Consider the following 115,343-nt stretch of genomic DNA (forward strand, 5'->3'; position numbering starts at 1 on the left):
GGCAAGATGGACGCCGAAGACCCGGATGTCGGCACCGGCATGGTCGGCGCCCCGGCGTGCGGCGACGTAATGCGCCTGCAGATCAAGGTCAACGAGCAAGGCATCATCGAAGACGCCAAGTTCAAGACCTACGGTTGCGGTTCGGCTATCGCCTCCAGCTCCCTGGCGACCGAGTGGATGAAAGGCAAGACTCTGGATGAAGCAGAGACCATCAAGAACACTCAACTGGCCGAAGAACTGGCCCTGCCGCCAGTGAAAATTCACTGCTCCGTACTTGCTGAAGACGCTATCAAAGCGGCCGTTCGCGACTACAAGCAGAAGAAAGGCTTGATCTGATTTTTGGCGACGAGTAAGGAGTCACCGATGGCTATCAGCATGACAGAAGCGGCTGCTCAACACGTGCGACGCTCCCTCAACGGGCGCGGCAAAGGTGAAGGGATTCGTCTGGGTGTTCGCACCACGGGCTGTTCCGGCCTTGCCTACGTGCTGGAGTTTGTCGACGAGGTGGTTGCAGAGGATCAGGTGTTCGAAAGTCACGGCGAAAAAGTGATCATCGACCCGAAAAGCCTGGCCTACCTGGACGGCACCGAGCTCGATTTCGTCAAGGAAGGGTTGAACGAAGGCTTCAAGTTCAACAACCCCAACGTACGCGGTGAATGTGGCTGCGGCGAAAGCTTCAATATCTGAGGCTTCTTGTGGGTACTCCTTGTCATTTCGCTTTATTCGAGCTGCAACCGAGTTTCGATCTGGACCTCGAGCAGCTGGCTACGCGCTACCGTGAGTTGGCGCGCAGTGTTCATCCGGACCGTTTTGCGGACGCTTCCGAGCGCGAGCAACGGCTGGCGCTAGAGCAATCCGCGAGCCTCAACGAGGCCTACCAGACGCTCAAAAGCCCCCCGAAGCGCGCGCGATACCTGCTCGCCCTGAATGGTGGCGAGCTGCCGCTGGAGGTCACGGTGCATGATCCGGCGTTTCTCCTGCAGCAGATGGAGCTGCGTGAAGAGCTCGAAGACCTGCAAGACAGTGCCGACATGGCCGGTATTGCAGCGTTCAAGCGTCGCCTGAAAACCGCTCAGGAAGAACTGAACCAAAGCTTCGCAGCCTGTTGGAATGACGCAGCGCAACGTGAGCAGGCCGAACGCCTGATGCGGCGCATGCAGTTCCTCGACAAGCTCACCTACGAAGTGCGCCAGTTAGAAGAGCGCCTCGACGATTAACCCAGTGCCGCTCCGGTCGCACGCCTGATATACAGATAAGTCCTGATCACGATGGCCCTACTGCAGATCGCCGAACCCGGCCAAAGTCCTCAACCGCACCAGCGTCGTCTGGCTGTGGGGATCGACTTGGGCACTACCAATTCGCTGGTCGCTGCATTGCGCAGTGGTCTTTCCGAGCCCCTGGCCGACGCTGACGGGCAAGTCATCCTGCCGTCTGCCGTGCGCTATCACGCCGATCGCGTCGAAGTGGGCGAGTCCGCCAAGCTGGCTGCCGCTACCGATCCTTTGAACACCGTGCTGTCGGTCAAGCGCTTGATGGGTCGTGGTCTGTCCGACGTCAAGCAGTTGGGCGATCAACTGCCGTACCGCTTTGTCGGCGGCGAATCGCACATGCCGTTCATCGACACCATCCAGGGCCCGAAAAGCCCGGTCGAAGTCTCCGCCGATATCCTCAAGGTGCTGCGTCAGCGCGCTGAAGCGACCTTGGGTGGCGAGCTGGTCGGTGCGGTGATCACCGTCCCGGCCTATTTCGACGATGCTCAGCGTCAAGCCACCAAGGATGCGGCCAAGCTGGCCGGCCTGAACGTGCTGCGTTTGCTCAATGAGCCGACCGCTGCGGCGGTGGCCTACGGTCTGGATCAGCATGCTGAAGGCCTGGTTGCGATTTATGACCTGGGCGGCGGTACTTTCGATATTTCGATCCTGCGCCTGACCGGCGGTGTGTTCGAAGTGCTGGCCACCGGCGGCGACAGTGCCTTGGGCGGCGATGACTTTGACCACGCGATCGCTGGCTGGATCATCGAGAGCGCCGGTTTGTCCGCCGACCTCGACCCGGGTGCACAGCGCAACCTGCTGCAAACCGCTTGCGCGGCCAAAGAAGCGCTGACCAATGCTGCTGCCGTAGAAGTCGCTTATGGCGACTGGAAAGCCGAACTCACCCGCGAAGCCTTCAATGCGCTGATCGAGCCGATGGTCGCTCGCAGCCTGAAAGCCTGCCGCCGTGCAGTGCGAGATTCCGGCATCGAGCTGGAAGAAGTGCACGCTGTGGTCATGGTCGGCGGTTCGACCCGCGTACCTCGCGTTCGCGAGGCGGTCGCTGAAGCCTTTGGTCGCCAGCCGCTGACTGAAATCGATCCGGATCAAGTGGTGGCCATCGGTGCCGCGATCCAGGCCGATACGCTGGCCGGTAACAAACGCGATGGTGGCGAACTGTTGTTGCTTGACGTGATTCCGTTGTCCCTGGGGCTGGAAACCATGGGCGGCCTGATGGAGAAGGTGATTCCGCGCAACACCACCATCCCCGTCGCTCGTGCCCAGGACTTCACCACGTACAAAGATGGCCAGTCGGCCATGGCGATTCACGTATTGCAGGGCGAGCGCGAGCTGATCAGCGATTGCCGCTCCCTGGCGCGCTTCGAATTGCGCGGTATTCCGGCGATGGTGGCCGGTGCGGCGAAGATTCGTGTGACCTTCCAGGTCGATGCCGACGGTCTGCTCAGCGTGTCGGCCCGTGAATTGGGTTCGGGCGTTGAAGCCAGCATTCAGGTCAAGCCGTCCTACGGCCTGACCGACGGCGAAATCGCCAAGATGCTCAAGGATTCGTTCCAGCACGCCAATGACGACAAGGTCGCTCGCGTATTGCGGGAGCAGCAGGTTGATGCCCAGCGCCTGATCGAAGCGGTGCAAGCCGCCCTCGAGGCTGACGGCGAGCGTTTGCTCGACGCCGAAGAGCGCATGGTCATCGAGCTGCAGATGCAGGAACTGACCGAACTGATGAAAGGTACCGATGGTTACGCCATCGAGCAGCAGACCAAGCGTCTGTCGCAAGTGACCGATGCCTTTGCTGCCCGCCGCCTGGACTCGACGGTGAAAGCCGCGCTGGCGGGGCGCAACCTGAATGAAATCGAGGATAACTGATGCCGCAGGTCATTTTTCTGCCCCACGAGAAGTTCTGCCCGGAAGGCATGGTTGTCGAGGCTGAGCCCGGCATCTCCATTCTCGAGCTGGCCCATGAACACCACATCGAGATGGAAAGTGCCTGCGGTGGCGTCTGCGCCTGCACCACTTGTCACTGCATCATCCGCGAAGGTTTTGACTCGCTGGAAGAGGCTGATGAGCTGGAAGAAGACTTTCTTGATCGGGCCTGGGGTCTGGAAGCGCAATCGCGTCTAGGCTGTCAGGCGATCGTCGGGACTGAAGACCTGACTGTCGAAATTCCGAAATACTCGCTCAACCATGCCGCCGAAGCGCCGCACTGATTCAAGGAACTGTCATGAGTCTGAAATGGGTTGATGTGCTGGAAATCGCGATCCAGCTGGCTGAATCCAAGCCGGAAGTGGACCCGCGTTATGTGAACTTCGTCGATCTGCACAAATGGGTGCTGGCATTGCCGGAGTTCAGTGATGATCCGACACGCGGTGGCGAGAAGGTGCTTGAAGCCATTCAGGCCGCCTGGATCGAAGAAGCAGACTGAGTCTGCACCGTACGCAGTTAGGCAATACCCAAGAACCCGCGTATAATTCGCGGGTTTAATTTTTCACAAATTACCGTTTCTGGAGTTACACCATGGCTGTTCAACGTACTTTCTCCATCATCAAGCCTGACGCTGTTGCAAAAAACGTCATCGGCGAGATCACCACTCGTTTCGAAAAAGCAGGCCTGCGCGTTGTAGCTTCGAAACTGAAGCAACTGTCCAAAGCCGAAGCTGAAGGCTTCTACGCTGAGCACAGCGCTCGCGGTTTCTTCGGCGACCTGGTTGCTTTCATGATCTCCGGCCCGGTTGTCGTTCAGGTTCTGGAAGGCGAAAACGCTATCGCTCTGAACCGTGAGCTGATGGGCGCTACCAACCCTAAAGAAGCTGCTGCCGGCACCATCCGTGCTGACTTCGCTGATTCCATCGATGCCAACGCTGTACACGGCTCGGACTCCGAAGCCGCTGCTGCTCGCGAAATCTCGTACTTCTTCGCAGCTACTGAAGTAACCACTCGCTAAGCATTGGCTTAAGAGTGAAGGTGAATCCATGACTACATCGACTGTAAAAACCAACCTGCTGGGTCTGACTCAACAGGAAATGGAAAAATTCTTCGACTCGATCGGGGAGAAGCGTTTCCGTGCCGGTCAGGTAATGAAATGGATTCACCACCTTGGCGTCGATGATTTCGACGCCATGACGAACGTCAGCAAGGCCTTGCGTGACAAGCTCAAGGCTATTGCCGAAGTTCGCGGTCCTGAAGTCGTCAGCGAGGACATTTCCACCGACGGCACCCGTAAGTGGGTGGTGCGCGTGGCGTCCGGCAGCTGCGTCGAGACCGTTTACATTCCCCAGGGCAAACGCGGCACGTTGTGCGTTTCGTCCCAGGCAGGCTGTGCCCTGGATTGCAGCTTCTGCTCCACCGGCAAGCAAGGTTTCAACAGCAACCTCACCGCCGCCGAAGTCATCGGCCAGGTGTGGATTGCCAATAAATCGTTTGGCAGCATCCCGGCGACCGCCGACCGTGCCATCACCAACGTGGTGATGATGGGCATGGGCGAGCCGCTGCTGAACTTCGACAACGTCGTTGCGGCCATGCATCTGATGATGGACGACCTGGGCTACGGCATTTCCAAGCGCCGCGTGACCCTGTCGACCTCCGGCGTGGTGCCGATGATCGATGAGCTGTCCAAGCACATCGACGTCTCCCTGGCGTTGTCCCTGCACGCACCGAACGACGCATTGCGTAACCAATTGGTGCCGATCAACAAGAAATATCCGCTTAAGATGCTCCTCGAGTCGTGCCAGCGCTACATGTCGTCCCTGGGCGAAAAACGCGTGCTGACCATCGAGTACACCTTGCTCAAGGACATCAATGACAAGGTCGAGCACGCGGTCGAGATGATCGAGTTGCTCAAGAACATCCCGTGCAAGATCAACCTGATTCCGTTCAACCCGTTCCCGCATTCCGGTTACGAGCGCCCGAGCAACAACGCGATTCGCCGGTTCCAGGATCAGCTTCACCATGCAGGTTTCAATGTCACCGTACGCACTACCCGCGGTGAAGACATCGATGCCGCGTGTGGCCAATTGGTAGGGCAGGTGCTGGATCGCACCCGTCGCAGCGAACGTTATATTGCCGTGCGCGAGTTGAGCGCCGACAGCGATATGGCGCAAAACGCCGCGAAATAACTCAAGAGAGGATCTCTATGTCCCTGCGCTTCGCGCTGCTTGTGCTGTTGGCCAGTCTTTGTACTGGTTGCGTCCTGTCGGGCGATTTCAACCCGATGAAGACCAGCAAGGGCCGCGACGAAGCGCGTGTCGCCTATGTGCAACTGGGCCTGGGCTACTTGCAGCAGGGCATGACCGAACGCGCCAAGGTTCCACTGAAAAAGGCCTTGGAGCTGGACAGCTCGGACCCTGACGCCAACGCCGCTTTGGGTCTGGTGTTTCAGGCCGAGATGGAGCCGGAGCTGGCGGACGAGCATTTTCGCAAGGCGCTGTCCTCCCGTTCTGGCGATGCACGCATCCTGAATAATTACGGCAGTTTTCTTTTCGAGCAGAAACGTTACAAAGAGGCTTACGAGCGCTTCGAACAGGCCGCCGCCGATACCCTGTATCCTGAGCGTTCAAGGGTGTTCGAGAACCTGGGCATGACCGCTTCCAAGCTTGGCCAGCGTGATCTGGCCCGGCAGCAACTGGAAAAAGCCCTGCGTTTGAACCGCCAACAGCCACGTGCATTGCTGGAAATGGCTGAGTTGTCTTACGAAGACAGGCATTATGTGCCCGCGCGTGACTATTACGACCGTTTTAGCCTGCTCACCGAGCAAAATGCACGTAGTCTATTGCTCGGCGTTCGGCTGGCAAAAGTGTTCGAAGATCGCGACAAGGCCGCCAGTTTTGGCCTGCAACTAAAACGACTCTATCCCGGTACGCCGGAATATCAGCAATACTTGTCGGAGCAATGATGAAAGCGGCGCATCCCGAAGTTGTAGCAGCGAATCGCGTTAACCCCGGTGAGACTTTGCGCCAGGCCCGCGAAAGCAATGGCTGGTCGCTGGCCGAAGTGGCCCTCAAGCTCAACCTCACCGTCAATTCCCTGAGCAATCTTGAAGCCGGCGCTTTCGACAAGCTGCCTGGGCATACCTTTGCCCGTGGTTATATTCGCGCCTATGCCAAATTGCTGGGCATGGACCAGACCGTTCTGGTTCAGCAGTTCGACCAATCCACCGGCACCGACTCCCAGGGCAGCAACGTCCATAGCCTGGGCCGCATCGAAGAACCTGTCCGCGTTTCCCACACCATTTTGCGAATCGTCAGCCTGTTGCTGCTGATTGCGGTGATCGGTGGTGGTTTTGTCTGGTGGCAGGATCAGACCTCCTTGCGCAGCAAAGAGCAGGTCAGCCTGAGCCCGGAACACGTTGAAGTCGAAGGCGCCGACGGCACCACCCAGATCCATCCGCTGGACGAGCCGGAAGACCAGGCTGTCGTGGAAGGTCAGGCGCAAGGCACGACGTCGCTGGCATTGCCGCAAGTCGAGAATTCCACTGAAGCAACAGCCGAACCTGAAGCCATTGCGCCAGCAACTGCTCCAACCGCACCGGTTGCCCCGGCCCCCGCGGCACCGGCGCACAGCACCGCGCCGGTTGTCTCGACGCCGGTAGCGCCAGCTCCGACGGCACCTGTGGTATCGACCCCGCCTGCGAGCGCTTCGGTCACGCCGACCATTCCCGCTCCTGCGGCGGCTGCTCCAGCTGCCGGCCAGGGTCAGGTTCAACTGCAATTCACTGCCGATTGCTGGACCCAGGTTACCGACGGCACTGGCAAAGTGCTGCTCAGTGGTCTCAAGCGTAAAGGCGAAAACGTTACCGTCAGCGGCAAGCCGCCGTTTGCCGTGCGCTTGGGCTTCGCCCGTGGCGCGCAGGTCAGCTACAACGGGCAGGTGGTCGATGTCGCTCCGTTCACCAGTGGCGAGACTGCTCGCCTGAAGTTGGGTCAATAAGTCATGCACGGCGAATCTCCAATCAAGCGTCGCGAATCCCGGAAAATCTGGGTCGGTAACGTGCCTGTTGGCGGCGATGCGCCCATCGCTGTGCAGAGCATGACCAACAGCGACACCAATGACGTCGCCGCCACCGTGGCCCAGATCAATCGTCTGGAAGCCGCTGGTGTCGATATCGTGCGGGTTTCCGTGCCGGACATGGACGCCGCCGAAGCCTTCGGCAAGATCAAGCAACTGGTCAAAGTGCCGCTGGTGGCCGACATTCACTTCGACTACAAGATCGCGCTGCGCGTCGCCGAACTGGGCGTTGACTGCTTGCGGATCAACCCGGGCAACATCGGTCGTGAAGACCGCGTGCGTGCGGTGGTCGATGCCGCCCGTGACCGCGGGATTCCGATCCGCATCGGCGTCAACGCCGGTTCCCTGGAAAAAGACCTGCAAAAGAAATACGGCGAGCCGACCCCGGCCGCGCTGGTCGAGTCCGCCCTGCGTCACGTCGAACACCTTGAACGCCTGAACTTCCAGGACTTCAAGGTCAGCGTGAAAGCCTCCGACGTGTTCATGGCCGTCGCCGCTTACCGCTTGCTGGCCAAGGAAATCGTCCAGCCGCTGCACCTGGGCATCACCGAAGCCGGTGGTTTGCGTTCCGGCACGGTGAAATCTGCCGTGGGCCTCGGTATGCTGCTCGCCGAAGGGATTGGCGATACTATCCGCATCTCGTTGGCGGCCGACCCGGTCGAGGAAGTGAAAGTCGGCTACGACATTCTCAAATCCCTGCACCTGCGTTCCCGTGGCATCAACTTCATCGCCTGCCCGAGCTGCTCGCGGCAGAACTTCGATGTGGTCAAAACCATGAACGAGCTGGAAGGGCGCCTCGAAGACTTGCTGGTGCCGCTGGATGTCGCGGTCATCGGATGCGTGGTCAACGGGCCGGGCGAAGCCAAGGAAGCCCATATCGGCTTGACCGGCGGCACGCCAAACCTGATTTACATCGACGGCAAGCCGTCGCAGAAACTGACGAATGACAATCTGGTGGATGAGCTCGAACGCTTGATCCGCCAGAAAGCGGCCGAAAAGGTCGAAGCCGACGCTGCCGTTATTGCGCGTGGCTGAGCCTGACTAAAGAGCCGGACAAATTTAAGGATTGATAGTGAGCAAGTCTCTGCAAGCCATACGTGGCATGAACGACATCCTGCCCGAACAGACTCCCCTGTGGCGTCATTTCGAGGGCACCGTTTCGCGTCTGCTGGATAACTACGGTTACAAGCAGATCCGCATGCCGATCGTCGAGTTCACCGAGCTGTTCAAGCGCTCGATCGGCGAAGTGACGGACATCGTCGAAAAAGAGATGTACACCTTCGAAGACCGCAACGGCGATTCGCTGACCCTGCGTCCCGAAGGCACGGCGGCCTGCGTGCGTGCGGTGCTCGAGCACGGCATCACCGGCGGTGGCCAGGTGCAGAAACTCTGGTACATCGGCCCGATGTTCCGCCACGAACGTCCGCAGAAAGGCCGTTATCGCCAGTTCCACCAGATCGGTGTCGAGGTGTTCAACCTCGACGGTCCGGACATCGACGCCGAGCTGATCGTGCTGACCTGGCGCCTGTGGGGCGAGCTGGGTATCCGTGATGCAGTCAAGCTCGAGCTCAACAGCCTGGGCACCAGCGAATCCCGCGGTCGTTATCGCGAAGCGCTGGTCGAGTTCCTGTCCGCTCACCTGGACAAGCTCGACGAAGACAGTCAGCGCCGTCTAAAGACCAACCCGCTGCGGGTTCTGGACACCAAGAACGCCGACACTCAAGCGATCCTGGTCGACGCGCCAAAAATGGCCGACTACCTCGATGACGAATCCCGCGTGCACTTCGAGGGGCTCAAGGCTCGCCTGGACGCCGCCGGCATTCCTTATGTGATCAACCCGAAGCTGGTTCGCGGGCTGGATTACTACAGCAAGACCGTTTTCGAATGGGTCACCGACAAGTTGGGCGCTCAAGGCACCGTGTGTGCCGGCGGTCGTTACGACGGTCTGGTGGAGCAGATGGGCGGCAAGCCGACCCCGGGCGTCGGTTTCGCCATGGGCATCGAGCGCCTCGTGCTGCTGCTGGAAACCCTGGAGCAGATCCCGGAAGAGATCTCCCGTCAGGTCGACGTCTATCTTTGCGCATTCGGCGAGGCTGCCGAGTTGGCTGCGCTGACGTTGAGCGAAAAGGTTCGCGATCAATTGCCCAACCTGCGCCTGCAGATCAATGCCGGCGCCGGCAGCTTCAAAAGCCAGTTCAAGAAGGCCGACAAGAGCGGTGCGCTGTACGCGCTGATCCTCGGTGACGACGAAATGGCCCAGCAAGTGGTAGGTTTCAAACCCCTGCGTGGCCAGGGCGAACAACAAAGCATTGCCTGGGATGCGCTTGCTGCACACCTGGCCACCTGCGTCGTGCAGGGTTGAAGCTGTCAAACAGCCGATTTAGCGATTAAGGAGTATTGGGGTGTCGAGTACCGAAGACGAACAGCTGGCGGATTTTAAGGACTGGTGGTCACGCAACGGCAAGCCCCTGGTCACTGGCGGCCTGTTGGCGCTGGTCATCGTGTTCGGCTGGCAGGCCTATCACAAGTATCAGAGCAATCAGTCGCAAAGCGCCTCGATTCTCTATCAGCAATTGCTCGAAACCACGCTGACGCCTGACGGCAAGCCTGACGCCGCCCGTGTTTCGGACCTGGCCGGCAAGCTTAACAGCGAGTTCGGCGGCACCGCCTACGCGCAGTACGGCAGCCTGTTCGTGGCGAAAGTCGCGGTCGACAGCGGCAAGCTGGACGACGCTGCCACCGAGCTGAAAGCCATCGTTGCCAAACCGGCCAACCCGGCACTGGGTGAAATCGCCCGTCAGCGCCTGGCGCAGGTACTGGCCGCGCAGAACAAGGCCGATGAAGCCCTGAAACTGCTCGAAGGCGATGCCGATAAAGCATTCCTCGCCACTCGCGAAGAACTCAAGGGCGACCTGCTGGTGCAGTTGGGTCGTACCGATGAAGCGAACGCTGCGTATCAAAAAGCCAAGGCGGCACTGTCGGATGAAGCGGCAGTCGGTGGCCTACAAATCAAGCTGGACGATCTGGCCAAAGGGGATGCGTGACGTGATCCGTTGGAAACATGCAGCATTGCTGGCTCTGGCCGTATTGGCCGCGGGTTGCAGCAGCAACAGCAAAAAAGAATTGCCGCCTGCCGAGCTGGTCGACTTCAAAGAAGAAGTGGTCCTGCAAAAGCAGTGGAGTCGTTCGATCGGTGACGGTCAGGGCGAAACCTACAACATGCTGGTTCCGGCGATCGATGGCGATACCATCTATGCCGCCGACGTCACCGGCGTGGTGATGGCGATGGATCGCAGCAATGGCGACGTCAAATGGAAGAAAGACCTCGAACTGCCTGTTTCCGGCGCCGTTGGCGTGGGTTACGGCTTGCTCGTGATCGGTACGACCAAGGGCGAAATCGTTGCCATGGACGCTACCAACGGTGAAGAGAAATGGCGCGCTCGCGTGTCCAGCGAAGTCCTCGCACCGCCGGCCAACAACGGTGACGTGGTGGTGGTCCAGACTCAGGACGACCGTCTGATCGGTCTGGATGCCGCTACCGGCAACCAGCGCTGGTTGTATGACAGCACGCCTGCCGTCCTGACCCTGCGTGGCACCAGTGCGCCGATCGTCACCAACCGCCTCGCGGTGGCTGGTTTGTCGACCGGTAAAGTGGTCGCGCTCGATATCTCCAACGGCGTGCCGGTGTGGGAACAGCGGGTAGCGATTCCACAAGGTCGTTCGGAGCTGGAGCGTGTTGTCGATATCGACGGTGGCTTGCTGCTGTCCGGCGGTACGCTGTATGTCGCCAGTTATCAGGGTCGCGTTGCGGCACTGGACCTGGAAAGCGGGCGTCAACTCTGGCAGCGTGATGCTTCCAGCTACGCCGGCGTGGCCCAGGGTTTCGGCACTGTTTATGTGAGCCTGTCTTCGGGCACCGTTGAAGGCGTCGACGAGCGTTCCACCACGGCTTTGTGGAGCAACGATTCGCTGGCTCGCCGTCAACTGTCGGCTCCGGAAGTGTTCTCCAGCTATGTTGCGGTCGGTGACATGGAAGGCTACGTGCACCTGCTGAGCCAGGTGGACGGTCGCTTTGTTGGCCGCGAGCGCATCGACAGCGACGGCCTGCGTGCCCGTCCGCTGGTGGTGGGTGACACGATTTATCTGTATGGCAACAGCGGCAAACTGGAAGCCCTGACCATCAAGTAAGGACTATGCTTGGGGTTTAACCCCCAAGCGGCCCCGTTCTGCGGGGCTCGCAGCGTTTTCAAACGCTGCCCCGAGCACCAGCCGCTGCCTCGCAGCGGCTTTTGTATTTTCTGAAATAACGAAGTGGAGAGCCGCATGGTTCCCGTAATCGCCCTGGTGGGCCGACCGAACGTCGGCAAGTCCACCTTGTTCAACCGCCTGACCAGGACTCGCGACGCCATCGTCGGCGACTTGTCCGGTCTGACCCGTGATCGCCAATACGGTGAGGCCAAGTGGCAAGGGCGTTCCTACATTCTGGTCGACACCGGCGGTATCTCCGGTGACGAGCACGGTATGGACGAAAAAATGGCCGAGCAGTCGCTGCTGGCCATTGAAGAAGCCGATGTCGTTCTGTTCCTGGTAGATGCCAAGGCCGGTTTCACCGCCGCCGACCAGATGATCGCCGAGCATTTGCGCAAACGTAACAAGCGTTCCTACGTGGTTGCCAACAAGGTCGACAATATCGACCCTGAAATGGCCCGCGCCGAATTCGCTCCGTTGGGCATGGGCCACGCGATCCCGATCGCCGGTGCTCATGGTCGTGGCATCACCCAGATGCTGGAAATCGCCCTGAGCGATTTCCCGAAAGACGAAGAAGAACCGGAAGACGGCGAAGAAGAGATCGTTGCCGAAGGCGAGGAAGCCAAGCGCATTCCTGGCCCGAGCGAAAAAGACGGGATCAAGATCGCCATCATCGGCCGCCCGAACGTCGGCAAGTCGACCCTGGTCAACCGCATGCTCGGTGAAGACCGGGTGATCGTGTATGACCAGCCCGGCACCACCCGCGACAGTATCTACATCCCGTTCGAACGTAACGACGAGAAGTACACGCTGATCGACACCGCCGGTGTGCGCAAGCGCGGCAAGATCCACGAAGAAGTCGAAAAATTCTCCGTGGTCAAAACCCTGCAGGCGATCAAAGACGCCAACGTGGTGATCTTCGTGATGGACGCCCGCGAAGGCGTGGTGGATCACGACCTGAACCTGCTGGGCTTTGCCATCGAATCGGGTCGTGCGCTGGTGATCGCGATCAACAAGTGGGACGGCATGACGCCGAGCGAGCGTGACTTCGTGAAGGTCGAGCTGCAACGTCGACTGTTCTTCGTTGACTACGCCGACATCCACTTCATCTCGGCCCTGCACGGCACTGGCGTGGGCAACCTCTACGCTTCCGTACAGAACTCGTTCAAGTCCGCGGTCACCCGCTGGCCGACCAACCGCCTGACCCAGATCCTGGAAGATGCGGTCGGTGAGCACGCGCCACCGATGGTCAACAACCGCCGGATCAAGCTGCGTTACGCCCACTTGGGTGGCGCGAACCCGCCGATCATCGTGATTCACGGTAACCAGATCGAGAAGGTGCCGAAGTCTTACGTTCGTTATCTGGAAAACACTTACCGTCGTGTTTTGAAGCTGGTCGGTACGCCGATCCGCATCGAGTTCAAGGGCGGCGAGAACCCGTACGAAGGCAACAAGAACTCGCTGACAGACCGTCAGGTCAACAAGAAGCGTCGCTTGATGTCGCACCACAAGAAGGCCGACAAGAAGCGCCGCGACAAGCGTTGATTTGCAGCCCTCACACACATCTCGTGTGCGGGGCTTGTTGTGGCGAGGGAGCTTGCTCCCGCTCGGCTGCGCAGCAGTCGCAAAACCAGCCGACGCGTTCTCTCTCTGAACGATCTCGGTTGCAGATAGTGGGACCGCTTTGCGGTCCAGCGGGAGCAAGCTCCCTCGCCACAGGTAATGCGGTGATGTTGAGAAAGAAGGGTGCCGTTTGGCGCCCTTTTTTTATGGGCGCCGTTTGGGCTATCCTCGGGCTCTCCCGCGCCGCCGTTAGAGCCGGGTGTAGAGCAGGGAATCACCGATGATCACCAGTAAGCTGCCGAATGTCGGCATCACTATCTTCACGCAGATGTCTCAGCTCGCGGCGCAAACCGGGGCGATCAACCTGTCCCAGGGTTTTCCCGATTTCGATGCACCCAAGGGCCTGTGCGATGCGGTCGGTCGGCATGTTGCCAATGGCCATAACCAGTATTCGCCGATGACCGGCCTGCCGGCGCTGCGTCAGCAAGTGACAGCGAAAATCGCTCGCAGCTATGGCGTCAATGTCGATGCCGACAACGAAGTGACCATCACACCCGGCGCCACCCAGGCGATCTTCTGCGCGATTCAGGCGGTGATCCACAGCGGCGACGAAGTGATCGTGTTCGATCCGTGCTACGACAGTTACGAGCCGTCGGTGGAGCTGGCCGGTGGTCGTTGCGTGCATGTGCAGCTCGGGGTGAATGATTTCTCCATCGACTTCCAGAAACTGGCCGAGGCCATTACGCCGCGCACGCGGATGATTGTGCTGAACGCTCCGCACAACCCGAGTGGCGCACTGATCAGCCGTGCCGAACTGGATCAGTTGGCGGATCTGATTCGTGATCGCGACATCTACCTCGTCAGCGACGAAGTTTATGAACACCTGGTGTTCGACGGTGTACCTCACGTCAGCGTGCTGAACCACGAAGAGCTGTATCAGCGAGCCTTTGTGGTCAGCTCGTTCGGCAAGACCTATCACGTCACCGGCTGGAAAACCGGCTACGTGGTTGCACCGCCGGCCCTCACAGCGGAACTGCGCAAGGTGCACCAGTACGTCAGTTTCTGCGGCGTGACCCCGCTGCAATTTGCCTTGGCCGATTTCATGGCCGAGCACCCGGAGCATGTCGAAGAGCTGCCGGCTTTTTATCAGGCCAAGCGCGACCTGTTCTGCGACTTGCTGACGCCATCGCGCTTCAGTTTTACCCGCGTGACCGGCACCTATTTCCAGTTGGTCGATTACTCGCAGATCCGCCCGGACCTCAACGACGTCGAGATGGCGCTGTGGATGACCCGCGAACACGGTGTGGCGAGCATCCCGATCTCGGTGTTCTACCAGACGCCACCCGAAGGCCAGCGCCTGGTGCGTCTGTGCTTTGCCAAGCGTGAGGAGACCCTGCGTGAAGCAGCGGAAAAATTATGCGTGATCTGAGTGCACTGCCGAATTTGAACATTGCGCTGGTCCAGACGACCCTGGCCTGGCATGACCGCCAGGCCAACCTGGAGCATTTCGAACAACTGCTGGAACAGGCTCGCGGTGCTGACCTGATCATCCTGCCGGAGATGTTCACCACCGGTTTCTCCATGGAATCCGAGACGCTCGCCGAGCCGGAAAACGGTCCTGCGAGCAAATGGTTGCGCGCCCAGGCTGCGCAACTCGATGCGGTGATCACCGGCAGCGTCATCATTCAGGCCGCTGATGGCAGTCATCGCAATCGCCTGTTGTGGGCACGGCCGGACGGTGAAGTCTGGCACTACGACAAGCGTCACCTGTTCCGCATGGCGGGCGAGCACAATCACTACACGCCGGGCGAGCGCCAGGTGCAGTTCGAACTCAAAGGCTGGCGTGTGCGGCCGCTGATTTGCTACGACTTGCGCTTTCCAGTGTGGAGCCGCGATGCCCAGGACACTGACCTGTTGCTGTACACCGCGAATTGGCCGGGCGCGCGGCGTCAGCACTGGAACCGTTTGTTGCCGGCACGGGCGATCGAAAACCTTTGCTATGTGGCCGCAGTGAATCGCATCGGGACTGACGGAAAAGGCTTCGCGTATACCGGTGACAGTCAGGTGCTCGATTTCCAGGGCGAGACGTTGCTCAGTGCCGGCGAAGCCGATGGCGTGTTTCAAGTGGTTCTGAATGCCGCCGACCTTCAGGCTTATCGCACGCGCTTTCCGGCGAATCTGGATGCTGACACGTTTGAGTTCACCTGATCGGATAGGTCTTGATGATTTATGAGTGCAGATTTTTCCAGCCTGGCCGATAGCAAGGTCAACCAAGGAGGAGTGACCCATGATCAACGTGAGCACCATCACTATTAACGCGTACGCTGTGTCGTCGCCGAACGTCGCGACCGGTCAACCTGACGAACGCAAGCTGGTCCCGGTTGAAGACGCGACTGGCGAGGATGGCAAGCTGCGCGTCAACAGTGCCGGAGCCAACATTGATTCGGTCGGCAGCGCCAGCGACCCGGTTACCGCGTTGAAAAAGCAGATCGAAGAAACGCAAAAATTGCTGGCCGAACAGCAAGCTCAACTGGCGAGTGCGCAGAAGAGTCAGGACAACGAGCAGGAGGCGCAGCAGGTGATGGAAATCCAGAACCAGATCGCCGTGACCAGCAGCAACTTGCAGGTGCTGCAGGCGGCGTTGTTGCAGGCGATGTTTAGCGTTGATACTCATGCCTGACATTGTTGTTGCCTGAGCGGCCCCCATCGCGGGCTTGCTCGCGAAGAGGCCATAACAGGCAACACAAAAACAGCAGGCAAAAAAAGGCCCCGAGGTTTACACCCCGGGGCCTTTTGCATTTCAGCGAATGCTTACGCCGCTTTCGCTTCCGGCTGGCTCAACGAGCGGTTCAGCGCGCTGAACAGGGCCTTGAAGCTGGCGGTGGTGATGTTTTCATCGATGCCGACGCCATGCACGGCACGTTCACCGTTCACTCGCAGCTCGATGTAGGCCGCTGCCTTGGCGTTGGTGCCCGCGCCGATCGCGTGTTCGTTGTAGTCCATGATTTCCACCGGAATCGGCAGGCCGGCCACCAGCGCTTCCAGCGCGCCGTTGCCCTTGCCGCGCCAGTGCAGGTTGGTTTCGCCCTGGCCTTTGCCGGAGACTTCCACTTCCACTGCGCTGTGACCGTTTTCTTCCTGCAGGCGATGGCTGACCAGCGCGTACGGGGTATTGGCCTGCAAGTACTCGCTGTGCAGCAACGCGTGGATTTGCTGGGCGGTCATTTCGAGACCCAGGCGATCGGTTTCACGCTGCACGACCTGGCTGAACTCGATCTGCATGCGACGCGGCAAGCTGATGCCGTATTCCTGTTCCAGCAGGTAAGCGATACCGCCCTTGCCCGACTGGCTGTTGACGCGGATCACGGCCTCGTAGCTGCGGCCGATGTCGGCCGGGTCGATCGGCAAGTACGGCACTTCCCACAGGGCGTCCGGTTTCTGCTGGGCGAAGCCCTTGCGGATGGCGTCCTGGTGCGAGCCGGAGAACGCGGTGTGAACCAGGTCGCCGACGTACGGGTGGCGCGGGTGCACCTGGATCTGGTTGCACTCTTCGACGACTTTGCGCACGCCGTCGATGTCGGAGAAGTCCAGCTCAGGGTGAATGCCCTGGGTGTACAGGTTCAATGCCACGGTCACGAGATCGACGTTGCCGGTACGCTCGCCGTTGCCGAACAGGCAGCCTTCGACACGATCCGCGCCAGCCATCAGGCCCAGCTCGGTGGCGGCCACGCCAGTGCCACGGTCGTTGTGGGTGTGCAGGCTGATGATCACGCTGTCACGACGGTTGATATGACGGCCGAACCACTCGATCTGGTCGGCGTAGATGTTCGGGGTCGCGCATTCGACAGTGGCTGGCAGGTTGAGGATCACCTTGTGCTCAGGCGTCGGGTTCCAGACGTCGATCACCGCGTCGCAGACTTCCTTGGCGAACTCCAGTTCGGTGGCGCTGAAGGTTTCCGGCGAGTATTCGAAAGTCCACTGCGTGTCCGGCTGAAGGGCGGCGTATTTGACGAACAGCTTGGCAGCGTTGACCGCGATGGCCTTGATCCCGTCCTTGTCCTGGTTGAAGACAATGCGGCGGAAGGAAGGGGAGGTCGCGTTGTACAGGTGAACGATGGCTTTCTTCGCTCCACGGAGGGATTCGAAGGTGCGCTCGATCAGGTCTTCACGGCCCTGGGTCAGCACCTGAATGGTGGTGTCGTCCGGGATGTGGTTGCCTTCGATCAGGGTGCGCACGAAGTCGAAGTCGGTTTGCGACGCCGCCGGGAAGGACGCTTCGATTTCTTTCACGCCGACCTGCACCAGGGTTTTCCAGAAACGCAGCTTCTTGACCGCGTCCATCGGCTCGATCAGCGACTGGTTGCCGTCGCGAAGGTCGGAGCTGCACCAGATCGGCGCGGCGGTGATGGTCTTCGACGGCCAGGTGCGGTCCGGAATGTCGATGGTCGGGAACGCGCGGTATTTCGAAGACGGGTCTTTGAGCATGCTCATCGGGAAATCCTTATTGTGTGGGCCGAAAAAAGGCGGCCTGCCGGTGGATCAAATGTTCTTGGGGAAAAGCGTAAGACGAGGCGCCGCAATTCAGCCCGGCAGTCGTGCACTGACGAGGCACAGGCTGCGGTGCTGGCGAAGCTGAATGAGGGTGTGAGAGGTTTTCATGCCTTCAACCCTAACCGCGAGGGTGAAGGATGGCAAGCAGTCGAAAAAAATTGAGAGGAATACTCGAATGGAGAGATTTATCGAGATTTTATTGCGGCGAAAGAGCGCGATTGTGTGGATGTTTGCGTGGGGGTTGAGGGATGCGCAATTGAGGACGTTGGACTGTGTCGATTCCAATTGCGCGATTTATCCAGCGGCGATTCGGCAACTATGAGGCCGTCTTCGCGGGCTTGCTCGCGAAGAGGCCAGTCACCTCACAAATGCCTTAAGGCTGAAAAGCGCCAATGAAAATCGCCGGATCCACCCGCGCATCATTCAGGCTGACATTCCAGTGCATATGCGGCCCGGTCGCCCGCCCGGTGGCGCCAACCTTCCCGACCACGGCGCCACGCGCCAATTGCTGGCCAACCTTCACATCGATTTTCGACATGTGGCAGAACATGCTGATAAAGCCCTGCCCATGGTCGACAAATACCGTGTTGCCATTAAAGAAGTAGTTACCGATCAGAATCACCTTGCCCGCGGCCGGGGTCTTGATCGGTGTGCCAGCGCCTACGGCGAAGTCCAGGCCCGAGTGTGGATTGCGCTCTTCACCATTGAAGAAGCGGCGCACACCGAACTTGCTCGACAGCGGGCCGTTGACCGGTTTGTCCAGCAGCAGGTTGCTCGGGGTATTCGGGCTGAACGTGCGGTACGCGGCGATCTGCTCCGCCAGTTCGCGCTCGATGCGCTTGAGATTGTCCGGGTCCGGATTGACCTGTTGAGTGTTTTTCAAAGTGATGCGTTGTTCCGGATACTTCTTGTTGCCGACGGTGAAACTCAACGTGCGACCGCCGCTGCTGACCTGCTGTGTGCCCGGCTTGACCGTCAACGGCACACCGACAATCGCCAGCCAATTGTTCTGCTCCTTGACCACCAACACCGGTTTGCCTTGATAACTGGCTTTCGGCGCCTGGGCAGCGCTGCCCAGATCCAAGACCGCCACGCCGCCCGGCACCGGTTTGTTCAACAGGCGGGTGATGTAGCTGTCGGCGTGGGCGTTAAAGGTCAGGCACAGCAACAGCAGTGGAGCTAAAAAACGCGGCATGGATCAATCCAGTAAAGAAAGGGTGACGGGCGTCAGGTGATTGTCTTCGACCCGCACTTGCAGTTCGCCTTCGCCCAGTTTGGCTTTCAGGCGCTGGCCGTTGTGGGTTTGCGCGGCGTTGCGGATCGCATTGCCGCGCTCGTCGAGCAAAATGCTGTAGCCACGGCCGAGGGTCGCCAGCGGGCTAACCACGTGCAGCGTCTGCACCTGACTTTGCAGTTGCAGACGACGGGATTTGAGGCCTTCGCGGATGGCCCGGGGCAGACGTTCGGCGAGGCTGTCGAGACGCTGGCGCAGCATTGCCAGTTGGCGCCCCGGATGTTGCGCCGCGAGGCGGGTCTCCAGGCGGATCAAGCGTTCGCGACGGGTATTGAGGCTGCGTTCGAAGGCGCGGCGCATGCGCATGTCCAGATCATCCAGCCGTTGCGCCTGCTGGCGCAGGCGTTCGCCGGGATGACGCAAGCGGCGAGAGATGCCTTCAAGGCGCAGGCGATCACGCATCAGGCGGTCGCGCATGCGCATCACCAGCCGTCGATGCAGGCTCTCGACCCGACGCACCAGGTCGCTGGAATCCGGCGCCAGCAGCTCAGCGGCGGCGGAAGGGGTCGGGGCGCGAACGTCGGCGACGAAGTCGCTGATCGAGACATCGGTTTCATGGCCGACGGCGCTGACAATCGGCGTCACGCAAGCGTCCACGGCGCGGGCCACGGCTTCTTCGTTGAAACACCACAGGTCTTCCAGCGAGCCGCCGCCACGGGCCAGGATCAATGCATCGAAACCACGGGCGTCCGCCAGTTTCAGCGCACGGACAATCTGCGCCGTCGCTTCGCGGCCCTGCACCGCGGTGGGGATCAGTGTCAGCTGCACCTGCGGCGCACGGCGGCGGAACACGCTGATGATGTCGCGGATCACTGCGCCGGTCGGTGAACTGATGATGCCAATGCGCTGCGGATGCGCCGGCAGCGGTACTTTGCGTTCGGCGCTGAACAGGCCTTCGGCGCTGAGTTTTTCTTTCAAGGCATCGAACGCCAGGCGCAGCGCGCCATCACCGGCCGGTTCGACGGTGTCGAGGATCAGTTGATAGTCGCCACGCCCTTCGAACAGCGAAACCTTGCCGCGCACCTTGACCGCCAGGCCGTCCTTCAGCGCCTGACGAACCCGTGCCGCGTTCTGCCGGAACAATGCGCAACGCACCTGGGCACCGCTGTCCTTGAGGGTGAAATACACGTGGCCGGACGCCGGACGGGCGAGGTTGGAGATTTCGCCTTCGACCCAGATATTGCTGAACACGTCTTCGAGCAACACCCGCGCGCGGCCGTTGAGCTGGCTGACAGTCAGGACTTCACGGTCCAGGCCGAGTCTTGCAAAGGGATCTTTAATCATGGGGCGCAGTTTAAAGGCATTCGCATGCGAATCTCCATGAGCCAACGCAAATCCCCCTGTGGGAGCGGGCTTGCTCGCGAAAGCGGTTTAACATTCAACCTTCATGTCGACTGACACATCACCTTCGCGAGCAAGCCCGCCCCCACAATGATCTGTGCAGGTGTTGATGAAGTGTTGAACCAGCGTCGTCGGATTCTGCCGCCAGGCGAGGGCGACGGTGCTCTGGCAATCCGGGTCGGCCAAGGGCAGGAAATGAATGTCGGGTGGCGCAATGTCCTGCATCGACTCCGGCAGCAGGGCGATGCCGAACCCGGCCTGAATCAACTGCAGTTGCGTGGTTTTGCGCGACACCACTCGGGCCGCTTTTGGAAAGAAACCCTGACGCATGCACAGCTCGGCGGACAAATAACTCAGCCCGCCGCGTTGGGGATGGGGAATAGAGATAAACGCCTCATCCTTCAGTTGCGCCAGGTCGATGCCCTGAGCGGACTTATCCACAGCCAGCCGGTGATTGGGCGGAACGGCCAGCAGCAATCGTTCGTTGTACAAAGGAACAATCTGCACGCCTTCACGTTGGCGCAACACCGGCAGGCGCAGCAGCCCGACATCAAGCCGGTTGTCGGCCAACGCTTCAAGTTGCGCTTCGGAAGACAGCTTGGCGATGTCCATGGACACACCGACATGCTGGCTCAAATAGTCGCTGATGCCTCGCAGCAGACGGCCACTCATGGGGACGGTGCTGGAATGGCTTAGGCGCAAGGTGCCGAGTTCTCCATTGCCGACCTGGGTGGCCATCTCGCTGGCTTTGGCCAATTCGTTCAGCAGGTTTCTGGCCCGGGGCAGGAAGGCTTCACCGGCGGCCGTCAGTCGAGGCTGGCGTGCAGTGCGCTCGAACAAGGGTGTTTGCAGGCGGGTTTCCATGTCCTTTATTTGCCGGCTCAACGCTGGCTGCGCAACAAACAAACGTTCAGCGGCTGCACTGAAACTCCCGCACTCGGCGATCTCCACGAAGTAACGCAATTGACGGGTTGAAAGCATGAGGCATGCCTTTTTGAGATGAGAGAGGGGCTTTGAAGATATTAGTCGCAAGGCTCCGCGCTGGCTAAAGTCATCACAAGTATTTAATGAAGGCGTGCCGATGAACGCGTTTGAGTTGTTGCACCAATGGCCATTTGGCGCGACGGATTGGCTGGTGATCGGGTTGGGCATTGCCCTGGCTTACATCGTGTTTGGCATTGCCGGGTTCGGTACCGCACTGGTGGCCGGGCCGATTCTGATTCTGTTCATGCCGCTATCGAAGATCGTGCCGTTGCTGGTGCTACTGGATTTTGTCGCGGCGTTCGGCAATCTGCTGCCCTCGCGACGGGATGTGGCCAAGCCGGAACTGCTGCGGCTGCTGCCGTGCATGGCGGTGGGTTGCACGGTGGGTGTGATCTTTCTGCTGAACCTGAAATCCGATCTGTTGTTGCTGTTGATGGGGGTGTTTATCAGCGCCTATGCGGTTTACAGCCTGTGGGTCAAAACCCGCCCGACGCAGTTGTCGGCAGGTTGGGCGGTGCCGATGGGCACGGTCGGCGGGATGTTCGGTGCGCTGTTTGGCAGTGGCGGCTTTTTATATGCGATCTATTTGAACAGTCGGTTACCAAAAGACGCGGCGCGGGCGACCCAAAGCGCTCTGATCAGTTGCAGCACCGTGGTGCGCCTGAGCCTGTTTGCTGTCGCGGGTGTGTACGCCGAGCTACCCTTGTTGATGTTGGCGCTGTGTTTGTTGCCGGCCATGGCGTTGGGGCTGTGGATTGGCCGGCGGCTGACCATGAGATTGTCCCGCGAGGCATTCGTGCGGCTGGTGACCTGGTTGGTGCTGGCCAGCGGGATTGCGCTGGTCGGCCGGTATTTGAGTACTTGACCGGATTTCGTCAGGGATTAAGCTGCCCGCCGCTCCGACGCCTTCGCGGGCAAACCCGCTCCCACAGTGAGCGGGGTGAACATGATTGTTATGTCCGCGAAGGCGTCAAACGGTACGCCGCAGACCCCCCATTTCGACGCAGCAGGCTTGCACCCATGAATTCGCAAAGCATCATCGTCCCTAAAATCTCCACGCTGCCGGTGCACGAACCCCGGGCAAGGGCGGTCGTGCGGTGGCTGGTGCGCAAGAACATCGTCAAGGAAGAGCTGACCACCTGCGGCCGAACCGGCAACCGCATGGGCCACGCGATCGCTGACGGTGCCCGTGCCGTGGTCCTGCACCCGGAAGCATTGCCGTTCGGCGAGCCGATCAATGGCCTCGAGATCATTACCAAACGCTGCATCTACACGCCGGCCAAGGGTTTCCTTGAGGAAGCGGGCTGCGCCGAATGCCGCAAGGAAGTCGGCGAAGCGCTGTTCGAAAGCCTGGAAGACTGGATGCCGGGGCGCACCGATAACTTCACCTGCCCGGAGTGCGGGCATGAAGACGACATCAACGGCTTTCTTTTCCTGCAGGAGTGCGGCTTTTCCAACCTGGGATTCATTTTCAACAACTGGGCCGAGGCGGGGTTCAAGCAGAGCTTCATCGATGAGTTCGCCGATTGGCTGGATCAACCGGTCAGTTGGGTGAAAGTCGAGTTGTAGGCGGCGACAATCCCCGTATATCAGTAATGCCAATAATAGACAGAGTTTTACATTGAACCCGAGGGGGTGTCTGACTATAATGGCGCGCTTCCATTTTCCCGCTCGGGAGCCCCCGCGATGCTGCGTATCAGCCAAGAAGCTCTGACATTCGACGACATTCTACTAGTGCCTGGTTATTCCGAGGTGCTTCCTAACGAAGTCAGTCTCAAGACCCGCCTTACCCGTGGCATCGAGCTGAATATTCCTCTGGTTTCTGCCGCCATGGACACCGTTACTGAAGCCCGTCTGGCAATTGCCATGGCTCAGGAAGGTGGCATCGGTATCATCCACAAGAACATGACCATCGAGCAGCAAGCTGCCGAAGTGCGCAAGGTCAAGAAGTTCGAAGCCGGCGTGGTCAAGGACCCGATCACCATCGAGGCTGACGCCACGGTTCGTGATCTGTTCGAACTGACCCGCATGCACAACATCTCCGGCGTTCCGGTACTGCACGATGGCGACCTGGTCGGCATCGTCACTTCCCGTGACGTGCGCTTCGAAACCCGTCTGGAAGCCACCGTACGTGAAGTGATGACGCCTAAAGAGCGTCTGGTCACCGTCCGCGAAGGCGCCAACAAGAACGAAGTCCGCGAGTTGCTGCACAAGCACCGCCTGGAAAAAGTCCTGATCGTCGACGACAAATTCGCCCTCAAAGGCATGATGACCGTCAAAGACATCGAGAAAGCCAAGGCTTACCCGCTGGCCAGCAAGGACGATCAAGGTCGTCTGCGTGTTGGCGCTGCGGTCGGCACCGGTAAAGACACCGGTGACCGCGTCGCTGCACTGGTCAATGCCGGCGTTGACGTGGTGGTGGTCGACACCGCACACGGTCACTCCAAAGGCGTGATCGACCGCGTTCGTTGGGTCAAACAGAATTTCCCTGAAGTGCAGGTCATCGGCGGCAACATCGCCACCGGCGCTGCCGCCAAGGCCCTGGCCGAAGCTGGCGCCGACGCCGTCAAGGTCGGTATCGGCCCTGGCTCGATCTGCACCACCCGCATCGTCGCCGGTGTCGGCGTCCCGCAAATCAGTGCCATCGCCAACGTCGCCGCTGCCCTTGAAGGCACTGGCGTTCCGTTGATCGCCGACGGCGGCATCCGTTTCTCCGGTGACCTGTCCAAGGCCATCGTTGCCGGTGCTTCCTGCGTGATGATGGGCTCGATGTTCGCCGGTACTGAAGAAGCGCCGGGCGAGATCGAACTGTTCCAGGGTCGTTCGTACAAGGCTTACCGCGGCATGGGTTCGCTGGGCGCCATGTCCCAGGCCCAGGGTTCCTCCGACCGTTACTTCCAGGACTCCTCCGCGGGTGCCGAGAAGCTGGTTCCGGAAGGCATCGAAGGGCGTGTTCCTTACAAGGGCTCCCTGAGCGCCATCATCCATCAACTGATGGGCGGCCTGCGTTCCTCGATGGGCTACACCGGCAGTGCCGACATCGAAGAGATGCGCACCAAGCCTGAGTTCGTGCGGATCACCGGCGCTGGCATGGCCGAGTCCCACGTCCACGACGTGCAGATCACCAAAGAAGCGCCAAACTACCGCGTAGGTTGAGGCTTCAAGCAAAACGTTAAGTAACCCGGGGCTGTTCGATTCAGCCCCGAGTTGTTTCTGAATCACGACTGTTTCTGAATTACTTAGACGAGACTGAATCATGGCCCTCGACATTCACGCTCACCGCATCCTGATCCTCGATTTCGGTTCCCAGTACACCCAGCTGATTGCCCGCCGCGTGCGTGAAATCGGCGTGTACTGCGAACTGCATCCGTTCGACATGGATGAAGAAGCGATTCGCGAATTCGCTCCAAAAGGCGTCATTCTCGCCGGCGGCCCCGAGTCCGTGCACGTCGCCGACAGTCCGCGCTGCCCGCAAGCCGTATTTGACCTGGGCGTACCGGTCTTCGGTATCTGCTACGGCATGCAGACCATGGCTGAACAGCTGGGTGGCAAGGTTGAAGGTTCCGAACTGCGTGAGTTCGGTTACGCTCGCGTTGACGTGGTCGGCAAGAGCCGCCTGCTCGACGGCATCGAAGACCATATCGACGCCGACGGCCTGTTCGGCCTCGACGTGTGGATGAGCCACGGTGACAAAGTCACCCGGATGCCAGAGGAATTCCACATCCTGGCCAGCACCCCGAGCTGCCCGATTGCCGGCATGTTCGACGACGCTCGCGGCTACTACGGCGTGCAGTTCCACCCGGAAGTGACCCACACCAAACAGGGCGGTCGCATCCTCTCGCGCTTCATCCTCGACATCTGCGGTTGCGAAGCGCTGTGGACGCCGTCGAAGATTGCTGAAGACGCCATCGCTCAGGTTCGCGCCCAGGTCGGCACCGACAACGTCCTGCTCGGCCTGTCCGGCGGTGTGGACTCCTCGGTGGTTGCCGCGCTGCTGCACAAAGCCATCGGCGACCAGTTGACCTGCGTCTTCGTCGACAACGGCCTGCTGCGTCTGCATGAAGGCGAGCAAGTGATGGCCATGTTCGCCGAGAACATGGGCGTCAAGGTGATCCGCGCCAACGCTGAAGACCAGTTCCTGAACAACCTGGCCGGCGAAAGCGATCCAGAGAAAAAGCGCAAGATCATCGGTCGTACCTTCATCGACGTCTTCGATGCCCAGTCCAACAAACTGGACAACATCAAGTACCTCGCCCAAGGCACTATCTACCCGGACGTGATCGAGTCGGCTGGCGCGAAAAGCGGCAAGGCCCACGTGATCAAGTCGCACCACAACGTGGGCGGCCTGCCGGAAGAAATGAACCTCAAGCTGGTTGAACCCCTGCGCGAGCTGTTCAAGGACGAAGTCCGTCGTCTGGGCCTGGAACTCGGCCTGCCGTACGACATGGTCTACCGTCACCCGTTCCCGGGCCCGGGCCTGGGCGTGCGGATCCTCGGTGAAGTGAAGAAGGAATACGCCGACCTGCTGCGTCGCGCCGACCACATCTTCATCGAAGAACTGCGCAAGGCCGACTGGTACCACAAAGTCAGCCAGGCGTTCGTGGTGTTCCAGCCGGTGAAGTCGGTTGGCGTTGTAGGCGATGGCCGTCGTTACGCCTGGGTCGTGGCCCTGCGTGCCGTGGAAACCATCGACTTCATGACCGCGCGTTGGGCGCACCTGCCTTACGAACTGCTGGAAACCGTCAGCGGCCGCATCATCAATGAAATCGAAGGCATCTCCCGCGTCACCTACGACGTGTCGAGCAAGCCGCCGGCGACGATTGAGTGGGAATGATCCCGGTCTGATTGATCGTCTGTAACACCCGAAAGGCCCCGTGAATGTGAGTTCACGGGGCTTTTTTTTCGATCAGGCCGCTACAGTGGGCAGGCGTCCTTCCAGCGTCAGGCCCATGCGGTTGAGTGCGTGGACAAGGCTGATCAGATTCGCGTAGGTCACCTGATGCACGGCGGCCCAGGCCGGACGGTCGATGCGGAAGCCGCCATCCGCTGTGCGCTCGATCATCGTTCGCATAATCAGGTTGGTCCGGCTGCGATGGATCAGCGTCAAGGTTTCGTCTGACCTTTCAATGGTAAACATGCCCTGGCGGAACAGTAGCTGATTGATTTGCTGTTGCGTTCTTGGAATGGCCTGAGTCGGCACCTGCAGGCTGATGTCGGCGTACAACGTGTCGACATTGCCGCGCATCTGGGTGGTAACCTCTGCAAAGTCACGGCCAACGTCGATGCCTTGGTCGATGTCCAGGTGCAGGTTCTGGTCAGGGCCCACTTCTTCGATGCGTAAGCCGATCCCTCCCTCTGTTTCGCTGATGCCGGCCATTCCCCTGAACGTGTTAATACTCTCCTGATCGGTGAGCACCACCCATTTTCCGCCGCCGTTGCGGGCTTGAGTGGCTCGCATGATGGTATGGGTGAGGTAGGTCTTGACGGATTGTCGTGACAGGGCGCGGAAGTTCGAGTCGGTGTAGCGATAGCTTGCCAGGCAATCGGTGGCCTGGATTCGAATGCCGTTCCGTTGGGCTGTCCTGACGACTTCCAGAGGCGTGTACTGTCCGGCAGGATCGCCCGGCAGCTTTTGCAGATACTTTTCCAGCATGCCATGCATCTGCCCGGTATCGGCGAAGTCGTTCAGGTCGACTTGATTGAAGTCGTTGAGCAGCCGATGCATGTAGATCGTCTTGACGCCTTGCCTGGCCAGTGTCGGCATGTTTTCGATCAGGAACCGCATACTGGCGATGCGATCCTGGCTTTCACCGACCACCAGCCCCGGCGCTGCGTCGAATACTTTCTCGATGAGTTCTGTAACGGTGGTGGAGGGTGTGATCACGGGCTGAGTCGGGCGAGGGGGCAGCGAAGCGAAAAAGCCCTCCGGACGCTGGAAACCGGTCGCATCCCTGACCAGTACCGTGCGACGTCCCGCGACGAACTCTTCATAAGGGGTGACCCCTTTGAGATACCCGTTAGGCAACGTGATGATTTTTATGTGAGTCTCTTGCTCTCCCAACGCCAGGAAGTTCAGCGAACGTCCATTGGGGGCGTCGTATCTCGTCAAGTGTTCGACGGAATGACGTGGCCGGACATGGGGGAGCGGCCTGGATGGCCCGGGAACAGGCTTGCTCAGGCCTTTGCCGCCACCGGTCAACCCTCGTTTCGCCGTCAGCTCCCATTCCCCCTCGGCATTCAGGCGTACGGGAATCGATCCGGTAAAGGCATTCGGGTTCTCCGGGTCGATGATGGCCCAGGTTCCGCCGCCGTTGACGTCTGCCTCATAACGCACGTAGTAGGCCTGATCGTTTATCAGGATAGCGTTGGAAGGCTGTGAATCCAGCGTGTAGACACCCTGGAATTTGCCACTGGTGGCCATGGTGTAGCTTTCGAGGATTTCATTGCTTTGCCAGTGTTCCGGCAATTCCAACGCTTGCTCGATTTCATCTGGCAGGGTGGGCAACAGACCCGCTGGCAGAGGACTTTCCTCTGGCTCTACGGGCGCCTGCGGGTCGACGGTTTCTTGCGGGTCGAGCGTCTTGTTCAAATCCGCCATCTCGGCCGCTTCTGCCGCCTCGGCCGCCGCCCCGACGTCGTCCAATACGTTGATTTCCTTGAGTAACGGGATATTGAACAGGGTGTTGACGCCGGCGAGCACCGCGCCGATGACCCCCGCCTTGCGTTCCGCTGCCGTCTTGCCATTGACGGCCTTGTCGATGTTCAAACCCATCGCTGCGATGCTGGCCCCGATCACCGGCAGGGCGATTGGCCAGCCGAGTACTGCCAACGGGCCGAAGACCTTCAGGCCGACGGTCAGATAACCCAGCCACAGGTGCTCGCGCATCTGTCCATTGGTCACCAGGGTCAGATTGGCCTCTTCCAGCATCGCGCTCTTGACCGCCTGGCTCTGCCAGGTGAATACGTCACCGCTGAGGGTGATGTCTTTTTGATTGATCAAATGGTGGTCGTACTTGCCCCAGGTACCGACCAGCTGATTCATCAACGGGGTGATGTTGTCCTGCACTTCCTTGCGCACCGACAGCGGGAAATGGGTCATGAACTCGGTACGGGGCTTTTCTTCGTTCATTTGCAGCAACATCCACCAGTGCATGTCCGTCACTGTCGGGTGCACGTGGAAGGGCTCAGCGGCGCCGGGAACGTACGTGATCTGCCGACCGTTGCTCTCAACGATGCGCAGAATATCGGTGGCGACATGCCCGGCGACATCCAGCGTGCAGACACGAAGATCCGCAGGCGTAGCGGTTTGCGCTTGCAGGGTCGCCAGGGTGATCGGCCAGGATGCGCCATCGACGACGGCCCTGATGGCGGTCTGGAAATCCTCTTCCCCCAGCTGACCGCTTTCGCGGACCTCGATGGCTTTGCTCAGGTAATTACATTTGGCCAGGGTCCGGTAGTCATCGAAATGGGTGGCCCAGAAGGCATTGAGTTTATGCAGATAGCGCTCACTGAGGTTCTTCTCCCACAGGTCGGCGAGCACCTTGCTGGGGTACATCCGCACTTCATTGGTTTCGTTGTAAATGCTGGCGTCGGCATCCGCGGTGTAAAAACCGCCATTGCTGTTCAGTTCGAGGGCGTCGTCCTGGTCGGTCACGCGGTACCGATGGATCACCAGTTGCGTCAGGGTGAAGGATTCACTGGGTTTTGGCGCGTGCTCCCAACCCAGAAAGGCCTTGCTGCTGCTGGCCGAGACATTGTCGAAGCGATGCCACCAGACCTGATCGGGGTCCAGGTGGGTGATGCCGTGTTTTTGCAGGATTTCACGGGCTACCGCATGGGCTTCCTCCTGCAAACCGGGGCAGGCTGTCACAACGACCGGCGCGATGAGTTTGAGTTTTTCCTGGTCGGCGGCATTGCGTGATGCGGGGGTATTTTGTTCGGTGGACATGCTCTCGCTCCTTGAGAAATGGGCAGCGATGATCGCCCGCTTGCTCAAAGGAAGTGCACTACATAGTTATGCCCAAACGCATTTTTCAACCGTGCAGGGTCAGCGCCGTGCCACATCCGAAAAATAGAACTTGTCGAGGGTGTGCCGGGATTCCGTGTACTCGAACTGCCGGCCGTCCTGCAGAAACGTCTGGTTGCTGACCACGATCACATGGCTCTGGCCGTCGAGGTCGAGGTGTTGCTGGTCATCCTTGCTGCAGGGCACGGCTTCGATGGTGCGCTGGGCGTAGGCGATTTGCAGTTGCAGGGTCTGTTCGATGAAGGCGTAGATCGAGTGTTCGGCGATGTCCCGCGAGAGTCCGGGAATGACGTCGCTGACGAAATGGTTGATGTCGAGGATCACTCGTTTTCCATCGATCCGCCGTACGCGTTTGATCCTCGTGATCAGGCTGCCTTCTTCCGCCTTGATATGTTCCAGCAACGCACCTTCGAGCGGGATCTGGCTGAACTCGACCACCTCGGTGCTGACGTTGTTGCCCAATCGCGGATGGGTTTCCTGAAAGCTGACAATGCCACCCAACTGAAATTCGATCGGGTCGGTCGACAACACAAAGGTGCCTTTTCCGTGGACTTTCTGGGCGAAACCGCGCTCCTGTAATTGTTCGATGGCTTTGCGCACGGTGCCGCGACTGGCCTGATAGCTGTCCATCAATTCGGTTTCGGAGGGCAACCGGGCGCCGCGCTCCAGACGTTCGGTCGTGATGCTGGCAAGCAGATCGCTGTAGATCTGGTTGTATTTACTCATGGGGATGGCTCTGTGCCGCAATGTACTCAAGGTTTCGAACCTTAAGGGCAGGGTAGGGGTTTGTCCATGCGGCTTTGGGATTTCAGCATTTGTGAGGGTAGGAAAAATCGCCGCCTGTCGGGTTGTAAATAAACAAATTCAAACTCGTCTGTACGAGTTGTTGATTTAACTCGTACAGACGAGTACTTTTCGCTTCGGCGTGCTGCCAATAACAAAAAACCACAGCGGAAAAACAAGCATGAGCCACGACTATCCGAACATCGTCAGCGAGCTGCTGCAAAGCCTCGGTGGCAGCGACAACCTCGAGCAGGCCGCGCATTGCGTCACACGCCTGCGCCTTGCCCTCAAGGACCCGAGCCGGGTCAACAGCGCCACGCTTAACCAGATTGATCTGGTCAAAGGCTCATTCTTTACCGGCGGTCTGTTCCAGGTGGTCATCGGTCCCGGCGAGGTGGAGAAGGTTTACGCAGAACTGCGCCAACAAACCGGCCTTGCTGCGTCAACGATCGCCGACGTCAAACAGAAAAGCGCCGACAAGATAAACGCCGTGCAACGTCTGGTGCGGGTGTTTTCCGATGTGTTCATGCCGATCCTGCCGGCGCTGATCATTGCGGGCCTGCTGATGGGCATCAACAACCTCATCGGTGCCAAGGGCATGTTCATCGAGGGCCAGACCCTGCTGGACGCTTACCCCAGGCTTGACGGGCTCTGGAGCCTGATCAACCTGATGGCCAACACGTCGTTCGTGTTCCTGCCTGCATTGGTGGGCTGGTCAGCCGCCAAGCGGTTTGGCGGCAGCGAAATTCTCGGCATCGTGCTCGGCCTGATGCTGGTTCACCCCGACCTGCTCAATGCCTGGAACTACGGCAAGGCCGTCGCAGGTCTCGACGGCCAGAGCCTGCCGTATTTCGACATTCTCGGTTTGTTCCAGATCGAAAAGGTCGGCTATCAGGGGCAGATCCTGCCGATTCTGCTGGCGGCCTACGTGATGAGCGTCATCGAAAAATGGCTGCGGGCGCGAGTGCCTAATGCCGTGCAATTGCTGGTGGTGCCGATCACCACCATCGTGGTCACCGGCGTGCTGGCCCTGGCGGTCATTGGCCCGGTGACCCGGCATCTGGGGATTCTCATCACTGAAGGTGTGGTCACCCTGTTTGATCTGGCGCCGATGGTCGGCGGTGCAATCTTCGGCCTGCTTTACGCGCCCTTGGTGATCACCGGCATGCACCACATGTTTCTCGCGGTCGACTTGCAGCTCATCTCGACCCAGGGCGGCACCTTTATCTGGCCGATGATCGTCATGTCCAACCTCGCCCAAGGCAGCGCGGCGCTCGCGGTGTTCTACATGACCCGTAATGCGCGGGACAAGTCCATGGCGTCGACTTCAGCGATTTCGGCCTATTTCGGCATCACCGAACCGGCGATGTTCGGGGTCAACCTGCGCTACAAGTTTCCGTTTTACGCCGCACTGATTGGTTCGGCGCTGGGGTGCATCTTCCTGTCGCTGAACAAGGTCCAGGCATCGGCCATCGGTGTCGGCGGCTTGCCCGGATTTATCTCGATCATCCCGCAGTTCATCCCGATGTTTGTGATCGGAATGATCATCGCCATGGTCGTGCCGTTTGTTTTGACCTGCGGGTTGAGCATGAAGATTGTTCGGCCTGGGTATCGGGTCGCCTGATAGATCGCATCGTCGCACCGCCGCTCCCACATGGAATGCGGTCACTGTGGGAACGGGCTTGCCCGCGAAGAGGCCCGAAAGGCCAGTACAAATCTTACTGAAGGAATCCGCCATGCAAGACTGGCAACGTTCGGTGATTTACCAGATCTACCCGAAGAGTTTTCACAGCCACGCGGGCAACCCCACGGGTGATTTGCTCGGCGTCGTGGCCAAGCTCGATTACCTGCACTGGCTGGGCGTCGATTGCCTGTGGATCACGCCGTTCCTGCGTTCACCCCAGCGCGACAACGGTTACGACATCAGCGATTACTACGCCATCGATCCGAGCTACGGCACCATGGCCGATTGTGATTTGCTGATTGCCGAGGCCGGCAAGCGCGGGATCAAGTTGATGCTCGATATCGTGGTCAACCACACCTCGATCGAACACGCCTGGTTCCAACAGGCCCGCAGCAGTCTCGACAACCCATACCGCGACTTCTACATCTGGCGCGATCAGCCAAACAACTGGGAATCCAAGTTCGGCGGTTCGGCGTGGGAATACGAGGCGCAGACCGGTCAGTACTTCCTGCACCTGTTCGATCACACCCAGGCCGACCTGAACTGGGACAACCCGAAGGTACGCGCCGAAGTCTTCAAAATGATGCGTTTCTGGCGCGATAAAGGCGTGGGTGGTTTTCGTCTGGACGTGATCAATCTGATCTCGAAACCGGCGGACTTTCCCGACGACGATAGCGACGGCCGACGCTTCTATACCGACGGCCCGAATGTTCACGAATACTTGCAGCAAATGCACCGCGAAGTGTTCGAGGGCCATGACCTGATCAATGTCGGCGAGATGTCGTCTACCAGCCTCGAACACTGCATTCGCTACTCGCGACCGGAGTCGAAGGAGCTGTCGATGACCTTCAATTTCCATCACCTGAAGGTCGATTACCCGAACCTGCAGAAGTGGATTCGCGCTGATTTCGACTTCCTTGAACTCAAGCGCATCCTCTCCGACTGGCAAACCGGCATGCAGGCCGGCGGAGGCTGGAATGCGCTGTTCTGGTGTAATCACGACCAACCGCGGGTGGTCTCGCGGTTTGGTCATGACGGCGAGCATCGTGTGGTGTCGGCGAAGATGCTCGGCACTGCGCTGCATTTTCTCCAGGGCACGCCATTTGTGTATCAGGGCGAAGAACTGGGCATGACCAATCCGGGTTTCGATCACATCGATCAATACCGCGATGTCGAGACCCTGAACATCTTCCGCCTCAAGCGCGAGGCGGGTGCGAGCGATGCCGACAACATGGCGGCGATCATGCAGAAGTCCCGCGACAACGGCCGTACGCCGATGCATTGGAATGGCGAACCGAACGCCGGTTTCAGCGCGGTGGAACCCTGGATCGGCGTGCCGGCCAACTCGGCGCAGATCAACGTCGCCACTCAACTCGACGACCCGGATTCAGTGCTGCATCACTACCGTCTGCTGATCAACTTGCGGCGTACCGAAGCGCTGATGTCCGATGGTATTTACCGTCAGTTGCTGCCTGAGCATGCGCATGTCTGGGCGTATGTACGGGAAGGAAACGGCGAACGTTTGCTGGTACTGAACAACTTCTACGGGGCGCCTTGCGAAGTTGAATTGCCGGATGGAGTGATCACCGAACTCATGACCCAGCGCCTGGTCATCTGCAACTACCCGGACTGTCCGCCGCGAAATCGACAGGTGTTTTTACGAGCGTATGAATCGTTTGTTTTGCACCTGACCGACCACTAAAAACACCGACTTCAAAAAAACACGCAGAACGCTGCGCGGGGGAGTTTTGCGCGCTGATTTTGCGGAACGACACAATAAAAATAATGGGGTGGTTCTTGAAAACAACAATAAATCGCAGCCTTGTCGCCGCGAGTGTCTGCCTGGCATTGCCTTGGTCGGCCCATGCGCTGGAGTTCGGCGGTTACCTGCGCAGCGGTGTCGGGACATCGGTCAACAGTGGTAAACAACAGTGTTTCCAGCTGCCCGGAGCACAGACCAAATACCGCCTCGGTAACGAGTGCGAGCACTATGGGGAACTGGAACTTCGTCAGGACGTGTACACCCTGGATGACGGTTCGGTGCTCAGTGTCGATGGCATGGCCTCGCTGTATAACCAGTACGACAAGGACCTGACGTTCAAGGGTGACAACGGCTCGGTGCGCCTGCCGCAGCTGTACGGGCAATGGTCGAACATGCCCGGCCTCAACGGCGGCTCGCTGTGGGCCGGTCGCCGCTATTACAAACGGAACGACATCCACATTTCCGACTTTTACTACTGGAACCAGAGCGCCACCGGCGGCGGCATCGAGGACGTGCTGATCGGCGATCTGAAATACAGCTACGCCTTTTCGCGCAAGGACAACCTGTACCAGAAGGATTACATCAATCGTCACGACTTCAACGTGGCTGGATTCAACACCAACCCCGGCGGTGAGCTGGAGTTTGGCCTGAGCTACATCGACAAACCTGACAGCCGCGACGCTCATCGCGGCTGGGCAATCACCACCCAGCATGTGCAAAAGGGTTTTCTGGGCGGCAAGAACAAACTGGCTTTCCAGTATGGCGAAGGCCCAGGCACCGGATTGGGTTATACCGGTAACGTAAAGCTGGACGACAGCAACAAAAGTTACCGGGTGGTGGAGTTCTTCGACTGGCAAGTGACGCCACGATTTGGTGGGCAGGTCGAGGCGGTTTACCAGAAAGACATTCGCCCGGACGGTGCCGACCAGAACTGGATTTCCCTGGGGATTCGCCCTGCGTACGCGATCACCGAGCAGTTCAAACTGGTGACCGAACTGGGCCACGATCAGGTCGACGCCACGGGTGGCACGCGCAAACTGAGCAAGTTCACCTTCGCCCCGACCTGGTCGCCCAAGGGCCCTGAATTCTGGGCTCGACCCGAAGTGCGCTTGTATTACACCTATGCCAGCTGGAACGAGGCGGCCAAGCGTGCGGCCAATGAACTGGCAGCGGGTTCAGCGTTGTCCGACACCGGAGCCTTCGGCACAGCGCGGCACGGTGCGAACGTCGGATTGCAGGTCGAGTACTGGTGGAAATAAGCGATGCTGTCGGGGCGTCGCGCTCCATCGGCACTTCAAAGAACAAAACAGCAGGTGACGTCATGGCCATACCCCAACAATTGCAGCTCCACGCACCCCTGTCCGGCGTACTGATGCCTCTGGACCTTGTGCCCGATCCGGTGTTTTCCAGCCGGATCATCGGCGATGGGCTGTGCATCGATCCGGCTTCAACAACATTGTGTGCGCCGCTGGCGGGGGTGGTCAGCAATGTGCAGGCCAGTGGGCATGCGGTGAGCATCACCAATGAAAATGGCGTGCAGGTGTTGATGCATATCGGGCTCGACACGGTGAACCTTGCCGGGAAAGGGTTCACGCGATTGGTGGAGGAGGGGCAGCAGGTTGACGTCGGGCAGGCGCTGATCGAGTTCGATGCCGATTTTGTTGCGTTGAATGCACGCAGCCTGCTGACCTTGATGCTGGTGGTCAGCGGCGAGCCGTTCACTTGGCTGGCGGCGCAAACGGGGTGGGTAGACAGTGGTCAGCCGCTGCTGGGGTTGAACGCTGTCGAGCAGACAGCGGGTGTGTCCGTGGCGCAAGAGGGCGAGGCGCTGTTCTCCAAACCGGTGACGTTACCCAACCTGAACGGTTTGCACGCCCGTCCTGCGGCGGTGTTCGCCCAGGCGGCGAAAGGGTTCTCGGCCAGCATTCATCTGCATAAACAGCAGGCGAGTGCGAACGCGAAATCCCTGGTGGCGATCATGGCGTTGCAGACAGCTCACCACGACGTTGTGCAAGTCAGTGCGGTCGGCCCGGATGCCGAGGCGGCGATCAAGACGCTGGCGGAGCTGCTGGCCGCGGGTTGTGGCGAGACAGTGACTGTGATGGCGGATGTTGCGCCGGTGCCTCTGGAGATTTCATCGCCCAAGGTGCTGCGTGGGGTGTGTGCTTCGGCGGGGGCGGCATTTGGCCAGGTGGTGCAGATCGCCGAGCAGGCCCTTGTGGTGAGCGAATGGGGTGAGGGTTCGCAGGTTGAGCGCGATCATCTGTCCGCCGCGTTGACCGAGGCCATTTCAGCTTTGCAGCAGATGCGCGACAACGCCGCGGGCGATGCCCAGGCAGAGATTTTCAGGGCTCATCAGGAACTGCTCGAAGACCCGGGTTTGTTGGAAGTGGCTCAGGTGCTGATCGACGAAGGCAAAAGTGCCGGATTCGCCTGGCGCGCGGCCACCGAATCGACAGCGACCTTGTTCAAAAGCCTGGGCAATGCGCTGCTGGCCGAACGGGCGGCAGACCTGGCCGATGTCAGTCAGAGAGTGCTCAAGTTGCTACTCGGCGTGCGGGAACGCGAGCTGGAGTTGCCTGATGGGGCCATCCTGATTGCTGAACAACTGACGCCGTCCCAGACCGCCGGGCTTGATACCCGAAAGGTGCTGGGTTTTGCCACGGTCGGTGGTGGCGCCACCAGCCACGTCGCGATCCTGGCGCGGGCATTCGGTTTGCCGGCGATTTGCGGGTTGCCGGTGCAAGTGCTGGCGCTGGTCAACGGCACCCAGGTGTTGCTCGATGCCGATAAGGGAGAGTTGCAGATCGACCCGGACCTGGCCGCCATCGAACACCTTCAAGCCAGACGCAAGCTTGCACAGCAACGCCAACACCAGGAGTTGGCGCAGGCGTCACTGGCTGCCTGTACCCGCGACGGACACCCTGTCGAGGTGACGGCCAACATCGCTTCGCTGGCGGAAGCCGAACAGGCCATGGCGCTGGGAGGGGCGGGTGTCGGTTTGCTGCGTTCGGAGTTTCTCTATCTGGATCGCCATCATGCGCCGAGCCATGACGAGCAGGCATCCACCTACAGCGCCATCGCCCGAGCCCTCGGGCCTGCGCGGAACCTGGTGGTGCGCACCCTGGATGTTGGCGGTGACAAGCCGTTGGCCTATGTCCCGATGGACAGTGAAACCAACCCTTTTCTGGGTGTGCGCGGGATTCGTCTGTGCCTGGAGCGTCCGCAACTGTTGCGCGATCAATTCAAGGCAATCCTGAGTTGTGCGGGCCAGACCCGTCTGCACATCATGCTGCCGATGGTGACGCAACTGTCGGAGTTGCGTGTGGCCCGGCAACTGCTCGAAGAGGAGGCGCTGGCCCTGGGCCTCACGGAACTGCCGAAGCTGGGGATCATGATCGAAGTGCCAGCGGCCGCGTTGATGGCGGACCTGTTTGCGCCCGAAGTGGATTTTTTCTCCATCGGCACCAACGACCTGACCCAATACACCCTGGCCATGGACCGTGATCATCCGCGGCTCGCCAGTCAGGCTGACAGTTTTCATCCCGCGGTGCTGCGACTGATCGCCAGCACCGTGAAAGCCGCTCATGCCCACGGCAAGTGGGTGGGCGTTTGCGGCGCGTTGGCCTCGGAAACCTTGGCCACGCCGCTCTTGCTGGGCCTGGGGGTGGACGAGTTATCGGTGAGTGTGCCGTTGATTCCGGCGGTCAAAGCGACGGTTCGCACAGTGGACCTGGTGGATTGCCAGGCCATCGCCCAACAGGTCCTGGGCCTGGAAAGTGCCGGACAAGTGCGCGAGGCCTTGCGGCTGTATTGCGACGCGGCGGTCGAAACCTCATTGGTGATGGAGAACTGAACATGTTCGAGAAAATGCAGCAGGCATTCTGGAAAGCCTTGACGCCGGACCTGATTGTGGATGAACCGAAGGTGGCTGTGCCATCGGTGCCTGGCCTGGCAGCAAATGTGGTGGCCGCGTTGGGTGGTGTGGATAACCTCACGTCGCAGCAGCCTGTGGCGCTGACCCGGGTTCGCGTGGAATTGCGCGACGTGGGGCGGATGAATCGGCAGGCGTTGAATCTGGCCGGTGTGCCTGGCGTCATGATGCTGGAGGGCGGGGTGGTGCACCTGATCATTGGTCTTCAGCCATAACCGATCCTTCGCCACCGATGATGTGCGTCTCTCGGTCGCCCTTACTGTTTCTCATCCGCAGGTGTATCGTATTCGCCTTTTGCAGGTCTGCGGACCTGTCGCTGATACGTGAGGTAGTTGAGTTCATGTCCTTTACCCGTCGCCAAATCCTCGGTGGCCTGGCCGGTCTTGTTGTCGTTGGCGTCGGTGTGGGAGGCGCGTCGCGGTACTGGCTGGGCAAGATAGCCGATGCCGACGCGGGCCACGACTATGAGCTGATCGCCGCGCCGCTGGACATCGAACTGGTGGCCGGGCACAAGACCGAAGCCTGGGCGTTCGGCCCATCGGCGCCGGGCACCGAGTTGCGGGTTCGTCAGGGTGAATGGCTGCGGGTGCGTTTCATCAATCACCTGCCGGTGGCGACCACCATTCACTGGCATGGCATCCGTTTGCCACTGGAAATGGATGGCGTGCCCTACGTGTCGCAACTGCCGGTGCTGCCGGGTGAATACTTCGATTACAAATTCCGCGTGCCGGATGCCGGCAGCTATTGGTATCACCCGCACGTGAACAGCAGCGAAGAACTCGGTCGCGGGCTGGTTGGCCCATTGATCGTCGAAGAACGCGAGCCGACCGGTTTCAAGTACGAAAAGACTCTGAGCCTCAAGAGCTGGCACGTTGATGAAGAAGGTGCGTTCGTCGCGTTCAGTATTCCTCGCGAGGCGGCCCGAGGCGGCACGGCGGGGCGCCTGTCGACCATCAATGGTGTCGCGCAAGCGGTGATTGACTTGCCCGCCGGGCAGATCACCCGCGTGCGTCTGCTCAATCTCGACAATACGCTGACCTATCGCCTCAACATCCCCGGCGTCGAAGCGCAGATCTACGCGCTGGATGGCAATCCTGTCGAGCCACGTCCGCTGGGCAAGGAGTACTGGCTTGGCCCGGGCATGCGTATTTGCCTGGCGATCAAGGCGCCGCCGGCCGGCGAAGAATTATCACTGCGCAACGGCCCGGTGCGTTTGGGCACATTCCGCTCAGTGGCGAACAGCGATGCACAGACCCAGTGGCCGCCCGCATTGCCCGCCAACCCGGTGGCCGAGCCGGACCTGGCCAATGCCGAGAAACTCAACTTCAATTTCGAATGGGTCGGCTCGGTGTCGGTGAATGTCGACAACGGCAAGCCGCCGAGCCTGTGGCAGATCAACGGCAAGGCCTGGGACATCACCGACAAGACCTGCGCCGACCGCCCGATTGCCAAGCTCGAGAAGGGCAAGAGCTACATTTTTGAATTGAAAAACATGACTCAGTATCAGCACCCGATTCACCTGCACGGCATGAGCTTCAAGGTCATTGCCTCGAACCGGCACAAGGTCATCCCGTATTTCACCGACACGTACCTGCTGGGCAAGAACGAGCGTGCACAAGTGGCGCTGGTGGCGGATAACCCTGGGGTGTGGATGTTCCATTGCCATGTGATCGACCACATGGAAACCGGCCTGATGGCCGCCATCGAGGTGGCGTGATGCGACAGATTCGTCCCGCGGCGATCATTGACCGCAGTCGTGATCGCGACTTCATGCGCGAAGCCCTGGCGCTGGCCGCTCAAGGCGCGGCGCTGGGTGAAGTGCCGGTGGGCGCGGTGCTGGTGCAGGACGGTGAAATCATCGGTCGAGGCTTCAACTGTCCGATCAGCGGCAACGACCCGAGTGCGCATGCCGAGATGGTCGCCATCCGCGCCGCGGCGTTGGCGGCCAGCAATTATCGCCTGCCGGGCAGTACGCTGTACGTGACGCTTGAGCCGTGCAGCATGTGCGCCGGGCTGATCGTGCATTCGCGGATTGCGCGGGTGGTGTATGGCGCGCTGGAGCCCAAGGCGGGGATTGTGCAGAGCCAGGGACAGTTCTTCACCCAAGGCTTTTTGAATCATCGGGTGTTGTATGAGGGCGGTGTGTTGGCGGAAGAATGCGGGGCGGTTTTGAGCGAGTTCTTCAAGGCCCGAAGAGCCAAGCCTTCAGACTCAACACAAAACTAATCTGGGGGCTTGCTGGCGAATGCAGATTAACATTCAACAGATCTGTTGACTGATCCACCGCTTTCGCGAGCAAGCCCCACATTTTGATCTCCAGTGGCAGGGAGCTGGTGTTTACTTGCGGGCGACGATGACAGCACGCATCGGCGCCGGCAGCCCTTCAATCGTCTTGCTGTGGTCTTCCGGATCGAGGAAATCACTCAACGACTGATACTTCATCCACTCCGTCCCGCGCTGTTCCTCGACGGTCGTCACGCTGACATCCACGCACTTCACGTCCGTGAAGCCGGCACGCCGCAACCAGAGCATAAGCGCCGGCACCGACGGCAAAAACCACACGTTACGCATCTGCGCGTAACGATCTTCCGGCACCAGCACCTGCTGCTGATCGCCTTCGATCACCAGCGTTTCCAGCACCAGTTCACCGCCCTTGACCAGGCAGTCCTTCAAGGCCAGCAAATGCTCGATCGGTGAGCGGCGGTGATAGAACACGCCCATGGAAAACACCGTGTCGAAGCCTTCGAGCTCTGGTGGCAGGTCTTCGAAGGGGAAGGGCAGGTGCCAGGCATTGGGCTCGGACAAATAGCGCTGAACGGCCTGGAATTGGCAGAAGAACAGCCAATTGGGATCGACGCCGATCACGCTGTCTGCACCGGCGCCAAGCATGCGCCACATGTAGTATCCGTTGCCGCAACCGACATCGAGGATGCGTTTGCCCTTCAGGTCCAGATGCGGAGCAACGCGCGACCACTTCCAGTCCGAACGCCATTCAGTGTCGACGTGAACGCCAAACAGATCGAACGGACCCTTACGCCACGGCGACAAACCCATCAGCGCCGTACGCATTTGCGCACGGGTTGCATCGTCGCAATCTGTGTCCAGGCTCAGGCCGTTGAGCAAGTCGACCTCGCTCGGCTGGATCTTCGGCAAGGCGTCCAGCGCACTTTGCCAGCGCTCAAGGTCGCCATGACCCTTTTCCATTTTCTTGTCGAGTTGCGCTTGCAAGGTATTGGCCCAGTCGGCCAGCGGTGTGCCGGCCAGACGGCGGGCGAGAGGGGACAGATCAATCATGGCAAGGCAATCAACGAGGCAAAGTTAAGACACTGGAACCACGGCACGACTTTCGAAAACCCGGCGGCCAGCAGGCGCTCGCGGTGTTCTTCGAGGCTGTCGGGCTTCATGACGTTTTCGATGGCGCTACGCTTCTGGGCGATTTCCAGTTCGCTGTAGCCGTTGGCGCGTTTGAACGCGACGTGCAGGTCGGTGAGGAGCGCGTGCTCTTCGGGGTCGTTGAAGCGCAGCTTCTCCGAGAGGATCAACGCGCCGCCGGGTAACAGCGATTGGCGGATGCGACTCAGTAGCGCGGTACGCTGCTCGGGGGCGATGAATTGCAGCGTGAAGTTCAGCGCCACTACCGAAGCTGGCTGGAATTGCAAAGCGAGGATGTCGCCTTCGATCACTTCGACCGGCAGCAATTCCTGGAACATCGAATCCTGGCCGTTGAGGTACTCGCGGCAGCGCTCGACCATCGCCACGGAGTTATCCACAGCGATGACGCGGCAGCCATCGGTGCGCACGTGACGGCGCAACGCCTGAGTCACTGCGCCGAGGGACGAGCCGAGGTCGTAGAGCACGCTGTTGGGCTGGGCGAATTGCGCAGCGAGCACGCCGAGGTTTTCAACGATGGTCGGATAGCCGGGCACCGAGCGCTTGATCATGTCCGGGAACACCCGCACCACGTCCTCGTTAAAGGCGAAGTCGGGCACCTGGGCCAAAGGCTGGGCGAAAAGGCGATCGGGTTCTTTGCTCACGGCGGTTCCAGCGGCGTAGGTGGAAAAGGCCGGCATTTTAGCCAACTTGGCGCGGGGATGCGCGGGTTGTCTGATAAACCGCCTGGCTCATGCAGTTTGAGTGGTGAAAGGGCTGTTGTGGCGAGGGAGCTTGCTCCCGCTGGGCTGCGCAGCAGCCCCAAAACCATTCAATCGCGTTTCAATCGATGCACCGGAGTAGCCGGGTTTGCGACTGCTGAGCAGCCGAGCGGGAGCAAGCTCCCTCGCCACAGGGATCAGCGTTGTTTTTGAGAAAACGCCGACGCCGTAATCCCCCATTGCCCCAGCCAATAGCTGAGGATGATCACGTAGGGCGCGGCATGAAACGGCGCGACAAATCGATTGATGCCAATCACGCTATCGGAAAACACAAACGCCAGCGCACCGGCCGCCGCCAGCAGCGCCGAGCGTTTGGGCACATCGGTGCCCAGGCGAGCCAGCGCCCGCCAAAGCATCGCACTGATGGCCAGGCCATAGACAATCACCGGGATCAGCAGGGGGCCCAGACCATTGGCAATCAAAATCCCCAGCAGCAAAGCGCCAACGCCCAGCGCGAGGATCAATGGCAACACCGCCAATCGTCGGCAATCACTCAAATACGCTTTCAGATACGCCAGATGCGCGACCAAAAACGCCCCGAGGCCGAACACGAACAAATCCCCCGGCCACGCCAGCAACACATCGCCAAGCAGGGAAAAAATCAGGCCCAGGCTGATCCAGCGCCGATATTCGCTGGGCGGCGCGTCGTGCAGCCAGCCGAGCAAGGCCAGCACGGGCAGCGGTTTGACCAGCAGGCAAAGCAACGCAGCATGCACGCTCAGGCCGTAGAGAAAAGTCACCGCGCCCATCAGCGCCAGAATCAGCCAGCCCACGATCAGTTAACCGAAATCGCGCAGTCGAAGGTTTCCACCGCCGGCACTTCCGGGGCCCAAGGCTGTTGCGAAGTCAGGCGCAAGCGCCCCGAACCGGCGGCAAACGCCTGAAAGCGCCAGGTCGATACGCCGGCCGCACCCACGACACCGGCATCTTCCGGGTTGCGATACACCTCCGGCCCCAGCGAGCGCAATACGCCACCGGCCGAATCCTGGATCGCCCAACGGTAACCCGTGGTCGGGTTGCTCGGCAGGGTCAGGATCAGGTTTTGCCCACTGGTGAGTTTCACCGGGCATTCGCTTTGTTTTTCCACGGTCACGTTCTGTTTCGGTTGCGTGGCGCAGGCGGCCAGCAAAGCGAGGGCGAGGGGGACAAACAAGCGGGTGGGGGACATAAGGTCAGTGGCTCCGGCATTCACGACGAACGGCGAGCATAACTGAAGATGAGACAAATTGTGACGTGAGGAGCTACGGGCGCGATCCTTTGGTACCTGTTTAGCGCCCGTAGATGTGCAGTCAGGTCTACTTCGCAGAGGAGTAGGTCATTTGACTTAGAAAATTTCCTAAAATCCCGAAGGTTTTACCGGTCGTCAACGACTCTACGGTGAGTTCGAAGGAGTTGACCAGATAATCCATTTGATAAGGCAAGTTGCCCAAAACGGTCAGGACTACTTTGCCTTCGATTGCTTTGTAATGCTCGAGGGATTTAGGGCCCAGTATATCGTTAAGCCTTTCATGGAAGTTCGCTGCACGGAAAGGTGATCCCTCTTCCCCGAGGGTGTGAGTGCCACTCTTGATGTCTTTGCTGAAAGTAAACGACAGTTGCTTTTCGCCAGGTAAGCCCCGGTTCTGAAAACCCGCAATCGTTGTTTCGTCCGGGATTAAAAGACGATACTCCAAATCAGGTGAGTCGACTGCAATCCGGCCGGCGCTGAATTTCATCCTGCCATCTACGGCGAACAGGTCCTGGGCAGCGGGGCTGATTTCATCTACCGTCATGTGCTAATTCCTTTTGATAGTGAGCCATTGTCGAGTTGGAGTTTGGCGATCAATTCAATAGGAGGTAACTGTCATATCTGACAGTTACTTAGCTTTATTAGGAATAAGAGTAGTTCGCCAGCACACTTGCAGTGCATGCATGATGGCGAACATCCTGTCAGAACAAAATTTTCGCCACATCCGCAAAACGCTTGGCGAAATGCACGGTAATCCCTTCCTTCAGGTAATCCGGCAACTCATCAAAGCTTCCACGGTTAGGCTCCGGCAAGATCAATTCAAAAATTTTCTGCCGCCGCGCCGCAATGACCTTTTCACGCACCCCGCCAATCGGCAAGACATGCCCGGTCAGCGTCAGTTCGCCGGTCATGGCCACGCCTTTTTTCGGCGGCTGATTGCGTGCAAGCGAAAGCAAGGCACTGGCCATGGTCACGCCGGCACTTGGGCCGTCTTTCGGGGTGGCGCCTTCCGGGACGTGCAGGTGGACGAAGGCTTCGTCGAAGAACTTCGGATCCCCGCCAAACGACTTCAGGTTGGAGCTGACATAGCTGTAGGCGATTTCCGCCGACTCTTTCATCACGTCGCCCAGTTGCCCGGTGAGTTTGAAGCCCCGGTTGAGCGTGTGAATCCGCGTCGCTTCGATCGGCAGGGTCGCGCCGCCCATACTGGTCCAGGCCAGGCCTGTGATCACACCGGTACCCGACAGCACTTGCTCGTTACGGAACACCGGATGGCCGAGTGAGGCTTCGAGGTCTTTCGGTCCGATTTTGATCACTGCTTTTGGTTCGTCGATCAACTTCACCACGGCTTTACGCACCAGTTTGCCCAGTTGTTTTTCCAACTGGCGCACCCCGGCCTCACGGGCGTAGCCATCGATCAGGGCTTTCAAGGCACTGTCACTGATGGCCAGGCTGCCTTTCGACACGCCGGCCTTCTCCAGTTGCTTGGGCCACAAGTGGCGCTTGGCAATGGCGATTTTTTCTTCGGTGATGTAACCCGACAGGCGAATCACTTCCATCCGGTCCAGCAACGGGCCGGGGATTGAATCGAGGGTGTTGGCAGTGCAGACGAACAGCACTTTCGACAGGTCCAGACGCAGGTCCAGGTAGTGGTCGAGGAATTCGACGTTCTGTTCCGGGTCGAGGGTTTCCAGCAGCGCCGAGGCCGGGTCGCCCTGGTAGCTCTGGCCCATCTTGTCGATCTCGTCGAGCATGATCACCGGGTTCATCACTTCGACGTCTTTCAACGCCTGCACCAGTTTGCCCGGTTGCGCGCCGATGTAGGTGCGGCGGTGGCCCTTGATCTCGGCTTCGTCGCGCATGCCGCCGAGGCTGAAACGATAGAACGGCCGGCCAAGGGATTCGGCGATGGATTTACCGACGCTGGTCTTGCCCACGCCGGGCGGACCCACCAACAGCACGATGGAGCCGCTGATTTCACCTTTATAGGCACCGACCGCGAGGAATTCGAGGATGCGGTCCTTGATGTCGTCCAGGCCGGCGTGGTGTTTGTCCAGGACCTTGCGCGCGTGCTTGAGGTCGAGTTTGTCCTCGCCGTACACGCCCCATGGCACCGAGGTGGCCCAGTCGAGGTAGTTGCGGGTGACCGCGTACTCCGGCGACCCGGTTTCGAGGATCGACAGCTTGTTCATTTCCTCTTCGATGCGTTTTTGCGCTTGCGTCGACAGGATCTTGCCTTCCAGACGCTGCTCGAACTGTTCGATGTCAGCGCTGCGGTCATCTTTGGTCAGGCCCAGCTCTTGCTGGATGACCTTCAGTTGTTCCTTGAGGAAGAACTCGCGCTGGTGCTCACCGATCTTGCGGTTCACTTCGGCGGAAATCTCTTTTTGCAGACGCGCGACCTCGACTTCCTTGCGCAGCATCGGCAGGACTTTCTCCATGCGCTTGAGCATCGGCACGCAGTCGAGCACTTCCTGCAACTCGCTGCCAGTCGCCGAGGTCAGGGCGGCGGCGAAGTCGGTCAGGGGCGACGGATCGTTGGGGCTGAAGCGGTTGAGGTAGTTTTTCAGCTCTTCGCTGTACAGCGGGTTGAGCGGCAGCAGTTCCTTGATCGCGTTGATCAGCGCCATGCCGTAGGCCTTGACCTCATCGGTCGGCTCGGTCGGCTGGTGCGGGTATTCGACTTCCACCAGGTACGGCGGACGATGGTGCTTGAGCCAGGTGCGGATGCGCACGCGGGTCAGGCCCTGGGCGACGAATTGCAGTTTGCCGTTTTCGCGGCTGGCGTGATGCACCTTGACCAGCGTGCCGTAGAGGGGCAGGGCCGAGGTGTCGAAATGGCGCGGGTCTTCCTGGGGCGTGTCCATGTAGAACAGGGCCAGGGAGTGGTGATCGGATTTGCTCACCAGATCCAGCGTTTCAGCCCACGGTTCTTCATTGACGATGACCGGCAGCACCTGGGCCGGGAAGAACGGGCGGTTGTGGATCGGGATGATGTAGACCTTGTCCGGCAGGTTCTGGCCGGGCAGGGCGAGGCCTTTGCCGGTGGAGTGGTGTTCGGCGTTCTCGGGGTCGGCGTACTCGCTCGGGTCTTCGGGGAATTCTTGCTGGTCGCTCATGGGGCACCTGCGCAATGGGGTATGGGTCTTAGATGGGGCAGGTGGGGGGTGGTTTCAATGGCGCGGGGTATTTCGTGATGTGTGTTCAGGTTTTGGACAGGGTTTGAGATTGATAGCACTTGTCCGGGCCTCATCGCGAGCAGGGCTCGCTCCCCCCGGTGAATGCGTTTCAACGGCGGGAGCGGCGGCGCGACGATTTGACTTGCTAGCGAAGGCGGTGTTTCAGGCGCTGAAGGCCTAAACCTTGGCGCTCACCTCGCTGCGATTGACCAATACCTCCAGTGCATCACTCAGACTCGCGGCCCTGTCGCCAACCAACAGATGCCAGACGCCGCCCTCCAATTGACTGACCCCCTGGCAACCCAGCGCCTTCAAATCACACTCTGAGAGCGCCTTGCCATCCGCCAGTTGCAGGCGAATCCGGGTCATGGCCACGCAATCCATCTGCAGCACGTTATCCCCGCCACCCAGCGCGTTCAGCCATTGCTGTGCTTCCGGCGTCGCCACGGCGGCCGGTGCAGGCGCGTCAATCGCGGCTGGCGGCGTGGAAATCACCGCGCGGCCCAGCGCCGGCATTGCCAAGCGAATTTCGTCGGCAATGCTGTCGGCCATCGGCCCGACGACCACCTGCAAACTCCCGCCCTTGCCCGGGCGCACCACGGCCATCGCGCCCAGGGCTTTCAACTCGGCATCGTTGGCCTTGGTGCGATCGACCATGTCCAGCCGCAACCGGGTGGTGCAGGCCCCCACGGTGATCAGGTTTTGCGCACCACCCAGCGCCTTGATGTACGCCCCGGCCCGTTCGTTTTCGGCCACCACCGCTTTCTCGGCCGTGGCGACCTCTTCACGGCCCGGCGTTTTCAGATTGAACCGACGAATGCAGAAATCAAACACCACGTAATAGATCACCGCATACGCCAACCCGACCGGAACCACCAGCCAGCCGTTGGTGGATTTGCCCCAGCCGAGAATCATGTCGATGAAGCCGCCGGAGAAGGTGAAACCGAGGTGGATGTTCAGCAGGTTGGTGATCGCCATCGACAGCCCCGTCAGCAGCGCATGCAGCAGGTACAAGAGCGGCGCGAGGAACATGAAGGCGAATTCGATCGGCTCGGTCACGCCGGTCAGGAACGAGGTCAGCGCCATCGACAGGAAAATCCCGCCCATGACTTTGCGCCGTTCCGGCAAGGCGTTGCGATACATCGCCAGGCAGGCGGCGGGCAGGCCGAAGATCATCACCGGGAACATGCCAGTCATGAACTGGCCGCCTTTCGGGTCACCGGCAAAGTAGCGCGTCAAGTCGCCGGTGATGACCGCGCCCGTGGTCGGGTCGGTGAAGTTGCCGAAGACGAACCACGCCATGTTGTTGAGGATATGGTGCAGCCCGGTGACGATCAGCAGGCGGTTGAACACGCCGAAGATGAAAGCGCCGAAGCTGCCGCTCTCCATCATCAAGGTGCCGAAGCTGTTGATGCCGTGCTGGATCGGTGGCCAGATCAAGCCGAAAACCACGCCCAGGCCGACAGCGGCGAACCCGGTGACAATTGGCACGAAACGCCGACCGCCGAAGAACGCCAGGTATTCCGGGAGCTTGATGTCCTTGAAGCGGTTGTACAGCGCGCCCGCCATCAAGCCGCTGACGATCCCGGCGAGCATGCCCATGTTGATGCTCGCGTCGAGCACCTTGAGGGTGGAGATCATCACCAGGTAGCCAATCACCCCGGCGAGGCCGGCGGTGCCGTTGTTGTCCTTGGCAAAACCGACCGCGATGCCGATGGCGAAGATCATCGCCAGGTTAGCGAAGATGACCTGGCCGGCGTCGTGGATGATTGCGATGTTCAGCAGATCGGTGTCGCCCAGACGCAGCAACAGGCCGGCGATCGGCAGGATCGCGATCGGCAGCATCAGCGCGCGGCCGAGGCGTTGCAGGCCTTCGATGAAATATTGGTACATGGCGGATCTCCCTGGATTCTTTTTGTTGTTGTTCAGCTCAGAGGCCATTGCTGGTGACAGGCATGACGCACAGCTGCGGCGCTGCTCAGCTTGAGCAGGCGTTGGCTGATGCGTCGGCATTCGGCGGCGTCGAGGTGACGGACGCGGTCCTTGATTTCGCCAACCTGCACCGGGCTGACCGACAGCTCGCTGACGCCCAGGCCGATCAGGACCGGCGTGGCCAGCGGGTCAGAGGCGAGCGCACCGCACACGCCGACCCAGCGCTTATGCACCGCCGCACCGGCGCAGGTCTGAGCGATCAAGCGCAGCAGCGCCGGGTGCATCGCATCGACCCGCGAAGCGAGACCCGCGTGGTCGCGGTCCATGGCCAGGGTGTATTGCGACAGGTCGTTGGTGCCGATGGACAGGAAGTCCGCATGCTCGGCCAATTGCTCGGCCAGCAACGCGGCGGCCGGGACTTCGATCATCACCCCCAGCTCCGGGCGTTCACTCACACCCAGTTCAGAGCACAAGGCGTCGAGGCGCTGGCGGATGTGCAGCAGCTCGTCGACTTCGGTGATCATCGGCAGCAGGATCCGGCAGCGCGACAGCGGGCTGACGTGCAGCAGCGCTCGCAGTTGCTCATCGAGGATTTCCGGGCGGACCTGCGCCAGGCGAATGCCGCGCAGACCGAGCACCGGATTGGCTTCGGCGGGGAGCGGCAAATAGTCGAGTTGCTTGTCGCCACCCACGTCGATGGTGCGGATGATCACCGACTTCTCGCCCATGGCGTCGAGCACGGCTTGATAGGCGCTGCGCTGTTCTTCTTCGTCCGGAGCGGTGTTGCGGTCCACAAACAGAAACTCGGTACGCAGCAGGCCGACGCCATCGGCGCCATGGGCCAGCGCGTCGGCGGCTTCAGTGCTGGAAGCGACATTGGCGGCGACTTCAATGGTCAAGCCGTCGCGGGTCAATGCCGGGTGATGTGCCTGGGCTTGTTGCTCGGCGCGGCGCTGCTGATGGTCGAGTTGTGCCTGACGCACTTGAGATAAACGTTCGGCAGTCGGCAGCAGTTCCAGGCGACCGCTGTCGGCATCCAGCACCACCGCTTGGCCCTGTTGCTGATCCAGCAGTGTCGAACCCAGCGCGACCATGCACGGCAAGCCTTTGCCGCGGGCGAGAATCGCTACGTGGGACGTTGCCCCGCCCTCGGCCATGCACACCCCGGCGACGCCTTGATGGCTCAGTTGCAACAGATCGGATGGAGTCAGTTCATGGGCGGCGACGATGGCGCCGGCCGGTACTTCGTAATGCCAGGTTTCGCCGAGCAAGGCTCGCAGCACCCGTTGCTTGAGGTCGCGCAGGTCGTTGGCGCGTTCGGCCAGCAGCGGACTGCCGAGTTGCGCAAGCACCTCGCATTGCAGGTCGATCGACTGGCTCCAGGCGTGCGTCGCGGCCATGCCCCGGTCGATGGAGGCGTTCGCCGCATCCAGCAGCGCGGGGTCTTCGAGCAGCGCGAGGTGGGCAGCGAAAATCGCTTCTTCGTCGGTACGCTTGTGCTTTTTGGCTTGGGCCAGGGTGCTGCCGATTTCGCTGCGCACGACGGTCAGCGCGGTATCGAGGGCATGCAGTTGTTGTGCGGGGTCGTGGCTGCCGGCATCCATCGGCAGGCTGATGGCGTTCAAGCGAAACAATGGCCCGCTGACCAGGCCGGGAGCGGCGCAGACACCATGCAGTACACCCGCTTCAGCCGTCCGGTTGCGTCGGTCAACCGGTGCTGGCGCAACCGCGTGACTGTCTTCGGCCAGCGCGGTGGATAACGCGATCAACAACGCTTGCAGCGCCGCTTCGGCGTCCGTGCCCTGGCAGCTGACCTGAACTTCATCCTGCTCGCCGACGGCCAGGCCCATCAGCCCGATCAGGCTGTCGCAGGTCGCCGATTTACCGGCGAAGTGCAGCTGCGATTTGCTTTTGAAACCCTGAGCGGTCTGGCGAATCAGCGCTGCCGGGCGAGCGTGGAGGCCGCCGCGATGCGCGATACGAATGTGGCCGACAAACGCTTCCCCGGACAAATCCGTTTCAGCCTGCGCCCCCGGTGCCTGCCGACGAATGATGTGCAGCAACGGCTCGCCGACCTTCACTGATTTCAGCGTGATCGGCCGGGCCTGGAAGTCCTGGCTGTTGGTCAGGATCATCAGGCTGACCAGGCTTTTGCACTGCTGCGCGACCCTGTCCAGGTCATAGCGCAACAGCGGTTGGCCGTTGCTGACCCGTGCGCCTTCCTTGACCAGCATCGAGAACCCTTCGCCCTGCAATTCGACGGTGTCGAGGCCCAGGTGCAGTAGCAGTTCGGCACCGTTGTCGGCGCGCAGGGTGATGGCGTGGCCGGTGCGGGCGACATGCACCACCACGCCAGCGCAGGGCGCATGAAGGGTGTCGTTCAGCGGATCGATGGCGATACCGTCGCCCATGGCGCCGCTGGCGAACACCGGGTCCGGGACTTTGGCAAGTGTAAGCACCGGGCCGCTGAGCGGGGCGCTGAGGGTCAGCTCTTTATTATTGTTGTGCATGGCTCGGTCTCATTAAAAATGCGGTTCTTCGCTTAGTGCGTGCGCGTCACTTTGCTTAAATGCCGTGGCTGATCCGGGTCCATGCCACGGGCGACTGCCAAACCGGCGGCCATGACATAGAAACTCTGGATCGCCAGAATCGGGTCAAGGGCGGGGTGTTCGGCGCGGGTCAGGGTCAGGTCGCGTTCGGCGATGTCATCCGGCGCGGCCAGCAACACACGGGCGCCGCGTTGGCGCATGTCGGCGGCGAGGCTGAGCAAACCCGCCTGTTCGGCGCCGCGTGGGGCGAACACCAGCAATGGATAGTTCTCGTTGATCAGCGCCATCGGCCCATGACGGACTTCGGCACTGCTGAAGGCTTCAGCCTGGATCGCCGAGGTTTCCTTGAATTTGAGCGCCGCTTCCTGGGCGATGGCAAAACCGGCACCCCGACCGATCACCATCAGACGCTGGCAATCGCGCAGTGCATCGATGGCGAGGCTCCAGTCCTGTCGGGCGGCCTCGCGCAAACCGTCCGGTAGCGCAAGGCCGGCCTCCAGCAATTCCTCGTCGTGTTTCCAGTGCGCGATCAGGCGGGCGCTGGCACTGAGGGTGGCGATAAAACTCTTGGTCGCGGCGACGCTGCTTTCCGTCCCTGCGCACAGCGGCAGGCTGAACTCACACGCGGCTTCCAGCGGCGAGCTCTCGGCGTTGACCATGGCAATGCTCAAGGCGCCGCGCTTGCGCAGCAAGCGCAGGCTGTTGACCAGATCGGGACTCTGCCCGGACTGCGAGAACGCGAACGCCACCTGCCCGCTGACCTTCAAGGGCGCTTGCTGCATGGTCACCACCGACATCGGCATCGACGCCACGGGAATCCCGAGTTGCTGCATGGTCAGGTAGGCGAAGTAACTGGCGGCATGGTCGGAGCTGCCGCGAGCGACCGTCATCGCCACTTGCGGCGGCTGACGGCGCAGGCGTCCGGCGATCTCGATCATCTGCGGGTCGAGCTGCTGCAATTGCGCTTGCACGGCTTCGAACGAGGACAGCGCCTCTTCAAGCATTTTTGAAGTCAATGTCTTCTCCTTCGACCATGACGGCGGTCAGTGTGAGTGAGCGATCAAGCCGCACGCAGTCGGCCCAGGCGCCGGGTTGCAGGCGTCCGCGTTCAGTGAGGCCGAGGTAGTCGGCGGGAAATTGCGAAAGACGTTGCGAGGCCTCGCTGATCGGCAAACCGATCTTCACCAGATTGCGCAGGGCCTGATCCATGGTCAGCGTGCTGCCGGCCAGGGTGCCGTCGGGCAAGCGCACGCCGCCCAGGCATTTGGTCACGGTGTGGCTGCCGAGTTTGTATTCACCGTCGGGCATGCCGGCAGCGGCGGTGGAATCGGTGACGCAATACAGGCACGGGATCGAACGCAGGGCCACGCGGATCGCGCCAGGGTGCACGTGCAGCAAGTCCGGAATCAGTTCCGCATATTGGGCATGGGCGAGCGCCGCGCCGACGATGCCGGGTTCGCGGTGGTGCAGCGGGCTCATGGCGTTGTAGAGGTGGGTGAAGCTGGTCGCGCCGGCGTTCAGCGCCGCCACGCCTTCCTCATAGCTGCCGAGGGTGTGGCCGATTTGCATGCGCACGCCGCGAGCGCTGAGGGCACGGATCAAGGCGTCATGGCCGGCGATTTCCGGGGCAATGGTGATGACGCGGATCGGCGCCAGCGCCAGGTACTCTTCGACTTCGGCCATCAACGCGGTGTGGGCAAAATTCGGTTGGGCGCCGAGTTTTCCGGGGTTGATGTACGGGCCCTCCAGATGCACGCCGAGCACCCGGGCGCTGCCGCCGGGACGTCGCTCACAGAATTCGCCGACGGCTTTGAGCACGCTCGAAATCTCTTCGCTTGGCGCGGTCATGGTGGTCGCGAGCAGCGATGTCGTGCCGAAACGTACGTGGGTCCGGGTGATGGTTTCGAAGGCGGTCGCGCCTTCCATGATGTCTTTGCCGCCGCCGCCGTGAACGTGCAGGTCGATGAAACCTGGCAGCAGGTAAGGCAGGTCGTTGTCTGCCGGATCACAGGGCTCGCCCTGGATCGACACGACCTTGCCGTGTTCGTGAATCAGCCGGCCGCGTATCCAGCCGCCGGCGGTGAGGATGTTGTCTTCGGACATGATCGGTTCTCGGTTTGAGCAGCGAAGCGCTTTATCTACGAAGCTCTGCGACAAAGTCGTAGTAGTCGTTGCGGCAATAGGTGTCGGTGACTTCGATCGGCGTGTTGTCTTCGAGGTAGCCGACCCGGGTCATCAGCAACATGGCGGTGCCGGGGGCGATGCCGACCAGCGCGGCGAATTCGTCCGAGGCGTTGATCGCCTGAATGTGCTGCAAGGCGCGGACGATCGGTTTGCCGATGCCGTCGAGGTATTCGTAAAGGGAATCGCCCACGGCTTGCGGCTGGGGAATGATCGAGGCGGGCAGGGTGCTCATCTCGATCGCCATCACCGTGTCGTCGGCTTTGCGCAGGCGTTTGAGCCGCGCGACCTTGTCATTCGGTGACAGGCCGAGGCGGATCAGTTCTTCGTGGGTCGGCGGGGTGATTTCACGCTCCAGCCATTGCGAACCGGGGACAAAACCCTTGAGCCGCAACATCTCGCTGAAACCCGAGAGGCGCGACAGCGGTTGTTCCAGGCGTGGGGTGATGAACGTGCCGGAGCCCTGATTGCGACGGATCAGCCCTTGATCGAACAGAACCTCCAACGCCTTGCGCGCGGTGACGCGGGAGATGCCCAGCAGTTCGCTCAGGTTGCGCTCCGACGGCATCGCCTGCTCGGCTTTCCACTGGCCGGCATGGATCGCCGCTTCCAGATTGCGCGCCAGTTGCAGGTACAGCGGCGTGGGCTGGGTGTCGTCAGGACGGAGTGCCTGGAGGTCATTCATGTGAGGTGTCCGATGCGGATATTGGAATGTTGTCGCCCGGTAGTGCAGCGAAAACTAATACCACTTAAATACCATGTCAATGCCAGTACTTTGCTCTGGACGTGGGGAGGCCCGCCCTGTTGTGCGGCGTAAATGCGCTTTGGTTTCAAGTGGTATTAGGGGTGGGTTTTTTTAAAGCAAAGATCGCAGCCTTCTGCAGCGCCTGCGGGGGGGAATGGTATCTACCCTGCAGGCGCTGCCGAAGGCTGCGATCTTTTGAATTTATTTTTCGAAGGCGACCGAAGGTAGCGGTCAGAACACGAAGCCGCCAGCGATGCGATCCACTGTGGCGAGGGAGCTTGCTCCCGCTGGGCTGCGAAGCGGCCCCAAATTCTGTCTGACACCGCATTTTCTGGTTTTAGGGCCGCTTTGCGACCCAGCGGGAGCAAGCTCCCTCGCCACAGGGGGTTACGGGCGGATTTCGATCATCGTGCCGTCAGGCACCAACCCCCAGACTTCACGCATGTCCATGTTGCGCATGGCGATGCAGCCGTCGGTCCAGTCCAGCGTGTGGAACAGGTTTTCCGGGTAGTCGTAGGTGTCGGGCGTGCCGTGGATCATGATCATGCCACCAGGCTCGACGCCTTCGCGCCGGGCGCGGGCAGAGTCGCTGACGTTCGGATAAGAAATGTGCATCGCCAGGTTGAATCGGTCACTGACCTTGCGCCAGTCCACCCAGTAAAACCCCTCGGGCGTGCGCTTGTCGCCTTCCATCAGCTTGGCACCCTTGGGCTGTTTGCCCAGGGAAATGCGGTAGGTGCGCAGCGGTTTGCCGTCGGCGATCAATTGCAATTGATGGGCGGATTTGAGCACCAGTACTTTTTCGATGGATTTGCCATCCAGGGTGACCACGGTGGACGCCTGGGACACGACAGCGAACGACAGGCAAAACAGGGCAAGCAACCAGCGCATTGAAACGATATCCCTAAGAGTGTCGCGACTATATTAGTTATAGATGTCTTTGCAGGAGCTGCCGCAGGCTGCGATCTTTTGGCGACCTGCAGAAGTTCCGAATTGAAATCAAGTAATGGCAGGCTGAGCAAGCGGCGGGATCGACTCGGACCGTACGGGGTAGACCTCGGTCCGCCGGTCAGCGAAGAAGCATTCTAAGGTACGGCCCACCGTGCGGAAAGCCAGGTCGGACCACGGGATGTCAGCTTCGTCGAAAAGTCCCACTTCCAGGCTCTCGGGGCCGGCGGAAAAATCCAGGTCGACCAGTTCGGCGCGGAAGAACACATGCACCTGACTGATGTGCGGCACGTCGATGAGCGTATAGATGCTCAGGTTGCGCACCCGCGCACAGGCTTCTTCAGCCGTTTCGCGAATGGCCGCCTGCTCGATGGTTTCGCCGTTCTCCATGAAACCGGCGGGCAGGGTCCAGTAACCGAGCCGTGGCTCGATGGCGCGTCGGCACAGCAACACTTTCGAGCCCCAGGTCGCCACGCAGCCGGCGACGATATTGGGGTTCTGGTAGTGAATGGTGTGACAACTGTCACAGACAAAACGCAGACGCGAATCGCCTTCCGGAATGCGTTGGGCCACCGGGTTGCCGCACTGACTGCAAAATTTCATGCTTGGGTTCCTGAATGCTGCGCCTATCTTGGCGTGCGGCGGTGTCTGTCGGCAAGTTGTCGTTTCGCGACACGCGGCAGTTCGGGGGTTGGGCGGTCGATGTGATTGGTGCATGATGCGAGGTAGAGAATAAATCGAGAAGACTCATGCTGGACGAGATACTGCATCGAGTAAGCAACCACACCCCCCGCACACTGGAAACCGACAAGCGTTTCCCTGAGGCTGCGGTACTGGTGCCCATTACTCGCAGTGATGAACCGGAACTGGTTCTGACCCTGCGCGCCAGCGGGCTCTCGACCCATGGCGGTGAAGTCGCCTTCCCTGGCGGACGACGGGACCCCGAAGACCCTGACCTGATTTTCACCGCACTGCGCGAAGCCGAAGAAGAAATCGGCTTGCCGCCGGGGCTGGTCGAAGTGATCGGCCCGTTGAGCCCGCTGATCTCCCTGCACGGCATCAAGGTCACCCCTTATGTCGGCGTGATTCCGGATTTCGTCGAGTACCTGGCCAACGACGCCGAGATCGCTGCGGTGTTCAGTGTTCCCTTGGAGTTCTTCCGCAAGGACCCTCGTGAACATACCCACCGCATCGATTACCAGGGCCGCAGCTGGTACGTGCCGAGTTATCGTTATGGCGAGTACAAGATCTGGGGCCTGACGGCGATCATGATCGTCGAGTTGATCAACCTGCTCTATGACGCCAAAATCAGCCTGCACCAGCCGCCCAAGAATTTTATCAACACCTGAAGCCATCGTATGGCGTGAGACGCGGCTGCCTGAGCCTTGAGGACAACAAGATGAAATACCGCCTGGGCGACGCCCGCGTCGAGACCCACCCACAGAGCTGGGTCGCCCCCAATGCCGTGCTGGTGGGCAAGGTCAAACTGGAAGAGGGCGCCAACGTCTGGTTTAACGCCGTGTTGCGTGGCGACAATGAACTGATCCTGATCGGCAAGAACAGCAACGTCCAGGACGGCACCGTGATGCACACGGACATGGGCTACCCGCTGACCATCGGCACCGGCGTGACCATCGGCCACAACGCCATGCTTCACGGCTGCACCGTGGGTGATTACAGTCTGATCGGCATCAATGCGGTGATTCTCAACGGTGCGAAGATCGGCAAGAACTGCATCATCGGCGCCAACTCTCTGATCGGTGAGGGCAAGGAAATCCCGGACGGTTCGCTGGTCATGGGCTCGCCTGGCAAGGTCGTGCGCGAACTGACCGAGCCGCAAAAGAAAATGCTGGAGGCCAGCGCTGCGCACTATGTGCATAACTCGCAGCGTTATGCCCGCGATCTGGTCGAGCAGGAAGAATGAGCACGCCAGAACGCCCGGTCCTATCGCCCTGCGTGAATATCTGTGCGCTGGACGACGATGACATTTGCACCGGGTGTCAGCGCTCCGTGGAAGAGATCACGCGCTGGAGCCGGATGAGCAACGAAGAGCGCCGGGTGGTGTTAGGGTTGTGCCATGAACGGGCCAAGTCCAGCGGATTGCTCTGGATGCTGCCTCCCAGATCCGATTCCTGAGCCTTGTTGGTTTCTTTGGTCAACGAGGTCCTTGTGGCGAGGGAGCTTGCTCCCGCTGGGCTACGAAGCAGCCCCAAACGATCTCTGACACCGCATTCGCTGATTTCAGGGCCGCTTCGCGCGCTAGCGGGAGCAAGCGCCCTCACCACAGGTTATTTGTAAACCCGAGATGGTAATCTGTGCGCCAAATTGACAGGTATCCCCCCGCCCCATGTTCTTCCTGATCGCCTACATCAGCAGCGTCGTACTGATCAACTACGCCTTCTCCACCGCGCCGCACCTGGACATCATCTGGTCCGCCTGGGGCGGTTTGGTGTTTGTGCTGCGCGACATGGTGCAAACCCGCTTCGGCCATGGTGCGATCGTGGCCATGCTGGCGGCGCTGGTGCTGTCGTACGTCACGTCCGATCCTTCCATCGCACTGGCCAGTGCCACGGCCTTCGCCGTGTCCGAATGCATCGACTGGCTGGTATTCAGCATCACCAAGCGTCCGCTGCACGACCGCCTGTGGATAAGTTCGGCCCTGAGCATTCCCCTCGATACCTTCATCTTTTTCGGCATGATCGACGCCTTCACCCCGGCCGTGATCCTCACCGCCATGGGTTCGAAGTTCGCCGGCGTGACCGCAGTGTGGCTGATCATGGCCTGGCGCTTGCGCAAACAGGCTGTCGCCAGCTGAAGCCAAACCCTCAGGTTCATGTAAAATGCCGCGCTTTCTCCCCATGGGAAGCGTGCCAGGCACTGCTCCCTCGATGATCCGCTCCTTTGAGGACCTGAGATGACCCGTATCGGAACTCCATTGTCGCCAACCGCGACCCGCGTATTGATGTGTGGCTGTGGTGAGTTGGGCAAGGAAGTGGTAATCGAGCTGCAACGCCTGGGCGTTGAAGTGATTGCCGTCGACCGTTACGCCAACGCGCCGGCCATGCAAGTCGCTCACCGCAGCCACGTGATCAACATGCTCGACGGCGCCGCCCTGCGTGCAGTGATCGAAGCCGAGAAACCGCACTTCATCGTGCCGGAAATCGAAGCCATCGCCACCGCGACCCTGGTCGAACTGGAAGCCGAAGGCTTCACCGTGATCCCGACCGCGCGCGCCGCGCAACTGACCATGAACCGTGAAGGCATCCGTCGCCTGGCGGCTGAAGAGCTGGGCTTGCCGACGTCGCCATACTACTTCGCCGACACGTTCGAGGATTACAGCAAGGCCGTTGAGGATCTGGGTTTCCCGTGCGTGGTCAAGCCGGTCATGAGTTCGTCGGGCAAAGGCCAGAGCCTGCTGCGCAGCACCGACGATGTGAAAACCGCGTGGGACTACGCACAAGAAGGCGGCCGCGCCGGTAAAGGTCGCGTGATCATCGAAGGCTTCATCGACTTCGACTACGAAATCACCCTGCTGACCGTGCGTCACGTCGGTGGCACCACATTCTGCGCGCCGGTCGGTCACCGTCAGGAGAAGGGCGATTACCAGGAATCCTGGCAGCCGCAAGCCATGAGCCCGGTTGCCCTGGCGGAATCCGAGCGTGTGGCCAAAGCGGTCACTGAAGCCTTGGGCGGTCGTGGTCTGTTTGGCGTCGAGCTGTTCATCAAAGGCGATCAGGTGTGGTTCAGCGAAGTCTCGCCGCGTCCGCACGACACTGGCCTGGTGACCCTGATTTCTCAGGACCTGTCACAGTTCGCGCTGCACGCGCGGGCGATTCTGGGGCTGCCGATTCCATTGATCCGTCAGTTCGGGCCTTCGGCTTCGGCAGTGATCCTGGTGGAAGGGCAATCGACCCAGACCGCCTTCGCCAATCTGGGTGCTGCGTTGAGCGAGCCGGATACGGCGTTGCGTCTGTTTGGCAAGCCTGAGGTGAATGGCCAGCGGCGGATGGGTGTGGCGCTGGCGCGGGATGAGTCGATCGAGGCTGCTCGCGCTAAAGCGACCCGTGCTTCTCAGGCTGTTGTTGTAGAGCTGTAAACCCAGGCGCGACTATCGCCAGCAGGCTGGCTCCCACATGGAAAATTGGTCTACACAAATCTGTGACCACAATAACCCTGTGGGAGCCAGCCTGCTGGCGATGCTTCCGATTCAGGCAACCCGATTCAAATCGTTATTACGCGTCTCCTTCAGGCACAGCACCGCAATCAGACTCAGCACCGCCGCCCCCGACACATACCCGCCGACATAACTCAAACCGCCCATCGCCACCAGCTTCTGCGCAAAGAACGGCGCTGCCGAGGCTCCGACAATGCCGCCCAGGTTGTAGGCCGCTGACGCGCCGGTATAGCGCACGTGTGTCGGAAACAGCTCCGGCAGCAGCGCCCCCATCGGCGCGAACGTCACGCCCATCAGAAACAACTCGATGCACAGGAACAGCGCCACGCCCCAGGTCGAGCCTTGGGTCAGCAGCGGCTCCATCAAGAATCCGGACAGAATCGCCAGAACTCCCCCGATGATCAGTACCGGTTTGCGCCCGTAACGGTCACTGGCCCATGCCGACAACGGCGTCGCAGCGGCCATGAACAGCACGGCGAAGCACAGCAGCGCGAGGAAGGTTTCACGGGTGTAGCCGAGCGTCGACACGCCATAACTCAGCGAAAACACCGTCGAAATGTAAAACAGCGCGTAGCACACCACCATCGAGCCCGCGCCCAACAGCATCGGTGCCCAATACTGGCTGAACAGCTCGACCAGGGGGATCTTGACCCGTTCCTGACGGGCCATGGCATTGGCGAAAACCGGGGTTTCGTGGAGTTTCAAGCGTACATACAGGCCGACCATCACCAGGGCGGCGCTGAGCAGGAACGGAATTCGCCAGCCCCACGAACGGAACTGTTCATCGTCCAAAGTCATTGCCAGCGTCAGGAACAAACCGTTGGCGGCGAGAAAGCCGATCGAAGGGCCGAGCTGTGGAAACATGCCGAACCAGGCGCGCTTGCCCTTGGGCGCATTCTCCGTCGCCAGCAATGCCGCGCCGCCCCATTCGCCGCCCAGCCCCAAACCCTGGCCGAAGCGCAGCACGCAGAGCAGGATCGGCGCCCAGGCTCCGATGCTGTCGTAACCCGGCAGCACGCCGATCAGCGTGGTGCACACGCCCATCAGTAGCAAGGAGGCGACCAGGGTCGATTTGCGCCCGATGCGGTCACCGAAGTGGCCGAACAGCGCGGAGCCCAGCGGTCGAGCCAGGAAGGCGATACCGAAGGTGAGAAACGCCGAGAGCATCTGGGCGGTGCCGGAGGTCTGCGGAAAGAACACCGGCCCGATCACCAGCGCAGCGGCAGTGGCATACACGTAGAAGTCGTAGAACTCGATGGCGGTGCCGATGAAACTCGCGGTCGCCACGCGGGTGGCGGAGTTGGTCGGTTGGGCGGGCGTGGTTTCGGTGTAAGTCGTGCTGGTCGTCATGCGGTTATCCCTGACAGTCATGTGCCCCAGTGGAGCGAATTATTATGGTCGAACACCCAGGGATGTGGGTTTGAAGCGGAGTGCGGGTAGCACGGGGGTGGGGCGGGGCTTGGGTAAGCTGGATCGATTATAGGAAGGAGGCTAACGATCAAACAAGGGCCAGAGGCGGGTGATGGCTTTCGTGGCGAGGGAGCTTGCTCCCGCTCGGGCGCGCAGCGGCCGCAAAATGGCTGGATGCGTTTTATCAGGATAATTCTGCTGTTGTGATTGGGTCTGCTTTGCAGTCCGGCGGGAGCAGCTCCCTCGCCACGGAGGTCTGAGTCAGGCCTTAGATAACAACCGGCACTGAGCTGGTATGCCAGATCAAAACCCGAGTGACGCGATTGTCCTCGGTCTCCAGAATCTCCAGCCGATAACGCCCGATCTTCAGGCACACCGCGCTGTCCGGAATCGTCTCCAGCGCCTCGGTCACCAGCCCGTTAAGGGTTTTCGGGCCATCACTGGGCAAGTGCCAGCCGAGGCTTTTGTTCAGGTCGCGAATCGATGCCGCACCATCGATCACCAGGCGTCCGTCGGCCTGCGGATGAATGTGCGGGTTGTGCAGGCTGTGCTGGCTTTCGAATTCGCCGACGATTTCTTCGAGAATGTCTTCCAGGGTGACGATGCCCAGCACCTCGCCGTACTCGTCGACCACCATGCCCAGGCGGCGCTGTTGCTTGTGGAAATTCAGCAGTTGCAGCTGCAGTGGCGTGCTTTCAGGTACGAAATACGGGTCGTGACACGCGGCCAGCAGTGCTTCGCGAGTGAGTTGGCCATCGGGCAGCAGGTGGCGGATCTGTCGGGTGTTGAGCACCGCCTCGACCTGATTGATGTCGCTGTGGAAAACCGGCAGGCGCGTGCGCCGATTGGCCCGCAGCTGTTCGATGATCTCTTCGATCGAGTCGTCGAGGTTGATTCCGTCGACATCACTGCGCGGCACCAGAATGTCGTTGACCGTAATGTTGTCCAGCGCATGGATGCCCGCCACCGGATGCGGGCGACAGACAGGGTGTTCAAGGTCGTCGCGACGATCATTCGGCGTTTCGTCTTCGCTCTGCTGCACCACGTTGGCTTTGCGCGCAAACGGTCGCATCAGCAACTGGCTGGTGCCATTGAGTAGCCAGGCGGCCGGGTAAATGATTTTCAGTGGTGCGCCGAGCAGCGTGTTGCCCAGGGACAGGATCGCGTCAGGGTAGCGGCTGGCGAGGGTGCGCGGCAGGTAGTCGGCGAATATCAGAAGAATCACGCCGGCGCCGACGCAAGCCGCCCATGGACCATTTTCGGCCCAGGTGAAAATCGCCAGCAAGGTGCTGATGACCACCACTAGCGCGCGGCACAGGGTGTTACAGAAAATCAGGCTGTTGAGCGGAAAACTCAGCCTCGCCACCGGCTTGTCACTGGCGCGCGAGGCCGTGCGTTGGGCCAGCAAGTGCTGATGTGCCGCTTCGATGGCGGTGAACAGCCCCGACCATAAAATCAACAGGGCCACTACAGCGAGCATCGGCCCTATGGGCAAGTCGTCCATTAATGCCGCCCGTCAGATGTGCAGGATGTATTCACGGACCAGCTTGCTGCCGAAATACGCCAGCATCAGCAGGCAGAAACCGGCGAGGGTCCAGCGAATGGCCTTGTGTCCGCGCCAGCCGAGGCGGTTTCGACCCCAGAGCAGCACGCTGAAGACAATCCAGGCCAGGCACGCCAGCAGGGTTTTGTGCACCAGATGCTGGGCGAACAGGTTGTCGACAAACAGCCAGCCAGAGATCAGTGACATCGACAACAGCGTCCAGCCGGCCCAGAGGAAACCGAACAGCAGGCTTTCCATGGTTTGCAGCGGCGGGAAGTTCTTGATCAGTCCGGACGGATGCTTGTGCTTGAGTTGATGGTCCTGAACCAGCAATAGCAAGGCCTGGAACACCGCGATGGTGAACATGCCGTAAGCCAGGATCGACAACAGGATGTGCGCGAGGATGCCCGGCTCTTCGTCGATGATCTGCACCGTACCGGCCGGGGCAAACTGCGCCAGCAGCACGGTCGCGGCGCCCAGCGGGAACAGCAAGGTCAGCAGGTTTTCCACCGGGATCCGCGAGCAGGCCAGCAGGGTCAGGGCGATGACCGCGGCGGCGATCAGGCTGGCGGCACTGAAGAAGTCCAGGCCAAGGCCTATGGGCGTCAGCAGGTGGTTGAACAGGCTGGCGCTGTGAGCCAGCACGGCCAACACGCCGAGCGTCACCAGCAGGCGCTTGTTCGCCTTGGCGCCGGTGGCCAAGCGAGTGCCTTGATAGAGGGTCGCAGCGGCATATAAGCAGGCGGCGGCGAGAGTGGTCAGTAAACTGGGTGACAAGGGGAGCATAAATCCTGTTAGGCAAGCCCGAAAGGCGCTGAGTTTGGCATAGAACCGACGCGTCACGAAAGTGCGAGGTGTCCGCCAGTCGCAGTCTTCGCTATAATCCGCGACCTGCCCACGCCGCAGGCTCGCCGAGCACATGTTGATTCCGGTCTGGGCCGCCATTATCCCGGTCTACACAGGGCCTGAAAGGATCGCGCAATGTTTGAAAACTTAACCGACCGTCTCTCGCAGACGCTGCGCCATGTCACCGGCAAGGCCAAGCTGACCGAGGACAACATCAAAGACACCCTGCGCGAAGTGCGTATGGCGTTGCTCGAAGCCGACGTCGCCTTGCCGGTGGTGAAGGACTTCGTCAATTCGGTCAAGGAACGCGCCGTCGGCACCGAGGTGTCGCGCAGCCTGACGCCGGGCCAGGCCTTCGTGAAGATCGTCCAGGCCGAACTCGAAAGCCTGATGGGCGCGGCCAACGAAGACCTGAACCTGAGCGCCGTTCCGCCCGCCGTCGTGTTGATGGCCGGTTTGCAGGGGGCGGGTAAGACCACCACCGCCGGCAAGCTTGCGCGCTTCCTTAAAGAGCGCAAGAAGAAGTCGGTCATGGTCGTGTCCGCGGACGTTTACCGTCCTGCGGCAATCAAGCAGCTGGAAATGCTCGCCGGTGAAGTGGGCGTTACCTTCTTCCCGTCCGACCTGAGCCAGAAGCCGGTCGAGATCGCGCAAGCGGCCATTAAAGAAGCAAAGCTCAAGTTCATTGATGTGGTCATCGTCGATACCGCCGGTCGCCTGCACATCGACGAAGAGATGATGGGCGAGATCAAGGCGCTGCACGCCGCGATCAACCCGGTCGAAACGCTGTTCGTGGTCGACGCCATGACCGGCCAGGACGCCGCCAACACGGCCAAGGCCTTCGGCGATGCACTGCCGCTGACCGGTGTGATCCTGACCAAGGTCGACGGCGACGCCCGTGGCGGTGCCGCGCTGTCGGTTCGCGCCATCACCGGCAAGCCGATCAAGTTCATCGGTATGGGCGAGAAGAGCGAAGCGCTCGAACCGTTCCACCCTGAGCGTATCGCGTCGCGCATCCTCGGCATGGGCGACGTGCTCAGCCTGATCGAACAGGCCGAAGCGACTCTCGACAAGGACAAGGCCGACAAACTGGCCAAGAAGCTGAAGAAGGGCAAGGGCTTCGACCTCGAAGACTTCCGTGATCAGCTGCAACAGATGAAGAACATGGGCGGCCTCGGTGGCCTCATGGACAAACTGCCGAATATCGGTGGCGTGAACCTGGCGCAGATGGGCAATGCCCAAGGTGCGGCAGAGAAACAATTCAAGCAGATGGAAGCCATCATCAATTCCATGACCCCGGCCGAGCGCCGCGACCCTGAGCTGATCAGCGGTTCGCGCAAGCGCCGGATCGCCATGGGTTCCGGCACCCAGGTGCAGGACATCGGTCGCTTGATCAAGCAGCACAAACAGATGCAGAAGATGATGAAGAAGTTCTCCGCAAAAGGCGGAATGGCCAAAATGATGCGCGGCATGGGCGGTATGTTGCCCGGCGGCGGCATGCCGAAAATGTAAAGAATCCGCGCCGGCAGTCATGTCGGCGCAGACCCGCAGGGATGCGGGATCTCCAGCAAACCCGCACTTGGCGGGAGCTGACTGGCCGTTTTCAACGACGGCTCTATAGCAAATCTGGATGGCGGCCGATAGACCGCCGGAAAAAGTCATTTGCAAAAGTCCGGATATTCCTTAGAATATGCGGCCTTTCGGGCACCTATGCCCGCTGTGCCTTTAGATTTGCAGCACCGACTACAGGAACGATGTTCACATGCTAACAATCCGTCTTGCCCTTGGCGGCTCCAAAAAGCGCCCGTTTTACCACTTGACCGTAACCGACAGCCGCAACCCGCGCGACGGTTCGCACAAGGAACAGGTTGGTTTCTTCAACCCTGTTGCTCGTGGTCAAGAAGTTCGTCTGTCCGTGAACCAAGAGCGCGTAGCCTACTGGCTGAGCGTTGGTGCACAACCTTCTGAGCGCGTTGCTCAGTTGTTGAAGGAATCTGCTAAGGCTGCGGCCTGAGCAATATGAACGCGACGCCAGCTGTTGCTGATGATTTGATCGTTATCGGCAAAATTTATTCTGTTCATGGCGTTCGCGGCGAAGTGAAGGTGTATTCCTTTACTGATCCAATCAAGAACCTGCTGGACTACAAAACCTGGACGCTCAAGCGTGACGGCAATGTAAAGCAGGTCGAGCTGGTCAGCGGACGCGGGAATGACAAGTTCCTGGTCGCAAAGCTCAAGGACCTCGATGATCGTGAAGAAGCTCGTCTTCTGGCCGGTTATGAGATCTGCGTGCCGCGCAACCTGTTCCCTGAACTGACCGACGGCGAGTACTACTGGTACCAGCTGGAAGGTCTCAAGGTCATCGACACCCTCGGGCAACTGTTCGGGAAGATCGATCACCTGCTGGAGACCGGCTCGAACGATGTCATGGTGGTCAAGCCTTGCGCTGGCAGCCTGGATGATCGCGAACGCCTGTTGCCCTATACGGAGCAATGCGTGTTGGCCATCGACCTGGCAGCAGGCGAGATGAAGGTGGATTGGGACGCGGACTTCTAAACGTGGCTAATTTGCGCGTAGAAGTGATCAGTTTGTTTCCCGAGATGTTCTCCGCCATCAGCGAGTACGGCATCACCAGTCGGGCGGTGAAACAGGGGCTCTTGCAGCTCACCTGTTGGAATCCGCGAGACTACACGACGGATCGACATCACACTGTGGATGATCGCCCATTTGGCGGTGGTCCGGGCATGGTGATGAAGATCAAGCCCCTGGAAGATGCTCTGGTTCAGGCCAAGGCAGCAGCCGGGGAGGCGGCGAAGGTGATTTACCTGTCCCCCCAAGGCCGTCAACTGACTCAGTCGGCGGTACGCGAGTTGGCGAATCTGGATGCATTGATCCTGATTGCCGGCCGCTATGAAGGCATTGACGAGCGTTTTATTGATGCTCATGTCGATGAAGAGTGGTCGATTGGCGACTATGTACTGTCTGGCGGCGAGCTGCCGGCGATGGTCCTGATCGATGCGGTTACACGACTGCTGCCTGGAGCTTTAGGGCATGCGGACTCCGCCGAGGAAGATTCCTTTACGGATGGTTTGCTGGATTGCCCGCACTACACCCGACCGGAGGTGTATGCGGATCAGCGTGTTCCCGACGTATTGCTAAGTGGCAATCACGCGCACATCCGGCGTTGGCGTTTACAGCAGTCCCTTGGTAGGACCTTTGAACGACGCGCCGATCTTCTGGAAAGCCGCTCGCTTTCTGGAGAAGAGAAGAAGCTGCTCGAGGAATACATCCGCGAGCGGGACGATAGTTAACAACGTATCGATGGTAGATCCGACGATTTACCTTAGGAGCACAGCATGACTAACAAAATCATCCTTGCACTCGAAGCAGAGCAGATGACCAAAGAAATCCCTACCTTTGCCCCGGGCGACACCATTGTCGTTCAGGTGAAAGTGAAGGAAGGCGACCGTTCGCGTCTGCAAGCGTTCGAAGGTGTTGTTATCGCCAAGCGTAACCGCGGCGTAAACAGTGCTTTCACCGTTCGTAAAATCTCCAACGGTGTTGGCGTAGAGCGTACTTTCCAGACCTACAGCCCGCAAATCGACAGCATGGCCGTTAAACGTCGCGGTGACGTACGTAAAGCCAAGCTGTACTACCTGCGTGACCTGTCCGGTAAAGCAGCTCGCATCAAGGAAAAACTGGCTTAAGTCCAGCTTCCGATGCAGAAAAAAGCAGCCTACGGGCTGCTTTTTTGTTGCCTGCGATTTATCTTCCATGGCCGTACTGTCGGTCTTGCCTGAGTCTTTATGCCCGCCATCGATCATCCTTTGATAGACCAGTTTCTCGACGCGCTGTGGCTGGAGAAAGGTCTCTCCGATAACACCCGGGATGCCTATCGCAGCGACCTGGCCCTGTTCAACGGCTGGTTGCAGGAGAAGGGGCTGGAGTTGATCAACGCTGGCCGCGAATTGATCCTCGATCACTTGGCCTGGCGTCTGGAGCAGAACTATAAACCCCGCTCCACCGCGAGATTTCTCTCGGGCGTGCGTGGCTTTTATCGCTACCTGCTGCGGGAAAAGTTGATCGCGGTTGATCCGACCTTGCGCGTCGATATGCCTCAACTTGGCAGGCCGTTGCCAAAGTCTCTGTCGGAAGCAGACGTGGAAGCGCTGTTGAAGGCTCCGGACTTGAGCGAAGCGATCGGCCAGCGAGACCGCGCCATGCTGGAAGTGCTTTACGCCTGCGGCCTGCGGGTGACGGAGCTGATCAGCCTGACGCTGGAGCAGGTCAACCTGCGCCAGGGCGTGTTGCGAGTGATGGGCAAGGGCAGCAAGGAGCGGCTGGTGCCGATGGGCGAGGAGGCGATTGTCTGGGTCGAGCGTTATATGCGCGACGCCCGTGGCGAACTGCTCGGTGGACGTCCCAGCGACGTACTGTTTCCCAGCCAGCGCGGCGAGCAGATGACGCGCCAGACCTTCTGGCACCGTATCAAGCACCAAGCCAAGGTCGCCGGAATCGGCAAATCACTGTCGCCGCACACCCTGCGCCATGCCTTCGCCACGCACCTGCTCAACCACGGCGCCGATTTGCGGGTGGTGCAAATGCTCCTCGGCCATAGCGATTTGTCGACCACTCAGATCTACACCCACGTCGCCCGGGCGCGTTTGCAGGATCTGCATGCCAAACACCACCCGCGCGGATAGTGGTTTCCCAATGGATGAGCGGTGGCCTCTGTGGCGAGGGAGTTTGCTCCCGCTGGGTCGCGCAGCGGCCCCAAAACCATATATATCGGTCATTCAGAAGCATCGGGTGTCCGTTCAGCGACTGCTGTGCCCGGGCGCGGATCGGTCGACGGGAGCAAGCGAGTATTTATTGCCAAATTGCACCGTGAGATGTCCTGCGTCACCCGCATTCGGCCCCACGGGCCTTATGTGGTAGGCTTTGCCGGTTTGCACGATGGGCGGTTATGACCCGGTGTTTCGGCACGGGCGTTCTGATCGTCCCATTTGTCCGCCTTCAGGAGTTCTCATGCGTCTGACCCAGATTTTCGCCGCCGCAGCCATTGCGTTGGTCAGCACCTTTGCCGTCGCCGATGACGCGGCCGACAAAGCCATTCGTAAAAGCCTGGAAACCCTCCAGCTCGAAGTGCCGGTAGAAAGCATTTCCGCCAGTCCTCTGCCCGGACTGTATGAAGTCAAACTGCAAGGCAGCCGCGTGCTCTATGCCAGCGCCGATGGCCAGTATGTCGTCCAGGGCTACATGTTTCAGCTCAAGGACGGTAAACCGGTCAACCTGACCGAAAAAACCGAACGCCTGGGCGTTTCCAAACTGGTCAACGCGATTCCGGTCGCGGAAACCGTGGTCTACCCGGCCATCGGCGAAACCAAATCGCACATCACCGTGTTCACCGACACCACCTGCCCGTACTGCCACAAACTGCACGCCGAAGTGCCTGAGCTGAACAAGCGCGGCATCGAAGTGCGTTACGTCGCGTTCCCGCGCCAGGGCCTGGGCTCGCCGGGTGACGAACAGCTGCAAGCGGTCTGGTGCTCGAAAGACAAGAAAGCCGCCATGGACAAAATGGTCGACGGCAAGGAAATCAAGGCCGCCAAGTGCGATAACCCGGTTTCCAAGCAGTTCGCCCTCGGTCAGTCGATCGGCGTGAACGGTACACCGGCCATCGTTTTGGCCGACGGTCAGGTCATTCCGGGCTACCAGCCTGCGCCACAAGTCGCCAAACTGGCGCTGGGCGCGAAGTAAATTCGCATCGTCACGGCCAGCCTTTGACGATCATGGTCCGGCGGCAACATTTGCCGGGTCATTAATAGAGAGCCGCGAGCATGCGGCTGTTTTCACGGCCGGCCTTGAGTCGGCCGTTTCATGGGGAGTTCACAGTGAAACCGGTCAAAGTAGGCATCTGTGGGTTAGGGACCGTCGGTGGCGGTACCTTCAACGTACTTCAGCGCAACGCCGAGGAAATTGCTCGTCGTGCCGGGCGTGGAATCGAAGTGGCACAAATTGCCATGCGCACGCCAAAGCCTCAGTTCCAAACGACCGGTATTGCGATTACCAACGATGTCTTCGAAGTGGCCACGAACCCTGAGATCGACATCGTTATAGAGCTGATGGGCGGCTATACCGTTGCCCGCGAGCTGGTACTCAAGGCCATCGAGAATGGCAAGCATGTGGTCACCGCGAACAAGGCACTGATTGCCGTTCACGGTAATGAGATTTTCGCCAAGGCTCGCGAGAAAGGCGTGATCGTGGCATTCGAAGCGGCTGTAGCCGGCGGCATTCCGGTGATCAAGGCGATCCGTGAAGGCCTGTCCGCCAACCGTATCAACTGGGTCGCCGGCATCATCAACGGCACCGGCAACTTCATCCTCACCGAGATGCGCGAGAAGGGTCGCACCTTCGAAGACGTACTCGCCGAGGCGCAAGCCCTGGGGTACGCCGAAGCCGATCCGACCTTCGACGTTGAAGGCATCGACGCGGCCCACAAGCTGACGATCCTGGCCTCCATCGCGTTCGGCATCCCGCTGCAATTCGACAAGGCTTACACCGAAGGCATCACCAAGCTGACCACGGCTGACGTGAATTACGCCGAAGCGCTGGGCTACCGCATCAAGCACCTGGGCGTGGCGCGCAGCACCGCGGCCGGTATCGAACTGCGCGTGCACCCGACGCTGATCCCGGCCGATCGCCTGATCGCCAACGTCAACGGCGTGATGAACGCGGTAATGGTCAACGGTGACGCTGCCGGTTCGACCCTGTTCTACGGCGCCGGCGCCGGCATGGAGCCGACCGCATCGTCGGTGATCGCCGACCTGGTGGACGTGGTTCGCGCCATGACCTCCGACCCGGAAAACCGCGTGCCGCATCTGGCGTTCCAGCCGGATTCGCTGTCGGCGCATCCGATCCTGCCGATCGAAGCCTGCGAAAGCGCTTATTACCTGCGCATTCAGGCCAAGGACCATCCGGGCGTGCTGGCTCAGGTCGCGAGCATCCTGTCGGAGCGCGGCATCAACATCGAATCGATCATGCAGAAAGAAGTCGAAGAGCATGACGGTCTGGTGCCGATGATCCTGCTGACTCACCGTGTGCTGGAACAGCACATGAACGACGCGATCGCCGCCCTCGAAGCCCTGACAGGCGTAGTCGGTCCGGTTGTACGGATCCGCGTCGAGCACCTGAACTAAGCCGTTATCGTTCACCGGGCCTGCGTGCAGGCCCGGGTTTGCGAACACTGTCTATTGGAGCCAGTCATGCGTTATATCAGTACCCGCGGCCAGGCACCGGCCCTGAATTTCGAAGACGTCCTGCTGGCCGGTCTCGCCACCGACGGCGGTCTGTACGTCCCGGAAAACCTGCCACGTTTCACCCAGGAAGAAATCGCTTCCTGGGCCGGCCTGCCGTATCACGAGCTGGCCTTCCGGGTAATGCGCCCGTTTGTCACCGGCAGCATTCCTGATGCCGATTTCAAAAAGATTCTCGAAGAAACCTACGGCGTGTTCTCGCACAGCGCCGTCGCACCGCTGCGTCAGTTGAACGGCAACGAATGGGTGCTGGAGCTGTTCCACGGCCCGACCCTGGCGTTCAAGGACTTCGCTCTGCAACTGCTCGGTCGTCTGCTCGACTACGTGCTGGAAAAACGCGGTGAGCGCGTGGTGATCGTTGGCGCGACGTCCGGCGACACCGGTTCGGCCGCCATCGAAGGCTGCAAGCACTGCGAAAACGTCGACATCTTCATCCTGCACCCGCACAACCGCGTGTCCGAAGTGCAGCGTCGCCAGATGACCACCATCTTCGGCGAGAACATCCACAACATCGCCATCGAAGGCAACTTCGATGACTGCCAGGAAATGGTCAAGGCGAGCTTCGCCGACCAGAGCTTCCTCAAAGGCACCCGCCTGGTGGCGGTGAACTCGATCAACTGGGCGCGGATCATGGCCCAGATCGTTTACTACTTCCACGCAGCCCTGCAGCTGGGTGGCCCGGCGCGCTCGGTGTCGTTCTCGGTGCCGACCGGCAACTTCGGCGACATCTTCGCCGGTTACCTGGCGCGCAACATGGGCCTGCCTATCAACCAGTTGATCGTCGCCACCAACCGCAACGACATCCTGCACCGCTTCATGAGCGGCAACCAGTACGTCAAGGAAACCCTGCACGCCACACTGTCGCCGTCGATGGACATCATGGTGTCGTCGAACTTCGAGCGTTTGCTGTTTGACCTGCACGGTCGTAACGGCGCGGCGATCGCCGGGTTGATGGATTCGTTCAAACAGGGCGGTGGTTTCAGCGTTGAACAAGAGCGTTGGACCGAAGCGCGCAAACTGTTTGATTCGCTCGCTGTGGATGATGCGCAAACGTGCGAAACCATCGCCGAGGTTTACGAGCAGACGGGTGAATTGCTGGATCCGCACACGGCTATCGGCGTGAAGGCTGCGCGTGAATGCCGTCGCAGCCTGGATATTCCGATGGTGATTCTTGGCACTGCTCACCCGGTCAAATTCCCGAATGCGGTGGAGAAGGCTGGCGTGGGTAAAGCGCTGGAGTTGCCTGTTCACCTGGCTGATCTGTTTGAGCGGGATGAGCGGTGCACCGTGTTGCCGAATGACTTGAAGGCTGTTCAGGCGTTTGTCAGTCAGCATGGCAATCGTGGAAAGCCGCTTTAACCAGGCCTTTTACATATCCATTGCTTCGGTAGCGGCGGAACTCATAGCCGCCGTTACCGAAGAAACGGAAATACACCCAATCCCAATTCTCACTGCCCACATACACAAACCTGTCATCTCCCCCATGCATGCTCCATCAACCAGAGACGCCGACGCGTCTGCATCTGGAATCCAGAACTTTCTTCTCGGGCCGGTGGTCATTTACTGTAGACCTGCCCCAGGCACTTCGTTTTCGGACTATTGAGTGGTGATCGAGATGGAAAGTATCAGTCTATTGCTCGGTGAGGCGCTGAGCCCGTATCAGGTAACGTTGACCCCATCAGGCACCCACGGCGAATACCTGGTGACACTGAAGAGCTCGACCGGCGCCATCGTGGTCGAACGGGAATTCAATCAGGCTCAGTTGAGCGACAAACGTCTGCTCACGGATGTGGTCGACGGTTTGCATCGCGACCTGATGATTGCCGAAGGACGCCTGGAACCCTGCGTTATCGCGGCGTTGCGCAATGCGGCACAGGACAAGGTCCTGGTCCGGCCGTAAGTGAATTATGTTTTAAGGGAACCTTACGGGCCCAAGGTCAGTCAGAGGATGTAACAGCAGGATCAAGCATTGTGCTCCGGTGCTTGTCGTCCTGTTGCTACTGGTCTTTTTGTAGACCACGTTTAACCCCGAGTCGTCTCCCCACTTCTCGGGGTTTCTTTTTGCCCGCGATTTGTCATTGCTGGGCCTGTTGCTCGAAATACTTCCTGGATTCCTCCAGGTAGGCACCGCGACTTTCCGGGTCGAGCCACGCAGCGTAAGCCTCGCTCAAGCGTTCATGGGGCATTTTGCGCAGCAGTTGATTGATCTCGATAATCGCCTGCCGGCCTTTTGGCGTGTCGGTGCAGCCGATGTATCCAGACAAGAATTTCTCGGCGCCGCGAATCGGGTAGAACTGCAATTCATCCTCGGCGATCCCTTGCTGTTGGGCCTGGTAGCGGATTTCCGGACGGTATCCCAGCAGCAACCGCAAGCGCCCCAGGCGCTGCATCTGCAACAGACTGCCCAAGGCGTCGTTGCCGTAGTGCGAGGTAAGAGAGTCAGCCGGTGCTTGCTTGAGCAGTGTGTCGAGGTAATCGCCGTAGTTACGCTCGGCGATAATGCCCAGCTTCTCGCCACCATTCGCCAGGAAGGCTGCCAGGTCCAGTTCACCGTCCTGGATGAAGGGCGCGAGCGTTTCGCGGTCAACGCGTCGCACGGCCACGCCGTTACCCATGGCTCGAAACACTGGAGTGGAAAACGCGATCCAGCGTTCGCGTTCCTTGCTTCGGTTCAGCGCCGCATCGCAGGTAAGGGACGGCTCGTAGAGCATTTGCAAGGCGCGAGCACGGTTGACCCGCATCAAGGTGTGTTCGTATTGCGGCATGCCCGCGATCAACAGCGGCAACAGTTGATCGATGACGCCCTGGCTTTTTTTCGGTCCTTCGAAAATCGTCAGCGGTGGCAGATCCCGCAACAGCCAGATTATGGTTTCCTTGGGCTGCGCCATCGCCGACGAGGTCGAACCGACGAGCAGAACTGTCGTCGCGAACGCGCACATCACCCTCCTGCTGTGCGACAGGCTGTCAGTGATATGCCGCGAAAGCAGGCGCTTGAGCCTAGATGGCCCCGTCTTCACGCAGCTTTGCGATCTGTTCCTTGTCATAGCCAAGATCGGTGAGTACCTGCGCATTGTGTTCGCCCAACTGCGGCCCGACCCATTCCGAACTGCCGGGTGTCTCTGAGAGTTTCGGCACGATTCCCGGCATCTTGAAATCTTTGCCGTCCGGCAGCTTCGCTTTCAGGAACATTTCCCGCGCCAGGTACTGCGGATCACTGAACATGTCTTCGGCGCTGAAGATCCGGCTGGCGGGGACATCGGCCTGATTCAACCGCTCGATGACGGTGTCCAGCGGCAACGCGTTGACCCACCGATCAATCACCCCATAAATCTCGTCGCGCCGGCTGTCACGCCCGTCGTTGCTGGCCAGGGCCGGGTCATTGGCCAGGTCTTCACGGCCGATGATCAGCATGAAGCGCTTGAAAATCGCATCGCCATTGGCGCCGATCTGCACATGTTTGCCATCAGCGCTGGTGTGGATCGAGGAGGGGGTGATGCCGGGCATGATGTTGCCGGTGCGTTCACGGATGAAGCCGAACACGTCGAACTCCGGGACCATGCTTTCCATCATGGCGAAGATCGCTTCGTACAGCGCCACATCCACCACTTGACCCAGACCGCCGTTGACCTCGCGATGACGCAAGGCCATCAATGCGCCGATCACGCCCCAGAGCGCGGCAATCGAATCGCCGATGGAAATCCCGGTGCGAACGGGTGGGCGATCCTCGAAACCGGTGATGTAGCGCAGGCCGCCCATGGATTCACCGACGGCGCCAAACCCCGGCTGATCCTTCATCGGCCCGGTCTGGCCGAAACCTGAAAGGCGCACCATGACCAGTTTCGGGTTCAGTGCGTGCAAGACATCCCAGCCCAGACCGAGCTTTTCCAGCACGCCGGGGCGAAAATTCTCGATCAGGATGTCGGCTTCACCCAGCAGCTTTTTCAGGATCGCCAGCCCGTCCGGGTGTTTCAGGTTCAGGGTCAGGGACTTCTTGTTACGCGCCTGAACGAACCACCAGAGCGACGTGCCTTCATACATTTTTCGCCATTTACGCAACGGATCGCCGCCGTCGGGGGACTCGATCTTGATCACTTCGGCACCGAATTCGCCGCAGATGCGCGAGGCAAACGGCCCGGCGATCAAAGTGCCCAATTCGATGACTTTCAGACCTGAGAGTGGTTTGGCGGTGAACGGCATACTGGATCCTGTAGGACAAAGGCTTGGCTGATAGAGCGTTTTAGCACAGCCCGCTGTCAGTCGCTCAAGGTTGATGGCCGCGAAGCCTGTCGCATCGGTTAGACTTGCCGCCTTTCCACGTATCAAGAAGCCCGTTCATGGCCCAGCCGTCCACGACCTACAAGTTTGAACTGAACCTCACCGACCTCGACCGCAGCGTTTACGAGACGGTGAAGCAGACCATCGCCCGTCACCCGTCGGAAACCGAAGAGCGCATGACCGTGCGGCTGCTGGCCTACGCCTTCTGGTACAACGAGCAGCTGTCGTTTGGCCGTGGTCTGTCAGACGTGGATGAACCCGCCCTGTGGGAAAAGAGCCTGGATGATCGCGTCCTGCACTGGATCGAAGTCGGCCAGCCAGACGCCGATCGCCTGACGTGGTGCTCGCGCCGCACCGAGCGCACCAGCCTGCTGGCCTACGGCAGCCTGCGTGTCTGGGAAACCAAAGTCATCCCGGCGATCAAGAACCTGAAAAACGTACACATCGCCGCGGTTCCCCAGGAAGTCCTGGAAACCCTGGCCAAAGACATGCCGCGCGTTATCAAGTGGGATGTGATGATCAGCGAAGGGACGATTTTCGTCACCGACGACCGTGGTCAGCACGAAGTCCAGTTGCAGTGGCTGAGCGGCGAACGCGGCTGAGTGTTCACCGCGTCATCCGGTTTTATCCTACGTATTCAAGAGAAGCACCTGTCACCCCATGCGCATCGAACCTCGCCTGTTGCCCGATACCCTGCCATTCCTCGGTGATCTGCCGCCGCTGCTGACCCGCCTGTATGCGGCGCGGGGCGTGCTGTCCGAGGTTGAACTGGACAAGAGCCTGGCGCGGCTGATTCCGTTCCAGCAGCTCAAAGGCATCGATGCCGCGGTGGATTTGCTGGTGACGGCGCTGGAGCAGCGGCAGCGGATTCTGATCGTTGGCGACTTCGACGCTGACGGCGCGACGGCCAGTACGGTCGGCATGTTGGGCTTGCGCCTGCTGGGCGCGGCGCATGTCGACTACCTGGTGCCGAACCGTTTCGAGTACGGCTACGGCCTGACACCGGAAATCGTTGAAGTGGCGCTGACCCGCACACCGCAGCTGCTGATCACCGTGGACAATGGCATCTCCAGCGTCGAGGGTGTGGCGGCGGCGAAAAAGGCTGGCCTCCAGGTGCTGGTCACCGATCACCACTTGCCCGGCGACGAACTGCCGCTGGCCGATGCGATCGTCAATCCCAACCAGCCGGGTTGCGGGTTTCCGAGCAAGGCCTTGGCGGGTGTCGGGGTGATTTTCTATGTGTTGATGGCCCTGCGCGCGCGTCTGCGCAGCCTTGGCTGGTACGAGAGCAAACCGCAGCCGAACATCGGTGAGTTGCTGGATTTGGTAGCGTTGGGCAGCGTCGCCGACGTGGTGCCGCTGGATGCCAACAACCGGATTCTCGTCCACCAAGGCCTGGAGAGAATTCGCGCCGGACGCGCTCGACCGGGTATCAAAGCCATCCTCGAAGTCGCCAAGCGCGACCACACGCGTATTACCTCGACCGATCTCGGGTTCATCGTCGGCCCGCGCCTGAACGCGGCAGGGCGGCTGGATGACATGAGCCTGGGCATTGAATGCCTGCTCACCGAAGATGCCGCTCTCGCCCGGGAAATGGCCGTACAGCTCGACGGCATGAACCAGGACCGCAAATCCATCGAGCAAGGCATGCAGCGCGAGGCGCTGGCCCAGCTCAAGGACTTGCCGGTTGAATCGATGCCGTTCGGCTTATGCCTTTTTGACCCCGAGTGGCACCAGGGCGTCATCGGAATCCTCGCTTCTCGTATGAAAGAGCGCTATTTCCGTCCGACGATTGCCTTTGCCGACGCAGGCGATGGCATGCTCAAGGGCTCGGGGCGTTCGGTTCAGGGTTTCCATATTCGCGACGCCTTAAGCGTGGTGGCGGCGCAGCACCCAAACCTGATCAGCAAGTACGGCGGCCATGCCATGGCGGCAGGGTTGACCTTGCCGGAGGCGAATTTTCCGCTGTTTGCCGAAGCCTTTGACGCCGAAGTGCGTAGGCAATTGCGCGAAGAAGACCTGACCGGGCGTTTGCTGTCGGACGGGACTTTGGCCGTCGAGGAATTTCATCTCGAACTGGCGCGTGCGCTGCGGCATGCCGGGCCGTGGGGACAGCACTTCCCGGAGCCATTGTTCCATGGGGTGTTTCAGTTGGTCGAACAACGGGTTGTCGGCGAACGGCACCTCAAAGTGGTGCTGAAAAGCGAATGCGGCTCGGTGAAGCTGGACGGCATCGCTTTTGGAATCGACCGCGATATCTGGCCGAACCCGACGATCAAATGGGTGGAACTGGCCTACAAACTCGACCTTAACGAGTTTCGCGGGAATGAGACGGTTCAGCTGATGATTGCCCACATCGAACCGCGTTGACCCCATCGCCAGCAAGCCGGCTCCTGGGGGGATTTGCGCACACCCTGCAAGGGCCGGCTTGCTGGCGATAGCGATTTCGCGGTCGCCGAATCTCTCGGAACCCTCCCTCATCCCCCATTGTCGACTAGGCTCTAAGCACTGCTTGATAATCCTTGTGACGTCTTGTCAATTTTTTGCCCGCGGGGGCGGGTGCTGCACCTTTTTCCTGTCACTCGTCGACTTTTCAAACAGAACCCTGGAGCCTGCCCACTGAGACGAGAGGTGCCCCATGAGTCTGCTGCTTGAACCCTATACCCTTCGCCAACTGACCTTGCTGAACCGCATTGCCGTATCACCAATGTGCCAGTATTCGAGTGTCGATGGCCTGGCCAATGACTGGCATCTGGTACACCTCGGCAGCCGTGCTGTCGGCGGCGCCGGTCTGATTTTTACCGAAGCCACGGCCGTCACCGCCGATGGACGCATCACCGCCGAAGACCTCGGCTTGTGGAATGACGAACAGATCGAGCCGCTGCAACGCATCACTCGTTTCATCACCGCCCAAGGCGCCGTCGCCGGCATTCAGTTGGCCCACGCCGGGCGCAAGGCCAGCACCCATCGGCCGTGGATTGGCAAGCACGGTAGCGTCAAACCTGAAGACGGCGGCTGGACACCCGTTGGCCCTTCGCCGATTGCGTTCGATCCGCAGCACACACCACCGAAGCAGCTCGATGAGGGCCAGATCGCCGAGGTCATTCAGGCGTTCGTTGACTCAGCGAAGCGCGCGCTGACCGCCGGTTTCAAAGTCGTCGAAGTCCACGCCGCCCACGGTTACCTGCTGCACCAGTTTCTATCGCCCTTGAGCAATCAGCGGCGCGATCAATATGGCGGTTCGTTCGAGAATCGTATTCGGCTGGTGCTGCAAGTCACCGAAGCAGTGCGTGCGGTTTGGCCAGAGGAGTTGCCGGTGTTCGTGCGCGTGTCGGCCACCGATTGGGTGGAAGACGGCTGGAATCCTGATGAAACCGTTGAACTGGCGCGACGCCTCAAAGACCTGGGCGTGGACCTGATTGACGTCTCCTCGGGCGGCACGGCGGCCAACGCGGAAATTCCTACAGGTCCCGGTTATCAAACCCGCTTCGCCGAACGTGTGCGCAAAGAGTCAGGCATTGCGACCGGCACGGTAGGAATGATCACCGAACCGGCCCAGGCCGAGCACATTCTGCGCACCTGTCAGGCCGACATCATCTTCCTCGCCCGTGAGCTCCTGCGCGACCCGTACTGGCCGTTGCATGCCGATGACGACCTGGGAGGGCGCAAGGCCATTTGGCCGGCGCAGTATCAACGGGCGACGCACAGGGATCAGCCGATTCATGAGTCGGATTTGCGTGACTGAGTGATGCGGTAAAAGCAAAAAGCCCCGATCAGGTTGATCGGGGCTTTTGTTTGTCTGGGGGGGGATTCATTGACTGTGCTGCAGTCTTCGCGAGCAGGCTCGCGAAAAGACCTGCCCAGACAACCCTCTTGCTTCAGGTGTACTTACGCTTCTCCGGCGCCGGCGGGAAGTACTGATACAACCAGGTCTCGCTCAGCGTCCGGTCATTGGTGCGAATGAACAACCGCAGCTCCACCGGGGCCACACTGTCATTGGTCGGGAACCAGTCAAACGTAATCCGGTAGCCCTTGATGTCATCCAGCACCAGCACGTTGAAGTCTTTGACTTCGCCGTTGGAGCACGTCACTACCGGCTCAATGCCTGTGCCTTCAGGCAAGCGGTCCAGACCGCCGCCAGTGAAGTCCACCGCAAACCGGCGTGCCCAGACCTCCGGATAATGTTCGCCCGGTGCCCAGCCCTCAGTGAAGCCGCCCATGCCCGAACGGGTCGCGGCGACCCGCGCCAGTGGCGTACCGACCGGCGGCAGCGCGCTCCAGTACAGCTTGTAGCCGTAATTCAGGGAATCGCCGGCGGCGACCGGTTTTTTCGGGGTCCAGAACGCGACGATGTTATCGAGGGTTTCGCCGGTTGTAGGAATTTCCAGCAGATCGATAGAGCCTTCGCCCCACGCGGTTGTAGGTTCTACCCACAGGCTTGGGCGTTTGCTGTACCAGTCGACGGTGTCCTGATAATTGGCGAACTCGTGATCGGTCTGCACCAGACCGAAACCTTTCGGGTCGGTGTCGGCGAAGGCGTTGAATTGCAGGGTGGCCGGATTGTTCAGTGGACGGCAGATCCACTCGCCATTGCCACGCCACATCGCCAGGCGATCCGAATCATGGATCTGCGGGTGAATGGTGTCGCACATGCGCCGCTCGTGGGTGCCGCAGCTGAACATGCTGGTCATCGGTGCGATGCCCAGTTGTTCGATGGCGGTGCGTGCATTGATGTGAGCGTCAACCTCCATCACCACGCGTTCGGCCTGGCAATCGATGTCGAACCGGTAGGCACCGGTCGCGCTCGGCGAGTCCAGCAGGGCGTACACCACGAAACGGGTGCTGTCCTTGTCCGGGGTCTCGAACCAGAACTTGGTGAAGTCCGGGAATTCCTCACGTTTCTTCGCGTAGGTATCGACCGCCAGACCACGGGCCGACAGACCGTACTGGCCCGTAGCATCTACCGCGCGGAAATAACTGGCGCCGAGGAACGACAACACGTCATGCCGGTCCAGCTCAGGCGCTTTGAACAGCTTGAAACCGGAAAAACCCAGGTCACCCGTGAGCTGCTTGGTATCGACCGTGGTTTTTTCATAGTTGAACAGCGAGGGACGGAAATGCACCTCCCGCGCCTGACGCGTCTTGGGGTCGACGCTGTACATGCGCACCGGCTGCTTGAAACCCATGCCGACGTGGAAAAACTGCACGTCCAGCTGACCTTTCAAATCCTTCCACAAGGAATGATTGGCGTCGTAGCGGATCGCGTTGAAATTTTGCGGGGTCATGGTCGCCAGCGTCGGCGGCAGCACCTGCTTGGTGTCCTGATAGCGGTTGCCGGCAAGTTGCTTGGCCTGGATTTTCAGGGTTTCGAAGTCGAAGGCCTGAGCCTTGCCATCCGCCGTTTCATTCCCGGCCCAGGCGCGGGCAGCGAGCAGGCCAGTGGCGGACAAACCAGTGTAGGCAGCGATGGCCATGGACGCTTTGAGCAAATTCCTGCGGTGCATAAGTACAACCTGTCGTGAACAATCCCGCGCCGTTCCTGGCACGTGCTGGATCAGAAATGGAGGTTCGGACATGCCTTCGGCCAAACGCAACGGACTTTAAACAGATGCCAAATAGCTTAAACCGTTCGGTGGCAGAGCAAAAATGATTGATGGCGTGACGATAGCATCGCAATGAAACAAGACGTTTCGGTTAACGTTTCCCACAGAGATTTCTGATTTACAGGGCATTTCTGCTTTTTTCGACTAATTACTCTAAAAACCGCTTTTCAGCGCCAATTTACTTCCTATTCTATGGGCATGACCGGTTTCTGCCCTCAGGCCGGTGGGATTCAGTTGTACAAGGACGCGGCTGAAAAAGAGAAGGGCGATGCGGTATCTGAAGTTTTCTTTGACTTAAAGAGGGACATCGTCCATGTCGAAAGTACAAGGCATTACCGAAATGTTGGGGATCTTCCCTTGCCTGGGTATCGGGCGGCGAAGGCGTCGGCTTAATTCCGAGGAGTTGAAACTGGTGGAGCGGTATCGCGAGTTGTCGGAGAGTGACCGGATCGCGATGCGGTATCTGGTGGATGCGATGCGCAGTGTTTCGCGGTTTTGAGTCGAGGTGGTTACCGTGAAAGCCATTTAATAGATGTACCCAAACTGAAGGGGCGGACTGTGAAGTCTGCCCCTTTTCATTGGCTGTGCTTCAGCTGCAAGTGCCCATGATTGGAAACGGCCGCTGCGCCTGTACCAGATCCGGCATGTCCCGCCACTTGATCCAGGCCGACTGTTGCCAGTGCAGCAGTGGCACCGAGAGCCCGCCCCATTGCAACGAACTCAGGCTAGGCATGTTTTCCACAGGTGCCGCGTTCGACTCACGCAGCGCAGGTATGACTTCGTTACTCAGCCATTGGCGCAGGTTGCGGTTTTCCGGGACAAAATGGTGGACCAGCAATGCGTACATTCCAGACTCGCTGACCATGAGTGATTCGACGGTTTTGCCGTTTTTCAGCAGCCAGATGTATCGGCGTTGATCAGGGTCGAGTTTTTGTGTGAGTCGTTGGTCCAGCGGGCGGCCCATCAAACGTCCCAGATCGTGGACGCAGAACCAAGCTTGGTTGGCTTGGATGACAGCGTGGAGGAAACGGTTGTGGCGTGGGAAAACGGTGGGGATGAAATGGCGATGACTTTCAGATGTATTTGAAGCGTGCGTAATCATTTTTTCGACTCCAATTTGAAAAGGGAGCCGCCACTCAGAGGAGCGCGGTAGCGCCGTATTGATTGTGTTCCGGCTTCGACACCGAGCCGCTGATTTTGCAGCGACAGGGCAAAGCCTATCGGTCAGACGCTCGCGGCGACAAGTCTGCTCTTGCGTCGCGTGCCGTAGGAATCAGAGTCTTTTCGGGAAGGCTCGATCTGTAGGAGTTTCCTGTTTTTTCACCGAGTACAGAAAACCGGAACCTGAGGCCTATGCCCAAGATCGCTTCGAAGCATAGGGATGAATTGGTGGCTGAACTGCGGGGGGACGACAGATGCCGTTTGACGAGTGAAGCTTGCCCCGGGAACCCACAGAATCCCGGGGCAATCGTTCTTAGCGACTAACCTTCCATGCATCCCCCGCAGGCGCCGCGCCATGGTCATACGGCTTGGCAATCCACATATAAAGCAGCCCCAACCCAATCACGATCGCCGTACTCAACACCATTGCATAGTTGATGTACCACGCTGCATCCGGTGTACGTGGCCAGGCCATGTTGATGATGGCGCCGACACCATAAACCAGCGCGCCGATGTTCACCGGCCAACCCCATGCACCGAGGGTGAATTTGCCGTTCGGTTTCCAGCCTTTCAGGCGGGCATAAAGCGCGGCGAGGACGATCATCTGGAACGCCAGGTAGATGCCGATGGCGGCGAAGCTGACGATGGTGGCCACTGCGTCTTGCAGGAAGAAGCCGAGAATGATGATCAGCGCCGGCAGGACGCCGGAGACGAACAACGCGGCGACCGGAACCTGGGTTGTAGGGGAAATCTTCTTCAGCAGTGAGCTGCCGATGACCATTTCATCCCGGGCGTAGGAATACAGCAGACGACTCGCCGCCGCTTGCAGGCTGATGACGCAGGAGATGAAGGAAATCATCACCACGCCCATCACCACTTTCGAACCGACCGGGCCGAAGGCGTTGTTGAGGATGGTGGTGACCGGGTCTTTGTCGGTGCCGTTGATCACCGCTTGCATGTCCGGCACGGCGAGGATCAGCGCCAGGCAGGCGAACATCGCCGCGATGCCGCCGATGTAGATGGTCATGCGCATGGCCACCGGGATCTGCTTGCTCGGGTTCGGGGTTTCTTCAGCCACGTCGCCGCAGGCTTCAAAGCCGTAGTACAGGAACATCCCCGCCAGCGAGGCTGTCAGGAAGGCCGGCAGGTAGGAACCATCAATGCTGATGTCGAAGGTGTTGAACAGCACGCTGATCGGTTGATGGCGTTCGAAAATCAGCAGGTACACGCCGACGATCACCGCGCCGACCAGCTCGCAGAGAAAGCCGAACATGGCGATCCGCGCCAGCACTTTGGTGCCGCTGAGATTGACCAGTGTGGCGAACAGCGTCAGCACCAGAGCGATGACGATGTTGGTGTTACCGCTGGGTTCAAAACCCATCATCGCGGCCAGGTAAGGTCCTGCACCCACGGCAACGGCAGCGATGGTGACGCACAGGGCGATGGAGTAGATCCAGCCGACCATCCACGCCCAGCGTTTGCCCACCAAGCGGCGAGCCCATGGGTAGACGCCACCGGAAATCGGGAACTGCGAGACCACTTCACCGAAGATCAGGCACACCAGCAACTGGCCGCAACCGACCAGCAAATAGGCCCAGAACATCGGTGGCCCACCGGCGGCCAGGCACAGGCCGAAGAGGGTATAAACCCCTACGACCGGCGAGAGGTAAGTGAAGCCCAGGGCGAAGTTTTCCCACAGGCTCATGCTGCGGTTGAAGTTGGACGTGTAACCCAGCTTGAGGAGTTGCTCGGCATCGCTGTCGGCAGCGGCTGCAGAGAGTTCGGGGATGGCGTTCATGGTGTGTTAGCTCCGGAAAATCGGCAGATTTCGGATGTCCGAAACCGTGGCGGGGCCTTGGCGGCGCTGCCCGGATCGGTGGTTATTGTTTTGGTTGTCTGCGTTGAAACCTGGTGGTGCGTGTTGCCGGTTTCGGCCCTGAAACCGAGTTGACGCCATCGCTGGCAAGCCAGCTCCCACAGGTCCGCGTCGTGCACAAAAACCTTTGTAGGAGCCGGCTTGCTCGCGAAGCTTTTAGTGCTTGAACATCACATGCCGCACAACGGTGTAGTCCTCCAGCCCGTACATCGACATGTCCTTCCCGTAGCCGGACAATTTCTGACCGCCGTGGGGCATTTCGCTGACCAGCATGAAGTGCGTGTTCACCCAGGTGCAGCCGTACTGCAAGCGCGCCGACAGGCGATGCGCACGACCGACGTCGGCGGTCCACACCGATGACGCCAGGCCGTAGTCCGAATCGTTGGCCCAGCCCAGCACCTGCGCTTCGTCGCTGAATTTGGTCACCGACACCACCGGCCCGAACACTTCGCGACGGACGATTTCGTCGTCCTGCAGCGCGTCGGCCAGCACCGTCGGTTCAAAGAAGAAACCATTGCCTTCAACCGCCTTGCCGCCGGTGATCAAACGGATGTGCGATTGCGCCATGGCACGTTCGACAAAACCGGCCACCCGGTCGCGGTGCTGCGCGGTGATCAGCGGCCCGAGTTCGGTCGACGGGTCATCCTGCAGGCCGTACTTGATGCTGCTGACCGCCGCGCCGAGCTTCTCGACGAATCTGTCGTAGATGCCTTCCTGCGCATAGATGCGGCAGGCCGCGGTGCAGTCCTGGCCAGCGTTGTAGAAACCGAAGGTGCGAATGCCTTCCACGGCGGCGTCGATATCGGCGTCGTCGAAGATGATCACCGGGGCCTTGCCGCCCAGTTCCATGTGCATGCGTTTGACGCTGTCGGCGGTGCTGGAAATGATGTTCGAACCGGTAGCGATGGAGCCGGTCAGCGACACCATGCGCACTTTCGGGTGGGTGACCAATGGGCTGCCGACGGAAGGACCACGGCCGAACACCAGGTTGAGTACGCCGGCCGGGAAGATTTCCGACGCCAGTTGCGCCAGGCGCAGCGCGGTCAGCGGGGTTTGCTCCGACGGCTTGAGCACCACGGTATTACCGGCGGCGAGGGCCGGGGCGATTTTCCAGGCGACCATCATCAGCGGGTAGTTCCACGGCGCGATGGAGGCGATCACGCCCACCGGATCGCGGCGGATCATCGAGGTGTGGCCGGCCAGGTATTCACCGCCGGCCGAGCCGCTCATGCAACGGCTGGCGCCGGCGAAGAAACGGAACACGTCGGCAATCGCCGGAATCTCGTCGTTCAACGCGGCGCTGTAGGGTTTGCCGCAGTTGTCGGATTCGAGTTTGGCCAGCTCTTCGCCGTGGGCTTCGATGGCGTCGGCGAGTTTGAGCAGCAGCAGCGAGCGCTCCTTGGGCGGAGTCTGCGACCAGCTGTCGAACGCGGCGTCGGCAGCGCGCACGGCGGCATCGACCTGGGCTTCGCTGGCTTCGTTGATTTCCACCAGCACGCGACCGAGGGCCGGGTTGAACACCGGTTGGGCGGGGCCTTCGCCGTCGAGCAGTTGGCCGTTGATCAAGAGTTGGGTTTGCATGGTTCTGTCCTCTTCGGAACTGTTGTTTTCTTCTGTAGGAAGCGGCCCAAATGTGGGCGCGGGTCCCTACAGTGAGTAGTCGTTGTCAGTTATTTCCCGCCACTGCCCGCCACGCTTTCACCACCACGGGTCAGGTAATAGGCGCCGAGAATCGGCAGCATGGTCACCATCATCACCAGCATCGCGACGACGTTGGTCACCGGCACGTCCCGTGGGCGGCTGAGCTGGTTGAGCAGCCACAGCGGCAGGGTGCGTTCATGGCCGGCGGTGAAGGTGGTGACGATGATTTCGTCGAACGACAGCGCAAACGCGAGCATGCCGCCGGCGAGCATCGCCGAGCCCAGGTTCGGCAGGACGATGTAGCGGAAGGTCTGCCAACCGTCGGCGCCGAGGTCCATCGAGGCTTCGATCAAACTGTGCGACGTGCGGCGCAACCGGGCGATGACGTTGTTGTAGACGATCACCACGCAGAAGGTCGCGTGGCCGACGATGATGGTGAACATCCCCGGCTCGATGCCCAGCGTCTTGAACGTCGCCAGCAGCGCGATCCCGGTGATGATCCCCGGCAACGCGATGGGCAAAATCAGCATCAGCGAGATGCCCTGCTTGCCGAAGAAATCCCGCCGGTACAACGCGGCCGATGCCAGCGTGCCGAGTACCAGCGCAATCAGCGTCGCCACGGAGGCGATCTGCAGCGACAGTTTGATCGCTTCCAGCACGTCCGGCCGTGAGAACGCCACGCCGATCCACTTCAGGGTGAAGCCCCTGGGCGGAAAGCTGAACGCTGCGTCTTCGGTGTTGAAGGCGTAGAGGAAGATGATCAGGATCGGGAAGTGCAGGAACACCAGTCCGCCCCAGGCTGCGATTTTCAGGCCTAAAGAAGCTTTCTCAGAGTGCATCGAAGGCCCCCAGTCGTTTGACGATGGTCAGGTAAATGGCGATCAGCACAATCGGCACCAGCGTGAAGGCCGCGGCCATCGGCATGTTGCCGATCGCGCCTTGCTGGGCGTAGACCATGCTGCCGACGAAGTACCCCGGCGGGCCCACCAGTTGCGGCACGATGAAGTCGCCCAGGGTCAGCGAAAACGTGAAGATCGAACCGGCGGCGATGCCCGGAATCGACAGCGGCAGAATCACCTGCATGAAGGTCTGGCGTGGCTTGGCACCCAGGTCGGCGGAGGCTTGCAGCAGCGAGGGCGGCAGACGTTCCAGCGAGGCCTGAATCGGCAGGATCATGAACGGCAGCCAGATGTAGACGAACACCATGAAGCGTCCCAGGTGCGATGTCGACAAGGTGCTGCCGCCCACGCCCGGAATGCCCAGCACGAACTGCAAGACCGGCTCCAGTCCAAGGTGTTGAACGAACCACTGCGCCACGCCGCCCTTGGCCAGCAGCAAGGTCCAGGCATAGGCCTTGACGATGTAACTGGCCCACATCGGCATCATCACCGCGATGTAGAAAAACGCCTTGGTTTTGCCCGTGGTGTAGCGCGCCATGTAGTAGGCAATCGGGAACGCGACGATGGCGCTGGCGATCGACACCACGACTGCCATGCTCAAGGTGCGCAGGATGATGTCGAAGTTCGAGGGCTGGAACAGCGCGGCGAAATTGGCCAGGGTCAGGTCCGGCGTGACCGCCATGGTGAAGTCGTCGAAGGTGTAGAAGCCTTGCCACAACAGCACCAGCAGCGAACCGAGGTAGATCGCGCCGAACCACAACAGCGGCGGCACCAGCAGCAGCGCCAGGTAAAAATTCGGTCGGCGATACAGCAGGTTGGAAAACCTGCGCAACGGCGAGCCGCCGGCCGGCGTTTGAGGGAGAGCTACGCTGGTCATCTCACACCCCGCCGGCAACGGTGTCGTGCAGCGGGATCATCGCTTCCCGCGCCCAGCGTGCGCTGAGGCGTTGCCCGGTCTGATGCTGCGCGCTGACGTCCAGCCACTGGTTGTTGGCCTGACTGATGTTCAGGGTCTGGCCGTTTTCCAGTTTCAGTTCATAGCGCGTGGCGCTGCCCTGGTACTGAATGTCGTGGAGTAAGCCGCTGACTTCGATTTCGTGACTGGCCAGCGGGCCTTCGGCGAAACGCACGTGTTCCGGGCGGATCGAAAACGGCTGCGGATTGCCGCTGAGTTGCTGCGCCAGATCGCCGCGAATCACGTTGGAGGTGCCGACGAATTCCGCGACAAAGGTGGTCGCCGGTTTCATGTAGAGATTGCGTGGCGTGTCGACCTGCTCGATGCGCCCCTTGTTGAACACGGCCACGCGGTCAGACATCGACAGCGCTTCGGTCTGATCGTGGGTGACGAAAATGAACGTGATGCCGAGCTGGCGTTGCAGCTTCTTCAGCTCACTCTGCATTTGCTCGCGCAGCTTCAAGTCGAGGGCGCCGAGGGGTTCGTCGAGCAGCAACACCCGTGGGCGATTGACCAATGCGCGGGCCAGGGCCACACGCTGGCGTTGACCGCCGGAGAGCTGCACCGGCTTGCGCTCGCCGTAGCCGCCGAGGGCGACCATGTCGAGGGCTTCTTCGGCGCGTTTGCGGCGTTCTGCCTTGCCGACGCCTTTGACTTTCAAACCGTAGGCCACGTTGTCGAGCACGTTCATGTGCGGGAACAGCGCGTAGTCCTGAAACACTGTGTTGACGTCACGCTCATACGGCGGCAGCCCGGCGGCTTCGTGACCATGAATCCGGATCGAGCCTGCGCTCGGTTGTTCAAAACCGGCGATCAGGCGCAAACACGTGGTTTTGCCCGAGCCGGAAGGGCCCAGCATGGAAAAGAACTCGCCGTCCTGGATGTCGATGGAAACCCGGTCTACGGCTTTCACTTCGCCGAAAAGACGGGAAACGTTGGTGAACTGGACTGCAAGCGTCATGGTGCGGTGCTCCGAAAAGGCGAGGGCCGTCACAGCGGCCCCGCCAGGACATCTGAAAAATCTGAATCAGTTGGCGTGTGTGGCGAGGGAGCTTGCTCCCGCTGGGTGGCGAAGCCGCCCCAAAACCAGTCATGCGGCCTGTCATGCAGACCGCATCAGCCCTTTTGGGAGTGCTCCGCACTCCAGCGGGAGCAAGCTCCCTCGCCACGGGGGGGCGGTGTGTTATCTGCCGCCCATGATCGCGATGTAGTCCTGGGTCCAGCGGCTGTATGGCACGAACTTGCCGCCTTCAGCCTGCGGGGTTTTCCAGAAGGCGATTTTTTCGAACTGGTCGAAACCGTTGGTCTTGCAGCCTTCGGCGCCGAGCAATTCACTCTCTTTGCAGCCCGCGGGAACCGACGGCAACGAACCGAACCAGGCGGCCAGGTCGCCCTGGACCTTCGGTTGCAGCGAATGGTCCATCCACTTGTAGGCACAGTTTGGGTGTTTGGCGTCGGCGTGCAGCATGGTGGTGTCGGCCCAACCCGTGGCACCTTCTTTCGGAATGACCGAAGCCACCGGCTGCTTGTCCGCCACCAGACCGTTGACCATGTAGCCCCAGGTACTGGACGCCACGACGCCTTCGTTCTTGACGTCACTCATCTGCACGGTCGCGTCATGCCAGTAGCGGTGGATCAACGGCTGCTGTTTGCGCAGCAGGTCCAGCGCGGCTTTGTATTGTTCTTCGTTGAGCTGGTACGGGTCCTTGATCCCCAGTTCCGGCCGTTTCGCCTTGAGGTAGAGCGCCGCATCGGCGATGTAGATCGGACCGTCGTAAGCCTGGACCCGGCCCTTGTTGGACTTGCCGTCCGGCAGGGTCTGCTCTTCGAACACCACGCTCCAGCTGTCCGGGGCAGTCTTGAACACGTTGGTGTTGTACATCAGCACGTTCGGCCCCCACTGGTACGGAGTGCCAAAGGTTTGTTTGTTGACGACGTACCACGGGCCATCCTTGAGACGCGGGTCAAGGTTCTTCCAGTTCGGAATCAACGCGGTGTTGATCGGCTGTACTCGCTTGCCGACGATCAACCGCAGCGACGCATCGCCCGACGCGGTCACCAGGTCGTAGCCGCCCTTGGACATCAGGCTGACCATCTCATCGGAAGTGGCGGCCGTTTTCACGTTCACCTTGCAGCCGGTTTCCTTCTCGAAATCGGTCACCCAGTCGTAGGCCTTGTCGCTTTCGCCACGTTCGATGTAGCCGGGCCAGGCGACGATGTCCAGCTGGCCTTCGCCGGCACCGACGGCTTTCAGCGGTTCGGCGGCCTGGATGCTGGCGCTCGCCAGCAGCGCCGTGGTGATTGCACTGAGCAGTGCGGTCTTGTGCACGAACATGGGAATTCCCTCTTCTTTAATTATGGTCGGGGCAGTTGTGAACGTGGTGAAGCATGCCGTTGGCGGCTTGTTATTAGCGTAGTCAGAGATGCTGTCCGTGGCGCGCCATGATGTGCCGCACCACGCTGTAGTCCTGAAGCGAATCGCTGGAGAGGTCTTTGCCGTAGCCCGAGCGTTTCAGGCCGCCATGGGGCATTTCGCTGACCAGCATGAAGTGACTGTTGATCCAGGTGCAGCCGTACTGCAAGCGCGCGGCCACTTGCATGGCTTTGTCGAGGTTCTGGGTCCAGACCGAAGACGCGAGGCCGTATTCCGAATCGTTGGCCCAGTCCACGGCTTGTTCGAGTTGATCGAAACGGGTCACGGTGACCACAGGCCCGAACACTTCGCGCTGGACGATTTCATCGCTCTGTTTGCAACCGGCGAGCAACGTCGGCTGGTAATAGAAGCCGGCGCCGGAATGCACGGCCGCGCCAGTCACGCGCTCGATGTGCGGCTGGCCGAGGGCGCGTTCGACGAAACTGGCCACGCGGTCGCGCTGGCGGGTGCTGATCAGCGGACCGATTTCGTTGTCGGCATCGCGTTTGCCGGCGAAGCGCAGGCTGCTGACCGCCGCACCGAGTTCGGCCACCAGTCGGTCATGAATTCCGGCCTGTGCATAAATTCGGCAGGCGGCGGTGCAGTCCTGGCCGGCGTTGTAGTAACCGTAGGTGCGCACGCCGTCGACCACGGCTTGAATGTCGGCATCGTTGCAGACGATCACCGGCGCTTTGCCGCCGAGTTCGAGGTGCGTGCGCTTCAGGGTTTTCGCAGCGGCTTGCAGGATTTTTTGCCCGGTGACGATATCGCCGGTCAGGGACACCATGCGGATTTTCGGGTGACTGACCAAGTGGCTGCCAACGCCTTCACCGCCGCCACAAATGATGTTGATCACGCCGCGCGGCAGGATCTCCGCCAGTGCGGGTGCCAGGGCCAGAATCGACAGCGGCGTGTGCTCGGACGGTTTGAACACCAGCGTATTGCCGGCGGCGAGGGCGGGGGCGATTTTCCACGCGGCCATCATGATCGGGTAATTCCACGGTGCGATGGACGCAACCACCCCAATAGGATCGCGGCGCACCATGCTGGTGTAACCCGGCAAGTATTCGCCACTGAGCTGGCCGGTCTGGCAGCGCACGGCACCGGCGAAGAAGCGGAACACGTCGACCGTCGCGCTCAAGTCGTCCTGTCGGGCCAGGTGCAAGGGTTTGCCGCAGTTCAGGGATTCGAGGCGGGCGAGCAGGTCGGCTTGTTTTTCGATGGCGTTGGCAATGTCCAGCAGCAGGTTCGAGCGCTGCTGCGGCGTGGTCCGCGACCAACTGGCGAACGCACGATGGGCCGCGAGGATCGCGGCTTCGACTTGCTCGGTGCTGGCTTCGGCAATGTGCGTCAGCACCTCGCCGGTGGCCGGATTGAGGATCGGTTCGACAAAACCCTGACCCGCGACCAGTTCGCCATCGATCAGCAACGCGGTGAACAACGGGGTCTGCGTGCCAGCCATTTTTCTGGATCTCTTTTCTTGTGTGGCCATGCTGCTCCCAGTGACTGAGGCCGGCCGTCTTATAGATGCACCAAGACTAGTGCCCGGACCCGAGGTCGACAAATACTAAATACTGAAGGTGGCGTTCGATTAAATAGATGGCTTGCGTCCGCCGTGGGGTTGCTCGCGAGCGACCGTCAGAAACGGGTCCACCAGCGCCGGGCGCGCCGTGCCACGGCGCCAGGCCAAGCCGACGTCGAGGGTCTGGCTCAGGTCGGCGATGGGCCGCGCTTCGATGATGTCGCCCTCCAATGACCATGGGCGGTACGTCATGTCGGGCTGGATCGACACGCCTAATCCGGCGGCCACCAGGCTTCGCACCGCCTCGGTCGAAGCGGTTCTGAGGGTAATGCGCGGTTGAAGTGACGCCGCCGACCACATGCGCTGGGCATTGCGATCCATTTCATCGACGTTCAGCTGTATCAGTGGCTCACGGGCGACGTCGGCGAGGTTGATGCTGTCGTGTTCCAGCAGCGGATGCTGGGCCGGCAACCATAATCGATGGGGCGAATGGGTCAGCACTTCCGTTTGCAGGGCGTGGCGGTCCTCGAGGTTGGAGAGGATCAGCACGCCGACATCGATCTCGCCGCTGACCAGCAAATGCTCGATGTACGGGCGCTCGTCCTCCATCACGCGGATCTCGACGTTGGGGTAGGCGCGTTGAAAACGGGTGAGCAAATCCGCGAGATAGTAACCGGCGACGAGGCTGGTCACGCCGATGATCAATTGCCCGGCGACCTGGTCGGTGCTTTGTTGCAGGCTGCGCTTGGCGTTGTCCACCGTCGCCAGAATCAAGTGCGCCTGGCGTAGGAATTGATGTCCTTGGTGGGTCAGAGTCATGCCCTTGGCATGACGGTTGAACAGTCCGACGCCGATTTCCTGCTCCAGTTGCTGGATGGCCAGGGTCAGTGTCGATTGGGAAATGAACGCAGTTTGCGCGGCGGCCGAGATCGAGCCGGTCTCGGCCACGGCGATGAAATGGCGAATCTGACGCAAGGTCATCATGAAGAATTACCCGGTGGGCGGTTTTTATAGATTCACTCGAGTGTATATCTTTTTAATCGATGGGCTTTTTTGCGTTACAGGAGATGAGCAACATCTGGAAGCACTCTCACCGGGAAGGGGTGGGCACTTTCGATCTAGGCTGGTGGCCTTAAGTGTCGGTAAACCCCTTTCGTGGAGGTGGCAAAAATGATTACCCGTGGATTGCTCGATCAACTACTCAAGTCCGGCCAGGACCTGCTGCAGAACAAGGCGGGTGGTGCACAGAACAAGGCTTCCAGCGGCGGCCTGGGTGGGCTGCTCGGCGGCAGCGGTGGCTCGGGCGGCCTTGGCAGTTTGCTCTCGGGCGCCGGTGGAGGTGCACTGGCGGCGGGCGCCATGGGGCTGTTGATCGGCAACAAAAAGGTTCGCAAAGTCGGCGGCAAAGTCGCCATTTACGGCGGCCTCGCAGCGCTGGGCGTCATTGCCTACAAGGCTTACGGTAACTGGCAGGCCCAGCAGGGCGCTGCACCTCGGGGCGAACCGCAAACGGTGGACCGGGTTCCGGCCGCCCAGGTCGAGCAACACAGTCAGGCGATCCTCAAGGCGCTGGTGGCCGCGGCCAAGGCTGATGGTCATGTCGATGAGCGCGAGCGCGCGTTGATCGAAGGCGAGTTCACCAAGCTCGACAACGATCAGGAGCTGCAACACTGGCTGCACGCCGAGCTCAACAAGCCGCTCGATCCAACCGATGTGGCGCGCGCCGCCAGCACCCCGGAAATGGCCGCCGAGATGTACATCGCCAGCGTGATGCTGGTGGACGAAGAGAACTTTATGGAGAAGTCCTACCTGGATGAACTCGCTCGGCAGCTGAAGCTGGAGCCGGGTTTGAAGGCCGAGCTGGAAAAGCAGGTACGCCAGGCTGCCCTTTAAGGCTCAAGATCGCCATCGTCGGAATGCCGCCCAGACCTAGCCCGCGATGGCGTCACCAGGCGCGTCACTTCATTCAAAGCCACCGCCAACGTTTTTCCTCGAGATGAGAAGCGCCACGCATCCGTCTTATAAATGAAACACCGCCCTCGGCTATACTCCCCGGCATTTGAAATGGCCCCGAGGACTGACTGTGAAGAACTGGACGTTGCGCCAACGCATTTTGGCGAGCTTTGCGGTGATTATCGCCATCATGCTGCTGATGGTCGTCGTCTCGTATTCGCGGTTGCTGAAGATTGAAGCGAGCGAAGCCAGCGTTCGCGACGACGCGTTGCCCGGTTTGTATTACAGCTCAATGGTGCGTAGCGCCTGGGTAGACACTTACCTGCAAACCCAGGAAATGCTCGGCTTGAAAGAAGGGCAGGGTTTTAGCGCTGAAGAGGCCGAAAAATCCAAAACCTATCAAGCGCACCTGCAGGAGCAGATGGCCCGATATCAGGAAACCGTGACGACCGATGAAGACAAGGTCGAGTACGCCGTCTTCGAAAAGCTCCATGAGAACTACCACAAAGTCCTGGCCGCAGTGCACGACCTGCACAAGCGTAATCAGGAGGTCGAAGCCATCAAGATGTTCAACGAGCAGCTGACCCCGGCCTGGACCGCAGGTCGCATGAAGCTCAACGACATCATTCGCGAAAACAAAGCAGTGGCAGATGTTGATGTTGCGAACATCGATGATGCCGTGATCACCGCGAAAGTCATCATGGGCATCTCCCTGCTGGTGGCGATATTGGCCGCCGGCCTCTGCGGTCTGTTGCTGATGCGCGCGATCATGGCGCCGATGAACCGCATCGTGCAGATCCTCGAAATCATGCGCACCGGCGACCTCAGCAGCCGCTTGAACCTGGAGCGCAAGGACGAATTCGGCGCCGTGGAAACCGGCTTCAACGACATGATGACCGAGCTGACGTCGCTGGTGTCCCAGGCTCAACGCTCGTCGGTGCAGGTCACCACGTCGGTCACCGAGATCGCCGCCACCTCCAAGCAACAACAAGCCACCGCTACGGAAACCGCCGCCACCACCACGGAAATCGGCGCGACATCCCGTGAAATCGCCGCCACCTCGCGGGATCTGGTACGCACCATGACCGAAGTGTCCACCGCTGCCGATCAGGCCTCGGTGGCTGCCGGTTCCGGACAGCAGGGCCTGGCGCGGATGGAAGAAACCATGCATTCGGTGATGGGCGCAGCCGATCTGGTCAACGCCAAACTGGCGATCCTCAACGAAAAGGCCGGCAACATCAATCAGGTGGTGGTGACCATCGTCAAGGTCGCCGACCAGACCAACCTTCTTTCCTTGAACGCGGCCATTGAAGCCGAGAAGGCCGGTGAATACGGCCGCGGGTTTGCCGTGGTCGCCACCGAAGTGCGGCGTCTGGCGGACCAGACCGCCGTGGCCACTTATGACATCGAGCAGATGGTGCGCGAGATCCAGTCGGCGGTATCGGCGGGGGTCATGGGCATGGACAAGTTTTCCGAAGAAGTGCGCCGCGGCATGTCCGAGGTGCAGCAGGTCGGCGAACAGCTGTCGCAGATCATCCATCAGGTTCAGGCGCTGGCGCCGCGGGTGTTGATGGTCAACGAAGGCATGCAGGCCCAGGCCACCGGTGCCGAACAGATCAACCACGCGCTGGTGCAGTTGGGCGATGCCAGCAGCCAGACCGTCGAGTCCCTGCGCCAGGCCAGTTTTGCCATCGACGAACTGAGCCAGGTGGCCGTCGGGCTGCGTAGCGGCGTTTCGCGATTCAAAGTCTGATGAGCGAACTCACGGCCAAACGCACCGCCGTGAAGCCGGCGATGCAGGCGTTGTTTCTGCTGTTTCGCATCGGCAGCGAACGCTATGCCCTGCAAGCGATCGAGGTGGCGGAAGTGCTGCCGCGTCTGCCGTTGAAGCCGATTCCCCGCGCACCGGACTGGGTCGCCGGAGTGTTCGCCTATCGCGGCGCGGTGGTGCCGGTCATCGACCTCAGTGCGCTGACGTTCGGTTTGCCGGCTCAGGCCCGCACCAGCACGCGCCTGGTGCTGGTCAATTACCGCCCGGACGAAACCGTTGACGCGCAGTTGCTCGGGCTGATCCTGGAACAGGCGACCGACACGCTGCGCTGCAACCCGGCGGATTTCCAGCCTTATGGCCTCGACAATCGCCAGGCGCCTTACCTCGGACCTGTTCGCGAAGATGCGCAAGGTTTGCTGCAATGGGTGCGTGTCGCTGACCTGCTGGATGAACAGGTTCGCGCACTGCTGTTTCCGTCACCGCCACTGGATCCGGCGTTGTTTGAGGAGCGGCCATGAGCAGCGACCAGCGGTTTTTCGATTTTCTCAAGGAACGCATCGGCCTCGACGTAACCTCGGTGGGCCCGGCGATCATCGAGCGTGCCGTGCGCCAGCGCAGCACTGCATCGCGGTCGCAGACGGCCGATGAGTATTGGCACACCTTGCAGAGCTCGCTGGATGAGCAGCAAGCGCTGATCGAAGCGGTGATCGTTCCCGAAACCTGGTTTTTCCGTTACCCGGAATCCTTTGCCACCCTGGCGAAACTGGCGACCAAACGCCTGACCGACATCAACCACATGCGTGCGCTGCGAATCCTCAGCCTGCCGTGTTCCACTGGCGAAGAACCCTATTCCATTGCCATGGCGTTACTGGATGCCGGATTCAAGCCATACCAGTTCAAAGTCGAAGGCATGGACGTCAGCCCGCTGTCGGTGGAAAAAGCCAGGCGCGCGCTGTACGGCAAGAACTCGTTTCGTGGCCAGGACCTTGCTTTCCGCGAACGGCATTTCAGCGTTGCGGACGATGGCTATCGCCTCAGCGAGCGAGTCCTGGAACAGGTGCGTTTGCAGGTCGGCAATCTGCTGGATCCGGCGTTGCTGGCCAACGAACCACCGTATGACTTCGTGTTCTGCCGCAACCTGCTGATCTATTTCGATCAGCCGACTCAACAACAAGTCTTCGAAGTGCTCAAGCGTCTGACCCATGTCGATGGTGTGCTGTTTATCGGCCCGGCCGAGGGCAGTTTGCTGGGGCGCTTTGGCATGCGCTCGATTGGCATTGCGCAGTCTTTCGCGTTCAGTCGCCAGAGCGCCCCGGCGCCTGAACCTGTTCCAGCCTTTGTGCCGACACGGCTGCCGGCGCGTCAGCCGGTGCGCAGCGTGACGCCGCCGCCCGTTCGCAGCCGGCCTTTTGCAACCGTGACGCCGCTGCCGTCGGTGGTGAAAGCCGTCAACCCGGACGCCGCCACGTTGCTGGCCAACATCGCCGCACTGGCCAACGAAGGCAAAAGCGCCGAAGCTCGCGCCGCGTGCGAACGCTATTTGCGCAGCCATGAACCGGTGGCCCAGGTGTTTTACTGGCTCGGCCTGCTCAGCGATGTTGCCGGCAGTGCTTTCGAAGCCCAGGGTTTCTATCGCAAAGCGTTGTACCTCGAACCGCAACATCCCGACGCGTTGATGCACCTGGCGGCCTTGCTGCAATCCCAGGGCGACACGGCGGGCGCCCGACGATTGCAGGACCGCGCCGCCCGCAGCGAGCGCGTAGACAGTGAGCGCAAACGATGACCGCCGACACCTTTAGCCTCACCCATGAAGATGCCCAGGCCATCGACGATTGCTGGAACCGCATCGGTATCCACGGCGACAAGTCCTGCCCGCTGCTGATCGACCATATTCACTGCCGCAACTGCGCGGTGTATTCGGCCGCCGCCACGCGTTTGCTTGACCGCTACGCGTTGCAGCAGGATGACTGCGGGCAAGTCTCGGTCGCGGTCGAAAGCGATGTGAAAACCCGCTCGCTGTTGATGTTCCGCCTCGGTGAAGAATGGCTGGGCCTGGCCACCCGCAGCCTGGTGGAAGTGGCGCCGCTGCAAGCCATCCATTCCCTGCCGCACCAGCGCTCCCGGGCCTTGCTTGGCGTGGCGAACGTGCGCGGCGCGCTGGTGGCGTGCCTCTCGCTGGTGGAACTGCTGGGGCTGGACGCCACCAGCAGCGTGGCTTCAGGCGCGCGCGTGATGCCGCGCATGTTGATCATTGCCGCCCACGGGGGACCGGTGGTGGTGCCGGTGGACGAAGTCGACGGCATCCATGCCATCGACGAACGCACCCTCGACGCGGCGTCCCTCTCCGGTAGCCAGGCGAGCGCCAAATACACCCGTGGCGTGTTGCAATTCAAAGGTCGCAGCCTGCGCTGGCTGGATGAAGAACAGCTGCTGTCCGCCGTGACCCGGAGCCTCACATGACCCCCGAGCAAATGCGCGACGCCTCGTTGCTGGAACTGTTCAGCCTGGAAGCCGAAGCCCAGACCCAGGTGTTGAGCGCGGGTCTGCTGGCGCTTGAACGCGATCCGACCCAGGCCGTGCACCTCGAGTCGTGCATGCGTGCGGCCCACTCGCTCAAGGGCGCGGCGCGGATCGTCGGGGTCGATGCCGGGGTCAGCGTTGCCCATGTGATGGAAGATTGCCTGGTCAGTGCCCAGGAAGGCCGATTGTATCTGCGCCCCGAGCACATAGATGCCTTGCTGCAGGGCACCGATTTGCTGATGCGCATCGCTACGCCGAACAACGGGCCAACGCCGGCGGACATCGATAGTTATGTGGGCTTGATGGGGCGTCTGCTGGATCCGCTGGCACTTGCCGCGCCGATCAGCACGCCGATTGCGCCATTCATGACCGGTCCGGAAGTCCCATCCCTCGAACGGTTGACTCCAGAAATCGAGCCAGTCATCGCCGCGCCCGAAGCGCCGGAGGTGCCAGCCGAACCCGTCGCACCGCGTAACACCAAGCGCACCACCGAAAACGGCGAGCGTGTCTTGCGGGTCACGGCCGAACGCTTGAACAGCCTGCTCGACCTGTCGAGTAAATCCCTGGTGGAAACCCTGCGGCTCAAACCGCACCTGGCCACCATGCAGCGTTTGAAACGCCTGCAGAACAACGGCCTGCGGGCACTGGAAAACCTCAACGTCCACCTCAAGGAGCAGGCCTTGAGCCTGGAGGCCCGGGAAGCCCTCGAAGATGCTCGGCGGTTGCTGGCGGAATCCCAGCAATTGCTGGTGGAAAAAAACGCCGAACTGGATGAGTTCGCCTGGCAGGCCAGTCAACGGGCGCAGGTGTTGTACGACACGGCGCTGGCCTGTCGCATGCGGCCGTTTGCCGATGTGCTGACCGGCCAGGTGCGCATGGTCCGTGACCTGGGTCGCAGCCTTGGCAAACAGGTACGTCTGGAGATCGAGGGCGAGAAAACCCAGGTCGACCGCGACGTTCTGGAAAAACTCGAAGCGCCGCTGACGCACCTGCTGCGCAATGCCGTCGATCACGGCATTGAATCCCCGGGGCAACGGTTGCTGGCCGGCAAACCTGAAGAAGGTTTGATCCGCCTGCGCGCGTCCCATCAGGCCGGTCTGCTGGTACTGGAATTGAGCGATGACGGCAACGGCGTCGATCTGGAAAAGGTCCGCCGCAGCATCATCGAACGTCAGTTGTCTCCGCCGGAAACCGCCGCGCAGTTGAGCGAAGAGGAACTGCTGACGTTTCTGTTCCTGCCGGGTTTCAGCCTGCGGGACAAGGTCACCGAAGTGTCTGGACGCGGCGTCGGGCTGGACGCGGTTCAGCACATGGTTCGTCAGCTGCGCGGCGCGGTGGTGCTGGAGCAGGCGGCGGGCGAGGGCAGCCGTTTCCACCTCGAAGTGCCGCTGACGCTGTCGGTGGTGCGCAGTCTGGTGGTGGAAGTCGGCGACGAGGCGTATGCGTTTCCGCTGGCTCACATCGAGCGCATGTGCGATCTGGAGCCGGCGGACATCGTGCAGGTCGAAGGCCGTCAGCACTTCTGGTACGAAGGCCGGCACGTCGGATTGGTCGCCGCAAGCCAATTGCTCCAGCGCCCGGCAAATCAGAACAGTCACCAAACGCTCAAGGTCGTGGTAATCCGCGAGCGCGATGCGATCTACGGCGTCGCGGTCGAGCGGTTCATCGGCGAGCGCACGCTGGTGGTTTTGCCGCTGGACGAACGTCTGGGCAAGGTGCAGGACATTTCTGCCGGCGCCTTGCTCGACGACGGTTCGGTGGTGCTGATTGTCGACGTCGAAGACATGCTGCGGTCCGTGGATAAACTGCTCAATACCGGTCGCCTGGAACGTATTGCCCGCCATAGTAATCAGGCGCCCGAAGCGGCGCGCAAACGGGTGCTGGTGGTCGACGATTCGCTGACCGTTCGCGAGTTGCAGCGCAAATTGTTGGTCAATCGCGGCTACGACGTGGCCGTGGCGGTGGATGGCATGGATGGCTGGAACGCCCTGCGTTCGGAGGATTTCGATCTGCTGATTACCGATATCGACATGCCGCGCATGGATGGCATCGAACTGGTGTCTTTATTGCGCCGGGACAATCGATTGCAATCGCTGCCGGTTATGGTGGTGTCTTACAAGGACCGTGAAGAAGACCGTCGTCGTGGACTGGACGCCGGGGCCGACTATTATCTAGCCAAAGCCAGTTTTCATGACGACGCCCTGCTTGATGCAGTGGTTGAGCTCATCGGAGGAGCGCGGGCATGAAAATCGCAATCGTCAACGACATGCCCATGGCGGTAGAGGCTTTGCGCCGCGCCTTGGCGTTTGAGCCAGCGCACGAGGTGATCTGGGTCGCCGGCAATGGGGCCGAAGCGGTGCAACGTTGCGTGGAAAACACCCCGGACCTGATCCTGATGGACCTGATCATGCCGGTGATGGACGGCGTCGAGGCGACCCGACGGATCATGGCGGAGACGCCGTGCGCCATTGTGATTGTCACGGTCGACCGCCAGCAGAACGTGCATCGGGTGTTCGAGGCCATGGGGCATGGGGCGCTGGATGTGGTGGATACGCCCGCGATCGGTGCCGGCAATGCCCAGGAGGCCGCGGCGCCGCTACTGCGTAAGATCCTGAACATCAGCTGGCTGATCGGCGGCAAGGGTAATCAGGTGCGACCCGCGCCGAGTCCGTTGCGCCACTCGGGCTCCCGACAGAAATTGATCGCCATCGGTTCGTCCGCGGGCGGCCCTGCGGCGCTGGAAGTGCTGCTAAAGGGCCTGCCGCGAGATTTTACGGCGGCCATTGTGCTGGTCCAGCATGTCGACCAGGTGTTCGCCGCCGGCATGGCCGAATGGCTCAGCAGTGCCAGCGGCCTTAACGTGCGCCTGGCCCAGGAGGGGGAGCCGCCGCAGCCGGGCACCGTGCTGCTGGCCGGCACCAACCACCATATTCGCCTCCTGAAAAACGGCACGCTGGCGTACACCGCCGAGCCGGTCAACGAGATCTATCGGCCCTCGATCGATGTGTTTTTCGAGAGCGTGGCCAGTTACTGGAACGGCGATGCCGTGGGTGTTTTGTTGACCGGGATGGGGCGCGATGGCGCGCAGGGGCTTAAACTCATGCGTCAACAGGGCTACCTGACCATCGCTCAGGACCAACAAAGCAGCGCAGTCTATGGCATGCCGAAAGCGGCAGCGGCCATCGACGCGGCTGTGGAGATTCGCCCGCTGGACAAGATAGCGCCACGATTGCTGGAGATTTTCGCCAAATGACTACGCTTAGCAGCAATCCTGGTCCAGGTAGTACTCAGGTGACCGAACATGACTGACTTACAGCTCGACGGCTTCAAAACCGACGAAAACGCCGCGATGGTGTTGTTGGTGGACGATCAGGCCATGATCGGCGAGGCGGTTCGCCGCGGGTTGTCGAATGAAGAAAACATCGACTTCCACTTCTGCGCCGATCCGCATCAGGCGATTGCCCAGGCAATCCGGATCAAGCCGACCGTGATCCTGCAGGATCTGGTCATGCCCGGCCTCGACGGCCTGAGCCTGGTGCGTGAATACCGCAATCACCCGGCCACCAAGGATATTCCGATCATTGTGCTGTCGACCAAGGAGGACCCGCTGATCAAAAGCGCGGCATTCGCGGCCGGGGCCAATGATTATCTGGTGAAACTACCGGACAACATCGAGCTGGTGGCGCGTATTCGCTATCACTCGCGCTCCTACATGACCCTGTTGCAACGCGATGCGGCGTACCGCGCGTTGCGGGTCAGCCAGCAGCAATTGCTCGACACCAACCTGGTGCTGCAACGCCTGATGAACTCGGACGGCCTGACCGGGCTGTCGAACCGTCGTCACTTCGACGAGTACCTGGAGCTGGAGTGGCGCCGTTCGTTGCGTGATCAGAGCCAATTGTCGTTGCTGATGATCGATGTGGACTACTTCAAGTCCTACAACGACAACTTTGGCCACCTCGAAGGCGACGAAGCCTTGCGCAAGGTCGCCACAGCCATCCGTGACGCCAGCGCCCGGCCTTCGGACTTGCCTGCCCGTTATGGCGGTGAAGAATTTGCGCTGGTCCTGCCCAACACCACGCCGGGGGGCGCGCGACTGGTCGCGGAGAAACTGCGCCAGACCGTGGCCGCGCTGAAGATCCCGCACATTTCACCGACCGAAGGCTCAAGCCTGACCATCAGCATCGGCCTGTCGACCATGACCCCACAACCGGGCGCCGATTGCCGGCAATTGATCTCGGCGGCGGACAAGGGGCTGTACCTGGCGAAGAACAATGGGCGTAATCAGGTCGGCATCGAGTAACCCGCGACCGGATCTCCGCCTGGCAAATTCCCCCTGTGGCGAGGGAGCTTGCTCCCGCCGGGTCGCGCAGCGGCCTTTTTCACCGAAGGGACTGTTGCGCAGTCCAGCGGGAGCGAGCTCCCTCGCCACAGGTTGCTCGGTGTTCGCTTTAATCAATCGCCGCTAAAGCCGCCAGGCGGGCTGCCGAGACAGTCTGATTACGTTATACTCGCCGGCTTTCAAAAGTTCGCCAACGAGTGCTGCCCGCCATGGAAATCAACCCGATCCTTAACAGTATCAAGGACCTGTCCGAGCGCTCCGAAACTATTCGGGGGTATCTTTGACTACGATCAAAAGCATGAGCGTCTGACTGAAGTCAATCGCGAGCTTGAAGATCCGTCTGTCTGGAACAACCCGTCGTACGCTCAGGAACTGGGCCGCGAGCGGTCCCTGCTGGCGCAGATCGTCGAAACCCTCGACGAAATGCACACCGGCCTGGCCGACGCCAAAGACCTGCTGCTGATGTCCGCAGAGGAAGAAGACCAGGCCGCCGTCGATGACGTCGCCGCCGAAGTCGAGCGTCTGCGCGAGTCCCTGGAAAAACTCGAATTCCGTCGCATGTTCAGCGGTGAAATGGACGCCAACAACGCCTACCTGGACATCCAGGCCGGCTCCGGCGGCACCGAGGCCCAGGACTGGGCCAACATCCTGCTGCGCATGTACCTGCGCTGGGCTGACAAACGCGGTTTCGACGCGACCATCATGGAACTGTCGGCCGGTGAAGTCGCCGGGATCAAGGGCGCCACCGTGCACATCAAGGGCGAATACGCCTTTGGCTGGCTGCGTACCGAAATCGGCGTGCACCGTCTGGTGCGCAAGAGCCCGTACGACTCGGGCAACCGCCGTCACACCTCGTTCTCGGCCGTGTTCGTGTCGCCGGAAATCGATGACAACATCGAAATCGACATCAACCCGTCGGACCTGCGCATCGACACCTACCGCTCCTCCGGTGCCGGTGGTCAGCACGTAAACACCACCGACTCGGCCGTACGGATTACCCACGTACCGACCAACACCGTGGTCAGCTGCCAGAACGAACGCTCCCAGCACGCCAACAAAGACACCGCGATGAAAATGTTGCGGGCGCGCTTGTACGAGCAGGAAGTGCAGAAACGCAATGCCGCCTCGCAAGCCCTGGAAGAGACCAAGTCGGACATCGGCTGGGGTCACCAGATCCGCTCCTACGTTCTCGATGCGTCGCGAATCAAGGATTTGCGCACTAACATCGAACGCAGCGATTGCGACAAGGTGCTCGACGGCGACATCGACGAATACCTGGTGGCGAGCCTGAAACAAGGGCTGTAACCGCTAGTCAAGACCTCAAGTCCCCCGTCATCGGCGGGGGCAACGAACCTGTGATGGAATTTTTAAAGACATGAGCGACCTAGAACTCGACCCGCAAGCCCTGCAACAGGAAGAAAACTCCCTGATCGCCCTGCGCAAGGAAAAGCTTGCCGCCGAGCGCGCCAAGGGCAATGCCTTCCCGAACGACTTCCGCCGCGACAACTACTGCGAAGACTTGCAGAAACAGTACGCGGACAAGACCAAGGAAGAGCTCGCAGAGGCTGCAATCCCGGTCAAGGTTGCCGGTCGCATCATGCTCAACCGTGGCTCGTTCATGGTGATCCAGGACATGTCCGGTCGCATCCAGGTTTACGTCAACCGTAAAACCCTGTCCGAAGAAACCCTGGCGGCGGTGAAAACCTGGGACCTGGGCGACATCATTGCCGCCGAAGGCACCCTGGCCCGTTCCGGCAAGGGCGACCTGTACGTTGAAATGACCAGCGTGCGCCTGCTGACCAAATCCCTGCGCCCGTTGCCCGACAAGCACCATGGCCTGTCCGACACCGAACAGCGCTACCGCCAGCGTTACGTTGACCTTATCGTCAACGATGACGTACGCCAGACCTTCCGCGTGCGTTCGCAAGTGATTGCGCACATCCGCAGCTTCCTGATGAAGCGCGACTTCCTCGAAGTCGAAACGCCGATGCTGCAAACCATCCCGGGTGGCGCGGCCGCCAAGCCGTTCGAGACGCACCACAACGCGCTGGACATGGAAATGTTCCTGCGTATCGCGCCTGAGCTGTACCTCAAGCGCCTGGTGGTTGGCGGTTTCGAGAAAGTGTTCGAGATCAACCGCAACTTCCGCAACGAAGGCGTTTCGACCCGTCACAACCCTGAATTCACCATGTTGGAGTTCTACCAGGCGTACGCCGACTACGAAGACAACATGGACCTGACCGAAGAACTGTTCCGCGAGCTGGCGCAGCTGGTGCTGGGCAGCACCGACGTGCCGTACGGCGACAAGGTGTTCCACTTCGGCGAACCGTTCGTGCGTCTGTCGGTGTTCGACTCGATCCTCAAGTACAACCCTGAGCTGACCGCTGACGACCTGACCGACATCGAAAAGGCCCGCGCCATCGCCAAGAAGGCCGGCGCCAAGGTGCTGGGCTTCGAAGGCCTGGGCAAGCTGCAGGTGATGATTTTCGAAGAGCTGGTCGAGCACAAGCTGGAGCAGCCGCACTTCATTACCCAGTACCCGTTCGAAGTGTCGCCGCTGGCCCGTCGTAACGATGACAACCCGAACGTCACCGACCGTTTCGAGCTGTTCATCGGCGGCCGTGAAATCGCCAACGCCTACTCCGAGTTGAACGACGCGGAAGACCAGGCCGAGCGCTTCATGGCGCAGGTGGCCGACAAGGACGCCGGCGACGACGAAGCCATGCACTACGACGCTGACTTCGTTCGCGCGTTGGAGTACGGCATGCCGCCAACGGCGGGTGAAGGGATCGGCATCGACCGCCTGGTGATGCTGTTGACCAACTCCCCGTCGATCCGCGACGTGATCCTGTTCCCGCACATGCGGCCGCAAGCGTAAGTGTTTCAATTAAAAAGCCGCCTGAAATGGGCGGCTTTTTATTGCCTGTCTGGTACAAACGTATCAATTGGTTACTTTTGAAGTAAGAGAGGAATACCTGCCGTGAATCGCGCAATGGCTCAAGAAGGTGCAGCGGGTGTCGCCACTGCGGTCGCTGAAAGTGTTCAGTACCAGGGCCGCAAGGCCAGCCGCCAGGGCAGTGAGCAGCGTCGACAGGACATTCTCGATGCCGCCATGCGTATTGTCGTGCGCGATGGCGTGCGGGCCGTTCGTCACCGTGCGGTCGCCGCTGAAGCCGGTGTGCCATTGTCGGCCACCACCTACTATTTCAAGGACATCGATGACCTGCTCACCGATACCTTCGCCCAATACGTGGAGCGCAGCGCGGCGTTCATGGCCAAGTTGTGGGTCAACAATGAAGGCCTTCTGCGCGAGATGGTCGTCAGCGGCGACGGCAGTGCCGAATCGCGCTCGCAACTGGCGGATGATATTGCGCGGTTGATGGCGGACTATGTCCATCGGCAACTGATCAACCGCCGCGAACACCTGATGGCCGAGCAAGCGTTTCGTCAGGAAGCGTTGCTCAACCCCCGCCTGGCGGAGTTGGTGCGCTCGCACCAGCAAATTCTCCTGCAGGGCACGTGTCAGCTTTTCCAGGTTTTGGGTTCCCGTGAACCCCAACAAGATGCCAAAGTGTTGACGGCGATTATCGGACGGATGGAATATCAGGGGCTGCTCAACGAAGCCGAGCCTGCCGCCGAAGCCGAAATGCTCGGCATCCTGACGCGGTACATGCATTTGGTATTGGCATCGGTGTGATCCATTGTGGTGCCCGCTTCCACAGGTTCGGTGGCCACATCAAGCCGGCGTATGTTTCAAAGGGAGTGTTGAATGAAAGCCTGGCGCGTCGTTGTGATCGCCTTGTCGTTCCTGCTGCTCAGTGGCTGCCTGGTGACTTTCAAGGAGCCACTGCCCACGAGCGACCCTGCGCCCAAGGGATTACTCGGCAAATGGACCAGCACCAACGCCTGGGGCGAACCGATGAACCTGGAGCTGACACGTATCGGCGACAATCGCTATCAGGCGGTCAGCTACTTCAAGGCCAAACCCAAGGAGCGCGAAGCCTATCCCTTCACCGTCTCGCGCCATGGCAGCCGCTGGTACCTGTCGGCGAAAGTGCCGGCGCAGTTCGGCGGGCATTTCACCATTGCCGGTTTTGAACTCACCGACAAGCACGAACTGGTGGTCTACAACCTCGACCTCGAGCAGATCAACCAGGCCCTGGGGCAGAAAGCTCTCAGCGGCGAGGGCTTTCAGACGGACGATGGCGACGGCGTGCTGATCAACACCGACATGGATCAGGTCTTCGCTTACCTCGATGATCCGGCCAACTCCGATGTCTTCGTCGAGGCCGTGCGCTATCAGCGCCTGGCCAAAGCCAAATAAACCCAGCACATAACGGTTTCTTACAGGAGTTTCGGGTGGACGATTACCAGCAGACGATACGCATGTTGTCCGATCGCATTGTGCTGGCGCAGACGCCGATTCGCGTCCTGGATGCGGTGAAGTGGGACGAAAGCATCCGCAAGGGTTTCCTCAAGGGCAAGGGCAAGGAAATGCCGGCGGTGGACCGCGATTACTACCTCAATCGCCCGCTGTCGTTCGATTCCAGCAAAGTGAAGCTGGAGTTCCAGAACATCGAGCGCGACATCACCCGCCAGCTCGGCCAGTTCAACCCGGTCGGCCAGATCATGCGGCGCATGTGCAAGGAATACCGGATGGTGGTGCGCATGCTCGAAGCACGCGGCACCGAGGACTTCGGCCTGATTTCCCAAGAGTTGTACGGCGCGGCGTCCGATGCGTTTCACGCGGGGGACCCGACCCTGTCCGACCTGGGCCTGATGCTCTCCGATTACCTGAACAACATCGATGGCCGGGGCGATCTGAAGGATGAACCGAAGATCCTAACCGCCAAGGATGCCGTGCATTTGCTGCAAACCCGGCTGAGCAAAGTGTTTGGCGAGGCCGAGGAAACCATTCGGGTGTTCGAGTCCGACGGGATTGTTGCCGATGCGGCGGCCGGCGCCGACTACATCAAGATCCGCACTGACGCGATGTTCAACGAGCGCGACGTACGCGCCCTCGAAGTCCATGAAGGGCTGGTGCATGTCGGCACTACGCTCAACGGTCTGAACCAACCGATCTGCACCTTCCTGTCCAAGGGGCCTCCGTCGTCGACCGTGACCCAGGAAGGCCTGGCGATCCTGATGGAAATCATCACCTTCGCCTCCTACCCGAGCCGTCTGCGCAAACTGACCAACCGCACCCGCGCCATTCACATGGTGGAGGAGGGCGCAGACTTCCTGCAGATCTTCGAGTTCTTCCGCGAACAGGGCTTTGAGATGGCGGAAAGCTACGGCAACGCCAGTCGGGTTTTCCGTGGTTCGGTACCGAACGGTCTGCCATTTACCAAAGACTTGTCCTACCTCAAGGGCTTTATCATGGTTTACAACTACATTCAGTTGGCCGTGCGCAAGGGCAAGCTTGAGCAAGTGCCGTTGCTGTTTTGCGGCAAGACCACGCTGGAGGACATGCGCACCTTGCGCCAGTTGGTCGATGAAGGATTGGTGGTGCCGCCCAAATATCTGCCGGAACAGTTCCGCGACATGAATGCGTTGTCGGCGTGGATGTGCTTCTCCAACTTCTTGAACCACCTGAGCCTGGACCGGATCGAAGCGGATTACTCCAATATTTTGTGACGATAATGCAATCTACTGTGGGAGCGAGCCTGCTCGCGATAGCGGCCTGACATTCAACATTGATGTTGCCTGATACACCGCTATCGCGAGCAGGCTCGCACACAGGGGAAAGGTGTATTTCCACCCAAATTTTCGCGGAGTTTCAACGGATGAGAATCCTCGGCATCCTTTGCCTTCTCCTGACCCTCGGCGGTTGCAGCTCCTTGCTGTTCTACCCCGAACCCGGCCAGTTGTTCACCCCGGAAAAAGCCAAACTCGAATACCGTGACGTGACCCTGGTCACCGCTGATGGCCTCAAGCTGCACGGCTGGTGGCTGCCGGCGAAAAAAGGCGTCGAGGTCAAAGGCACGGTGCTGCACCTGCACGGCAACGGCGGCAATCTGCCCATGCATCTGGGCGGCAGCTGGTGGTTGCCGGAAGAGGGCTATCAAGTGCTGCTGATCGATTATCGCGGCTACGGTTTGTCCGAAGGCGAACCGAGTTTGCCGGCGATCTATCAGGACATCGACGCCGCGTTCAAATGGCTCGACCAGGCGCCGGAGGTCAAAGGCAAACCGCTGATCCTGCTCGGGCAAAGCCTCGGTGGCTCAATGGCCGTGCACTACCTGGTTCAGCATCCCGAACGCCAGAAACAACTCAAGGCCTTTGTCCTCGATGGCGTGCCCGCCAGTTATCGCAGCATCGGCCAGTTCGCCCTCAGCAATTCCTGGCTGACCTGGGCGTTCCAGGTGCCGCTGTCGTGGCTGGTACCGGACGGTGACAGCGCGATCCACTCCATGGAGCAGCTCAATGGCGTGCCGAAACTGATCTACCACAGCATCGACGATCCGATCGTGCCTCTTTCCAATGGCATCCGTCTGTATCAAGCTGCGCCGCCGCCGCGGGTGCTGCAACTGACCCGTGGTGGGCATGTGCAGACGTTCGCCGACCCGGTCTGGCGCAAAGTCATGCTGCGATACCTCGATGACCCGCAGCATTTCAACGGTCTGCGCCGCCTGGGCGAAATCCCCAATTACCCGGCACCCCCGAATTCAGAAGATGAACCACCAGAGAGCCCGCAATGAGTGAAGAACGTAACGCCATCCCGCTGATCATCACCGGTATCTGCAGCATCCTCGGCACCGTGGGTGCCCTGTGGTGGTACGGCTACCTGCACTTCGCCAAACCCGAGGACGCGCTGCTGCTGAGCGAATTCACAATGCTCAAGACCGTGCCCGGCGAAGACTACAAGATCTCCCTGCAGCCGGCCGCGCAAGTGGCTCAGTGCATCGATGGCGTGCTGGTCATGTTCGACACCGAGCAGAAAGGCCTGACCGGTGTGTTGGTCAACAGCAAGAGAAAAGCCGTGCGCTGCATGGGGCAGGAAACGCCACAGAAGCTGGAGCCGTAGAAAGCGGCATAACGGCTCCCCTTCGGTCAACAGTGATTGAAGGGGACCGTTGGTTCATTGATTTACCCGTACGAGCAAAACAACCTAGGGGGCGACTTCAAAGTCGACGTAGTTGTACGGCGATGGGTTGAGGCCCATGACTTGCTGTACGCGCCCCTCGTACTTGCTGGCTGGTAATTGCGCTAGTGTTGAACTCCAGACTCCCGTGGCGTCTGCAACGGTGTTGATCACGTTCCACTTGCTTTCCCCAGACTTTCTATAGCCAATGACCATCCAGGCGCCGGGAGAACCCGTGCCTGAAAAAACGATGGGGTTTTGAGCGGCTGGCGCTCCCGCTACAGGTTTTTGAATGTTGGGCGGCGGTAAAGCCGTGAAGCAACCAGGCAGTGCCTCTCCGTTCACCGCAACGGCAAAGATCGCTCCTTGATCAGAACGTGAACAAAACCCGACAGAGATTTTTGCCTCCTCATCTTTCAAAATTCTGTTTCCTAACAGTGTCGGATCAGCTGTGGAAGCTGTTTCCGGTGTGGCGTCCAGTTGTGTGTTCAAAACAGCCGTTCCCATATTGGTGTACCTCACCCAGACGCCGTTGACTCGATTGTCAGAAGGTGGAAAGTTGTCGAAAGGCGTCGGTTTGCGGTATTCAAAAGCCAGTTGTGTTGGCGCCAACCCCGGACGATTGATGAGGTACAACTGCGGACCCTCCTGACCCAGTACACCCAGGCGATAGAGGCCGGTACGTTCGATCACGGCAACTTGCTTGTTATCCAGCCAGCCGGAATACCAGCGGTTGTTCGCAGGGTAGAGTGTTGCTCCACCTGAAACCGTATCTCCCGTGTCGCCATACCCATTCCTGGTGCAGTTGGCTGGGGCTGTCACAGTGTCGCCGTCTGTCGGGCATCGGGAGTACGTGTACCCATGGGAATATCCCAGGTTATGTCCGAACTCATGTTTGAACAAATGTGGGCTACCTTGACCGTAAACACCCATGTACCGCCCAGGTACATAAGCACTTGCCATCCCCCTACAAGAAATGACATTGATCAGATAATCGAAATTTTTCGGATCAAGCCCATGTGCCCTCGCAGCTTTCTCTCCTTCTGCAATGGACAATGCCATCGGATAAGACGGCCCCCCGCTTTGACATTCTTCCGGCCGAGGACCAGAGGTATAGGAGATTACCTGGCCTTCCAGGGTCAACTTTCCGCCTGACGCAGCCAGGATGTAGGTGCGTAATGAATTTGGGTCTGTAGAAAGGGTATCTTTTAGGGTTAGAGGCGTATCCAGAATGGTTTCACCTTGCCAGTTAACCACGCTGACCAGAACCTTTTTGACCCCTACAACGGGTCGCTGATTGACGCCCGGCTTGGGCAAGGGAATGTCGTTGGGTATGGCGTCTCTATCGTCATACGCAAAATCATTCAGACGTCCATCGTGCTGCACGCAGCCTGCAAGGATTGACGCTATACAAAACATCACTGTTTTACGCATGATTCGGCTCCCTATGCACTCAAAAAGTACGTGAGCCAAACTAAATGCGAATAGAGAACTCGACAACTGTCATAAATGACAGTCGTAAAAAAGCCCCGCCTGATCAGATCAGGCGGGGCTTTTGCGTTTCAGCAGGTTCAGCCTAGTTCGAGCTGACTGCCGAACGCGGGATCACCGGCTGGTTGTCGTTGGAAATGGTCACTTCCACGCGACGGTTCATCGCACGACCCGAGACGCTGCTGTTTTCAGCAACCGGGTATTCCATGCCGTAACCCTGGGCAACAATGCGCGCAGGATCTACGCCCATCTTCACCAGCGCCATGCGCACGGAACCGGCGCGACGCTCGGACAGCGACTGGTTATGCGAAGCCGTGCCGGTACTGTCGGTGTAGCCTTCGACAATCGCCTTGCGGTCCGGGTTTTCCTGAAGGAACTGCGCCAGTTTGTTGATATTCACCAGGCCGCTGGATTTCAGATCGGCCTTATCGGTGGCGAACAGCACATCGCCGAAGGTCACCAGCGTACCGCGATCGGTCTGCTTGGCGTTCAGGCTGTCCTGCAATTGCTTGATCTGCGCATCGCGAGCATCCAGGCGAGCCTGGGCGCGTTGTGCAGAAGCGTTCTTCAGGTTGGCTTCAGCGGTGCGCAGGGCGATGGTCTGCTTCGCCACTTCAACCCGCTGATTGGTCAGGTAGGCCAGTTGATCGACCGTATGCTCGTCCTGCTTGTCCAGATAAGCCTTGTCGGCCTTGTCCAGGTAATCGCTGGCGTCCTTGGTTTCCAGCGCGGCGACTTTGCTCGCCTGCGGGTTGGCTTGCAGGCCGCTGTAGTTGGTGCGGGCCTGTTCAAGGTTCGCGTTAGGCGGCGTCGAGCAGGCAGCCAGTGCAACGCTTGCGGCCAGCAGGGCAGGGATCATCAATTGATTGCGCATGTTGGTTTCGTCCTTTTAAGTCGAGAAAGAAGTACGTCGTAGCGGCGCTTATTGCACGGTGCGCTGGCTTTCCTGACGCAGTTCCTGAACCCCTTTCTGAGAGTCCTTCACCGCTTGTTCGGCTTTCATCGCCTGGGCTTTGCGTTCGGCAACACGAGCGTCCCACTCGGCCTGTTCGGCGAGCATGCGGGCTTCGTCATACTTTTTGTCGTGCATGGCGATTTCGGCTTGTTTGAGCTTGTCCTGGGCGGACTTCATTTCAACCGCGGCGAACTCGGTACCGCCCGCGCTGACGGCGCTGTTCACGGCCGATTGGGTCACGGCGTATTGCTCGGTCGGCGGGTTACCGGCGCAACCGGCCAGAACGAAGCTGGTCCCGATCGCCAGGGCAGCCATTTTCAGACCGCGCAGGTGGGTGAACGAGGACGTGGCAGTGCTGATTTTCATGGTCTTCAACTCCATTGGAAAAACTCCTGAACAACTAAAAATCCATCCTGGGCAAGGAGCCGCAACCATCAAATTTCGAAGCCTTTTGAAACGGCCGTCCCAGGCGTGGTTACTGGTTACGACCCGAGGCAATTTTTAAAAGTTCAGAGAAGATGGCCTATCGCCGGAAAAAACTTTGACCGAACGGACAAGGCTCTAAATCGGGAACTTTGGCGATGTGCAGCGGTATTCCCGGCTGTTTCGAGGTGCGGGAACATGCAATTGTTGAAGGGGACTGCGACCCCTGTGGGAGCGAGTCTGCTCGCGATAGTGGAGTGTCAGTCAATAGAAATGTTGAATGCCAGACCGTTATCGCGAGCAGGCTCGCTCCCACAAGTTACCGAGGTGAATTCAGTGCTTCTGCTTGTCTTCGCCGGAAGACAAATCATGCAAATGACGACGGGACAACGCGAGAAAACGCGGGGTTGGGCCGATGTCTTCGTACAGTGGATCGCCTTCTTCATCGGTGGCCACGATGGTCGAGCCCTTCACGTATGGAAAGCTCTTTTCCAGCTCTTCCAGCGCAGCGCCGATCAGTTCGCCGAGCAGTTCTTCGGGATGCCGTTTGGGGTACATCTCGATGATTGCCGCCAGCCGTGCGGCGGCCTCCACATCCAGATGAATCGAGTAGCCGGTGTCGGTCAGGCGACCCTTGGCGTTTTCTTCCCAATGATGGGCAAGCTCGCGGATTTTCATAAAAACCTCATGGCGCGCCAGCTCGTGGCAGGCAGGGTGAATGTCCGGCCATGGCCGGCGAAAGCCGTTGTACGGCTTACTCTTCAGACTAGCTTGCGCGCCCAAGGTTTAAAGTCCCTTCGTCGTGTGCTTGTAAGAAGTGCTTTACGGCGGCACTCTTTAACGCACGAAGCACACCGGATTTTTCGCTGGAGAACGGCTGATGACCGATATTGATGCACGCTTGCGCGAGGACGTTCACCTGTTGGGTGAGCTGTTGGGCAATACCATTCGTGAGCAGTACGGGGACGGTTTTCTCGACAAGATCGAGCAGATCCGCAAGGGCGCCAAGGCGGACCGTCGCGGTTCGATGGATGCCGAGCTGAGCGCCAGCCTCAACCAGTTGAGCGAAGACGAGTTGTTGCCGGTGGCGCGGGCGTTCAACCAGTTTCTCAACCTCGCCAATATCGCCGAGCAGTATCAGTTGATTCATCGCCGCGAAGAATCGCAGCCCGCGCCGTTCGAAGCGCGTGTGCTGCCCGAATTGCTCGCGCGCCTGCTTGCCGAAGGCCATGGTGCCGAATCCCTGGCGCGGCAATTGGGACGACTGCAAATCGAGCTGGTCCTGACCGCCCACCCGACCGAAGTGGCGCGCCGTACGCTGATCCAGAAATACGACGCCATCGCCGCGCAACTCGCGGCACAGGACCATCGCGACCTGACCACCGCCGAACGCGAACAGATCCAGGCAAAGCTCCAGCGCCTGATCGCTGAAGCCTGGCACACCGAAGAAATCCGCCGCACCCGCCCAACGCCTGTGGACGAGGCCAAGTGGGGGTTCGCGGTGATCGAGCATTCGCTGTGGCAGGCAATCCCGAACTATTTGCGCAAGGCCGATAAAGCCCTGCATGACGCCACTGGCCTGCATTTGCCGCTGGAGGCCGCGCCGATTCGCTTTGCTTCGTGGATGGGCGGCGATCGCGACGGCAACCCCAACGTGACCGCTGCCGTGACGCGCGAAGTCTTGCTGCTGGCGCGCTGGATGGCTGCTGATTTGTACGTGCGCGATATCGATCACCTGGCCGCCGAACTGTCGATGCAACAGGCCAGCGACGCGCTCAAAGCCAAGGCCGGCGACAGTGCCGAACCGTATCGCGCCGTCCTTAAACAGTTGCGTGAACGCCTGCGCGCTACCCGTAACTGGGCGCATGCCGCCTTGACGACGGCGACGCCGGCGCCCGCCGATGTGTTGCAAAACAATCGTGACCTGCTCGATCCGCTGGAGCTCTGCTACCAGTCGCTGCATGAGTGCGGCATGGGCGTGATCGCCGATGGGCCGTTGCTTGACTGCCTGCGCCGGGCAGTGACGTTTGGCCTGTTTCTGGTGCGTCTCGATGTGCGGCAGGACTCGTCGCGGCACTCGGCGGCGATGACTGAAATCACCGATTACCTCGGCCTCGGTCGCTACGAAGACTGGAACGAAGAGGAACGCATTGCCTTCCTGATGCGCGAGCTGAACAACCGTCGGCCGCTGTTGCCGGCGTACTTCAAACCCTCCGCCGACACCGCTGAAGTGCTGGCGACGTGCCGGGAAATCGCTGCCGCGCCGGAGGCTTCGCTCGGTTCGTACGTGATCTCCATGGCCGGCGCCGCTTCCGATGTGCTCGCCGTGCAGTTGCTGCTCAAAGAGTCTGGCGTATTGCGACCGATGCGCGTGGTGCCTCTGTTCGAAACCCTCGCCGACCTGGACAACGCCGGCCCGGTGATCGAAAAACTGTTGCTGCTGCCGGGTTATCGCACGCGCCTGCAAGGGCCTCAGGAAGTGATGATCGGCTACTCCGACTCGGCCAAGGACGCCGGCACCACGGCGGCGGCCTGGGCGCAGTACCGGGCGCAGGAACGACTGGTCGATATTTGCCGCGAGCAGCAAGTCGAGTTGCTGTTGTTCCATGGTCGCGGTGGCACCGTAGGCCGTGGCGGCGGCCCGGCACACGCGGCGATTCTGTCGCAACCGCCGGGGTCGGTGGCGGGGCGTTTCCGCACCACCGAGCAAGGGGAAATGATTCGTTTCAAATTCGGCCTGCCGGACATCGCCGAGCAAAACCTCAATCTGTACCTCGCGGCCGTGCTGGAGGCGACTTTGCTTCCGCCGCCGCCACCGGAGCCTGCCTGGCGCCACTTGATGGATGAATTGGCGGCAGACGGTGTCAGCGCTTACCGCGCCGTGGTGCGGGAAAATCCGCAATTCGTCGAGTATTTCCGCCAGTCCACCCCCGAGCAGGAATTGGGGCGCCTGCCGTTGGGCAGCCGCCCGGCCAAGCGTCGCGCCGGCGGGATCGAAAGCCTGCGGGCGATTCCGTGGATCTTCGGTTGGACCCAGACACGCCTGATGCTGCCGGCCTGGCTTGGCTGGGAAGCCGCGCTGAGCAAGGCGCTGGAGCGTGGCGAAGGGGCGTTGCTGGGGCAGATGCGAGAGCAATGGCCGTTCTTCCGTACGCGCATCGACATGCTGGAAATGGTCCTCGCCAAGGCCGACGCCGACATCGCCCGCTCCTACGATGAGCGGTTGGTAGAGCCGGATCTGCTGCCTTTGGGTGCACATTTACGCGACCTATTGTCGCAGGCCTGTGCGGTTGTCCTGGGGTTGACCGGTCAGTCGCAGCTACTGGCACATAGCCCAGACACCCTCGAATTCATCCGCCTGCGCAACACCTACCTCGACCCCCTTCATCTATTGCAGGCCGAGTTGCTGGCGCGTTCGCGACAGCAGGAAGTGGCACAGGGCAGCCCGGTAGAACAGGCGTTGCTGGTGTCTGTGGCGGGGATTGCCGCCGGTTTGCGAAATACCGGCTAAGGTTTTTGTCGTGGGTTCGGGCACTCGGCGCGGGCGTTGAGTGCCGGTTTGTGCAGGGCTGGAAAGTGCTGCCAGGCGACAGTTAATGATGGGGTTGCGACTTGGAGTACTCCGTCGCAGGGGCACGCGAGGCGCGGGTTTCTCCGACTTTCGGCGGCTTGTGTGGTCCGGGCCTGCTGTGTATCTTGATCAGCCTTTGGCCGTTTGGGCGGTCACGACCCTGTTTTTGAGATTGGCCCCACGAGGCGAATCCGTTGTTATCTATATAAAAAATTGAGGAGCACATCGATGCGCGTCATTCTGCTGGGAGCTCCCGGGGCCGGTAAAGGTACTCAGGCTAAGTTCATCACCGAAAAGTTCGGCATCCCGCAAATCTCCACCGGCGACATGCTGCGTGCCGCGGTCAAGGCCGGCACCGAGCTGGGCCTGATCGCCAAGAGCGTGATGGACAGCGGTGGCCTGGTTTCCGATGACCTGATCATCAATCTGGTCAAGGAACGCATCAGCCAGGCGGATTGCGCCAACGGTTTCCTGTTCGACGGTTTCCCGCGCACCATTCCTCAGGCTGAAGCCCTGGTGAAGGCCGGCGTCGAGCTGGACCACGTTGTGGAAATCGACGTCAAGGACGAAGACATCGTCCAGCGTATCGCCGGTCGTCGCGTTCACGAGGCCAGCGGTCGCGTGTACCACATCGTCTACAACCCGCCGAAAACCGCCGGTAAAGACGACATCACCGGTGAAGAGCTTGTGCAACGCAAGGACGATACCGAAGAAACCGTGCGTCACCGTCTCTCGGTTTACCACGCTCAAACCGAGCCACTGGTGAAGTTCTACCAGCAGTTGTCTGCTGCTCAGGGCAAACCGAAGTACAGTCACATCGAAGGTGTCGGCTCGGTTGAAGCGATCACCGGCAAGGTGCTTGAAGCACTGCGCTGAAAAAACGCTTTATCTTCTACGGCCCGCTTGCGGGCCGTAGTTGTTTATACTGGCGCACTTTTTTCTGACCTCTCTTACGGAAACATCGATGAGCACCTTGCTGGCCCTGGACACCGCGACTGAAGCTTGCTCCGTTGCCTTGCTGCATGACGGCAAAGTGACGAGCCATTACGAGGTGATCCCGCGCCTGCATGCGCAGAAGCTTCTACCGATGATCCAGCAATTGCTCGCCGATGCCGGGACCACCCTGCAAGCGGTTGATGCGATTGCCTTCGGCCGTGGGCCGGGCGCGTTCACCGGCGTGCGGATTGCCATTGGCGTGGTGCAAGGCCTGGCGTTCGCGCTGGATCGTCCGGTGTTGCCGGTGTCGAAC

Annotated in this window: 104 protein-coding genes (2 of these 104 cut by a window edge); 66 read left to right on the forward strand and 38 right to left on the reverse strand. The window is 60.2% G+C overall.

Going from position 1 to position 115,343, the window contains the following annotated elements:
• The 18 genes from iscU to B723_RS10750 all read left to right on the forward strand — a co-directional run.
• On the forward strand, nt 1-336 hold the 3' portion of the coding sequence (iscU, locus tag B723_RS10665) for a Fe-S cluster assembly scaffold IscU (RefSeq protein ID WP_003443374.1). Its footprint begins 51 nt before the window's first position; 336 of the gene's 387 nt are visible here — the last part of the coding sequence; its start codon lies beyond the left edge, outside the window; the stop codon is at nt 334-336.
• A 27-nt stretch (nt 337-363) separates the two neighbouring features.
• Complete coding sequence (gene iscA, locus B723_RS10670; RefSeq protein WP_007903589.1) at nt 364-687, forward strand: iron-sulfur cluster assembly protein IscA; 324 nt, start codon at nt 364-366, stop codon at nt 685-687.
• A gap of 8 nt (nt 688-695) precedes the next feature.
• Nucleotides 696-1,217: a co-chaperone HscB gene (hscB, locus tag B723_RS10675; RefSeq protein WP_017340317.1), complete on the forward strand. Its 522-nt coding sequence runs from the start codon at nt 696-698 to the stop codon at nt 1,215-1,217.
• A gap of 51 nt (nt 1,218-1,268) precedes the next feature.
• Nucleotides 1,269-3,134, forward strand: coding sequence for a Fe-S protein assembly chaperone HscA (gene hscA, locus B723_RS10680; protein ID WP_017340316.1), 1,866 nt, complete (start codon nt 1,269-1,271; stop codon nt 3,132-3,134).
• Nucleotides 3,134-3,475, forward strand: coding sequence for an ISC system 2Fe-2S type ferredoxin (gene fdx, locus B723_RS10685; protein ID WP_008014719.1), 342 nt, complete (start codon nt 3,134-3,136; stop codon nt 3,473-3,475). Before hscA ends, fdx begins: the two co-directional genes overlap by 1 nt.
• A gap of 14 nt (nt 3,476-3,489) precedes the next feature.
• The gene (gene iscX / locus B723_RS10690; protein WP_017340315.1) at nt 3,490-3,690 is read left to right on the forward strand and encodes a Fe-S cluster assembly protein IscX; all 201 of its coding nucleotides are present in this window, start codon (nt 3,490-3,492) and stop codon (nt 3,688-3,690) included.
• Nucleotides 3,691-3,782: 92 nt separating this feature from the next.
• Nucleotides 3,783-4,208 (forward strand): nucleoside-diphosphate kinase, encoded by a 426-nt coding sequence (gene ndk, locus B723_RS10695; RefSeq protein ID WP_007916882.1) that lies wholly within the window; start codon nt 3,783-3,785, stop codon nt 4,206-4,208.
• A 28-nt stretch (nt 4,209-4,236) separates the two neighbouring features.
• On the forward strand, nt 4,237-5,379 hold the full coding sequence (gene rlmN / locus B723_RS10700) for a 23S rRNA (adenine(2503)-C(2))-methyltransferase RlmN (protein ID WP_017340314.1): 1,143 nt from the start codon (nt 4,237-4,239) through the stop codon (nt 5,377-5,379).
• A gap of 17 nt (nt 5,380-5,396) precedes the next feature.
• Entirely contained in the window at nt 5,397-6,155 is a 759-nt protein-coding gene (pilW, locus tag B723_RS10705; protein WP_017340313.1) for a type IV pilus biogenesis/stability protein PilW, read from the forward strand.
• Entirely contained in the window at nt 6,155-7,189 is a 1,035-nt protein-coding gene (locus tag B723_RS10710; RefSeq protein WP_017340312.1) for a RodZ domain-containing protein, read from the forward strand. Before pilW ends, B723_RS10710 begins: the two co-directional genes overlap by 1 nt.
• Before the next feature lie 3 nt (nt 7,190-7,192).
• Nucleotides 7,193-8,302 carry a flavodoxin-dependent (E)-4-hydroxy-3-methylbut-2-enyl-diphosphate synthase gene (gene ispG, locus B723_RS10715; RefSeq protein WP_007903603.1) on the forward strand — a complete coding sequence of 370 codons (1,110 nt, stop codon included), beginning with the start codon at nt 7,193-7,195 and terminating at the stop codon, nt 8,300-8,302.
• 37 nt (nt 8,303-8,339) lie between these two features.
• Entirely contained in the window at nt 8,340-9,629 is a 1,290-nt protein-coding gene (gene hisS / locus B723_RS10720; RefSeq protein WP_008042422.1) for a histidine--tRNA ligase, read from the forward strand.
• A 40-nt stretch (nt 9,630-9,669) separates the two neighbouring features.
• On the forward strand, nt 9,670-10,311 hold the full coding sequence (locus tag B723_RS10725; RefSeq protein ID WP_017340311.1) for a tetratricopeptide repeat protein: 642 nt from the start codon (nt 9,670-9,672) through the stop codon (nt 10,309-10,311).
• Nucleotides 10,304-11,455, forward strand: a complete 1,152-nt coding sequence (gene bamB / locus B723_RS10730; RefSeq protein ID WP_017340310.1) for an outer membrane protein assembly factor BamB — start codon at nt 10,304-10,306, stop codon at nt 11,453-11,455. The genes B723_RS10725 and bamB overlap by 8 nt, the downstream gene beginning before the upstream one ends.
• A 135-nt stretch (nt 11,456-11,590) precedes the next feature.
• Nucleotides 11,591-13,060 (forward strand): ribosome biogenesis GTPase Der, encoded by a 1,470-nt coding sequence (der, locus tag B723_RS10735; protein WP_017340309.1) that lies wholly within the window; start codon nt 11,591-11,593, stop codon nt 13,058-13,060.
• 298 nt (nt 13,061-13,358) lie between these two features.
• Nucleotides 13,359-14,507 (forward strand): pyridoxal phosphate-dependent aminotransferase, encoded by a 1,149-nt coding sequence (locus tag B723_RS10740; RefSeq protein ID WP_017340308.1) that lies wholly within the window; start codon nt 13,359-13,361, stop codon nt 14,505-14,507.
• Nucleotides 14,495-15,286, forward strand: coding sequence for an amidohydrolase (locus B723_RS10745; RefSeq protein WP_017340307.1), 792 nt, complete (start codon nt 14,495-14,497; stop codon nt 15,284-15,286). The genes B723_RS10740 and B723_RS10745 overlap by 13 nt, the downstream gene beginning before the upstream one ends.
• Nucleotides 15,287-15,365: 79 nt before the next feature.
• Nucleotides 15,366-15,758 (forward strand): hypothetical protein, encoded by a 393-nt coding sequence (locus B723_RS10750; protein ID WP_017340306.1) that lies wholly within the window; start codon nt 15,366-15,368, stop codon nt 15,756-15,758.
• 131 nt (nt 15,759-15,889) lie between these two features.
• Here B723_RS10750 and leuA read toward each other — a convergent pair whose 3' ends face one another.
• The 4 genes from leuA to B723_RS10775 form a co-directional block, all read right to left on the reverse strand.
• On the reverse strand, nt 15,890-17,569 hold the full coding sequence (gene leuA, locus B723_RS10755) for a 2-isopropylmalate synthase (RefSeq protein ID WP_017340305.1): 1,680 nt from the start codon (nt 17,567-17,569) through the stop codon (nt 15,890-15,892).
• Between the two features lie 433 nt (nt 17,570-18,002).
• Nucleotides 18,003-18,824: a M23 family metallopeptidase gene (locus tag B723_RS10765; RefSeq protein WP_017340303.1), complete on the reverse strand. Its 822-nt coding sequence runs from the start codon at nt 18,822-18,824 to the stop codon at nt 18,003-18,005.
• A 3-nt stretch (nt 18,825-18,827) separates the two neighbouring features.
• Nucleotides 18,828-20,207, reverse strand: a complete 1,380-nt coding sequence (xseA, locus tag B723_RS10770) for an exodeoxyribonuclease VII large subunit (RefSeq protein ID WP_017340302.1) — start codon at nt 20,205-20,207, stop codon at nt 18,828-18,830.
• An 87-nt stretch (nt 20,208-20,294) separates the two neighbouring features.
• A complete protein-coding gene (locus tag B723_RS10775) occupies nt 20,295-21,245 on the reverse strand; it encodes a LysR family transcriptional regulator (protein WP_017340301.1) in 951 nt (316 codons plus the stop codon).
• Nucleotides 21,246-21,345: 100 nt separating this feature from the next.
• On the opposite strand from B723_RS10775, the gene B723_RS10780 reads away from it, so the two are divergent.
• The 4 genes from B723_RS10780 (at nt 21,346) to guaA (ending at nt 26,082) form a co-directional block, all read left to right on the forward strand.
• The gene (locus B723_RS10780; protein WP_017340300.1) at nt 21,346-22,113 is read left to right on the forward strand and encodes a sulfite exporter TauE/SafE family protein; all 768 of its coding nucleotides are present in this window, start codon (nt 21,346-21,348) and stop codon (nt 22,111-22,113) included.
• A gap of 155 nt (nt 22,114-22,268) precedes the next feature.
• Nucleotides 22,269-22,817: a hypothetical protein gene (locus B723_RS10785; RefSeq protein WP_017340299.1), complete on the forward strand. Its 549-nt coding sequence runs from the start codon at nt 22,269-22,271 to the stop codon at nt 22,815-22,817.
• Nucleotides 22,818-22,934: 117 nt separating this feature from the next.
• The gene (guaB, locus tag B723_RS10790) at nt 22,935-24,404 is read left to right on the forward strand and encodes an IMP dehydrogenase (RefSeq protein ID WP_017340298.1); all 1,470 of its coding nucleotides are present in this window, start codon (nt 22,935-22,937) and stop codon (nt 24,402-24,404) included.
• A gap of 100 nt (nt 24,405-24,504) precedes the next feature.
• A complete protein-coding gene (gene guaA, locus B723_RS10795) occupies nt 24,505-26,082 on the forward strand; it encodes a glutamine-hydrolyzing GMP synthase (RefSeq protein ID WP_017340297.1) in 1,578 nt (525 codons plus the stop codon).
• Between the two features lie 72 nt (nt 26,083-26,154).
• On the opposite strand, the gene B723_RS10800 is transcribed toward guaA, so the two are convergent.
• Nucleotides 26,155-29,196 carry a membrane-targeted effector domain-containing toxin gene (locus B723_RS10800; protein WP_017340296.1) on the reverse strand — a complete coding sequence of 1,014 codons (3,042 nt, stop codon included), beginning with the start codon at nt 29,194-29,196 and terminating at the stop codon, nt 26,155-26,157.
• A 99-nt stretch (nt 29,197-29,295) separates the two neighbouring features.
• A complete protein-coding gene (gene treR, locus B723_RS10805; protein ID WP_017340295.1) occupies nt 29,296-30,000 on the reverse strand; it encodes a trehalose operon repressor in 705 nt (234 codons plus the stop codon).
• A gap of 238 nt (nt 30,001-30,238) precedes the next feature.
• On the opposite strand from treR, the gene treP reads away from it, so the two are divergent.
• The 7 genes from treP to tadA all read left to right on the forward strand — a co-directional run bounded on the left by treP (nt 30,239) and on the right by tadA (nt 39,663).
• Complete coding sequence (gene treP / locus B723_RS10810) at nt 30,239-31,681, forward strand: PTS system trehalose-specific EIIBC component (RefSeq protein ID WP_017340294.1); 1,443 nt, start codon at nt 30,239-30,241, stop codon at nt 31,679-31,681.
• A gap of 112 nt (nt 31,682-31,793) precedes the next feature.
• Entirely contained in the window at nt 31,794-33,443 is a 1,650-nt protein-coding gene (gene treC, locus B723_RS10815; protein WP_017340293.1) for an alpha,alpha-phosphotrehalase, read from the forward strand.
• Nucleotides 33,444-33,538: 95 nt separating this feature from the next.
• On the forward strand, nt 33,539-34,762 hold the full coding sequence (locus B723_RS10820) for a maltoporin (RefSeq protein ID WP_031319080.1): 1,224 nt from the start codon (nt 33,539-33,541) through the stop codon (nt 34,760-34,762).
• Nucleotides 34,763-34,824: 62 nt separating this feature from the next.
• Nucleotides 34,825-37,359: a phosphoenolpyruvate--protein phosphotransferase gene (gene ptsP, locus B723_RS10825; protein WP_017340291.1), complete on the forward strand. Its 2,535-nt coding sequence runs from the start codon at nt 34,825-34,827 to the stop codon at nt 37,357-37,359.
• 2 nt (nt 37,360-37,361) lie between these two features.
• Complete coding sequence (locus tag B723_RS10830; RefSeq protein ID WP_017340290.1) at nt 37,362-37,652, forward strand: PTS transporter subunit EIIB; 291 nt, start codon at nt 37,362-37,364, stop codon at nt 37,650-37,652.
• A 125-nt stretch (nt 37,653-37,777) separates the two neighbouring features.
• Complete coding sequence (locus B723_RS10835) at nt 37,778-39,154, forward strand: multicopper oxidase family protein (RefSeq protein WP_031319079.1); 1,377 nt, start codon at nt 37,778-37,780, stop codon at nt 39,152-39,154.
• Nucleotides 39,154-39,663, forward strand: a complete 510-nt coding sequence (tadA, locus tag B723_RS10840; RefSeq protein WP_017340288.1) for a tRNA adenosine(34) deaminase TadA — start codon at nt 39,154-39,156, stop codon at nt 39,661-39,663. Before B723_RS10835 ends, tadA begins: the two co-directional genes overlap by 1 nt.
• A gap of 111 nt (nt 39,664-39,774) precedes the next feature.
• On the opposite strand, the gene cmoB is transcribed toward tadA, so the two are convergent.
• From cmoB to B723_RS10905, 13 genes are all read right to left on the reverse strand, one after another.
• Nucleotides 39,775-40,731, reverse strand: a complete 957-nt coding sequence (cmoB, locus tag B723_RS10845) for a tRNA 5-methoxyuridine(34)/uridine 5-oxyacetic acid(34) synthase CmoB (protein ID WP_017340287.1) — start codon at nt 40,729-40,731, stop codon at nt 39,775-39,777.
• Nucleotides 40,728-41,507, reverse strand: coding sequence for a carboxy-S-adenosyl-L-methionine synthase CmoA (gene cmoA, locus B723_RS10850; protein ID WP_017340286.1), 780 nt, complete (start codon nt 41,505-41,507; stop codon nt 40,728-40,730). The genes cmoB and cmoA overlap by 4 nt, the downstream gene beginning before the upstream one ends.
• Before the next feature lie 218 nt (nt 41,508-41,725).
• The gene (locus B723_RS10855; RefSeq protein ID WP_017340285.1) at nt 41,726-42,361 is read right to left on the reverse strand and encodes a lysoplasmalogenase; all 636 of its coding nucleotides are present in this window, start codon (nt 42,359-42,361) and stop codon (nt 41,726-41,728) included.
• A 2-nt stretch (nt 42,362-42,363) separates the two neighbouring features.
• Complete coding sequence (locus tag B723_RS10860; RefSeq protein ID WP_017340284.1) at nt 42,364-42,756, reverse strand: protease inhibitor I42 family protein; 393 nt, start codon at nt 42,754-42,756, stop codon at nt 42,364-42,366.
• 127 nt (nt 42,757-42,883) lie between these two features.
• A complete protein-coding gene (locus B723_RS10865) occupies nt 42,884-43,360 on the reverse strand; it encodes a hypothetical protein (protein ID WP_017340283.1) in 477 nt (158 codons plus the stop codon).
• 157 nt (nt 43,361-43,517) lie between these two features.
• Complete coding sequence (gene lon, locus B723_RS10870; RefSeq protein WP_017340282.1) at nt 43,518-45,935, reverse strand: endopeptidase La; 2,418 nt, start codon at nt 45,933-45,935, stop codon at nt 43,518-43,520.
• Between the two features lie 237 nt (nt 45,936-46,172).
• A complete protein-coding gene (nagE, locus tag B723_RS10875) occupies nt 46,173-47,888 on the reverse strand; it encodes an N-acetylglucosamine-specific PTS transporter subunit IIBC (protein WP_017340281.1) in 1,716 nt (571 codons plus the stop codon).
• A 32-nt stretch (nt 47,889-47,920) separates the two neighbouring features.
• Nucleotides 47,921-50,437, reverse strand: coding sequence for a phosphoenolpyruvate--protein phosphotransferase (gene ptsP / locus B723_RS10880; RefSeq protein ID WP_017340280.1), 2,517 nt, complete (start codon nt 50,435-50,437; stop codon nt 47,921-47,923).
• A gap of 32 nt (nt 50,438-50,469) precedes the next feature.
• Nucleotides 50,470-51,480 (reverse strand): SIS domain-containing protein, encoded by a 1,011-nt coding sequence (locus B723_RS10885; protein WP_017340279.1) that lies wholly within the window; start codon nt 51,478-51,480, stop codon nt 50,470-50,472.
• A complete protein-coding gene (gene nagA / locus B723_RS10890; protein ID WP_017340278.1) occupies nt 51,473-52,579 on the reverse strand; it encodes an N-acetylglucosamine-6-phosphate deacetylase in 1,107 nt (368 codons plus the stop codon). The genes B723_RS10885 and nagA overlap by 8 nt, the downstream gene beginning before the upstream one ends.
• Nucleotides 52,580-52,610: 31 nt before the next feature.
• Nucleotides 52,611-53,342 carry a GntR family transcriptional regulator gene (locus tag B723_RS10895; protein WP_017340277.1) on the reverse strand — a complete coding sequence of 244 codons (732 nt, stop codon included), beginning with the start codon at nt 53,340-53,342 and terminating at the stop codon, nt 52,611-52,613.
• A gap of 447 nt (nt 53,343-53,789) precedes the next feature.
• Nucleotides 53,790-54,293 (reverse strand): L,D-transpeptidase family protein, encoded by a 504-nt coding sequence (locus tag B723_RS10900; protein WP_017340276.1) that lies wholly within the window; start codon nt 54,291-54,293, stop codon nt 53,790-53,792.
• Between the two features lie 108 nt (nt 54,294-54,401).
• Nucleotides 54,402-54,953, reverse strand: a complete 552-nt coding sequence (locus B723_RS10905; protein ID WP_017340275.1) for an NUDIX hydrolase — start codon at nt 54,951-54,953, stop codon at nt 54,402-54,404.
• A 146-nt stretch (nt 54,954-55,099) separates the two neighbouring features.
• Between B723_RS10905 and B723_RS10910 the strand changes: the two genes are divergently transcribed.
• The 5 genes from B723_RS10910 to purT all read left to right on the forward strand — a co-directional run bounded on the left by B723_RS10910 (nt 55,100) and on the right by purT (nt 58,446).
• Nucleotides 55,100-55,699: a CoA pyrophosphatase gene (locus B723_RS10910; RefSeq protein ID WP_017340274.1), complete on the forward strand. Its 600-nt coding sequence runs from the start codon at nt 55,100-55,102 to the stop codon at nt 55,697-55,699.
• A gap of 50 nt (nt 55,700-55,749) precedes the next feature.
• A complete protein-coding gene (locus tag B723_RS10915; RefSeq protein WP_007954617.1) occupies nt 55,750-56,274 on the forward strand; it encodes a gamma carbonic anhydrase family protein in 525 nt (174 codons plus the stop codon).
• The gene (locus tag B723_RS32130) at nt 56,271-56,486 is read left to right on the forward strand and encodes a DUF1289 domain-containing protein (protein ID WP_017340273.1); all 216 of its coding nucleotides are present in this window, start codon (nt 56,271-56,273) and stop codon (nt 56,484-56,486) included. Before B723_RS10915 ends, B723_RS32130 begins: the two co-directional genes overlap by 4 nt.
• A 211-nt stretch (nt 56,487-56,697) precedes the next feature.
• On the forward strand, nt 56,698-57,165 hold the full coding sequence (locus tag B723_RS10920) for a preQ0 transporter (protein WP_017340272.1): 468 nt from the start codon (nt 56,698-56,700) through the stop codon (nt 57,163-57,165).
• A 99-nt stretch (nt 57,166-57,264) separates the two neighbouring features.
• A complete protein-coding gene (gene purT / locus B723_RS10925; protein WP_017340271.1) occupies nt 57,265-58,446 on the forward strand; it encodes a formate-dependent phosphoribosylglycinamide formyltransferase in 1,182 nt (393 codons plus the stop codon).
• A gap of 111 nt (nt 58,447-58,557) precedes the next feature.
• Here the strand turns inward: purT and B723_RS10930 are convergent, their stop codons facing one another.
• The 3 genes from B723_RS10930 to B723_RS10940 form a co-directional block, all read right to left on the reverse strand.
• A complete protein-coding gene (locus B723_RS10930) occupies nt 58,558-59,874 on the reverse strand; it encodes an MFS transporter (RefSeq protein WP_017340270.1) in 1,317 nt (438 codons plus the stop codon).
• A gap of 328 nt (nt 59,875-60,202) precedes the next feature.
• Nucleotides 60,203-61,438 (reverse strand): transporter associated domain-containing protein, encoded by a 1,236-nt coding sequence (locus tag B723_RS10935; protein WP_017340269.1) that lies wholly within the window; start codon nt 61,436-61,438, stop codon nt 60,203-60,205.
• 12 nt (nt 61,439-61,450) lie between these two features.
• Nucleotides 61,451-62,263, reverse strand: a complete 813-nt coding sequence (locus B723_RS10940) for a cytochrome C assembly family protein (protein WP_017340268.1) — start codon at nt 62,261-62,263, stop codon at nt 61,451-61,453.
• Between the two features lie 195 nt (nt 62,264-62,458).
• On the opposite strand from B723_RS10940, the gene ffh reads away from it, so the two are divergent.
• The 10 genes from ffh (at nt 62,459) to B723_RS10990 (ending at nt 71,539) form a co-directional block, all read left to right on the forward strand.
• Nucleotides 62,459-63,835, forward strand: coding sequence for a signal recognition particle protein (gene ffh, locus B723_RS10945; protein ID WP_017340267.1), 1,377 nt, complete (start codon nt 62,459-62,461; stop codon nt 63,833-63,835).
• A gap of 250 nt (nt 63,836-64,085) precedes the next feature.
• Entirely contained in the window at nt 64,086-64,337 is a 252-nt protein-coding gene (gene rpsP, locus B723_RS10950; RefSeq protein ID WP_003198088.1) for a 30S ribosomal protein S16, read from the forward strand.
• Nucleotides 64,338-64,342: 5 nt separating this feature from the next.
• Nucleotides 64,343-64,879, forward strand: a complete 537-nt coding sequence (gene rimM / locus B723_RS10955; RefSeq protein ID WP_017340266.1) for a ribosome maturation factor RimM — start codon at nt 64,343-64,345, stop codon at nt 64,877-64,879.
• Nucleotides 64,880-64,881: 2 nt separating this feature from the next.
• Entirely contained in the window at nt 64,882-65,634 is a 753-nt protein-coding gene (trmD, locus tag B723_RS10960; protein ID WP_007897583.1) for a tRNA (guanosine(37)-N1)-methyltransferase TrmD, read from the forward strand.
• Nucleotides 65,635-65,679: 45 nt separating this feature from the next.
• Entirely contained in the window at nt 65,680-66,030 is a 351-nt protein-coding gene (gene rplS, locus B723_RS10965; RefSeq protein ID WP_003175895.1) for a 50S ribosomal protein L19, read from the forward strand.
• Between the two features lie 99 nt (nt 66,031-66,129).
• Entirely contained in the window at nt 66,130-67,026 is an 897-nt protein-coding gene (gene xerD / locus B723_RS10970) for a site-specific tyrosine recombinase XerD (RefSeq protein ID WP_008025604.1), read from the forward strand.
• A gap of 325 nt (nt 67,027-67,351) precedes the next feature.
• Nucleotides 67,352-68,083, forward strand: a complete 732-nt coding sequence (dsbC, locus tag B723_RS10975; RefSeq protein WP_017340265.1) for a bifunctional protein-disulfide isomerase/oxidoreductase DsbC — start codon at nt 67,352-67,354, stop codon at nt 68,081-68,083.
• 134 nt (nt 68,084-68,217) lie between these two features.
• Nucleotides 68,218-69,522, forward strand: coding sequence for a homoserine dehydrogenase (locus B723_RS10980; RefSeq protein ID WP_027924910.1), 1,305 nt, complete (start codon nt 68,218-68,220; stop codon nt 69,520-69,522).
• 66 nt (nt 69,523-69,588) lie between these two features.
• The gene (gene thrC, locus B723_RS10985) at nt 69,589-70,998 is read left to right on the forward strand and encodes a threonine synthase (RefSeq protein ID WP_017340263.1); all 1,410 of its coding nucleotides are present in this window, start codon (nt 69,589-69,591) and stop codon (nt 70,996-70,998) included.
• 256 nt (nt 70,999-71,254) lie between these two features.
• Complete coding sequence (locus tag B723_RS10990) at nt 71,255-71,539, forward strand: DUF3509 domain-containing protein (protein WP_017340262.1); 285 nt, start codon at nt 71,255-71,257, stop codon at nt 71,537-71,539.
• A 175-nt stretch (nt 71,540-71,714) separates the two neighbouring features.
• Here the strand turns inward: B723_RS10990 and B723_RS10995 are convergent, their stop codons facing one another.
• The gene (locus B723_RS10995) at nt 71,715-72,578 is read right to left on the reverse strand and encodes a TIGR02285 family protein (protein ID WP_017340261.1); all 864 of its coding nucleotides are present in this window, start codon (nt 72,576-72,578) and stop codon (nt 71,715-71,717) included.
• A 58-nt stretch (nt 72,579-72,636) separates the two neighbouring features.
• Nucleotides 72,637-73,836, reverse strand: coding sequence for a CaiB/BaiF CoA transferase family protein (locus B723_RS11000; protein ID WP_017340260.1), 1,200 nt, complete (start codon nt 73,834-73,836; stop codon nt 72,637-72,639).
• A 137-nt stretch (nt 73,837-73,973) separates the two neighbouring features.
• Here B723_RS11000 and B723_RS11005 point away from each other — a divergent pair, with 137 nt between their 5' ends.
• The 3 genes from B723_RS11005 to B723_RS11015 all read left to right on the forward strand — a co-directional run bounded on the left by B723_RS11005 (nt 73,974) and on the right by B723_RS11015 (nt 77,659).
• On the forward strand, nt 73,974-74,516 hold the full coding sequence (locus B723_RS11005) for a YaeQ family protein (protein ID WP_007944886.1): 543 nt from the start codon (nt 73,974-73,976) through the stop codon (nt 74,514-74,516).
• Nucleotides 74,517-74,574: 58 nt separating this feature from the next.
• Nucleotides 74,575-76,284: a single-stranded-DNA-specific exonuclease RecJ gene (gene recJ, locus B723_RS11010; RefSeq protein WP_017340259.1), complete on the forward strand. Its 1,710-nt coding sequence runs from the start codon at nt 74,575-74,577 to the stop codon at nt 76,282-76,284.
• Nucleotides 76,285-76,552: 268 nt separating this feature from the next.
• Nucleotides 76,553-77,659: an NADH:flavin oxidoreductase/NADH oxidase gene (locus tag B723_RS11015; protein WP_017340258.1), complete on the forward strand. Its 1,107-nt coding sequence runs from the start codon at nt 76,553-76,555 to the stop codon at nt 77,657-77,659.
• Between the two features lie 133 nt (nt 77,660-77,792).
• Here B723_RS11015 and B723_RS11020 read toward each other — a convergent pair whose 3' ends face one another.
• The gene (locus B723_RS11020) at nt 77,793-79,418 is read right to left on the reverse strand and encodes a glucan biosynthesis protein D (protein ID WP_017340257.1); all 1,626 of its coding nucleotides are present in this window, start codon (nt 79,416-79,418) and stop codon (nt 77,793-77,795) included.
• A 412-nt stretch (nt 79,419-79,830) separates the two neighbouring features.
• Between B723_RS11020 and B723_RS11025 the strand changes: the two genes are divergently transcribed.
• The gene (locus B723_RS11025) at nt 79,831-80,016 is read left to right on the forward strand and encodes a hypothetical protein (protein ID WP_017340256.1); all 186 of its coding nucleotides are present in this window, start codon (nt 79,831-79,833) and stop codon (nt 80,014-80,016) included.
• Between the two features lie 90 nt (nt 80,017-80,106).
• Here B723_RS11025 and B723_RS11030 read toward each other — a convergent pair whose 3' ends face one another.
• The 9 genes from B723_RS11030 to B723_RS11070 all read right to left on the reverse strand — a co-directional run bounded on the left by B723_RS11030 (nt 80,107) and on the right by B723_RS11070 (nt 90,968).
• Nucleotides 80,107-80,619 (reverse strand): BRO-N domain-containing protein, encoded by a 513-nt coding sequence (locus tag B723_RS11030; protein ID WP_017340255.1) that lies wholly within the window; start codon nt 80,617-80,619, stop codon nt 80,107-80,109.
• Between the two features lie 372 nt (nt 80,620-80,991).
• Nucleotides 80,992-82,476 carry an APC family permease gene (locus B723_RS11035; protein ID WP_017340254.1) on the reverse strand — a complete coding sequence of 495 codons (1,485 nt, stop codon included), beginning with the start codon at nt 82,474-82,476 and terminating at the stop codon, nt 80,992-80,994.
• A 234-nt stretch (nt 82,477-82,710) separates the two neighbouring features.
• Entirely contained in the window at nt 82,711-84,135 is a 1,425-nt protein-coding gene (locus tag B723_RS11040; RefSeq protein ID WP_052909689.1) for a gamma-aminobutyraldehyde dehydrogenase, read from the reverse strand.
• 89 nt (nt 84,136-84,224) lie between these two features.
• A complete protein-coding gene (locus B723_RS11045; protein WP_017336647.1) occupies nt 84,225-85,034 on the reverse strand; it encodes an ABC transporter permease in 810 nt (269 codons plus the stop codon).
• Nucleotides 85,024-85,971, reverse strand: a complete 948-nt coding sequence (locus tag B723_RS11050; protein ID WP_017336648.1) for an ABC transporter permease — start codon at nt 85,969-85,971, stop codon at nt 85,024-85,026. The genes B723_RS11045 and B723_RS11050 overlap by 11 nt, the downstream gene beginning before the upstream one ends.
• Nucleotide 85,972: 1 nt before the next feature.
• On the reverse strand, nt 85,973-87,010 hold the full coding sequence (locus tag B723_RS11055; RefSeq protein ID WP_017336649.1) for an ABC transporter ATP-binding protein: 1,038 nt from the start codon (nt 87,008-87,010) through the stop codon (nt 85,973-85,975).
• Nucleotides 87,011-87,232: 222 nt separating this feature from the next.
• Nucleotides 87,233-88,384 carry a putative ABC transporter substrate-binding protein YdcS gene (gene ydcS / locus B723_RS11060; RefSeq protein ID WP_017336650.1) on the reverse strand — a complete coding sequence of 384 codons (1,152 nt, stop codon included), beginning with the start codon at nt 88,382-88,384 and terminating at the stop codon, nt 87,233-87,235.
• Between the two features lie 82 nt (nt 88,385-88,466).
• Nucleotides 88,467-89,924 carry a gamma-aminobutyraldehyde dehydrogenase gene (locus B723_RS11065; RefSeq protein ID WP_017336651.1) on the reverse strand — a complete coding sequence of 486 codons (1,458 nt, stop codon included), beginning with the start codon at nt 89,922-89,924 and terminating at the stop codon, nt 88,467-88,469.
• A 129-nt stretch (nt 89,925-90,053) separates the two neighbouring features.
• A complete protein-coding gene (locus B723_RS11070) occupies nt 90,054-90,968 on the reverse strand; it encodes a LysR family transcriptional regulator (RefSeq protein WP_008072897.1) in 915 nt (304 codons plus the stop codon).
• A 186-nt stretch (nt 90,969-91,154) separates the two neighbouring features.
• Here B723_RS11070 and B723_RS11075 point away from each other — a divergent pair, with 186 nt between their 5' ends.
• The 15 genes from B723_RS11075 (at nt 91,155) to B723_RS11145 (ending at nt 107,597) form a co-directional block, all read left to right on the forward strand.
• Complete coding sequence (locus B723_RS11075) at nt 91,155-91,877, forward strand: tellurite resistance TerB family protein (protein ID WP_017336652.1); 723 nt, start codon at nt 91,155-91,157, stop codon at nt 91,875-91,877.
• A gap of 190 nt (nt 91,878-92,067) precedes the next feature.
• Nucleotides 92,068-93,690 carry a methyl-accepting chemotaxis protein gene (locus B723_RS11080; RefSeq protein WP_017336653.1) on the forward strand — a complete coding sequence of 541 codons (1,623 nt, stop codon included), beginning with the start codon at nt 92,068-92,070 and terminating at the stop codon, nt 93,688-93,690.
• The gene (locus B723_RS11085; RefSeq protein WP_017336654.1) at nt 93,690-94,226 is read left to right on the forward strand and encodes a chemotaxis protein CheW; all 537 of its coding nucleotides are present in this window, start codon (nt 93,690-93,692) and stop codon (nt 94,224-94,226) included. Before B723_RS11080 ends, B723_RS11085 begins: the two co-directional genes overlap by 1 nt.
• Entirely contained in the window at nt 94,223-95,491 is a 1,269-nt protein-coding gene (locus B723_RS11090) for a CheR family methyltransferase (RefSeq protein ID WP_017336655.1), read from the forward strand. The genes B723_RS11085 and B723_RS11090 overlap by 4 nt, the downstream gene beginning before the upstream one ends.
• Nucleotides 95,488-96,168 (forward strand): chemotaxis protein CheW, encoded by a 681-nt coding sequence (locus B723_RS11095; RefSeq protein WP_017336656.1) that lies wholly within the window; start codon nt 95,488-95,490, stop codon nt 96,166-96,168. Before B723_RS11090 ends, B723_RS11095 begins: the two co-directional genes overlap by 4 nt.
• Entirely contained in the window at nt 96,165-98,474 is a 2,310-nt protein-coding gene (locus B723_RS11100; protein WP_017336657.1) for a hybrid sensor histidine kinase/response regulator, read from the forward strand. The genes B723_RS11095 and B723_RS11100 overlap by 4 nt, the downstream gene beginning before the upstream one ends.
• Nucleotides 98,471-99,481, forward strand: a complete 1,011-nt coding sequence (locus tag B723_RS11105) for a chemotaxis response regulator protein-glutamate methylesterase (RefSeq protein ID WP_017336658.1) — start codon at nt 98,471-98,473, stop codon at nt 99,479-99,481. Before B723_RS11100 ends, B723_RS11105 begins: the two co-directional genes overlap by 4 nt.
• Before the next feature lie 48 nt (nt 99,482-99,529).
• On the forward strand, nt 99,530-100,531 hold the full coding sequence (locus B723_RS11110; protein ID WP_017336659.1) for a response regulator: 1,002 nt from the start codon (nt 99,530-99,532) through the stop codon (nt 100,529-100,531).
• Nucleotides 100,532-100,779: 248 nt separating this feature from the next.
• A protein-coding gene (prfB, locus tag B723_RS11115) for a peptide chain release factor 2 (protein ID WP_139272976.1) occupies nt 100,780-101,875 on the forward strand; the annotation gives its coding sequence in 2 pieces (ribosomal slippage) (nt 100,780-100,851 and nt 100,853-101,875; 1,095 coding nt in all).
• A gap of 70 nt (nt 101,876-101,945) precedes the next feature.
• Complete coding sequence (lysS, locus tag B723_RS11120; protein WP_017336662.1) at nt 101,946-103,448, forward strand: lysine--tRNA ligase; 1,503 nt, start codon at nt 101,946-101,948, stop codon at nt 103,446-103,448.
• Nucleotides 103,449-103,550: 102 nt separating this feature from the next.
• Complete coding sequence (locus tag B723_RS11125; protein WP_031318424.1) at nt 103,551-104,267, forward strand: TetR/AcrR family transcriptional regulator; 717 nt, start codon at nt 103,551-103,553, stop codon at nt 104,265-104,267.
• A 72-nt stretch (nt 104,268-104,339) separates the two neighbouring features.
• A complete protein-coding gene (locus B723_RS11130; protein WP_017336664.1) occupies nt 104,340-104,894 on the forward strand; it encodes a hypothetical protein in 555 nt (184 codons plus the stop codon).
• 62 nt (nt 104,895-104,956) lie between these two features.
• Complete coding sequence (locus B723_RS11135; protein ID WP_193393018.1) at nt 104,957-106,207, forward strand: flavohemoglobin expression-modulating QEGLA motif protein; 1,251 nt, start codon at nt 104,957-104,959, stop codon at nt 106,205-106,207.
• A gap of 149 nt (nt 106,208-106,356) precedes the next feature.
• Entirely contained in the window at nt 106,357-107,271 is a 915-nt protein-coding gene (locus tag B723_RS11140; RefSeq protein ID WP_017336666.1) for an alpha/beta hydrolase, read from the forward strand.
• A complete protein-coding gene (locus B723_RS11145; RefSeq protein ID WP_017336667.1) occupies nt 107,268-107,597 on the forward strand; it encodes a hypothetical protein in 330 nt (109 codons plus the stop codon). Before B723_RS11140 ends, B723_RS11145 begins: the two co-directional genes overlap by 4 nt.
• 84 nt (nt 107,598-107,681) lie before the next feature.
• Here B723_RS11145 and B723_RS11150 read toward each other — a convergent pair whose 3' ends face one another.
• From B723_RS11150 to B723_RS11165, 4 genes are all read right to left on the reverse strand, one after another.
• Nucleotides 107,682-109,088, reverse strand: a complete 1,407-nt coding sequence (locus tag B723_RS11150; protein ID WP_017336668.1) for a hypothetical protein — start codon at nt 109,086-109,088, stop codon at nt 107,682-107,684.
• A gap of 142 nt (nt 109,089-109,230) precedes the next feature.
• Nucleotides 109,231-110,019 carry an OmpA family protein gene (locus B723_RS11155; RefSeq protein WP_017336669.1) on the reverse strand — a complete coding sequence of 263 codons (789 nt, stop codon included), beginning with the start codon at nt 110,017-110,019 and terminating at the stop codon, nt 109,231-109,233.
• A gap of 48 nt (nt 110,020-110,067) precedes the next feature.
• A complete protein-coding gene (locus B723_RS11160) occupies nt 110,068-110,481 on the reverse strand; it encodes a DUF4398 domain-containing protein (protein WP_017336670.1) in 414 nt (137 codons plus the stop codon).
• A 375-nt stretch (nt 110,482-110,856) separates the two neighbouring features.
• Entirely contained in the window at nt 110,857-111,201 is a 345-nt protein-coding gene (locus B723_RS11165) for a hypothetical protein (RefSeq protein ID WP_008024664.1), read from the reverse strand.
• A 202-nt stretch (nt 111,202-111,403) separates the two neighbouring features.
• Between B723_RS11165 and ppc the strand changes: the two genes are divergently transcribed.
• The 3 genes from ppc to tsaB form a co-directional block, all read left to right on the forward strand.
• Nucleotides 111,404-114,034, forward strand: a complete 2,631-nt coding sequence (gene ppc, locus B723_RS11170; protein ID WP_017336671.1) for a phosphoenolpyruvate carboxylase — start codon at nt 111,404-111,406, stop codon at nt 114,032-114,034.
• Nucleotides 114,035-114,322: 288 nt separating this feature from the next.
• The gene (gene adk, locus B723_RS11175; protein ID WP_017336672.1) at nt 114,323-114,970 is read left to right on the forward strand and encodes an adenylate kinase; all 648 of its coding nucleotides are present in this window, start codon (nt 114,323-114,325) and stop codon (nt 114,968-114,970) included.
• A gap of 88 nt (nt 114,971-115,058) precedes the next feature.
• Nucleotides 115,059-115,343, forward strand: the start of a protein-coding gene (gene tsaB, locus B723_RS11180; protein ID WP_017336673.1) for a tRNA (adenosine(37)-N6)-threonylcarbamoyltransferase complex dimerization subunit type 1 TsaB. 390 nt of this gene lie beyond the right edge of the window; the window shows 285 of its 675 coding nt (coding positions 1-285); its start codon is at nt 115,059-115,061; its stop codon lies off the right edge, out of view.

Origin of the sequence: Pseudomonas fluorescens NCIMB 11764 (assembly GCF_000293885.2) — a bacterium.
In the GTDB taxonomy this organism is placed as follows: domain Bacteria; phylum Pseudomonadota; class Gammaproteobacteria; order Pseudomonadales; family Pseudomonadaceae; genus Aquipseudomonas; species Aquipseudomonas fluorescens_B.

Coding starts and splice junctions, on each gene's coding strand:
- B723_RS11040 (WP_052909689.1), bottom strand. CDS start 84,135: ATGCAAACCCAACTCTTGATCAACGGCCAACTGCTCGACGGCGAAGGC.
- B723_RS11155 (WP_017336669.1), bottom strand. CDS start 110,019: ATGCGCAATCAATTGATGATCCCTGCCCTGCTGGCCGCAAGCGTTGCA.
- B723_RS10930 (WP_017340270.1), bottom strand. CDS start 59,874: ATGACGACCAGCACGACTTACACCGAAACCACGCCCGCCCAACCGACC.
- ptsP (WP_017340291.1), top strand. CDS start 34,825: ATGGCCATACCCCAACAATTGCAGCTCCACGCACCCCTGTCCGGCGTA.
- B723_RS11165 (WP_008024664.1), bottom strand. CDS start 111,201: ATGAAAATCCGCGAGCTTGCCCATCATTGGGAAGAAAACGCCAAGGGT.
- B723_RS11130 (WP_017336664.1), top strand. CDS start 104,340: ATGAAAGCCTGGCGCGTCGTTGTGATCGCCTTGTCGTTCCTGCTGCTC.
- B723_RS11160 (WP_017336670.1), bottom strand. CDS start 110,481: ATGGAGTTGAAGACCATGAAAATCAGCACTGCCACGTCCTCGTTCACC.
- B723_RS10785 (WP_017340299.1), top strand. CDS start 22,269: ATGAATTCGCAAAGCATCATCGTCCCTAAAATCTCCACGCTGCCGGTG.
- xseA (WP_017340302.1), bottom strand. CDS start 20,207: ATGATTAAAGATCCCTTTGCAAGACTCGGCCTGGACCGTGAAGTCCTG.
- B723_RS11140 (WP_017336666.1), top strand. CDS start 106,357: ATGAGAATCCTCGGCATCCTTTGCCTTCTCCTGACCCTCGGCGGTTGC.
- B723_RS11150 (WP_017336668.1), bottom strand. CDS start 109,088: ATGCGTAAAACAGTGATGTTTTGTATAGCGTCAATCCTTGCAGGCTGC.
- B723_RS10905 (WP_017340275.1), bottom strand. CDS start 54,953: ATGAAATTTTGCAGTCAGTGCGGCAACCCGGTGGCCCAACGCATTCCG.
- B723_RS11110 (WP_017336659.1), top strand. CDS start 99,530: ATGACTGACTTACAGCTCGACGGCTTCAAAACCGACGAAAACGCCGCG.
- thrC (WP_017340263.1), top strand. CDS start 69,589: ATGCGTTATATCAGTACCCGCGGCCAGGCACCGGCCCTGAATTTCGAA.
- fdx (WP_008014719.1), top strand. CDS start 3,134: ATGCCGCAGGTCATTTTTCTGCCCCACGAGAAGTTCTGCCCGGAAGGC.
- der (WP_017340309.1), top strand. CDS start 11,591: ATGGTTCCCGTAATCGCCCTGGTGGGCCGACCGAACGTCGGCAAGTCC.
- B723_RS11035 (WP_017340254.1), bottom strand. CDS start 82,476: ATGAACGCCATCCCCGAACTCTCTGCAGCCGCTGCCGACAGCGATGCC.
- rplS (WP_003175895.1), top strand. CDS start 65,680: ATGACTAACAAAATCATCCTTGCACTCGAAGCAGAGCAGATGACCAAA.
- tadA (WP_017340288.1), top strand. CDS start 39,154: ATGCGACAGATTCGTCCCGCGGCGATCATTGACCGCAGTCGTGATCGC.
- B723_RS10710 (WP_017340312.1), top strand. CDS start 6,155: ATGAAAGCGGCGCATCCCGAAGTTGTAGCAGCGAATCGCGTTAACCCC.
- B723_RS11105 (WP_017336658.1), top strand. CDS start 98,471: ATGAAAATCGCAATCGTCAACGACATGCCCATGGCGGTAGAGGCTTTG.
- iscX (WP_017340315.1), top strand. CDS start 3,490: ATGAGTCTGAAATGGGTTGATGTGCTGGAAATCGCGATCCAGCTGGCT.
- pilW (WP_017340313.1), top strand. CDS start 5,397: ATGTCCCTGCGCTTCGCGCTGCTTGTGCTGTTGGCCAGTCTTTGTACT.
- treR (WP_017340295.1), bottom strand. CDS start 30,000: ATGAGTAAATACAACCAGATCTACAGCGATCTGCTTGCCAGCATCACG.
- B723_RS11075 (WP_017336652.1), top strand. CDS start 91,155: ATGATTACCCGTGGATTGCTCGATCAACTACTCAAGTCCGGCCAGGAC.
- B723_RS11135 (WP_193393018.1), top strand. CDS start 104,957: ATGTTGTCCGATCGCATTGTGCTGGCGCAGACGCCGATTCGCGTCCTG.
- B723_RS11005 (WP_007944886.1), top strand. CDS start 73,974: ATGGCCCAGCCGTCCACGACCTACAAGTTTGAACTGAACCTCACCGAC.
- B723_RS11025 (WP_017340256.1), top strand. CDS start 79,831: ATGTCGAAAGTACAAGGCATTACCGAAATGTTGGGGATCTTCCCTTGC.
- purT (WP_017340271.1), top strand. CDS start 57,265: ATGACCCGTATCGGAACTCCATTGTCGCCAACCGCGACCCGCGTATTG.
- B723_RS32130 (WP_017340273.1), top strand. CDS start 56,271: ATGAGCACGCCAGAACGCCCGGTCCTATCGCCCTGCGTGAATATCTGT.
- B723_RS11015 (WP_017340258.1), top strand. CDS start 76,553: ATGAGTCTGCTGCTTGAACCCTATACCCTTCGCCAACTGACCTTGCTG.
- B723_RS11045 (WP_017336647.1), bottom strand. CDS start 85,034: ATGCACTCTGAGAAAGCTTCTTTAGGCCTGAAAATCGCAGCCTGGGGC.
- ispG (WP_007903603.1), top strand. CDS start 7,193: ATGCACGGCGAATCTCCAATCAAGCGTCGCGAATCCCGGAAAATCTGG.
- B723_RS10765 (WP_017340303.1), bottom strand. CDS start 18,824: ATGCCGCGTTTTTTAGCTCCACTGCTGTTGCTGTGCCTGACCTTTAAC.
- hscA (WP_017340316.1), top strand. CDS start 1,269: ATGGCCCTACTGCAGATCGCCGAACCCGGCCAAAGTCCTCAACCGCAC.
- B723_RS11085 (WP_017336654.1), top strand. CDS start 93,690: ATGAGCGAACTCACGGCCAAACGCACCGCCGTGAAGCCGGCGATGCAG.
- ffh (WP_017340267.1), top strand. CDS start 62,459: ATGTTTGAAAACTTAACCGACCGTCTCTCGCAGACGCTGCGCCATGTC.
- xerD (WP_008025604.1), top strand. CDS start 66,130: ATGCCCGCCATCGATCATCCTTTGATAGACCAGTTTCTCGACGCGCTG.
- B723_RS10830 (WP_017340290.1), top strand. CDS start 37,362: ATGTTCGAGAAAATGCAGCAGGCATTCTGGAAAGCCTTGACGCCGGAC.
- B723_RS10895 (WP_017340277.1), bottom strand. CDS start 53,342: ATGAATGACCTCCAGGCACTCCGTCCTGACGACACCCAGCCCACGCCG.
- B723_RS11090 (WP_017336655.1), top strand. CDS start 94,223: ATGAGCAGCGACCAGCGGTTTTTCGATTTTCTCAAGGAACGCATCGGC.
- recJ (WP_017340259.1), top strand. CDS start 74,575: ATGCGCATCGAACCTCGCCTGTTGCCCGATACCCTGCCATTCCTCGGT.
- B723_RS10865 (WP_017340283.1), bottom strand. CDS start 43,360: ATGACGGTAGATGAAATCAGCCCCGCTGCCCAGGACCTGTTCGCCGTA.
- B723_RS10800 (WP_017340296.1), bottom strand. CDS start 29,196: ATGTCCACCGAACAAAATACCCCCGCATCACGCAATGCCGCCGACCAG.
- B723_RS11020 (WP_017340257.1), bottom strand. CDS start 79,418: ATGCACCGCAGGAATTTGCTCAAAGCGTCCATGGCCATCGCTGCCTAC.
- B723_RS10885 (WP_017340279.1), bottom strand. CDS start 51,480: ATGCTTGAAGAGGCGCTGTCCTCGTTCGAAGCCGTGCAAGCGCAATTG.
- ppc (WP_017336671.1), top strand. CDS start 111,404: ATGACCGATATTGATGCACGCTTGCGCGAGGACGTTCACCTGTTGGGT.
- B723_RS10915 (WP_007954617.1), top strand. CDS start 55,750: ATGAAATACCGCCTGGGCGACGCCCGCGTCGAGACCCACCCACAGAGC.
- guaA (WP_017340297.1), top strand. CDS start 24,505: ATGGCCCTCGACATTCACGCTCACCGCATCCTGATCCTCGATTTCGGT.
- iscA (WP_007903589.1), top strand. CDS start 364: ATGGCTATCAGCATGACAGAAGCGGCTGCTCAACACGTGCGACGCTCC.
- guaB (WP_017340298.1), top strand. CDS start 22,935: ATGCTGCGTATCAGCCAAGAAGCTCTGACATTCGACGACATTCTACTA.
- nagE (WP_017340281.1), bottom strand. CDS start 47,888: ATGTACCAATATTTCATCGAAGGCCTGCAACGCCTCGGCCGCGCGCTG.
- B723_RS10780 (WP_017340300.1), top strand. CDS start 21,346: ATGAACGCGTTTGAGTTGTTGCACCAATGGCCATTTGGCGCGACGGAT.
- B723_RS10900 (WP_017340276.1), bottom strand. CDS start 54,293: ATGCGCTGGTTGCTTGCCCTGTTTTGCCTGTCGTTCGCTGTCGTGTCC.
- B723_RS11145 (WP_017336667.1), top strand. CDS start 107,268: ATGAGTGAAGAACGTAACGCCATCCCGCTGATCATCACCGGTATCTGC.
- B723_RS10860 (WP_017340284.1), bottom strand. CDS start 42,756: ATGTCCCCCACCCGCTTGTTTGTCCCCCTCGCCCTCGCTTTGCTGGCC.
- B723_RS10775 (WP_017340301.1), bottom strand. CDS start 21,245: ATGCTTTCAACCCGTCAATTGCGTTACTTCGTGGAGATCGCCGAGTGC.
- bamB (WP_017340310.1), top strand. CDS start 10,304: ATGCGTGACGTGATCCGTTGGAAACATGCAGCATTGCTGGCTCTGGCC.
- leuA (WP_017340305.1), bottom strand. CDS start 17,569: ATGAGCATGCTCAAAGACCCGTCTTCGAAATACCGCGCGTTCCCGACC.
- B723_RS10990 (WP_017340262.1), top strand. CDS start 71,255: ATGGAAAGTATCAGTCTATTGCTCGGTGAGGCGCTGAGCCCGTATCAG.
- B723_RS11100 (WP_017336657.1), top strand. CDS start 96,165: ATGACCCCCGAGCAAATGCGCGACGCCTCGTTGCTGGAACTGTTCAGC.
- B723_RS10935 (WP_017340269.1), bottom strand. CDS start 61,438: ATGGACGACTTGCCCATAGGGCCGATGCTCGCTGTAGTGGCCCTGTTG.
- B723_RS11070 (WP_008072897.1), bottom strand. CDS start 90,968: ATGATGACCTTGCGTCAGATTCGCCATTTCATCGCCGTGGCCGAGACC.
- cmoB (WP_017340287.1), bottom strand. CDS start 40,731: ATGATTGATCTGTCCCCTCTCGCCCGCCGTCTGGCCGGCACACCGCTG.
- B723_RS10910 (WP_017340274.1), top strand. CDS start 55,100: ATGCTGGACGAGATACTGCATCGAGTAAGCAACCACACCCCCCGCACA.
- lon (WP_017340282.1), bottom strand. CDS start 45,935: ATGAGCGACCAGCAAGAATTCCCCGAAGACCCGAGCGAGTACGCCGAC.
- B723_RS11000 (WP_017340260.1), bottom strand. CDS start 73,836: ATGCCGTTCACCGCCAAACCACTCTCAGGTCTGAAAGTCATCGAATTG.
- ydcS (WP_017336650.1), bottom strand. CDS start 88,384: ATGTTCGTGCACAAGACCGCACTGCTCAGTGCAATCACCACGGCGCTG.
- B723_RS10745 (WP_017340307.1), top strand. CDS start 14,495: ATGCGTGATCTGAGTGCACTGCCGAATTTGAACATTGCGCTGGTCCAG.
- ptsP (WP_017340280.1), bottom strand. CDS start 50,437: ATGCACAACAATAATAAAGAGCTGACCCTCAGCGCCCCGCTCAGCGGC.
- adk (WP_017336672.1), top strand. CDS start 114,323: ATGCGCGTCATTCTGCTGGGAGCTCCCGGGGCCGGTAAAGGTACTCAG.
- dsbC (WP_017340265.1), top strand. CDS start 67,352: ATGCGTCTGACCCAGATTTTCGCCGCCGCAGCCATTGCGTTGGTCAGC.
- B723_RS11095 (WP_017336656.1), top strand. CDS start 95,488: ATGACCGCCGACACCTTTAGCCTCACCCATGAAGATGCCCAGGCCATC.
- cmoA (WP_017340286.1), bottom strand. CDS start 41,507: ATGCCGGCCTTTTCCACCTACGCCGCTGGAACCGCCGTGAGCAAAGAA.
- B723_RS11050 (WP_017336648.1), bottom strand. CDS start 85,971: ATGACCAGCGTAGCTCTCCCTCAAACGCCGGCCGGCGGCTCGCCGTTG.
- B723_RS10995 (WP_017340261.1), bottom strand. CDS start 72,578: ATGTGCGCGTTCGCGACGACAGTTCTGCTCGTCGGTTCGACCTCGTCG.
- B723_RS11055 (WP_017336649.1), bottom strand. CDS start 87,010: ATGACGCTTGCAGTCCAGTTCACCAACGTTTCCCGTCTTTTCGGCGAA.
- nagA (WP_017340278.1), bottom strand. CDS start 52,579: ATGTCCGAAGACAACATCCTCACCGCCGGCGGCTGGATACGCGGCCGG.
- rpsP (WP_003198088.1), top strand. CDS start 64,086: ATGCTAACAATCCGTCTTGCCCTTGGCGGCTCCAAAAAGCGCCCGTTT.
- ndk (WP_007916882.1), top strand. CDS start 3,783: ATGGCTGTTCAACGTACTTTCTCCATCATCAAGCCTGACGCTGTTGCA.
- rlmN (WP_017340314.1), top strand. CDS start 4,237: ATGACTACATCGACTGTAAAAACCAACCTGCTGGGTCTGACTCAACAG.
- treC (WP_017340293.1), top strand. CDS start 31,794: ATGCAAGACTGGCAACGTTCGGTGATTTACCAGATCTACCCGAAGAGT.
- B723_RS11065 (WP_017336651.1), bottom strand. CDS start 89,924: ATGGCTGGCACGCAGACCCCGTTGTTCACCGCGTTGCTGATCGATGGC.
- B723_RS10740 (WP_017340308.1), top strand. CDS start 13,359: ATGATCACCAGTAAGCTGCCGAATGTCGGCATCACTATCTTCACGCAG.
- B723_RS10835 (WP_031319079.1), top strand. CDS start 37,778: ATGTCCTTTACCCGTCGCCAAATCCTCGGTGGCCTGGCCGGTCTTGTT.
- treP (WP_017340294.1), top strand. CDS start 30,239: ATGAGCCACGACTATCCGAACATCGTCAGCGAGCTGCTGCAAAGCCTC.
- lysS (WP_017336662.1), top strand. CDS start 101,946: ATGAGCGACCTAGAACTCGACCCGCAAGCCCTGCAACAGGAAGAAAAC.
- rimM (WP_017340266.1), top strand. CDS start 64,343: ATGAACGCGACGCCAGCTGTTGCTGATGATTTGATCGTTATCGGCAAA.
- B723_RS10750 (WP_017340306.1), top strand. CDS start 15,366: ATGATCAACGTGAGCACCATCACTATTAACGCGTACGCTGTGTCGTCG.
- B723_RS10940 (WP_017340268.1), bottom strand. CDS start 62,263: ATGCTCCCCTTGTCACCCAGTTTACTGACCACTCTCGCCGCCGCCTGC.
- B723_RS10920 (WP_017340272.1), top strand. CDS start 56,698: ATGTTCTTCCTGATCGCCTACATCAGCAGCGTCGTACTGATCAACTAC.
- B723_RS11030 (WP_017340255.1), bottom strand. CDS start 80,619: ATGATTACGCACGCTTCAAATACATCTGAAAGTCATCGCCATTTCATC.